The organism is Streptomyces griseus (genome assembly GCF_001715295.1).
GTDB lineage: Bacteria > Actinomycetota > Actinomycetes > Streptomycetales > Streptomycetaceae > Streptomyces > Streptomyces griseus_G.
Map to the genome: position 1 here is coordinate 381360 of NZ_MDKB01000001.1, position 112857 is coordinate 494216.

The window sequence follows — 112857 nt, forward strand, 5'->3', positions numbered from 1 at the left end:
GCGCCCGGTCCGGCCGGCCTGGACCCTCCCGGGCAGGCCGATGCCCACCCTGCGCGTGGTCGAGGCAGGCCCGGGCGGCACCATCGTCGTCCACATCCCCGGCCGCGCCCCCGTCACCGTCCCGGAGAACGAGTACCTGGCGCTGCTGGGACTCGACCCGGAGCTGAGCACCGCCCCCCTGGGCACTCCCGTGCTCTTCCTGACCACCGGTTCAGGGGCGCTGAGCCCGCAACTGGTGCAGCGGTTCTCCCAGACCACCGGACGCCCTGCCTTCGGTCACAGCGCGCCGATGATCCTCGCGCCGGCCGCCGACCCCTCCGCGGCCCTCAGCATCCTCACTCTGCCGGCCCCGGCGGGCGCGGCCCCGGCCCGCTGGACCGCCGCCACCCGGCAGCAGACCACCGGCCGGGCCGGCCTGTTCGTCTTCGGCCCGAAGGACACGGCCCCGGCGCCGCTGCCGGACGTCGGGGCGCTGAGCATCGGTGAGGGGGCACAGCCGTCGGCGGGCTCCTTGCTGTCGCCCCAGACCCTGATGACGAACGCGTCGGGCGCGCCGCGCGGCCGCAACCTGACGGGCGAGAAGGTGCGCCAGCTGCGGATCGGGCGGGTGCGGGTGTTCGAGGAGCAGCCGGAACAGCCGTTGAAGGAGGTGCCGGGCGCGGACGCGGCCGCGCCGTGGGGGGACTCGGCGTACGTCGTGTGGGGCGGGAGCCACCCGGACGGTGTGCGATTCCCCGACGGGCGGGTGCTGGACGCCGAAAAGCTGGCGGCGGAGCTGGCGGCGGACCCCGAGCTGGCGAAGCTGTCGAAGGACGTCCCGGTCGTCCTGGTGGTGCCGAATCTGGCGAACGAGCGATACCTGGAGTACCTGCGCGCCGTCGCCAACCTGCTGGAGCGGCCGGTGTGGGCGCCCAGCGGCGACGCCCGTCTGGTGCGCAACAAGAAGCGCGAGCACGTCCCGGCGCTGATCGACCACGGCCCGGACCAGCCGCTCGGCTCGTGGGTGCCGTTCCACCCGACGAAGGCGGTCGCACCGCTCCCGGACCGTACATGGACGGCGCTGGACGGCACGACGTTCCGCGACAGCGACGTCGCGTCCCGGCCCCTGGTCTCCGACCGGAACGAGCGGTTCGGCCGGATGTCGCACGTGGACGACGTACGGGACCGTGAGCGGCTGATGAGGACGTACCTGCGCGCGAAGAAGCAGGTCCACCTGATGGCGTCCGGCAGCAGGACCGCTTTGATCAGCGAGGAGACGCGGACCCCTGACCCCGCGGTGTACGTGTACGTCGCCCACGGGCTGCCGGGCGGTCTGCTCCTGGCCCTGCGGGACGGCCGGACGGTGTGGCTGGGCGCGGCGGACGGCGGACGGTACCTCGGCGGGCTCCCCGAGGTCACGGAGCTGCCGAACGGCCACCGCGTGAAGCTGGAGGTGTGCTGGAGCGACTCCGCGGGGAACCCGGCGCTGCCGCAGCTGGACAACCGGCCGGCGCCCCCGGTGCACGACCCGCTGGAGGAGGTGTCCCTCGCCCAACACACGGCGAACGCGAGCCGTCGGGTGACCGACGGGTCGCTGATGAGCAGTGGCTTCCACACCGACGCCCACATCCTGCACGACACCCCCGGCGGAGTGGCCGGGCGGCGCAGGGACGTGGTTCCCGAGCCCCTGCCGCACGAGCTGGACCGGATGGCCCGGGCCGCGGGACTGCACACCGGTGAGGGCGAGGCCTCGCCCGAGGTGCGCGCGACCACCCTCCGGCTGGTGCGGGCCCTGCGGATCGTGTTCGGCCCCGAGGCCGAGACGGACGGCCCACTTCACGAACAGCTGCTCAAGGGCATCGGCGCGATGGAGACCCTGCGCGCCAACGACGCGGCGCTGAGCCGGTTCACGCCGTTCCGCATGGAGCTGTGGAGCTTCATCGCCCAGCGGCTGGGGGGCAGGCCGCCGAGCCCCGAGGACTACCGCAAGGTCCTGGACCTCGCCGCACGGCTGGTGGCGCAGAAGCCGACGGCCCCGCTGAGCGAGGCCGTCGCGGACCCGGCGATTCTCCACGCCATGCGGCAGGTGACGCAGCTCGGTGCGGCCGTCGTGCGGAACGTGCTGAGGCAGCCGGAGAGCGTCCCGGTGACCAAGCGCGCCGTGACGCACGCCTTCTGGGCGATGGCCGGCGCCGCCCAGCAGATGGCCGGCCGGGACGACGCGTTCACGGAGAAGCTGGGCCGCAGGGTCCTCCACATGTTCCCCGACGAGCAGTGGGCCCCGGTGAGGAAGCAGCAGCTGTGGATGCTGACGGCCCAGGCGATCTCGGCCGGTCTCGATCCGGCGGACTTCTTCACCCTGTCCGCCTTCCACCTCGCGTCCAAGGGAGCGTTCGGACCGGCCCACCATCTCAGGGAGGGCGAGAAGTTCCAGGGCTTCAACTGGAGCGGCAGGCCCGCCCCCGGCGGTGTCGACCTCCGGGGTGTCGGCAGGCAGGGCAAGGAGGGTGACGGAAGCACCCTCGAGCACTTCCGCGCGCCCTGGACGGCCGAGGGGGAGCACGAGGACGTCGTGGTGGTGTGGACGGACACCGACGCCGAAGGATTCGTCGTCCTCCACCTTCCCGGCACGCCGCCGTTGCGGGTGGCCGACAAGGAGTTCCTGGCCCTGCTGGACCTGGCGCCCGTGCTGCGCATGACGGCGCTCGGGGTTCCGGTGCTGTTCGTGCTGTCCGGTGCGGGCAGCGGCATGGGGCGCCCGATGATGCTGTCGGAGGCGTTCTCCAACCGCACCGCGCGTAACGGCTGGGCGTACAGCGGGGCGCTCACGGTGGCACCGACCACCCCGGCCCCGGGCGCCACGGCCGCCCCGATGCGTCTGATCGGCCTGCCGGAGACGGCGAGCGGGAAGCCTGGAGTGTGGCGCAAGGCATGGCTCCAGGGACTCAACTCCAGTGTCCTGGCGCCGGCTCCCTACGGTGATGCCCTGTTCTCCTCGCCGAAGCCGTCCGCGGTGCCGCGGAGCCTGACCGGGGCAGAGGCCACCGTGCCGCCGCCGCTCAGCCGTGCGGAGCTGACGGCGCTGGCGCGCCGGGTGGCGGGCCGCGAGCCGGTGCACGTCATGACGGTCGAGCGGTGCCTGGTGCTGCTGGGCGCGCTGCGCGCCGAACTGTTCCGACGGGGGGTGCGTCCGGCGCTGACCGCGGACGATTCGGTGGCCCTCGGGAATGCCGCGGAGTCGTCCCTGGTGATGGGCCCCGGGTGGCGCCGGGTGCGGTCGTGGGCATCGGTGGCCGGGGCGGTCGCGGCCCAGGGGCCCGGAGCGGTGGCGTTCGTCCTGGCGCGCCGTCAGGGCCCGCTGGCGGGGCACGCGTGGGCGGCGTACCACGCGAGTGGGCGTGGCGGTGTGCTGTGGATGGACCTGTCGGCCGGTCACGGCCGTCAGGTGTCGGCGCTCCCGCCGGCCGTCGCCGCGTCCGACGCGCGTGCCGTGGTCGTCAGCCCCTCCGGGCAGGCTCTGGAGCACGCGCTGCCGGAGTTCTCCCAGTCGTCCTCCACGGTGCACGCTGAGCTGGACGCGGCGGTCGAACCCTCGTACGGCGCCATCGGGCTGGAGCTGGAGGAGCGCCGGGACCTCTTCATCGCGGTGCCGGGCCGCATCACCACGACACTCGTCCTGGCCCACGGCCCCGGCATCACGCTCGTCACCGACAGCCGGGGCTTCTGGATGACGGCCGACGGCCTGCTCCACGTCGACAAGCCGCAGGTGGCACCCGGAGAACCGCAGCCCGTCCGGGGGAAGTACGCCATCGGTGAGTTCGTTCTCGATCCGATGGCGGTGATCCCGGGAGAGCGGAGGCAGACCCAGGAAGAGGGCATGGCCCAGCTGCAGCGGGCGCGGGCCGCCGGGAGGATCGCGGACGAGCGGCAGGTCGCCGTGCCGCTCACCGAGGTGCTGGGACCGCTCGGCGGCTGGACGTTCACCGAGGTGGGCCTGGAGACGAAGGTCAACCCCGCCCCCGAGGGCTTCGACTGGACCGCCTACACCCAGCTCACCGTCGGTTACCCCACGCTCGGCCTCCGGGAACTCCAGGACATCGTCTACGAGCGCTTGGCCGTCGGACAGTTCGAGGCCATGACAGCCGGCGCCCGGAGCTTCGGCCAGATGGTCACCACGACGTTCGCGAACCACGTCCTCGGCGCGAACATGGTGGAGAACCACATCGTTCCGTTCCTCGCGGCCATCCCGGACGTCGACGAGGTGTGGGGCTACGGATGGCTGGGGTTCCAGAACGTCGCGGCCGCGCCGGTCGGCAACGTCTTCGACAACTCCCGGCCGCCGGGGACCGATCCGGAGCTCATCAAGAACCTCCTGCCCGCTGCCTCGCGGCACGCCCTGGACCGTGTCCTGCGGTCGCTGCGGCCCCGTACCCGGTTCTTCCTCGACGAGCGCCACGACCAGCTCACCGAGGACGCCGTCCAGCACCTGGGCAGACTGCTGGAGTTCCACCGGCAGCGGCTGACGCCGAACCTGCCCCCCGAGACCGATTTCTTCGACACCGCCGGCACCGACGTGCCCACGCCCCGCGAGCACTGGACGGCCGTCCTCACCGGCCGGACGTCCCAGGGTGCCCTCATCAGCCAGCGCTACGCCGTCGGAATGGACGACGGCGACTACCCGACCCTGGACACCGATGACGGCCGGCTGGCCGTTCCGCTGGTCCTCGCGGAGCTGCGGCACTTCGGATACACGGGCCAGTTCATGACGCCCGACGAGGTCCGGCGGGCCGTCACGGAGATGTCCGGCTTCAGCCTCGGCGCCTACGAGCGCGCGCTGAGACACCGGGCCCCGCTGCCCGAGGACGTCCTGCGCGAGTCCGTCCTGCGGATCGTGGGCAACCCGGTGGTGCAGGGCGTCTCTGGCTTCCTCGTGGTGGCCGCGCGAGCGGGCATCCCGCAGGTCGGCGCCCCCACCAGGAAGCTGATGACCGAGCGGGAGAGCAGGAACATCGCGCTCGCGCTGGGCGCATACGCGCTGGGCAGGCCGCTGCACGCCGGTCACCCCGCCTACCAGGGCTTGCGGACGGCGCTCACGGAGGCGTACGAGCTGCTGCCCCACATACCCCCGGGAGGCCGGACGAAGGCCCGGGGGATCTTCGACGCGGCACGCACCGCCCTGGGCATCCTGACCGACCCCGGGCAGACCCCTCCGCTCCTGCAGTGGTTCTCGGAGCTGGTCGCGCTGGACGGGTCCCGCGTCCTCCTGGACCGGGTGCTGGTGATCAGGCACCGCGACGCGGACGACAAGCCGGTGGGGACGTCCTCCCGGCCGCTGGGGGACTGGCAGGACGGGCTGCGGCAGACCTACGGCCTGCTGCCCGAGGTGTCCACCTTCACCTTCCTGCGGCAGGGCCCCGAGCCGCTGGAGAGTCCGGTCCAGACGCTGCCGTTCGCCGACGCGTACCTGGTAGGGCTCCGGGGCGGGCCTGCGGGCGCGGCCCTCGCGCTGGCCGACGGCGCCGAGGTGGCGGTCGGCTACGACCGGGTCGTGGACTTCCTGTTCGCGGTCGACGGAGACCTGACCGCGCTGGCCCCCGAACGCCCCGTCGTGGTCGCGGGAGCCGACCTGGCCGGTCCTCCGCCCGCCGACCCGCTGGAGACGCCGGTGGCCGGCCAGATCCTGGCCAACGGCCTGGACCGCTGGGTCTGGACCACCGGCAGCGGCATCGAAGCGTTCCTGGCGCCCTCCGACGGAATTGCCGGACCGCACTGGCAGCTGGCCGAGGGCGACTGGTGGGCGGGTTTCCGCCCCGAGCCCTCGACCGCCGAACTGGGCCGGTGGGCCGAGGAGATCACCGGTGACCGTGACCGGACTGCGGATGTGCGGCGGTGGGTGCGGGCGATCCGGCTGGTCTACGGTCCCTTGCTGGAGAACGACGCGGCTGCGCTGGAGGCGTTGCTGCGGGGCTTCCGGGCGCTGGAGCAGACCCGCGCGGCCAACGGTTTCCGGACCTCACTGACCTGGAGCGATCTGCGGTTCGCCGTGAGTTCCTACTTCGCGGCCAACGGTCAGCCGGAGCCCCCGTTGCCGGTGGCCCTGCAGTTCCTGTTGCTCTCGGCCGCCGGTTCGACGGGTGTGGACCTGGAGCTGTCCAGGTTCTCGATCGTTGCGCAGCACCACAGCGTGCGGGCCTGGGACAGGGCTGCTGTGGGAGGCGTGCCGGCGCAGCCGGCCGAGACGTCCTTCTACGGGCCGTCGGACACCGGGCCCGCCTCCGCGGTGACCCCCGCCGTGCCCCGGGAGGTGTCCGGGGCGTTCACCGGCCCGACCGACCCGCTGCTGGCGCCGGAGTCCCTGGTCACCGGCCCGTCGGGGAGTCCGCAGGGCCGCAACTGGACGGCCGGGCCGATGAGCAGGGTCCTGCCGGGATCGGTGCGGGTCGTCGAGACCCACCCGGGTGCCGCGCCGAAGCTGGTTTCGAGCGGACCCGCTCCGTGGCCCGAGTCGGCGTACGTGGTGGCGGCCGACGGTGAGGACGGGCGGGTGCGGCTGCCGGACGGCCGCGTGCTGGACGGCGAGGGGATCGCCGACGCGCTGGCCGCCGACCCGGAACTCGCCGGGCTGCCGAAGGACGTTCCTGTCGTCCTGGCCGTCCCGTTCGCGGGGGACCGGTACCAGGAGATGCTGCGGGTGGTGGCCGACCGGCTGGGGCGCACCGCGTGGGGGCCGAGTGGGATGGGCCGCCTGGTTCCCGACGGCACCGGGGACGCGCACGTCCTGGCGATGACGGACCCCGACCCCCAGGCGCCGGTCGGGGAGTGGGTGGCCGTCGCCCCGTCGGCCGCGACCGGACCGTCCGCGGACCGCGCGTGGACGGCGCTGGACGGGACGGCGTTCCGCGACAGCGACGTGGTCACGCGCCCGCTGGCCGACGAGAACCACGAGCGGTTCGGCCGGCTGGCCGCCCACCGGCAGGACAGGCTGCGGCGCCGCGAGCGGGACTTCCGGACCCTCCGCAAGATCCGACAGCTCGTGCACTGGACGCCCGCCGGTACCCAGGCCCATGTGTCGGCCTCCGAGCCGGTCTCCATGGACCCGGCGGTGTACGTCTACGCCGGCCACGGCGAACCCGGCCGGATGCAGCTTCCGCTCCGTGACGGGCGGACGGTGTGGCTGGGCAAGCAGGACGCGGCCGCGTACATCGCGGGTCTGCGTGAGGTGCGGGAGCTGCCCCCCGGCCACCGGATCCACCTGGAGGTCTGCTGGAGCGCGTCGGACGGTGACCCCTCGCGGTCGCAGCCCTCGCACGCTCCGGCACCCCATGTCGACGATCCGCTGGGCGAGGTCCCGCTCGCCCAGCACGTGGCGAACCTGACCCGCCGGGACACGGACGGGGCCACCCGGCAGACCGGCCTGGACGGCACCCGGCGTTCCACCATGAGCGCGGCCGACGGCGAGCGGGGCCGCCGGGTCCTGCACCGGCCCGAGCCGCTGGACCACGAGCTGGACCAGCTGGCGCGGGACGCGGGGCTGCACCGCACCCCGGGGGCGGTGCGGCCGGGGACGCGGGCGACGACACTGCGGCTGGTGCGTGCGCTGCGGACGGTGTTCGGCGACGGGATCGAGGACGACCGCGGGACTCCCGGCGGACGGTACGAGCAGGCACTCAAGGGGATCGGCGCGCTGGAGCGCCTGCGGGCCAACGACCCCCTGATCAGCCCGTTCACCCCGTTCCGCATGGACCTCCTCGACTTCTTCGTCCAGGAGTACACCGGCGGTGCCCCGGACCGGGCCGGGTATCTCGCCCTGCTCGACCACGCCGCACAGCGGATCGCGGCCGATCCCACCGCCCGGCTCACGGACGCGCTGCCGTCGCCGGCGCTCCAGCTGACCGTGAAACAGCTGACGGACGCGGGTGAGCGGGCGATCCGCCAGGTGCAGTCGCTGCCCGCGTCGGCGGCGCTCACCCCGCGGCACGTGGCGTCCACCCTGTGGGCCACGGCCCGGGCCGCCCAGATGTTCCGCCCGATGTCACCCGCGTACCGGCAGGCCGTGGGCCGCAAGGTCCTGCACCTCGACAGCTCCACGACCTGGAGCCGGTCGCACCAGGTGGCCTTGTGGGAGCTGTGGGCCAAGGCGATCGCGGCGGGCCTGGACGTCCTGGACCACGACCTGCTCGCCGCGTACCACCTGGCGGAGAGCGGTGCCTTCGGCCCGGCTTCCGTGCTGAAGCAGGGGCCCAACGTCCAGGGCGTCAACTGGTCCGGCACCCCCGCACCCGCAGGCATCGACTGGAGCACCGTGCGCCGGGCGACGCACGGGCCCGACGGGACGAGGACGCACCCGCTCACGCCCGAATGGACCGGCCCGGGCAAGCCCATGCCCGTCCTGAACGTGGTCGAGGCCGACCGGACCGGCGCACCCGTCCTGCACCTGCCCGGCCGCTCCCCCGTCCGCGTACCCGAGAACGAGTTCCTGGCCCTGCTGGGCATGGCCCCGGCGCTCCGCAAGGTCCCGCTCGGCACTCCGGTGCTGTTCCTGACCACCGGGCCCGGGGCCCTGAGCCCGCAGCTGGTGCAGCGGTTCTCCCAGCTGACCGGGCGCCCCGCCTACGGCCACAGCACACCGATGACGCTCACCGCCGGCAGCCCCGCCGCCCCGCTCGGTGTCGTCGTCCTGCCTGACCCGGACACCGGGGCCCCGGGTCACTGGACCGCCACCGCCCGGCAGCAGCCCACCACCGGGCCCACCACCGCCCAGGAGCATCTGGCCCTCTTCGGTCCCGCGTCCCCGACAGGGCAGGCGGCGGACCCGTTCCAGGACCCGGACACCGTGCTGCGGGACCGCTCCGGGGTGGTGCGCGGACGTGACCTGGCCGGGGCGTGGATCGACCGGGTACGGATCGACCGGGTGCGGGAGGTCACGGGCGGTCAGGGCAGCCCGGAGGTACCGGGTCCTGTCCGGCGCGCGCCGTGGGGCGGTGAGGCGTACGTGGTCGGGGACCGGGCCCCGGACGCACGGCAGCTGAGCCCCGAGGCGTTCGCCGAGAAGCTGGCGGGCGATCCGGAACTGGCGAAGCTCCCGCCCCACGTGCCGGTGGTGCTGGCGATCCCGTACGCGGGCTCGCAGTACCTGGAACTGATGCGCGCGGTCGCCGGCAGGCTGGGCCGGCAGGTGTGGGCCCCCAGCGGAGACGGGCGGCTGCGGTACGACGCCGCCCTGGACGCCCACGTGCCGACGATGGTGGTCCGGGACACCGCGGACTGGCACGGCGACTGGGTACCGTTCGACCCGCCCGCGGCACCGGCGCCGTACGAGGACCGTGAGTGGACCTCGGTCGACGGTACGACGTTCCGTGACAGCGACGTGGCCACCCGCCCCCTGGTCTACGACCGCCGCGAGCGGTTCGGCCGCATGTCGATGAACGACGACCTGGCCAGCCGGGAGGTGATGCTGCGGGCCTTCTTCGACAAGCGGCGGCTGATGCACTACGTGGCCACCGGCGAAGGTGACCTGCAGGTCGGCACCGAGCCGTTCACCCCGGACCGCGCGGTCTACACGTACTACGGCCACGGGCTCCCGGGCGCGCTGGTGGTCGTCCTGCGCGACGGCCGGACGGTGATGCTGGACGCCGCCGACGGCGGGCGGTACATCGGCGGACTGCGCGAGGTCGGCGAGCTGCCCGCCGGCCACCGGATGGGGCTGGAGGTCTGCTACGCGGGCTCGGCGGGCGACCACCGCAACCGTCAGGAGGAGGGCCGCCCGGTACCTCGCGTGGACGACCCCCTGGAGGTGGTGTCCCTCGCCCAGCACACGGCCAATGTCAGCCGGCGGGAGGTCGAGGCTTCGTCCCTGGTCAGGGCGTTGGACGATGACTCCCGCGTGCTGGAGGACACCCCCGGCGGTGTGATCGGGCGTACGGAGCGCGTCCGGCCGGAGCCGTTGGACGGTGAGCTGGACCAGCTGGCGCGGACCGCGGGCCTGCACCGCGACGCCGGCGCCGTGCCGCCGGAGACCCGCGCTGCCACACTGCGGCTGGTCCGTGCGCTGCGCCTGGTGTTCGGCCACGGCGTCGAGGACGACCGCGGGGTGCCGGGCGGCCGGTACGAGCGGGCGCTGAGGGGCGCCGCCGCACTGGAGACCCTGCGCGCCAACGACCCCGGCATGCGGCTGCTCACGCCGTTCCGGACGGACCTGTGGACCTTCCTCGCCCGGCGGATCGGCGGGGACACCCCGGACCAGGCGGCCTACCTGCGCGTCCTGGAAGCGGCCGGGGACCAGGTGGCCCTGCGGCCGGATGCCACGCTCGGCGAGATCCTCCCGGACACCGCGCTGACGTACACCGTCGACGAGCTCTCGGGCAGCGAGGGACCGGGGCTCGTCCGGGACGCGCTGGGACTGCCCGGTTCCGTGACGGTGCGTCCGAAGGACACCGCACGGGCCTTCTGGGCGACGGTGGCGGCGGCCGACCTGATCCTGTTCCGGATGAACCCGGCGGAGCAGGAGAGCCTGGGCCGCAGTGTCCTCCACCTGGCGCCCACGGACGCGTGGAGCGATGACGCGGTCATGGAGCTGACGCTCCTGGCCACCCGGGCCCACGCACGCGGTGTGGACATCTCCGACCCGCATCTGCTGGCCGCCCACCACCTCCGTGAGCTGGGCGCCTTCAAGCAGATCCTCACCGACGGCACGGAGCCGACCGGCTACAACTGGAGCGGACGCCCGGCCCCGAACGGCGTGGACGGCAGCCGCTGGTACGCGCGTCTGAAGAGCGGCGGCGACATCCTCGACATCCCCCACCCGGCGGAGTGGAAGTCCAAGGGGCCGTCCGGGGCGTCCCTGGTGATCTGGACCGGCATCCGCCAGGACGACGGCGGCATCGTCGTACACCTGCCCGGGCACCCGCCGCTGCCCGTCACCGACGAAGAGCTCTGGGCACTTCTGGACCTGGCCCCGCTGGTGACCGAGGCGGGCGTGGACGTCCCCGTGGTCTTCCCGATGTCCGGCTTCACCGCCGGGGGAGCGAAGCGGACGCAGGCGTTCTCCGACCGCACAGGCCGCAACGCCTTCGGCTACTCGGGACCGCTCGACGTCCTCGAGGACGACCCGTTCGACCCGCTGCGCATCACCGCCCTCCGCGAGAAGAAGCTGGGGCAGTGGCGCAAGACCGTCTGGAAGGCCCGGCCGGTCCAGACCTCGTCCTCAAGCGTCGTCACCACGGCCCCGGTCACCGGCCCCAGGACCTCCGACGGGGCGGCCTCCGTCTGGCCGGAGCCTTCGGCCCGGCACGATTCCGGCGTCGGGACGTTCCACTTCGCGGGTGCCGGAGCCGGTGAACCGGACGGGCGGCCCGGCTACGCCTATCCCGCCGCCGTCCGGATCAATGCCACTCCCGTGTCCCCCGCCGACCTGGGAAGCACTCCGGACGAGGACACCACCGGCATCAGGAACGCCGCCGGTGACGATCCGGGCTGGGCGGTGCCGTCCTGGCGTCCCGCCGGATCGCCCGGCGCCGTACGGTTCGCGGGCATGTACCGGGACCGCGAGTGGCGGCGCCTCGGCACGGCCCTGGAGCTCGCGTACGCGGAGCACCTGGGCCAGGCCGCAGGGACCGCCGAGGCCGTACGCGACGCGGTCGCCCGTACGTACGGCGAACTCGCCGCGCGCCACGGCGAGGACGCGGCCCGGCGCGCCTTCTTCGCCCCGGACGCGGCCCCCGGGGACCCGGCCGCCGAGCTGGAACGGCTGCTCACTCTTCCCCCGGGGCCGTTCGCCCTCGACGCGCTGATGACCGCGCTCGTGTACGCGTCGTACGCGAGCCCCGGACTGCCGCGCGACGTCGCCGAGGCACTGTCCCGCCCGGCCGGGAACCGCGCGCGGTACGCGCCGGGCAGCGCCTACCGCGAGGTCCACGACAGCCGGGGAATGCGCCGGGTGGGCGGTGAGCACGGCCCCGCACTCCGGCTGCTGCGCGCCTACGCCGTGCTCGGCGCGTCGCCCGACCGGCTGCTCGCGCTGCGCGACGCGCTCGTGGCCTGGGCGGTCCCGGCCGACCTCCAGTCGCTCCAGGAGATCCTGCGCGCCTCCCACCGGCTCGGCCTGGGTACCGCCGCGGAGCGCGACCTCGCCCTGCGCGACGGCGCCGGACTCCACACCTGGGTGGCGGACTCGGTCAATGCGTCCGAGACCCATCGGACCGGCCAGGACGGGCCCGACCCGCGGTTCGTCCCGCCGCACCGCGTGCGGTACGCCGCCCGGATGACGTTCGGCCGGGACATCACGGGCAGCAAGCTGGACCTCCCCGGTGGCCTCGTGAAGCTGGTCGACGCCGCACTCGCCGGAACCCTGCCGTCCGACACCGCCCGCAGCCAGGCGCTCCACGCGTGGCTGAACCGCTACGGCGACGCCGGCAGAAAGGCCCTGGAGCGACTGGACCCGGCCCATCTGACGGCCGTGCACCTCTACAGCGGTGCCGACTACCGGCTGATGAAGGCGTTCCTCAACGGTGAGCGTTTCGGCACGGGGATGGGACGGCGCCTGGTGCGCCTCAACGCCTGGACGATGACCCGGAAGATGGCCGAGGTCGGCGCCGCCGACCTCCTTCCGGCGACACTCCGCAAGCAGGAAGGCTTCGCCGCCCTCTTCGACGCGATGTGGGAGGTGGACGACCTTCAGGAGGCGACCCCCGAGGTGGCCCGCCTCAGGCGCCGCCTCGACGCGATGGCGGACGCGGTGTACGACGAGCTGTCGCTGCACGTCGACATGACGATCGAGGCGCTGGAGATCCTGCCTCCGCTGAACGCCGACGTCTGGTGGGGCGACCGCGGGATGCCCGGCGCCTTGGGCGAACCCCCGTCGGACGGTCCGGTGTACGGCAGGGACACGATCACGATGCCGTTCTTCCGCAGCACGGCGCTGGTGCGGGGTGAAGCACTGGGCTTCATGCACCGGAGCAAGGGCGTGCCCGGTGACGCGCACCGCGGGCTGGTGCACGTGGCGCGCTCGACGGCGCGGGAGGTCAACCCGTTCGCGGTCCGGCCGCTGGAGACGGAGGCCCTGTACCCGCCGGGCGCCTCCTTCGACGTCTCCACCCGGACGATCGTCCCGGGCGACTCGCGGACGGAGCCCTACGAGTCCGTCGAGGTCCGCGAGGTGACGTCACGTCAGGACGTCCCGGGCGCCACGGGCCGCACCACGGAACCCGGCTCCCCGGACGAGCTGTTCGGTATTCCTCCGCTCGCCCCCGCCACCGAGGGCGGACCACGGCCCGCACCGGTGCTGCGCCTCGTCCACGGGCAGGACGGCGAGCTGATCGGTGTGGCCTCGTTCGACGACGCGGACTGGGCGGAGCGGCAGGAGCAGTACGGCAGGCTGGACCGCGCGCAGGGCTTCGTGTCGTGGGAGCGGGACGGCGCGGGCCGGCCGGCCGCGGCGGAGCAGGCGCTGCCGGCCGGGGGCACGGCCGAGGGGACGTTCTTCTTCGCGTCGCACGGCGGCCCCGACGGGCTGGCGCTGGCCACCGGGGACGGTGGCGTGCGGCGGGACGACGGGGCGTACGTGGGACGGCTGCTGCGCTCGGCCCGGGACCGCGGCTTCCGCAGCGTGACGGTGCTCGCGTGCGGTCCCGGCGACGTACCGCGGAACGAGGCCGAGGCCCGGGCGCGCGCCAGGCGGATCGCCGACGGGTCGGGGCTGCCGGCCCATCTCCCGGTGGGGCGCGTGGCCGTGTCCGACGGGCTGCCGCACCTGCTGGAGGACGCCGACGGGCGGGCCACGTACTGGGTGACGGAGTACCCGGACGGCTGGACGGGCCCCCGCGTTCCGGCCCCGGCCCCGGGCAACGGCAGGCGCGCCGCGTTCGGCTACCCGGCCCCCGGCCTGTCCAACGTCACGGGCAGCGTGCGGGACGCCGCCCCGGAGGATCTCGTCGCCGCCGACAGCGCCGGAGGAGCGCCCTGGTCGGTGCCGGCCTGGCGGCCCGCCGGAGCCCCGGGCACGCCGCGGTTCACCGGCTTCTACCAGGAGCGCGCGTGGCGCCAGGCGAGCGTCGACTGGGAGGACTCCCTCGCCGAGGCGCTCAGCGACGTCCCCGAACTCGCCGAGACGGCGGGGCTGGCGGTGCGCGGGGTGTTCGAGCGGCTCGCCGAGCGCAACGGGGACGAGGCGGCGGCGCTCGCCTTCTTCCCCCCGGACGCGACCCCCGAGGACCCGGTCGCCGAACTGGAAGGTCTGCTCGACGAGCAGCCGGGGCCGGAGGCCCTGGACGGGCTGATGAGGGCCCTCGTGTACGCCGCGTACGCCGGCCCGGGGCTGCCGAGCCGGGTCGAGGAGGCCCTCTCCTCGGACGGTGCGCGGCTCGTGGGCGACAGTGCCTACCGCGCCGTGCACGACAGCCGCGGTTTCCGCCGGGTGGGCGGCGAACGCGGGCCCGCGCTGCGCCTGCTGCGGATGTTCGCCGCGCTCGGCCTGCCGTCCGCCGAACTGCCGGTGTTCCGCGCCGCCGTGGCCGCCTGGACGATCCCGTACGACCTGCAGTCGCTGCACGAGGTGCTGCGCGCCTCCCACCTGGTCGGCATGGGCGACGCCGACGAACGCGCCGCCGCGACCCGGGACGGTGCCGCGCTCCACACCTGGACGGTGCGCGGGTTCACGGAGGGCGGACTACTGCCGCGCGAGGAGGACGGCAGTGAGCTCGCGGCGCTGACCCCGCCGCACCAGGCCCTCTACCAGGAGCGCATGACCTTCCCGTTCGAGCTGACCGGGACGATGGACGTACCGGACGCCCTCGTCACGATGGCCGACGCGGCTCTGGCCGGCGCGCTGCCGCGCCGCCCGGCCCCCCGGCTCCAGGTCATGGCCGAATGGCTGGAGCGGTACGGCGACCGGGGAGCCGAGGCGCTCAGGCGGCTCACCCCGGGGCACATCACGGCCCTGTACCTCTACAGCTCCTACGACTACCGGCTGATGAAGGCGCTGCTCAACGGCGAGCGGCTGGGGCAGGGCCTCAGCCGTCACCTGGTGCGCTTCCACAGCTGGCGCTACCTCCTGGAGTCGGCCCGCGAGGAGGAGCTGGACATGCCGCCGCTCACCCTGGTCAGCCAGCCCGACTTCACCGACCTGTACGAGGAACTGACCGAACTGCCGGACCTCGACACGCCGAGCCCGGAGCTGGCCCGGCTGCGGCGCCGCGCGGACATGATGGCCGACCGGCTCCACCGCGAGCTGAAGCTGCACATCGACATGGCCGTCGAGGCGCTGGAGATCCTCCCGTCCGTCGAGGGGACCGCGTGGTGGGGCGAGCGGGGAGCACCGGGCCCCATCCACCGGCCCGCCCTGAACGGCCCCATGTACGGTGCCGACACCATCCGCGTGGCGTTCTTCCGCAGCACCTCCCTGAAGGCCACGGAGGCGATCGAATTCGCCCTCGGGGACAAGCCGGTCCCCACCGGCTCGCACCGCAAGCTGGTCCAGGTCAGGAATTCGACGGCGCGCGACGGCACCCCCTTCCTCAAGCACCTCTCGGAAGGCGAGGCGCTGTACCCGCCGGGCATGGAGTTCGACGTCATCGACCGACGGCTCGTCGAGACCCATGGGCGGCCCCCGATGCTGCACGAGGTGGTCGAGGAGGCGACCCCGCTGCCCGACGGCCTCCCCGGGACGTCGCCGGCCGACCCGCTTCCCTTCAACCCGGCCGTGTTCGAGGACTCGGCGGACGACCTGTTCGACCTCGGACCCGACACCGACTCCGACATGTCCGACGCCGGTGGTCCGGACGCCGACGGCTACTCCGACCTCGACGCCCGCTCCGACGCCGGTGACGACGGCGCCTACCCGCAGCGTGACTACTGGAACGCCCCGTGGGCGGGTCAGGAGACGGCGCCGGCCCCCGAGGGGATCGTCGTCCAGGAGATCCGTGCGAACGGCAGGACGGTCGGCAAGGCATCCTTCAGCCGGCGTGACTGGGAGCTGCGCGAGCCCTTCTACGGCCGTCTGTCCGAGGCGACCCACTACACCGAGTGGAGTCGCGGCCCGGCCCAGGAACGCGTGGCCCGGCGGCGTCCCCTGCCCACCACGGCACGGTCCGGCACGTTCTTCTGGGCGTCCCACGGAGGAGTGGACGGCTATGCCGTCACCGGTGGGAACGACATGCCCGTCGGTGCGGACGGCGCGATGGTGGGGCGCCTGCTCGGCCAGGACCTGGCCGCTGCGGGCTTCACCACCATCACGGTCCTCTCGTGCGACTTCGCCACCGGCACCGGCGTGCCCACCGGCACCGCACCCGGGGGCGACAGCCTGCGGCGCGCCGTTCGACGGGCCGAGGGGATCGCCGACCTCACCGGCCTGGACGTGTACCTCAACACCGGCCGCACCGCGATCACCCCCGGGCGGGACGAGGACGGGCAGCCGACGGCAGACATCCACCTTCTGGAGGCCGCCGACGGCAGCCCCACGACCATGCTGCGCGTCACCCCGCGCTCCCGGACCGGCACTGACCTCGCCCTCCCCCTGCCCTCGACTCCCACCGGGGAGCCGGGCGCGTCCACCGGCGCGCCCTGGTCCGTGCCCGGATGGCGTGTCCCAGGATCACCCGAGAGTGTTCGATTCGCCGGGCTCTACCGGGACCGGCAGTGGCGGAACTACAGCTACCGTTTCGAGCTGGGCCTGGCGCAGAAGCTGGCCGCCGACCCCGAGGCTGTCCAGGGTGCCGTGCGTGCCCTCACCCGGCTCCACGACGTCCTGGCGCAGCGGCACGGCGCGCTCGCCGCGGACAGCGCCTTCTTCCAGGGGCCGGAGGCCGGGCAGTGGCTCGCGGCACCGGACGCGGTGCGCCGATTCCTGGAGGCCGGACCGTCCGTCCCCCAGGTGATCCAGGCGTTCGGCCACGCGGCCTACGGCGACGGGAGGCCCGTCACCCTGCTGAACACCCTGCCCGGCTGGCTCCGCTCACCGTGGGCTCCGCGGCCGCACGGACCGCGGCAGGGTGCGTACCGGACCGCGCACGACCCACGCGGATTCCGCTACGTCGGCGGGGTGGTCGGCCCGGCCCTGTGGTTGATGCAGGCCTACCGGGCGATCGGGGCGAGCGGACCCGAGCTGATGGCCTTCCGCAAGGCGCTGCTGGCCTGGTCGATCCTGACCGACACCCAGTCCCTGCACGAGGTGCTGCGCGCCTCCCACATGGCCGGCGTGGGCACCGAGGCGGAACGCGTCGCACTCACCCGCGACGGTGCCCGGCTGCACCGGGCGGCCGGACGTGCCTTCGGTGTCGGCCCGGTCCTGCCGCACCACCACGCCTACGACAGCAGGACGCGCTTCGTCTCCCGCTACGACGTCGCCGTTCCCGGGGACATCGCGGAGGCACTGACCGCGGCGCAGACCGGGGCACCCGTGGGGGAGGAACTGGCGCCACGGGTCAAGGTGGCCTCCCAGTGGCTCGAGCGGTTCGGGGAGCGGGGCCGGGCGTCCCTGCGTGCCCTGGCTCCCGGCCATCTGACGGCGCTGTTCCTCTACACCAGCCAGGACCACGAGCTCTTCAAGACCTATGTCACCGCGAGCCGCTTCGGCGCCGCCGGCCGCTGGATGTTCAGGCAGCGGATATGGCAGTACGTGCGGGAGGACGTCGTGGAAGCCGGCCAGGGCCTGCCGGAACTGCTGGACGCCCACGAAGGCCTGAGTGACGCGATATCCGATCTGCGGGACCTGGACACGGAGGCGACCGAGGAGGAGACGGCGGAGGAGACCAGGGCCATCCGCCGCCGGGTCGACCGGATCGCCGACAAGCTGTACGACGACATGGCCATGCACGTCGACATGGCGGTCGAGGCGCTGGAGATCCTTCCGCCGGTGAACGGCCCGGTCTACTGGGGTGGCTGGCTCCCCGGACCCCTGGACGCGATCGCGCAGGACGGGCCCCTCCTCACCAGGACCACGCTGTACATCCCGCGGTTCCGCAGCACCACCGAGGACTGGGAGACGGCGGGAGGGTACACACAGGGCGACCTCAGGGGGATGGGCGACGCCCAGGACCGGCACGCGATGCGGGGGTACGTGGCGCACTCCACCGCCCGCCAGGTGGCACCGTTCTCGGCCTGGATCGACGAGGAGGAGGTGCTCTACCCGCCGGGCACGGCGATGAGCGTGATCAGCCGCGACATCGAGACGGATGCCGCGACAGGGCGGCGTTTCGCCGAGTACGAGTTCCAGGAGATGCCCGCCTACCCCCCTCCGGTCCTCCACAACGCCGAGGACTGGCCGGTGCTGCCGCGCATCGTGGAGCTCACCGACGACGAGGCCGCCCTCCTGGAGGCCGGTGACGAGGCCACCGTCCTGGAGGCCGACGCCCCGGCACCTCCGGACGGCTACCGGCGCAACGGCCCGTACGCCGCCGAGTTCGACGGCACCGTCTACGCCCTCCACGAGTCACGGGGGGAGGGCGACCGGACCCTGGCCACCCTGCTCTTCGCCCTCCGCTACGCCGCGGCCGACGCCCTCCAGGAGGCGGGCATCGACACGGACGACGACCTCCGCGCCTGGCTGGACGGGGCCCTCACCGACGACGAGGCGTCCGAGGCGGAGGTCCCACCGGTCGACGCGAGCCGCCACCTTCCGCTGCGCCTCCTGGACAGGGTCGGGGCACCCCTCGACATCTCCCAGCGCGCAGAGGCCATGCTCCTCGGCGACAAGCTCCCGGCCGCAGGGGTCCCGCTGAGCGCCGTCCAGCGTCTTCGGGTGCTGCTGAGCGATTCCTCCTACGGGGCCGACGGCGCACCCGTGCCGATGGGGCCCCTCGTGACGGCGGTAACCCGCGGACTCGGGGTGGCGGTAGCCGTGGCCGGCCCGGACGGCGAGGTGACGCTCCACGGCGAGCGCACCGGCGCCGTACCCCCCGCACTGCTGGTCCAGGACGGGGACCGCCACCTCGCCGGGCTTGCGGACGGGCCGGGCGACACCACCGACGGGAGCGGGGCACGGCTGAACCGGGTGGTGGACGCCCTGTCCTCGGCGCCGGTGTCCGTGCTGCGCCCGGCGGCGGCGCCGCAGGCGCCGGAGTGGGTCATGGCCCGTATCCGCTACATGACGGAGGCCGCACGTTTCGAGGAGCGGCTGGGCCGGTATCTCGGCGGTCACGAAGCGGCGAACCGCCAGCTCGGCGTGATGACCGCGGAGCTCTGGACCCGGGCCGTGGCGGCGGATCGCTGGGCGGAACTCGGCTCGGACGACCCCGCCGTCGACGGCGCGGTGGGCACCTCCCGGGACCGGCTCCAGGCGGTCGCGGAAGCGGGCAACCTGCGCGAACGCATGGCCATGCTGTGGATCGGCTCCCGGTCACCGGACGGGCACGGCGGACTGATCTCCGACCTGCTCGGCAGCCCCGACCCGAACCCCGAGGTGATCACCGCGGAGTACCGGTCCTCCCGGCCGCCCGCCGAGACGATGACCGCCTACGAGGAGCTGGGCGCACAGCCGTACCGAACGCCCGAGGAGCAGGCGCGGCTGGCCCGCGCCGAGCGGGCGCTGCGCACACCGCTGCGCCCGGATGACCTGTCGCCCCCGCTGAGCGAGGCCGAGCGTGCCCTGATGCCGGACGACACCATCCCGTGGGTGCCGGGGATGAACCGCTACGACATCGCCATGAGCAGCGCTCCCCAGTCCGAGGCGGAGACGAGGGGAGCCCTGGTCCGGGCCGGTACCTCCGGCTCGGCCCACCGCCTGATGGCGCAGGCCGTGAAGATGCGCGACGCATGGGGCCTCGACGTCGACCTGGGCCTGGTGCGGATCGCGCTGATGGCCGAGATGCTGCAGGCGGGGCACCACACCCTGGACGAGATCATGCGGGGCACCCAACTGGTCCTCGAGCGACTGAGGGAGAGCGGCGCCGCGGAGCCGGCAGACCTCGACTACGTCGACAACTGGGGCCGTTACCACCGTCTCGCCCCCTTGACCGAAGCGGAGCTGCGGGAACACGTCGCCGTCGACGGCAGGTTCCCCGACGAGCACGCGCTGGACGCGGCGGGTCTGCCTGCCGACGGGGGGCCGACCGGTCCGGCGGACCCGGCCGACCCCGAGGTGGCCGAGTGGTCGGCGGACCATCAGGACGTACTGGACGACGCCTTGTCCGTCCTGGCGGCGCTGGGCCCGGCGGCCGCCGAGGTCCTGCCCGGTTCCGACGACGGCGTCCTGACCGCCGGTCGGCTGGAGCGCCTGGTCGACGCCTGGTTCCGGGCCCGGAACCTGACCCCGGCCGGCTCCCTCGCCGACAGGCTCCGCCGCATACTGGACGACTACCGCGCATGACACCCCACCACCCCAGCGAGGAGCCCATGAACGACGACACCGCCGGGGCCGGAGCCACCGACGACACCGTGCCGCCGGTCCCCGAGGAGATCGAGGAGGCGGCCCGGCTCGCTCCCGACCACTGGCTGGGCATGGTCGACCCCGCGTGGTCGGGGGAGGGCGAGCCGCCCGACTGGGCGGTGGTGGGCCGGTGGAGGTCCGGTCATGACGGTGACATCGAGGAGTGGCGCCCCAACGAGGAGTACCGCCCCTCGCCCCAGGCGCTCGGCTGGCCCGCTCCGACCGACCCGGTGGACGAGGCGGTCCAGCTCGCCGCCACCGGTTACGGCCCGGGCGAGGCGGTCACGCGGACGCTGGCCGTGGCGGAGGTCGCCGTCCTGCTCGGCCCCGGCGGCTTCCCCCTGTCGGCCACCTCGCCCGACGGGGCGGCGGTGGTGCCCGTCTTCAGCTCGCCCACGTACCTGCACACGGCCGGGCGCTTCGGCTACGAACTGGCGCCGGTGCGCGAACTGGTGGACCGGATACCGGAAGGCCATGTGCTCTACCTCAACCCGTCAGGGCCAGTCGGCATGGCCGTGGAGACCGACGCCCTGCGTCAGGCGCTCGACGAGGAGGCCCGGGGGACTGCGGGGACCGGCGAGGCGAAGGGGTCCGGAGAGACGCCAGCCTCCGCGCGCTCCTCGACGGACCGAGGCGCGGACCTGCCGAAGCACCCGGTCACCGTAACCCCCGCCGGCACCCGGGCCGGGGGCGAGGCCGGTCCGGAGCAGGTCGCCGGCCCCGGCGCCTGACCCCCCGTCGCACCGTTCCACCCACCGCGCATCGCACACCGAACACCGCACACCGATGGAGTTGCCCCGCATGACGAGCCCTTCCGGTACTCCGGAGCACGAGCCCGAGAACCCCGCCGAGGCGGTCACCCCGGACGGGCCCGCCGGCGTAGGCCCCGGCCCTTCCGCCGCACAGGGCGGCCCGTCCGCCGTGCTGAAGGGCCGGCCCGGATACCGGGAACCGCCCGAGGACTACGTCAAGGCGGCCAAGGTGGCCCCGAACCACTGGCTGTCCGTCATCGACCGGCACTGGAGCGGTGACGAGGGTGAGCCCCCGCCCTCCTGGGCGAGCCTCGGACGCTGGCGCAGCGACGAGAACGGGGAGATCGTCGAGTGGGAGCCGAACGACGAGTACCGGCCCTCACCCGACGCCCACGGCTGGGCCCCGCCGGTCGGCCCCGTGGACGCCGCCGTGCAGCTGGTCGCCACCGGGTACGCATCGGAGGACCTGTTCGCCCTGATGCTCGCCGACGCCGAAGTGGCGGTGTGCGTCGACGGGCAGGGCGGCCTGGCGGTGACCGACGCGGAGGACGGTACGGAGGCCGTACCCGTCTTCTCGACGGCACCGGAGTTGGAGCAGGACAAACTGCCCCCGCACGAGGTGATGCTCGTACCCGATCTCCTGGACCGGCTGCCGGAGGGCAAGGAGGTGCTCTTCCTCAGCTCCTCCGCCCCGGTGGGCCAGCTCGTCACGGCGGACGCGCTGCGTGCGGCCATGGCCGAACTGGAGAGGTTCGCGGCGCTGGACGACTTCGACGCGTGGCCGCCCGAGCCCGCACCGGCCGACGGCGCTCCCGGGACGGGCGTGGACCAGCAGGACACCGGGGCGGGGGAGGACTGGCCCGACTTCCTGGGCGCGGGCGAACTGCCGCGGCCGGACGGACCGGAGGAGGGGTTCGGTACCGGCGCGGACACCGCGCAGGAGCGGGACCGGCGCGGGGCCGAGGACGAGGACTGACGCGCGGCCCGTCCGGGTGGGGCCCGCACCGTGCCGCGGATGCCACGGAGGGCATACGGCAGGGGTCCGGCGGGCGTACGGCAGGCGTCCGGCGGACGTGCGGGAACGAGGGAATCCGCATGGCCGACCAACTCTCCCCCTTGCGTGTACCGTTGACGCTTGAACGTATCTTCGAGCCGTCGTCCGACGTGGCCCCCGGCCGCGGCGGGCGACGGTCTCGCGGGGGTGGTGGTTCCCGGGGACGCAGTGGTCCCCGCTCCGGACCACGGCCGCCGGCCGCACGGCGTCACGTTCCGCACCCGGCACCGCATGGAAGGGCACCCCGACTTAGAGGTCCGTACCACCGGACTGTTAACTGATGAGGGTGAGTTCGAAAGGATGGACCGTGTCTTCTGTTTCTGGAGTGCCCGCCGGTGAGTGAGTACGACGACAGGTCCGTCCCGAAGACGCCTCCCGCGCCCCGGCCCGAACCCTTTCCCGAGGCCGAGGACCCTGCGGCGACACCGGCGTACGGGCGGATCGACACCGGACGTTCCGGAGTTCCCACCCCCGTCGCGCCGTCGGCCACGGACGACGACACGGCCGGGACGCTGCCCGAACCGCCTCCCGAAGTGGCCGAGGCGGCCCGCGGCCTGCCGGACCGCTGGCTGAGCGTTCCCGACGCGGCCTGGAAGGGCGCGGGCACACCACCGGACTGGGCGGTCCCCGGCCGATGGCGTACGGACGCCACGGGCACGATCGTGGCCTGGGAGGACAACGAGCGGTACCGCCCCTCCCCGGAGGCGCTCGGCTGGCCGAGGGCCACCGACCCCGTCGAATCCGCGATCCAGCGTGCCGTCACGGGCTACGGTCCCGCCGGAGAGGTCCTGCGCACGCTGGCCGCCGCTCAGGTCGCGGTGCTCATCGGGCCCGACGGCGAGCCGGCCGCCCTGCGGTCGGCCCAGGGCGAACCGGTCGTCCCCGTCTTTACCAGCCCCGCCTACCACCGTGTCGTCGGGACGTTCGCCGCGCGGCTGGTCCCGGTGGCGGACGTGGTGGAAGGGCTTCCCCAGGGGCACTCCCTCTACGTGAACCCGACCGGACCGGCCGGGATGGTCATGGAGACCGAGGCGCTGGCCGAGGAGATCGCGGCCCAGGAGCGCGGCGAGAGCCGCCCGGTGAGCGGGGAAGCGCCGGGTGCGGCGGGGACCCCGCGCATCCACGTGGTGCGGGTGGGAGACCCGGCGGGCCGGGCGGCGGACGAGGAGGCGGCCACCGCCGCTTCCGCGGCGGCACCGGGTGCGGACACCCACGTGGCCGGGGGAGAGGACGGCTCCGGCGTCGCCGGCGTGCCCGAGGCGCCCGACGCCCCCGAGGCGGCGGAGCCCGCGGCCGGAGAGGGGCCCCGGGAGTGACACGCCGACGTGGCCTCTTCGCGCGGCGCCGCGGCGACCGGTCCTCGGCCCCGGCCGGGCGCCGGCCTGCCGACGTCCGGCCCGCCGACGAGGGGCCGGACAACACAGCGGCGGAAGGACTTCTGGTCGAGGACCACGACGGCCTGCTGCTGCTCCGGACGCCGTCGGACAACACGCTCACCCCCGCCGACGTCGCCGACCTGGCACGCGGCACGCGCACCGACGACGGGACCGTGACCGTCATCGCGGGCGCCGAAGGCATGGACTCCGCCGCCTTCTGGCCGAGACTGAGCGAACTGCTGGACTCGCTGAGCGAGTCCGGCGCCGACACCGTACGGCTCGTCATGGCCGGTGCCGGTCAGGACGCCAAGGACCGGCCCGGCACCGCGCGCCGGATCGCCGACGCCTGGGGGGTCGAGGTCAAGGCCCCGGACGGGGCGCCCCTCGTCGTGCCCGGCGGCTCGCTCTTCGTCCCTCCCGCCCCCTCCGCCGACGGGAAACCGGGGGAGGGCGGCTGGTGGCGGTTCGCCCCGGGCGCGGAACCCGAACCACTGGGCCCGCGCAGCCCGGAGCCCTCCTGGCAGCCCGCGCTGCGCGGCGTGCCGTCGGGTACGGCGGGCGGCAGCGTGGTGGAGCACATCCCCGCCGGGTTGCTGGTACGCCCCGCCGGGGCCCCGGCGACCCAGCCGGGCGACCTGTACCACGCCGTTCCGGTCGACCCCCGGCGCCCGGCCGTGGTGGTCGGTGTGCCCTACGGCGAGGACGTGTCGGCCGAGGAGGTCGCCGAGGTACTGGCGGCCCTGCCGGAGGGAGCCAGGTCCGGCGTGCGGCTCGCGCCCGGCGGCCGGCGTGACGTGCTCCGGCTGGCGCAGTCGGTGTGCGACCGGCTGGAGACGGACGTGGAGGTGATGACCGGGCTGCCGCTCGTCGCGGCGGCCGGTCCGCTCGGTTCGTACTCCGTACGGTCGGTCCTGGCCGCGCCCGACGGCACACCGACGTGGCTGCCGTTCGTGGACGCCGTCGTGTGCCGGCCGCCGGACGAGGAAGGCCGGGCCCGGCCGCCACGGCTGCTCCGCTGGAGCCCCCCGCTGCCGGGCCCCGCGCGTCCGGAGTCGGGCGTGACCGGCCTGACGGACCGTTGGCAGGTCACCGTCACCAGGGCGGGCCTCTGGGTCGGCCGGCGTGGCGGCCCCCCTATGTCCCCCACGGCACGTCAGGTGGACGCGGGCGGCCCCGTGATCGAGCTGGGTATGCCGGGCGAGCTGATGGACGCATCGCTGTCGCCGGCGCTGTCGCGCCTGCTGGGGGCCCTGACCCCGGCCCTGCGCGAGCGTGCGACGCTCCACGTGCACGGTGTGCCCCATGACGGCGGGCGCGGCCTGCGCCAGCTGGCGGCACAGCACCGGCTGCGCACCCTGCGCTACGCCGCTCCCGCCCCGGCCCCGGCCCGGTCCAGGCCCACGGCCCAGGGCCAGGCGCTGCCCGCCCGGACGGCGGCAGCGGCCCCGCCCGCGCCGATGCGGCCCGCTGCGACGGGTGCCGGCCCGGCCGGTGCCGCTGCGCCGGTGGGCCGACCGGAGCCGGGCCAGGGCACCCGGACACAGTCCGGGCAACCGAGTCTGCCGGGCCGGTCTGCGCAGGCGGGGCCGCTGCGACCGGAACAGACCGGGCAGCCCGCGCAGTCGGCGCAGTCGGGGCGACCGAACCTGCCGTCGCGGCCGTTGCCGCCGTCCCAGCAGGGGCATGCTCCCGGAGCCGGGCCCGGCGGGCCGGCGGGAGGCGCTGGACGGGCCGCACGGGCCGAACGCGCCCGGCAGCTCCGGGAAGCGATGGCCGGCGCGATGGCGGGCGCTGACGGGCCGTCGAACACCGGGATGCCGGGCCGGGCGCCCGGCACGGTCACGGCCGAGGGACCCGGCGGCCCTCGGGCGCTCAGGGAGCCCGCTGCCGAGACGGGCCGATCCGGTGATGTGCCGACCCGAGCCGGTGAATCCGGGCGCAGGGGCGCACCCGTCGCTGCCGCCGGTCCTGCCGCGGTGGACGGGCCTGTGCGGGACGGCGCCAGGGGCACGTCCGGCGGTACGCGAACGGGCGAGGCCGCCGGGACGGACGACGGCCCGGCGGTGACCGGGGGTCCGGCGAGGCCTGACGGCCCGGTGCGGCACGTCGGGTCCGGCGCGCCCGGCGGCTCTCCGGCCGACGGCCTGGGTGGGGGTGACAGCCCGGCCGGTGGCCCCGCTGGTGGTGGCGGCCCGGCTGTGGGCAGCCCCGCGGACGGCACGCGAGCCGACCGCAGCCCGGCGGAAGGAACGTCGGTTGCGGGCAGCCCGGCGAAAGGCACGTCCGCTGTGGGCAGTCCGACGGAAGGCACCTTGCCCGGAGGGACCCCGTCCGGGGACACCCCCGTGTCGGCGGAGGGCTCGGGCCCTGCGGCCGGGGGAGTGGCGGCCGCAGAGGGTGCACCCCCGGCTGCCGGGGAAGCACCCGCCGCGGAGGAAGCACCGGCCGCAGGGCCCGCAGACGACTCCCGCCCGGACGAACCGGAGGCCTCTGACCGGCCTGACGTCGTGCCTCCGCCTCCGCCGACACCGATGCGCGTGCAATCCGGGACACCGGCCGACCCGGCGCCCGCCGCGCCGGGGGTCACGGCTTCGCGGGACGTGACGTCCGAGGCGCCGGACGCGCCGGCGGCACAGGGCGGAACGGGGACGGCGACGGACGCTGCCCGCGAACCGGACGAGTCCGGCCGAGCGGCGGGGCATTCCGGCGCCACGACGGCTCCTGCTCCCCCGCAGGCGACGGACATACCCGGCGCTTCGGGCGCTCCTGGAGCCCCGGGGGCCGCCGAGGAGACCGAGGCCGATGACGCCGAAGCCGAAGCCGAAGCCGAGGCCGAGGCCGAGGCCGACGCGGTCCACCTCCCGCCGACCCCGCTGCCGCCCGTGCCGTTCGACCCCGGACACCGCAGCTCCGAAGCGGAGCGCACCGCCTTCCGTACGCTCGCGGAGGGGATGTGGGACCGGCACGGCGCGGCCGTCGCCCGCTCCCTGGCCCGCATGCCCGCGCTGCGCGGCAAGGAGCAGGAGGCGGCGCGCGCCGATCTGATCGCGCTGCGGATGTACCTGCACGTTACCGAAGGCCCCCTGAGCCACGGCGCGTTGACGCGGGCCCTGCGCGAGTACGAACCGGGCATGCTGCCGTACGGTGCCTGTGTGGCCTCGGCTCTGAACCGGCTACCGTCCTACCGGGGCGCGGTGCTGCGCGGCACGGGCAGTGATCCCTCCGCCGAGGGCTCCGGCGCCCCCGCTCTTCCCCGCCCCGGCACCCTGCTGCGCGACGCGGCCCTCCTCAGTACCACCCCGTTCGACCCCACCCGCACGGCGACCGTGCCGGGCGGGAGTTACGTCATCTGGTCGGTGGCGGGCCGTCGTGTACGGCAGCTGTCCGACCACGGCCGGGGGCCGGACGAGGTGGTGTTCGCCCCGGGGACCCTCTTCCGGGTACTGGACGTCCGCCGCGACGGCCAGGCCGTACAGATCAATCTGCGTGAACTGACCGGTCCTGCCGCGGCGACCACGCCCGATCCCGAAGTGGATCGAGCCGTACTCGCCCGGCTGGACGATGTCGTGCGCGGGCGCTCGGCGGCACCTGCGGGTACCGGCCACTGGCCGGAGCGCTGCGTGGGTGCCGTGGGTGCCGGGCCGTGACACGACACCGAATCCAGACATGAGTAAGGAAATTGCATGGCGCGTGAGCATGATCCTTCCCATCGCGTACCACCACCGTCGGGCACATCCGCCGGCGCGGGCGACCCCGGGAGAGCCGGGAGTGCACCGGTCTCCGTCCGCCGGGCGGTGACGATGCGAGGGGCGACCGGCGATCCCGGTGGCGCCCTCGCTCCGGGGGGCGGACGGCGTGGCCCCGCGAGCACGCCGGCCGTGGCCACCCCGGTCACGGCTGCCCGTACGGAAGACCCGGAGAACCAGGACCCTGACACCGGCGGGCCGGAGAACACGGGAGCCCGGAAGAAGACAACGGAGCGGACGGGAGCCGCCGCGGCCACCGGTACCGCGCGGGGCATCGGCGCCCCGGGGCCGTCGGCCGGGGAGACACCTGAACCAGGTGCGTCCGCGGCCGACTCCTCGGCCACCTCCGCCACTCCGGCCTCCACGGGGCGTACGACCTCCTGGGCGGGTACGGCGGCCTCCGGCGCCTCGGCCGCCGCCACGGCGACGCCGTCCGCCGCCCCGGCTGCGGGGACGACGACCGTCAGCACCGCGGGCGCGTCCCCGGACGCCGCGATGGCCGCGTCAGCGGCCGGCAGCGGCGGTGCTGGAGCCAGTGGGCACCCGGGCGACGAACCGCCCGGCAGTCGTCCCAAGAAGCCGATGCTGGCGGGGGCGGCGATCGTCGGCGCGATACTCATCGCGGTGCCGTTCCTCGTGGCCGGGCAGGACGACCGCAAGCCCGAGCGGACCCGGACGGAGAACGCCGCCGGGACGGTCCTGGACACCGAACGCTCCACCGCTCCGGACACCTACACCAGCAAGTCACCGACGCCCTCCGTCAAACCGAGCAAGAAGGAGGAGAAGAAGCAGCAGCCCCCGCCCGTCCCCGTGGTCCGCAAGGAGACGCCCACCCCGTCACCGAGCGCCTCCACGCCCACGCCCACGCCCACGCCCAAGGCCGAGAAGAAGGCCGCGGTCGTGGAGCTGACCCCGGCCGAGAAGCTCCGTCAGTGGGCCAACGGCCGCTCCGGAGTGCAGAACACCGTGCTCAAGAACGCGGCGACCGGCCAGTGCGTGGACGTCGGCGGTTACGGTGCGGGCGAGATCAACGAGCCCGTCAACCAGTACCCGTGCAACAACACGGCCGCAGACAACCAGCTGTGGAGCCTGGACATCGTGAGCAGGAACGGCGGGCCCCAGAACGCCCCGCTCTTCCTGATCCGTAACAGCAAGGACGGGTTCTGCCTGGACCTGGGCTACTACAAGGCGAGGTCCGCGGGCACGAAGGTCAGCGAGTTCCACTGCCGACCGACCGGTGACAACCAGCTCTGGTGGCTCGACCCCCGCGGGGACGGGACGAACTGGATCCGGAACGCCGTCAGCAACGACCTGTGCCTGCGCCCGACCGGCGGCGCGGGAGCGGGCAACGACGCCCGGCTGGAGATCGCCGACTGCGGCTCCGGTGACCACTGGATCGTCTGAGTCAGCTCGGACGGACCACGCGTCCCCGTTCCCGAGGCGCGCTCAATCGCGCCGACGGAGCGGGGACGCTCCCCTTTCCCGGACCTGCGCCCCTGCGCCCTCTCCGTCCCGAGAGCAGCGGGCCACGGTCGGCGATGGAGCCGAGACGCGAGCGGCCCACGACTACGTCGCCCGGCGGATGAGGGACACCCGCGAGGAAGGCCACGCGGGGACCCGGACTCGATCCGGCACGGGGGCGCTCGATCAGGCCTGTGTCGCGTACGGGACGAAGCTTGCCCATGAGGCGCGCGCCAGGGCGAGCTGCGGGCCGTCATCGACCTTCGAGTCCCGGATGTGCACCGTCACAGGTGACACCGCCACCTCGACGCAGCTGTCGCCGGAACCCCCGCTGTAGCTGCTCTTGAACCAGGCCAGTTCTGTGGTGCTCATGCCGCTCCTCGCATCCTCCGCAGCAGGCTCGTGGAGTCCTCTAGGGAAAGAGCCTGTGACCGCATCCTGGCATACCGCATCTGGAGCATGCTGACCACTTTGCGGTCGGAGTTCAGTTGCCCGCTCTCCTGTCCCTCGCAGTACGCCAACCACTTGTTGTCTCGTGTTTCCAGCAGTTGGATCGGCCCGTCCAGCCCGGCGTGATTCTCTCGCGCCTGCGGCATCACCTGGATCTCGATGTTCCGTAGCGCAGCCAACCGCAGCACGTGCTCGATGAGGTCTCGGGTCACCTCGGGTCCGCCCGTACCACGCAGGAATACGCCCTCCTCCAGAATGAAGCTGTACGCCGTATTCGGCCGCTCCCGCAGTAACCGCTGCCGCTCCAGCCGCGCAGCCAACTGGGCCTCGATCTGCTCGTCGCCCAACGGAGGAAGCTGGTTCACGAACAGCCGGCGCGCGTAAGCCTCCGTCTGCAACAGACCCGGAACCAGACGGCACTCGTACGTGTAGAGGCTGACCGCCTCCTGCTCCAGCCGTGCCCACTGCCGGAACCAACTGGCCAGCCCCGGTCGCCGGGACAGATGCCGTGCCGCACCCCGCAGCGTCCCGAACGCGTCAAGGACCTCCTCGGCCCGGTCGACGAACTCCGCCGACGGAAACCGCCGTCCCTGCTCGATCGAACCCACGGTCGGCACCGAATACCGCACCCGCGAGGCGAACTGCTCCTGCGTCAGCCGGGCCCGCGCCCGGAACGCCTTCACGACCTCCCCGAACGCCTTCAGGCTGTCCGAACCCTCGGGCTCCGCCCCACCGTTGCCCCCTGTTCCCCCGCAGGCACCACCCGCACCCACCGCCACGTCGTCCAACCGGCCCACCTCCACGTGCACGTTCCCAGCCGTCCCGCCCATGCTGGTCCGTCGCCGCAACCGGTGTCCACTCTCCGTACCCGTACGCTGACTCAGCGTACGACCCGCTGTTCTGGCGTTCCTCACCGCCCGGCGTCACCGTGGCTCCCATGACGACCCCCACCACCTCCACGGCGCACAGCGACCGGACACCGCGCGCCGCCCACACGTTCACCCAGCGTTTCAGCTCCACTCCGCGGGGAGCCAGGCTGGCCCGGCGTCTGACCGTGCTCCAGCTCGACCGGTGGGGCGTTCCGCTCGGCGGCGAGCTGTCCGACGCGGCCGCACTGGTCGTCGCCGAACTGGCGGCCAACGCCGTGACGCACGGCCGGGTGGCAGGGCGGGACTTCGAGTTGCGGCTGACCCGGGCCCCCGGGGCCGTCCTGCGCATCGAGGTGTCCGACGCGCACGGCGAGCGGAAGCCGCCCGCACCGGGGGCCCTCTGCAGTCCCGGGGCGGGCGAGGGCGGGGGATGGGGGCTGCTCCTCGTGGAGGCGCTGGCCGACCGGTGGTCGGTGCACGACCGGGTGCCGGTGGGGAAGACCGTACGTGCGGAGTTCGAACTGTCGTGCCGCCCGTAGGCGCCCGGCGGCCGGCCCGGCCGGTGGGCACGCCCACCGGCCGGGCCGGTTTCCCCGTCAGGCGAAGGGGATGGTGAGGACGGAACCGGTGCCCACCTGGAGGGTGGACGGGCCGTTGCCCAGTGCGCTCCAGACCTCGACGCGGACGGTGCCCCCGTTCAGGTCGCCCAGGGCGCCCGTCGCGGAGGAGACACCCTGCCGGGCCGACGCGTAGTCCTCCCAGCCGGTGACCGGGTCGGAGGCGAAGTAGCGGAACGTCTCCACCCGGTCGAAGGTGCCGTCGCCGGTCAGGTCGTAGGAGACCCGGGCCTGCTGGGCGTAGCCGACGTTGGTACCGGCGTCGACCTTGAAGGTGAAGGCCGTGGCGGAGCCCGCCTTCAGGGTGCCCCTGACGTTCTTCACCTCGTAGACGAGCGGGTTGTACGGGGTTCCGTCGCGATTGGCCCCTCCGGCCGACGCGATGGTGTCGGACGAACCCGCTCCTGCCGCCTGGGTGGTGAGTTCGCCACCGGAGCGCAGGTAGAAGGTGTTCCCCGTGACCGGCGGGGGACCTGCGGTCGTGACGGTCACGGAACCGCTCGCCGGGCCCACCTGGCCGGCGGTGTCACGGGCCTTGACGCTGTAGGTGTACGCCGTGCCGGCCGTCAGTCCCGTGTCGGTGTAGGTGGTTCCGGGGGTCGTGGCGACCTTGGTGGTGCCGCGGTAGACGTCGTAGTCCTTGATGCCCTTGTCGTCGGTCGCCGCCTTCCAGGTCAGTGTCACGGAGCTGCTGGTGACACCGCTCGCGACCGGGGTGCCGGGCGCACCGGGCGCCTCGTCGCGCGGGGGAGGGGTACCTGTGGTGGTGGCGGTCACGGTGCCACTGGCCGGGCCGACCTGGTTGGAGGTGTCGCGGGCCTTGACGCTGTAGGTGTACGCGGTGCCCGAGGTCAGTCCTGTGTCGGTGTAGGTGGTTCCGGGGGTCGTGGCGACCTTGGTGGTGCCGCGGTAGACGTCGTAGTCCTTGATGCCCTTGTCGTCGGTCGCCGCCTTCCAGGTGAGTGTCACGGAGTTGTCGGTGACATCGCTCGCGACGGGGGTGCCGGGCGCACCGGGCTTGTCGTCCCCGGGGGCGCCGCACGGGGTGCCGAGCTCCGTGTCGGCGCCCGCGCCGGAGGCGGTCGACCGCGCCGGGACGTTCAGCACGCCGCCGTCGGAGAAGAGCACCGAGCACGCCTCGGTGGTGTAGTTGTGCGCGGAGTAGGTCTTGGTGCCGTTCTTGTCGAAGACCACGGCGGTCGGGGAGTTGGCCGTGACCGTCATGTCCGGTGATCCGAGCGCGTTCATCGTGGCGACCCAGTGATAGGTGTGGGCCTTGGTCTCGCCGGCCTCGGGAACGTAACCGCCGTTCCACTGGTTCCAGTAACTCATCGCCTTGGCCGGGTCGTAGAGGGCCTGCACCTGCCAGAAGACGTCCTTCCACTCGACGGCCGGACCTCCGTTCTCCTTCTCCATCTCCGTGACGCTGCGGCGGAGCATCTCCTTCTCACGGGCCAGGTGGAGGGAACCACCCGTCATCGGGAGGAAGTTGATCCCGTGTATCTCCTCGGGGTTGGCGGTCCACCAAGTGGAGTAGGCCCCGCCGCTGCTCCAGACCATGCCGACGACGTCGTGGGTGAAGTCCTCCGGGTAGACCTGCTGGTCGGCGTCGAACCAGTACTGCGCGATCGATTCCGACTCGGTCGTCATCATGTAGACGCCCTGGTCGCGCAGCGCCTTGTTCCCCGTCGCCGAGCCCCACAGGATCAGGCCGGCGCTGAGGTTGATGGACTCGGACGACGACTCCTGGTTGTTCCCCGCGGCGAACGCCTCGTGGCCGGCGGCCCAGCTGTGGCCGGCGTAGACGTCGAAGCCACGCAGGAACGGGTACTTGGGGTCGTTCCTGGCCGGGTTCGCGGCGTCCCTGATGAGCTCCTTGAGCATGCCGCCCCACTCGGAGTCGGCGGCCCACGTGGGGTCGTACTGCGCCACGACGGCCGCGGCCATCACGTAGTACGAGTAGTGGAAGTGGTGGTCGTTGAGCTCCTGGTCACTTCCGTACGAGGCCGGGTACCCGATGAGGGTGCGCCAGTCCTTGTCGTAGGAGAACTCGGAGGGTCCACCGACGGTGAACCACTCCTCCAGGCGGCCCTTGAGCAGGCTCAGCAGCTTGTCCCGGTCGGCGGTGTCCCCGATCTGGTCCGCGAGCGGGACGAGCTGGGCGAGCTTGCCCAGGGCCTTGCCCGTCCAGTAGGTGTCGGTCGCGCCGCTGAAGGGGTCGCCCTGGGTCAGCACGTCGTTGATGTAGCCCTTGAGCTTCGCCCGGTCGACGCCCGTGGCGCTCGGCAGGCCGGGCAGCACACCGTTCACCTTCTGCGTGGTCGTGAACGACGTGCCCTCGCGGACCTTCATCTCGCCGCGCGAGGAGACGTAGCGGTAGGCCGTCATCGGATCACTGCTGTGCAGCCACTGGTGGCGGTAGAGCGCCTGGAAGGTGCCGGTCTCGGTCCCCTCCTTCGCCTCGGTGGTCAGCGAGTAGGTGGCCGTGACCTCGCCGTCCCCCTCCTTGTACTCCCAGTCCACCTTCGAACCGGTCACGAAGCTGAAGGCGTACTTCTCGAAGTCCGCCAGCGCCGCCTTGCTGGGGAGCACCGCCAGGGAGAAGTAGTGGTCGGCGCCCAGATCCGCCCGGATCTCGTTGCCGGACACGGTCCAGTCGCTGCTGCTCGGGGCGAACAGGGCGTAGTCGTGACCCGAGATGGTGACACCGAGGACGTTGCCCTGGTCGGAGAAGACGGTCGGCGGGGCCGCGGCGCTGATCTGCGCCGCCCCTCCGGTGCCTTCCGCGTACACGTACGGCAGACCGTGTCCGATGGTCGTCCGCAGGCTGCGCGCACCGTCGTTCCAGTACGGGGTGACGGTCCAGTCGCTCCAGCCGTCCGCCTTGGCGTCGGGGGAGTTGAGACCCGCGAGTCCCACCGTCAGATCGGCCTTGTGCGGGAACTCGTACTGACGGCCGCCCCCCACGATCTGGTGCGTGGTCGGGTAGCCGACCTCGAGACCGCCGGAGACCGCCTTGTAGGTGAGGGGGTGGCCGTACATGTTCTCCGACCACGGGTTGGCGGAGAAGCGCTGGAAGGCCAGCGAGGACCACCAGTCGTTCGTCGGGACGGGCGTGTCCGCCATGGCGGGCGTGACCTTCGGCTTGACCGCCTGGCCACCGTTGTCCGACGGCCCCTGGCGGCCGGCGGGACGAACGTCGCTGTAACTGCCCTTGCCGACCCCGACGGTGGCGGCGGAGGCAACGCCGGTGCTGACGGTGCCGACGAGAGCTGTCGCGGCCAGAGCGGCCGTGGACAGCAGCGCCAGATATCTGGGGGGTTTCATGCGCAACCTCTCTGAGAGCGCTCTCAGGACGCGCACAACGTAGGGTCGTGACGACAGTTGGTCAATACTTCACGCCAAGACTCACGCCGCACATCGTGCGGCCGGCACCCCTTTCCGGCGGCCGTCCCGAGGACGAGACCACCCGGCCGCCCGCGTGGTGTACGCGTACGCACATGTGCCGGTCGGTGCGCCGGCGAACAGTCGGATCAGCTGAACAGGTCGCAGATTCGTCAGGGTGCCGACGGGGGTCCGTCATCTTTGCACAAGGGAGCGCGGAGCGGCCGACCTCCGCCCCCTTCTCGTCCCTCCCATCCGCCCCGGCCACCCAGGGGCCTTCTCGCTCGATCCCGCGCCTGGTGTGCGAGTCGGCCGGGTCTCCTGGGAGCGCTCTCAAGCAGGCGCCGATGGGACTATGCTGACGAGGCTGGAACGTGATGCGGAGAAGATCGGAGCGCCTCTTGCCTGAGAGGACCATGACGCCTCGCCCCACCCTCGAAGAAGTGGCGGCACGAGCGGGGGTCTCCCGGGCGACCGCGTCCCGCGTGGTCAACGGCGGCTCAGGGGTGCGTCAGCCGCTCATCGACAGGGTGCGCACGGCAGTGGACGAACTGGGCTACGTACCCAACCACGCCGCCCGCTCGCTGGTCACCCAGCGCCACGGTGCGGTGGCCGTGATCATCGCCGAGCCGGAGTTCAGGGTGTTCTCCGACCCGTTCTTCCAGCAGCAGGTCAGGGGCATCAGCAGAGAGCTGACGGCCAACGACATCCAGCTGGTCCTGCTGTGGGTGGAGGAGGAGGCCGACCACGAAAGGATCGGCCGCTACCTCGCCGGGGGGCATGTGGACGGCGCCCTGGCCTTCTCCCTGCACAGCGATGACAGGCTCGCCGGCCTGATCGCCCACAGCCGGGTGCCGGCCGTCTTCGGAGGGCGTCCGGGAGCGGGTTCGGCGCCGACCGTGCCGTATGTGGACTGCGACAACAGGGGCGGTGCGCGCGCCGCGGTGTCCCATCTGGCATCGCTCGGGTGCCGCAGCATCGCGCACATCGCCGGTCCACGCGACCAGACGTCCGCGCTGGACCGGGCAGCCGGCTACTTCGACGTGCTCATCGAGGCGGACCCGGAGCTGATCTACCAGGGTGACTTCACCCGGGTGAGCGGTGCCCGGGCCATGGCGGCACTGCTCGACCGCCGCCCGGACCTGGACGCCGTGTTCGCCGCGAACGACCTCATGGCACTCGGCGCCCTGCAGGTCCTCCAGGAGCGCGGCCTGCACGTGCCCCGGGACGTGGCCGTCGTCGGGTTCGACGACATGGAGGCCGTGATCAGCGATTGCACGCCCGCGTTGACCACGGTGCGCCAGGACATCGAGTACATGGGACGCCTGATGGTCAGACTTCTGATGCGGCTCCTGGAGAACCCGTCGGGGCACGGCAGCGACTCGGTGATCACGCCTACCGTCCTGGTGCGCCGTCAGTCCGCCTGACGCCGAGGGAAGCGGGGCCGTGTCCCACCCGGTCGTCCCGAGAACCCGCCCACCGCTGGAACCGGGCGTGCGCGAGGCTGCCTCCGCTCCGGAGAGGCGAAAGGCGGGAAAGGGGCGGAAGGCTGATACTTCTCATGTGCGGCAGGCGCATGGCGCCACTCCCGCGACGCATTCCTTTCCGTTTCGATCCGCTGACGCGGAACGTCTCCGACGCGGGACCGGCAGCGAAGGTGAGGGTGTATGTCCGGCAATCGACGCGGCCTTCGCCTCGCATGGTGGCTGTCCCTGGCCGTCGGCCTGCTCATGGCCACGTCGGCCGCCGGCGGCTTGTGGGTGAGTGACTACTACCGGGACGCCCCGGAAGTCCGCGCCATGCTGCGCGGGTACGACCTGGTCACGCTGATCGTGGTCGTTCCTCTCCTGGCCGGCACGCTCGTCGCGGCGCGCCGGGGCCCGGGCCCGTCAGCGGTACTGCTGTGGACGGGAATTCTCTTCTACGCCGTCTACAACTGCATGACCACCCTTTTCGGCTCCGTGTTCAACGACTTCTTCCTGCTGCAGGTCAGCCTGCTGCCCGGGTCGGTCGCCGCGCTCGTCACCCTGCTGGCCAATCTCGACGCGGCTGACGTCAAGCGTCGCTTTCGTCCACGCACACCCACGCGCGGCATCAGTGCGCTGCTGGCCGTCGTCGCGATCTCCCTGGGAGGCATGTGGGGGTATTCCGCGATGCGCTACGCCGTCACCGGTGAGCGGCCGAGCGAAAGCGCCCTGGTCCTGCCGGCGGACCGGGTGCACCTCGCGTACGTGCTGGACCTGGGGCTGCTCGTGCCCGCGCTGCTGCTGGGAGCTGTCCTGCTGTGGCGCCGCACCCCGTGGGGGTACGTCCTGGCGCCCTCGCTGCTCGTGTATCTGGTCCTCTACCAGGGGAACTACGTGACGGCGCTGGTGTTTCAGAGCAGGGCCGGGATTCCGGATTCGCAAGCCTACGACCCTGTCGAGCCCTACATCGCGGGTGTGCTGCTCGTCGCCGCCGTGGTCATGTTCGCCGGTCTGCGCCGCCCTCGGCCGTCCGGCTCCGGCGGGCCACCCGCGGCCACCCGGCCCCGGCACTGACCCCCTGCCCGGGCGTAGGCAGCGACCTTTCTCGGCATTCAGGTCTCCTTCGTCGGCGAACGACCTGAGGAGCGACCGAAAGTTCGGTCGTCATTCGTAAAGACATGACGCGCATGCTCGGGGGAAGGGGTCGAAGGTCTCCGCGTCGTCGGCCGTTCTCCGCGACTCCGGCGCCGAGAGGTCCGCCCTGTCGTCTGCGTGACCTGCGGCGACGGAGTCCTCGGCGTGACGAATGTTTCGGTGCCAGCGGCGCATTGTGCGAGAGGTGTTGACGCCGTCCGTCGTTTCCCTATCATTCAGCTTGCTCGATACTCCGACCTGTGTTCGATATTGCGAACACGCGAGAGTTGCTCCACCCGCACAGCAGGAACCTTCCGGATCACGCCCACCGTTTCCGCCGAGCCGCAGGGAGCATCCGCAGATGCATATGTCATGGCCTCATCATTTACTCCACCGTCGTGCGCACGGGGGCGCCGCCCGCCTCGCCACCGGTGCGATCCCCTCGCCGACGAGGGCGTCCCGCACCGCCACCGCCCCGGCCCAGGTCGGCGCCGGGCCGTACGCGAACGCGGCGGCAAGGCGGTACGACGCCCGCGCGCACGGAGGAAGTTCCGGCCGCAGGCGGTCGTCCGTGGTGCTGGCCGCCGTGGTCGCGGCCCTGGCCGCTCTGGCGGCGATGCTCGTCGCCGGTCCGGCCCAGGCGGCCACCAGCGGAGCCGTACGCGGTGTCGGTTCGGGCCGGTGCCTCGATGTGCCGGATGCCGCCCAGGCCGACGGCACCCACCTGCAGATCTACGACTGCTGGGGCGGGACCAACCAGCAGTGGACCCTGACGGACAGCAACCAGCTCACCGTGTACGGCAACAAGTGCCTGGATGTTCCGGGCCACGCCACCACGGCCGGTACCCGCGTGCAGATCTGGACCTGTTCCGGTGGTGCGAACCAGCAGTGGCGGGTGAACGCCGACGGCACGGTCGTCGGTGTGGAGTCCGGGCTGTGCCTGGAGGTCGCGGGCGCCGGTACGGCCAACGGCACGGCGGTGCAGCTCTGGACGTGCAACGGAGGCGGCAACCAGAAGTGGACCGGTCCGTCCGGCACCTCCACCCCGCCGCCCGGCGGCACGTGCACTCTCCCGTCGACGTACCGGTGGACGTCGACCGGTGTCCTGGCGCAGCCGGCCAACGGGTGGGCCGCGCTCAAGGACTTCACCACCGTGACGTACAACGGCAAGCACCTGGTCTACGCGTCGAACGTGTCGGGGTCGTCGTACGGCTCCATGGCGTTCGGCCCCTTCACGAACTGGTCGGACATGGCCACGACCAGCCAGGCCGGGATGAGCCAGGCCGCGGTGGCGCCCACGCTGTTCTACTTCGCGCCCAGGAACATCTGGGTGCTGGCGTACCAGTGGGGCGCGTCGCCCTTCGTCTACCGCACCTCGAGCGACCCCACCAACCCCAACGGCTGGTCCTCGCCGCAGCCGCTGTTCACCGGGAGCATCTCCGGTTCCGACACCGGCCCGATCGACCAGACCCTCATCGCCGACGGCCAGAACATGTATCTGTTCTTCGCGGGGGACAACGGCAAGATCTACCGGGCGAGCATGCCGATCGGGAACTTCCCGGGCAACTTCGGCTCCTCGTACACGACGATCATGAGCGACACGAAGGCCAACCTGTTCGAGGGCGTACAGGTCTACAAGGTCCAGGGCCAGAACCAGTACCTCATGATCGTCGAGGCGATGGGAGCGAACGGGCGCTACTTCCGCTCCTTCACCGCCTCCAGCCTGAACGGCACGTGGACCCCGCAGGCCGTCAGTGAGAGCAGCCCCTTCGCGGGCAAGGCCAACAGCGGTGCCACCTGGACCAACGACATCAGCCACGGTGACCTGGTCCGCAACAATCCGGACCAGACCATGACGATCGACCCCTGCAACCTGCAGTTCCTCTACCAGGGCAAGTCCCCCACCGCGGGCGGGCCTTACAACCAGCTGCCGTGGCGGCCCGGTGTCCTGACCCTGCAGCGCTGACCGTGACCGGCCCGTGGTGATCGCCTTCGCCTTCGGCCGCTGCCGGCGGGAGCGTGGACGGGTGGGTCAGGCCGGGGGCGGCTGACACCCACCGCAACCGAGGAACCCCAGCCGCGAACCGGCCGGGGTTCCTCCGCCCGCCGGACGCCGCGCGGGACCGGGCCGTACCTGTGCCGCCGTCAGGTCAGCCCTTGAGGAAGTCGAGGAGGTCCCGGTTGAACTTCTCCTTGTGGCCCGGCACGAGGGCGATGCCGTGGGATCCGCCTTCGTAGACCTTGAGCGTGGCGTCAGGGATGATCTCGGCGGACTTACGGCCGGTGGCGTCGATGGGGACCACCTGGTCGTCGTCACCGTGCACGATCAGGGTCGGCACATCGAACTTCTTCAGGTCCTCGTGGAAGTCCGTCGCGGCGAACGCGTCGACGCAGTCCACGCCGCCCTCGACGGTCTGCGCCATGGCCATGTACCAGAAGGCGTCCTTGTTGCCCTCGGTGACCTTGTTGCCGTCCCGGTTCGCGCCGAAGAAGCCGACGGCGGTGTCCTTCCAGAACTGCGAGCGCTCCGCCAGGATGCCGCTCTTGATCTCGTCGAAGACGTGCTGCGGAACACCCTCGGGATTGTCCGCGGTCTGCAGCATGAGCGGTGGGATCGCGGAGAGGAGCACGGCGGACCTGACGCGGTCGGTGCCGTGGCGGCCGATGTAGCGGGCCAGCTCACCGCCGCCCATGGAGTGGGCGACCAGCGTCACGTCGCGCAGGTCGAGCTGGGTGATCAGATCGTTCAGGTCGTCGGCGAAGGTGTCGAAGTCGTACCCGTCGTACACCGGCGTGGAGCGCCCGTGACCGCGGCGGTCATGGGCGATGCCCCGGTAGCCCGCGTCGGCGACGGCCTTGAGCTGGTCCTGCCAGGCGTCGCCGTTCAGCGGCCAGCCGTGGCTGAAGATCACGGGACGCCCCTGCCCCCAGTCCTTGTAGAAGATGTCGACACCGTCACGGGTGGTGATGATCGGCATGGCGTACCTCTCTCGGATCTGCGGCAGCCCACCACGACGTGGCAGGGTCGGGAGGCTCTCCGTACACCGTGAGTCGTCGTCGGCGGCGGTCCGCCGGCGGTGGCCGGTACCTCTCGTTCCGTCCCCCGTTCCATTTTTCACACGACCACGGCCGCCGCACTTCGAGGTCCCGGGGGAGGCCCGGACAGAGATCACCCGCGACGCCCCACCGTGCGGGGGCACCCGGGTCCGGCGTCTGCGAGCTCCTCGGCGGGAGCGGAACTGTTCGTCGCGCCGGTGATCGGGATCGACGCCTGGTGCAACCTTCCCGTACAGGGGACGGCCCGGTGACCAGGTGGGCACCGGGCCGCTCTTGTCGGGCTCGCCCCGAGCGCCGATGCCGGTCAGCAGGTGTGTGGGGTATCGCCGTCCTGATCGGCCGAGTGGTGAAGCAGCTCGATGACACGTACCGCAGAGCCCAGCCGCGCCGGTGTGTCCCGACGCCTGTCAGACAGCCGTGGGCGCCGGCGGGTGCGGCCACGACCCTGGGCGCCTCGCCGACTCACACGGCGGGTCCCACCCTCGGTGACCGCCCGGGAGTCCTGTCAGGTGGTGGCAATCTCCCGTTTCGGCACGTCCTGTCGGACAGTGAGAGACTTGCTGGTCACACCTGCGGTACGCGTTCGACCGGCGCGGGTGGCCACGAGGGAGCAAGGATGCGGGACGGGCGGGAACAGTGACGGGTGTGGGCTTCTACCTGGTCGGCCGGGACCGCGAGTTGGGTGAGCTCGCGACGTTCCTGGACTCCGTCGCGTCGGACGGAGCCGCCCTCCTGCTCACCGGCGATCCCGGGGTGGGCAAGACGGCTCTCCTGGACGCGGCAGCCGAGCTGGCCGTGGCGAAGGGCACCAGGGTCATCCGCGGGAGCGGCGCCGAGTACGAGACGGACATCAGCTTCGCGGGGCTCCACCAGCTCGTCACGCCGCTGTCGCGCGAACTGGGCCGTATCCCGCATTCCATGAGACAGGCCCTCGAGGTGGCACTCGGTCTCGGCGTGGGCCCCACACCGAGCCGGATCGCCGTCCTGAACGCGGTGCTGTCGCTGTTCGGCGAGGTCGCGGAGGAACAACCGTTGCTGCTGGTGGTCGACGATCTCCACGTCCTCGACGAGGCGAGCCGGTCCGCGGTGGGTTTCGTCGCCAGAAGACTGGGCGGTCGCCGCATCGGGCTGCTCGGAGCCCAGCGGGCGGAGTCCGGCGTACCCTTCCGGCCCACCGGACTGGCAGAGCGGGAGATCGCGCCGCTCGACGACGCGGACTCCCTGCGTCTGCTGTCCCGCCGCTTCGTACATCTCCCTCGCCGCGTCCTGTCGACCGTCGCACGGGACGCGCAGGGAAACCCCCTGGCTCTGCTGGAATTCGCCGGGACCGCCAGTGTCTCCGGCAACGGCGAAGAGGCCGGGTGGGGGAGCGGGCCCGGACGCGACGTCCGCGCTCTGTACGGCGCCCGCGTCGAACGGCTGCCACAGGACACGCGTGAGCTGCTGCTGCTCGCCGCCCTGGAGGGCTCGGGCGACATCCGCGTCCTCGAGGCGGCCGGCGGCCCGGGCGGGCTCGACCGGCTGGCCCCCGCCGAGCGCGACCACCTGGTCAAGGTCGCGGAGAACGGCCTCGCCGTTCGCTTCAGACATCCGTTGGTCAGGTCCGCCGTGGTCGACGGCTCCACCGGCGAGCAGCGGCGCAGCGCCCACCGCCGGCTGGCCGACGCGCTGGTCGATCAGCCCGAACGCCGGGGTGATCACCTTTCCAGAGCGGTGACGGTGCCCGACGAGGCGGTCGCCACCGTCATCGAGTCGGCGGCCCGGACCAGCCTGAGGCGCGGCGACGCCGAAGGCGCGGTCGCGAGACTGCGGCGCGCGGCCGAGGTCAGCTCCGACCAGGCGGCCCGCAGACGCCGTCTGTCGCAGGCCGCCTACGTCGCCGCCTGGGTCGCGGGCCACCTGGAGGTCGCGCACGAGATCCTGCGCGAACTGCACGGGGCCCGGGCGACCCCGTCGCTCTCGGGAGCCGCGGCCGTCGGTTTCCTGGTACTCGTCACGGAAGGTGACGCCGACACGGCGCACGCACTGCTGGCCAAGGCGTTCGCGCACGCACCTCTCCCGTCCGGCCCACCGGACGGCGAGTGGGAGACCGCGCTGTTCACCCTCACCCTCGCCTGCCAGTACTCGGGTCGGCAGGAGCATTGGCAGTCCCTGGTCGACGTGCTCGATCGGCTTCCCGAAGGGCCGCCCGCCGCGGCGGCGTCACTGGCCCGCATGCACCACGATCCCAGCTCTGTCAGCGACCGCCTGCTGCACCGCCTCGACGAGGAGATCGCGCAGCTCAAGGAAGAGACCGACACCGACGTGGTCATACACACCGCCCTGACCGCCTCGTACCTCGACCGGCTCCCGGACTGCCGCGAGGCCGTCTCCCGGTGCGTACGCGACGGCGGCGCGGTGGGGGCCAGCATGCCGGGTCTGATGTACCTCGCCCTGGACGACCTGTACGCCGGCCGGTGGCAGGCGTCCGCCGACGCGGCGGCCGAACTCATCGCCCTGTGCCAGAAGATCCGGTACCCCCTCTTCGCACAGGTGGGGCACTACATCGCCGCGATGACCGCGGCCCAGCGCGGCGAACGGGACGCATGCCGCAACCACTGCGAGACCATCTGGGGCTGGTCGGGTCCCAGAGGCCTTCGGCGGATGGAGAACTGTGCGCATCAGGCGGCGGCCCGGGCCGCGCTCGGCGACGCCGACTTCGAGACGGCCTACCGGCACGCCACGGCGATCTGCGAACCCGGTGTGCTGCCGCCCTTCAACCCCGAAGCACTGTGGTCCGCACCGGACCTCGTCGAGGCGGCCGTGCGCTCCGGGCGGCACGAGGAAGCGCGACGGCACGCGCACGCGATGCGTCGGGCCGGCGTCGAGCGTCTGTCCCCGCGGTACGCGTGGAGTGTGGCCACGGTCACGGCGATGACGTCGGCACCCGAGACCATGGCGCGCCACTTCGAGGAAGCGCTCGCCCTGCCCGGTCTCGAACAGTGGCCCTTCGAGGTCGGCCGGGCACACCTGGCTTACGGCGAAGGGCTGCGCCGCCGAGGGCTCAACCGCGAAGCCCGGGTACAGCTGACCGCCGCCCTCAGCCGCTTCGAGGAGCTCGGAGCCCCCACGTGGAAGGCCCGGGCCGCGGCGGAGCTCCGCGCCACCGGCATGACGCGCACGGCCCGGGGCAAGGCCGGCACGGCTCTCACCCCGCAGGAACTCGAGGTCGCCAGGCTGGCGGCGACAGGGTTGTCGAACCCGCAGATAGCGTCGCGTCTGTTCCTTTCACCGCGAACCGTGTCGTCCCACCTCTACCGCGTGTTCCCGAAGCTGGGGATCGCCTCGCGTGCCGAGCTTCGCAACGCCCTCGAAGCGCCGGCCCCCGAGCCACCGGCACACCGGTCCTGAGGAACGACGGCCCGGTCCCGGTACTGCCGCCTACGTACGTAAGGGCTGTCCCGCAATCCCCTGCGGGCGCGCGACGACGGCTACGGCACCTCGCCGCGTTGTCGGAACGTCCCCATACGCCCCGTATGCGGACGTCCCTCCGCCGTGCGATGCCCCGCATCCGACGCCGCACGCCGATCTACCGGGAACTGCGGGGCAACCCTCAGGCGATCCGTCGGCCGGATGTCAGTCAACCGACGGAGGCTGTCGGCGCGGTAACTGAGCCATTCTCGTGGAGACAGCGAATCCGCCCGCTACCCGGGCGTGACCACGAGGAGCACGCCATGCCCTTCGTCACCAGCGGCGACGGAGTCGAGATCTTCTACAAGGACTGGGGCTCCGGCCGGCCGGTCATGTTCCACCACGGCTGGCCGCTGAGCTCGGACGACTGGGACGCCCAGCTGCTGTTCCTCGCCCGGCGTGGTTACCGGGTCATCGCCCACGACCGCCGTGGGCACGGGCGCTCCGCCCAGGTGGAGCACGGACACGACATGGACCACTACGCGGCCGACGCCGCGACGGTGGTGGCCCATCTCGACCTGCACGACGTCGTCCACGTCGGCCACTGCGCCGGCGGGGGAGAGGTCGCCCGGTACGTCGCCGGACACGGTGCGGGACGGGTCGCCAAGGCCGTCCTCATCGGGGCCGCCACTCCGCTCATGGCCCGCACGGGGCCGAACCCCGGAGGGCTGCCGCTCGAGGTCTTCGACGGCTTCCGTGAGGGCGTGGCCACCGACCGCTCCCAGTACTACCTCGACATCGCCTCCGGTCCGTTCTACGGGTTCAACCGCCCGGGCGCGGACGTCTCCCAGGGGGTCATCTGGAACTGGTGGCGCCAGGGCATGGCCGGCAGTGCGAAGGCGCACTACGAGGGGATCAGGGCGTTCTCGGAGACCGACTTCACCGACGACCTCCAACAGATCCACGTGCCCACGCTCATCCTGCACGGCGACGACGATCAGATCGTTCCGGTCGCCGAATCCGCCGAGTTGACCGCCGCGCTCGTCGAGGACGCGGTGCTGAAGGTCTACCCCGGCCTGTCGCACGGCATGGCCACCCTGAACGCCGACCTCGTCAACGCCGACCTCCTCGACTTCCTCGACCTCTGACACCGGTCCGGTACCGGCAGTCAGCTCCACAGCACACACGAGAAACAGGGATCAACATGACCGCGACATCGAACGGCTACGTGACCGTCATCTGGGACGCGAAGGCGAAGGCCGGCAGAGAGGCCGACCTCAAGGCGTTCATCACCGCAGCCGTCACCCCCTCCCGCGCCGACCCGGGCAACATCGACTACGAGGCCCACGAAGTCGAGGGGCGGCCCGGCTCGTTCGTCATCTACGAACGCTGGGAATCACGCGCTCACCTCGACTCCCACCTCGCCGCGCCCCGGATGCGGGAACTCGTCCCGCAGATGCTCGAACTGATCGACGGATCCATCGAGGACGGCATCCGTCTGCTGCGCCCGTTCCGCCCCGCCCACTGAGCCGTCCCACCACCGCCGACCGAGCAGGCGTCCCGCGAACCGCGTCACGCGGGACGCCTGCACCGAGTCCACGCACAAGGGAACAGAAATGACGACGACATCGATCACCGGCGCCAACCGGGGACTGGGGCACGAGATGGCGCGCCGACTCCTCGAGGCAGGCCAGAAGGTCTGGATCGGCGCCCGGGACCGTCCAGAGGGGCCGTGAGGCCGCCGTGGCCGACCGGGACGAACGGAAGGATCACGGTGAATCGGACCACGTCGGAACTCCAGGTCCCGCAGGCGGCCCTCGGTACCCGTCGGCAGTGGGCGGAGGGCGCCCAGGTGCTCGACCTGCGTCACTCCAGCGCGGCCAGGTACTCGGCGGAGCCACCCCGCCATTCGATGAGGAAGACGGTCGCGTCATCGCTGGTGAGCCCGCCGCGCTCGTACTTCAGCAGGTGGGAGAGCCGGAGTGCCGCTGACCGCATTCCTCTGTCTCCGTTCGACATACGGCGCACGCACCGGATGAGCCGTTCCTCGCCGAACGGCTCACCCTCCGCGTCGCGCTCCTCGATCACGCCGTCGGTGTAACACATCACCCTGTCTCCCGGTGAGAGCGTGAACGCGCTGACCGCGGGCCGGTCACCACCGAGGCCGACCGGCAGAGTGGTGGGGCCCTCCAGCTTCTCGGTCGTATGCTGCCTGATCAGCAAGGGCGGGGGGTGTCCCGCGTTCACCCATTGCAGCAGGCCCGTGGTGACGTCGAGTGTCATCATCTGGGCGGTGACGAAGTGATCGGCCCCGAACTGTGTGGCGATGGCCTCGTCCATGTACGTGTACATCTCGACCAGACCGATTCCCGCGCGCCGGGCGTGGCGGTAGGCGCCGATGGCCACGGTGGCCATGGTCGCCGCGTCCAGGCCGTGCCCCATCGCGTCGATCACCGCCGCGTGCAGGATCTCGTCGTTGAGGGCGTAGTCGAAACTGTCACCGGCGATGGCATACGCCGGCTCCACGGCCCCACTCACCGCGACCTGAGGCACGGACATGGTCAGAGGTGGCAGCAGGGACCACTGCATCTCCGCGGCCACGCTCATCGGTTCGCGCCGGCGGGCCTGGAAGAACCGGTCGGTGTAGGCGTTCTTGGTGACCAGCATGTCGGCCACCAACCCGGCGAGTCTTCGCAACAGACGCCGGTCGTCGTCATCGACGTCGTCCAGGGAAAGGCCGATCACCCCTACCTCGTCGCTGCCGTCCAGCAGCGGGAGGTACATGCGCACACCGTCCGCCCGCTCGTCCTCCACCGGGCTTCCGCTCAGGAAGGCCCTACTGGCCGGGGAGTCACCGATCACCTCCGGTTCGCCGACGCGCAGACCGCGGCCCGGCAACGGCACGAGGAGCTCCCCGGCGTAGTCCTGCAGGAGAACGGAGACCTCGCGGCCGCCGATCCGCGCCACCTCCTCCGCGATCAACGGGGCGATCAACTGCGGCGGCATCTCGTGCGCCCGGTCCAGCAGCAGCCCCAGGAGTCGCTCGCCGAAGCCTTCCGACCGGTCGGCTCCTCCCTTACCGGGTCTCTGCTCTCCTGGTGCCACAGCTTCTTCTCCTGACCGGACCGGCGGACGATCGACACGACCACCACCGGCAGCCCCGTCACGCATTCCTTGCCCGTTCGGTTGCTTCACGCCACCGTCATATCGTCCCTGAAGGCTCACGCTCGCGCATGTCACCACAACGGCGCACAAAATCGCGGTCCGGCACGTCCTGCCCCCAGGCTCGCGGGCGGCTCACCGGGACGGACCGCCTTCGAGCGCGTCGCCCACGCCCGGCAGGGCGCCGCCCTGTTGCACGTCGCACGTGCATCACCGTAGGGTCACGCGGGCGACGATGATCACGACGGGGATTCCGCCGGCGGGCGCCGCGAGGTCCTGGGGCCGGCGGTCGCGCCGGTCCGGTACGGAACGGGACCGCGAACGACGGGAACGACGGACCCGCGTCGCCCGGCTTCCTCCGCACCGCCGCCCGACCGCCGCCGTTCTCATCGAGCCGACTGCCCGTGACCACACCCCAGCACCGGGACGTGACCGTCGTCGGCGGGTCGGGCCCGGTACGGGGTGCAACGCCGGCGGGGACAGGGTGCGTCGCGCCGAGGACCCTTCCGGCAGCCGTGCCGGCGGTCCCTTCGTCCACCGAACAAGGAGAGATCTTGTCCACCCATCCGCTCCCGACGGGCACCGGCGAACTCAGCTCGCCGCCCCACGACTTTCCCTTCGATCCCACCCACGGCTACGACCGGCGGGGCCTCCTCGCGGTGACGGCGCCGCAGGGCCCGGACGACTTCGCCGACTTCTGGCGCGAGCGCCATGCGCGTGCACGGCGCATCGACACGGCACCCCGGATCGAGGGGCCGTGGGTCACGGTGGACGGCATGCGGGTCGCCGACGTCACGTACACGTCCGCCGACGGTGTCCGTATCGGCGGGTGGCTGACCGTCCCTGCCGACGGCCGGGTCACCCAGGGCTGTGTGGCGACACACGGATACGGAGGCCGGGAGGCCCCGGACCTCCGGCAGCCCCCGCCGGAGACCGCGACCATCTGGCCCTGTCTGCGGGGACTCGGTACGCGGAGTCTGCTGCCCGGTGTTCCCTCGAAGCCGGCGGCGCACGTCCTGCACGGCATCGGCGCCAGGGAGTCGTACCTCATCGGCGGGTGCGTGGCGGACGTCTGGTGCGCGGCCACGGCACTGCAGGCGCTGGTGCCGGAGACCGCCGGACGCCTGACGTACCTGGGCACGAGTTTCGGCGGCGGCATCGGGGCGCTGGCGCTCCCCTGGGACGACCGTTTCCGTGCCGCCGGCCTGACGGTGCCCACCTTCGGGAACCATCCGCTCCGGGTGACACTTCCGTGCACGGGCAGCGGTGAGTCGGTGCGTACGCGGCTGGCCGAGGACCCCTCGGTGCTGGATGTCCTCGCGTACTTCGACGCCGCGACGGCGGCCCGGCATCTCACGATCCCCGTGCACGTGGGCGCCGCCCTGTTCGATCCCTCAGTGCCTCCGCCCGGGCAGTTCGCGGTGCACAACGCCCTGGCCGGGCCGCGCGAACTCGTGGTTCTGCGGGCGGGGCACTTCGACCACCCGGGCGAGCGGGCCGAGACGGCGGCCCTGGAGGAGGCCCAGCGACGCTTCCTGTCGGGGCCCGACCCCGTGCTGCCGCACCCCACCGCCTGAACCCCACCGCAGGACCGGCTCCGCCGGGCCGGGGTACTCCCGGGGTCCTGCCCCGTGACCTGGTGGTTCCGCGACGCCACCGACGTCCGGACCGCAGGACGTCGCGGAACTGCCGCGGTCGCTCAGTTTCAGGTACGGGCGGCGTCCAGGCGCGATATGCTGATGCAGAATGTGCAAGGGATGTGCAGAATGAGGAGGGCCATGGCTACGCGGGCGACCGATTCAGGGACGAACCAGAGCGTCGAACGAGCGGTGTCGGTGCTGCGCGCACTCGACTCCGGCCGCGCCGAACTCCGTGTCTCCGACGTCGCCGAGCTCACCGGACTGGGCTCCTCGACCACCTCCCGCCTGCTGTCCACCCTGGAACGCCTCGACATGGTCGAACGCGATCCGGTCAGCAACCTCTACCGCCTCAGTTTGGGCCTTCTTCCCCTGGCCGCCACCGCCACCAACCGCCATCCCGTGCACCGGGCCGCCCGCATGGTCCTCCAGGGCCTCGCCACCCGCACCGGACTCGGGGCCAACGTGGCCGTACGCCGCGGTGGCGAGCTGATGTTCCTGTGCAACTTCGAGGGCACGCGCGCCCCCAAGTCCTATACGCAGGCCGGGCACACCGCCCCGCTGCACGCCACGAGCATCGGCAAGTGCCTGCTCACCGGTCTGACCCCCAAAGAGCGCCGCAAGCTGCTGGGAGATCCTCTCGACGCGCACACGGAGTACACGACCACCAGTCACGACCTCCTCGACGCCGAGATCGACACCGTCCGGCGCACCGGTTACGCCGTCGAGGCGGAGGAGCGTGCCCTGGGCCGCGCGTCCCTCGCCGCGCCGGTGCGTGATGCCTCCGGGGAGATCGTCGCGGCCATCTCCCTCTGGGGCCCGACCTCCGTGCTCGGGGACCGATCCGACGCCGAGGGGCAGCGCCTCGCCCTCGTACGCGAGGTCATCGAGGCCGCCGACGCCATCAGCCAGGCACTCGGCGCGCTCTGACGTCCACGTGCGAAGGGGTCCGGTGGAGAGTTTCCACCGGACCCCTTCGCCGTGTCGCTATGCGCCGTACGCCTTGAAGGCGATCACGTGCGCGTGCGGTGCCCCGTGCGTCGCGTCGACCACGAGCCGCAGCGTGCCGGTGCGGACGGGGCCGCCGTCCGGGGCCTTCACCGCGTGCACGCGGTGGCGGCGCCGGTTGTCCGTCACGGTCAGGAGCGTGTGCCAGGTACCGGCGGCGTCGCACGTCTGGACGCGGTAGTCGCGTACGAGTTCCGGCATGACCTCGTACGGGGTGCGGTGGCGGTGCAGATTGTTGAGGTACTCGTCGACGTCGTCGTCGAAGACCAGGCGGATCTCGGTGACTTCCTGCTCGTCGCGCCAGTCGAGACGGAGCCACCGGCCGCCCTCCTCCCGGCCGTCGTCCTCCCGGGCGGAGGACCACATGTGAGGGCCGCCGTAGGGACGCTGGTATCCGCCTACGGCCCGTTCGGGGTGGAACGCCCTGGTGGCGGGGGCAGCCCGGAAGGCGAAGGTCTGCCTGCGGAGGCCGCGGGCCTGCCATTCGAGGACCGCTTGGCCGTCCTCCTCCGGGATGTCGTGGTCGACGCCCGCGTCCCCTTCGACCTTCCTGCGCAGGGCGAGGACACCGTCGGTGCGTTCGGGGAGAAGGACCAGGGCCGTGTCGGCGCGGGCCCGGACGACGAGGATCGCGTTACGGGGGGAGTCGGGGTGGTGGTCGAGGCGGGCCGTGACCCAGTGGGGGCCGCCCGGCGGGACGGCGACCGTGGTCGTGAGGAGGTGGTCGGTGGGGACCGCGTTCTCGGGCCTGCCCGTGCCCCACAGTTCCACGGTGAGTTCGCGGGGCCGGCCGTCCGGGGCGCCGTGGACGAGCAGGTCGACCGTGTCGAGCGCGGGGTCGACCGGCAGCAGGAGGGCGAGGTCGCGGGTCAGCGGGTACGGGGCGCCGGGCGCGTCCTGCGTGGGCTCGGCGGCCAGACGGTCCAGGCAGGACGAGGCGGTGACGCGGGCCGTACGCGCCAGGTTGCCGGGGTCCTCGTCGGCGAGTCCGATCACGGAGGCGTCCTGGCGCAGCAGGGTCCGGCGCACCAGGTCCGCCCGTTCGGTGGCGAGTTCGCGCGGCGTGAGGTCCTCGGCGACGCACAGGGCCGCGGCGGTCCCGGCTGCCTCGCCGAGCGTCGCGCAGGTGGCCATGACGCGGGTGGCCCCGAAAGCGATGTGGGTGGCGGAGATGTTGCGCCCGGCGAAGTGCAGGTTCGTGACGTTCGCCGAGTAGAGGGAGCGCAGGGGGATGTGGAAGATGCCGTCCGCGTACCGCTGGCGCGCGCCGGGCTCCTCGGCGTACATGCCCTGCACCGGGTGGAGGTCGACGGACCAGCCGCCGAAGGCGATCCGGTCCTCGAACTGGCGCTGCTGGAGGATGTCCTGCTGGGTGAGGACGTGATCGCCGAGGAAGCGGCGGTACTCGCGCTTGCCGGGGAGACTGCCGACCCATTCCAGGGTGAGGTTCGCCGCGTCCGGGAACTGGCCGGAGTTCTTGATGTGGTCCCAGATACCCATGATCACGGCCTGGAGCTCGTCGCGGATGCGCTCGTTGTCGTGGACGGTGTCGAGTTCGCCGCCCCATTCGATCCACCAGTAGTCGCAGCCGTTGTCGCCGGTGCGCAGGATGCGGTTGCGCAGGATGGGTGTGGTCGACAGGTCCTTGGCGTAGGCGGGCGGTACGAACTTCACCGGCCGGCCCGTGTCCCGGGTGTGGAAGAGGATGGTCGAGCCGAGCAGCGCCCGGTCCGCCTCGGGCGGTGCCCACGGCTCGTCGAACTCGGACCGCGCCTCACGGCCGATGCGGTAACGGGCGCCGGAGAGGTGGCCGACCAGGCCGTCTCCGGTGCAGTCGAGGAACTGGCCGGCGCGGAAGGTGATGCGGCGCTCCGAGCCCATCATCCAGCCGGTGCAGGAGTGCACCTCGCGGCTGTCGGCGGGGCCGCTCGCGTCGACCTCGCGCACGTCGGTGTTGAGGTAGAGGTCGATGTTCGGTTCGGCGCGTACGGCGTCGAGGACGACCTGGTCCCAGTAGTAGGGGTTGCCCTCGGGGTTGCGGTACTGGTTCTCGGTGTACAACTCGCCCATGATCCCGGTCTCGCGGGCCCAACGGTGCACCCCGTGTGCGGTGGCGCCGCAGACCCAGACGCGGATCTCGCTGCTGGCGTTGCCCCCCAGAACGGGCCGGTTGTTGACCAGGGCCACGCGTCGGCCGAGCCGGGCCGCGGCGATGGCCGCGCAGGTCCCCGCCAATCCGCCGCCGATCACGGCGATGTCGTGATGGACCTCTTCTTCCCGCACGGTGCGACCTCCTTGTTGTGAAGCTCGGATACTCCCCCGCCGCAGCGGAGCGGCCTCGAACGTACATCACATCCATATTGTGCAACCACTGTTCAACCAATGGGATCCCCTGTAAGTTCCGATTGCGGCCACCGACCTGGCCGTCGTGAGCCGAAGTGCAGGTTCGGGGCAGGTGGACCGTGTTCCGTGTCCTGCACAGAATCGGTGATTCACTGACGAAAAGGGTTGACGCCATCGCGCGATATGGAGAACGATCCCGCATGCTGCAACTTGCATTCATCGCAGCAGGGACGGCGTTCGCGCAGGGCACCGGCGCCCCTGCCACCACCTGAGAGGACAGACCCATGAGTACGGCCGCACCTCCCCAGAAGGCGCCCCCGCCCCGCGAGCGGAGCGGGGGACGGCTCTCCGACGGTGCGTTCGCCCTGCTGCTGACCGCGCCGGGCCTCGCCCTGTTCGCGGCGATCATCTTCTACCCGCTGCTGTCGGCCCTGTTCACCGGCTTCTTCAGGCAGGATCTGCGGCTTCCGGGACGGGAGTTCGTCGGCCTGGACAACTTCACCCACTGGCTGGACGGCGACTTCCTCGCCATCCTCGAGCAGACGCTGATCTTCACCGTCGGCGCGACGCTCGTCCCCTTCGTGATCGGCTTCGCGCTCGCGCTCGCGCTGAACACCGGACTCAAGGGCAGCGGCTTCCTGCGCGGCCTGTTCCTGTTCCCCTGGGTGATCCCGGGCGTGGTGGTGTCCTTCCTCTGGATGTGGATCTTCAACGCGAACTACGGCGTGCTCAACGGCGTCCTCATGGAGGCCGGGATCATCGACGAGTCCGTGGCCTGGCTCGGCCGGCCCGGTACCGCGATGCTCGCCGTGATCGTCACCAAGGCCTGGGCCAGCTTCCCCTGGATGATGGTGATGCTCCTGGCAGGCCTGCAGACCGTGCCCAAGGAGCTGCACGAGGCGGCCTCGATGGACGGGGCGGGATCCGTCCGGCGCTTCTTCGCCGTCACCTGGCCACAGGTCCGCGGCGTCGCCTCGATCGTGCTGCTGCTGGAGTTCATCTGGAACTTCCAGCACTTCGACACCATCTACGTCCTCACCGGCGGCGGGCCCGCCGGCACCACCGAGACGTTCGCGACCGCCGTGTACCAGACCGCCTTCAAGGGCTTCGACATCGGCCGGGCCACCGCACTGGGCGGACTGTGGATGCTGCTCCTGCTCCTCCTCGTCGCCGTCTACCTCAGGATCACCGAGCGGAAGGGCGACGCCTGATGACCTCCACCACTCCCACCCCCGTGTCCGCCGTCGGCCGGCCGCAGCCGTCCGCAACCCGGGCCGGACGGGGCACCCGGCGCCGTGTGCGCAAGGACCTGCTGCGTTCGCGGATCGCCGCCTGGAGTGCGGTCGTCGTCATCGGCGCCTTCGGTCTGCTGCCGGTCTACTGGCTGCTCGCCACCGCGCTGAGCACCCCCGAGTCGACCTTCCAGTTCCCGCCGAAACTGATACCCACCGACCTCACCCTCGGCAACTTCACGGCCCTGGCCGAGAACGACCAGCTGATCAAGTACATGATCAACTCACTCATCGTGGCCTCGATCACCGCCGTGCTGAGCGTGATCGTCGCCACCTACATGGGCTACTCGTTCTCCAAGTTCCGCTACCGGGGCCGGCGCTCGCTGATGCACCTGGTGCTCGCCTCCCAGATGTTCCCCCAGGCGCTACTGCTGGTGACGCTGTACACCGTGTTCTCCAGCTTCGGCATGCTCAACACGTACACCGCCCTGGTGCTCTCCTTCACCACGTTCACCATGCCGCTGTGCGTCTGGATGCTGAAGGGCATCTTCGACACCGTTCCGGACGCCCTGCTGGAAGCGGCGTCCATCGACGGCGCCTCCCGCTGGCGGACGCTGCACTCCATCGTGGCGCCGCTGGCCGCGCCGGGGATGATCGCCGCCGGGCTCTTCGCCTTCGTACGCGGCTGGAACGACTTCATCTTCGCGCTGACCCTGGCCGACAAGGAGAAGCAGACCTTGCCCCCCGGACTCGTCTCCACCTACATCGGCGAATTCCAGACCGCCTGGCCCCAGTTGATGGCCGCCTCGCTCGTGGTGTCGGTCCCCGTGATCGTCGCCTTCATGTTCCTGCAGCGCTACCTCGTCGGCGGCATGACCGCCGGCTCGGTCAAGAGCTGAACCCGCAGGTTCGGCCGGCGCCCCCCCCGTACCTCCCCTCCCGCACACTTCCCATGGAGAGAACATGACCACCTCTGGCATCAGCCGGCGCGGCGCGCTGCGCATGCTCGGCATCGGCGCGCTCGGTGCAGCGGGCGCCGGTGTGCTCGGCGCCTGCGCGCCGTCCGGCGCCGGCTCCCCTTCCAACGGCGGTGACCCGAAGTCCAAGAACTTCGACTTCACCTCCTGGTCGCTCAACGAGGAGGCCGCCAAACCCTCGATCGAGAAGATCATCGCGGCATGGGAGAAGGCCCAGAAGTCGACGATCCGCGCCGTCTCGTACCCGTACAACGAGTACCTGAGCCAGCTCACCCTCAAGCTGGGTGGCGGGGAGACCACGGGGGCGGTGCACCTGGACATCGCCTGGCTCGCCGCGATGGCGCAGATGGGCCGGCTGGCCGACCTCGGACCGGTGGCCGGCAAGGGCGGCTACACCGACGTGGCGCTGAAGAGCGGCACGTACGACGGCACGCAGTACGGGCTGCCGTGGAACACCGGATCGATCGGTGTGATCGCCAACGCCCACCTCCTGGAGAAGGCCGGCATCCAGAAGCATCCCACCACCGTCGAGGAGTTCGAGGCCGCGCTGCGCGAGCTGAAGGGGCTCGGCGGCGGAGTCGTGCCGTACGCCGCCGCCACCAAGGTCGCGCAGCTCAAGGACATCTTCCCGTGGATGCAGACCTTCGGCTGCAAGCTGCTCGACGGCGGAAAGGTCACGATAGGCGACGACGCCTCGGTCGACGCGGTCACCTGGTACAAGAAGCTGCACGACGACAAGCTGATCGCCGCCGACGTGGACCGCTTCGACGCCCGCGCCCTGTTCGGGCAGGGCAAGGCCGCCTTCTACGACGACGCGATCATCGGCAAGGGCGTGACCTCCGCCCAGTCGAAGGACAAGACGCTGGCCGACGCCATGCAGCCGATGGAGCGTCCGGTGCTCAAGGCCGGGGACACGCCGCAGGCGCTGCTGTGGGGAGGTGTGATCGCGATCGTGAAAGGCAAGGGCCAGGACGCGGCTACCGAGTTCGCGCTGCACACCACCACCGACCGGGCCACCACCTCCGAGTACTTCGCCGCGCGCGCACTGCCGCCGTCCACCACCGCGGGTCTGGCCGCTCCCGAGGTCGCCAAGGACACCTTCACCACGGAGTGGACCCGGAAGATCACCAGGACGGCCACCGGCAGCCCGTTCTGGCAGTTCGCGCAGAACGCCCAGATCGAGGAGGCCGTCGCCAAGCAGGTACAGGCCGTCCTCGTCGGCAAGTCGAAGCCCAAGGACGCGATGAAGCAGGCAGGCGAGGAGGCCGCCGCGCTCATCAAGCGCTGAGGCCGAACGCCGTGGTCCGGGCCCGGCGAGCGCCGCACGCCTCGCCGGGTCCTGCTCCGTACCCCACCCCCGCACGACGACCCCGTCGCCGGCCGCCCCCGGGCCGGTGCCGTCCGCGTCACCTCCCACGCCCGCACCCGCACCCGCGAAGGAGCTCATCTTGCGACGACCCACGGTACGCCTCCGCACGTTCACCGCCTCGGCCGTGGCCCTGGCCGCTCTCCTCCTGCCCGCCCCGGCCGCCGGGGCCGAGACCGCGCAGACCACGGCAGCCGCGGCGACGGTGATCGAGAAGGTTCCGTACGCGATGGACGCGTCGAACCAGGCCGCCTGGTGGACGCCGGTCGCCACCTACAAGGGCCGCGGGCAGTACACGTACTTCGCCTTCAACGAGCCTGGCTCGACGGCCGCGACGCACCGGCCCGCCATCGCACGGCGCGACCCGGACGGGGTCTGGAGCCGGCTGCCGCTGCTGAACAGCGACGGGCAGCAGGCCGAGTTCCCCGACGACAACGGCCACAACCAGCCGTCGATCGCCCGCGACGGCAGCGGTCGCCTGCACGTCTTCACCTCCATGCACGCCAACTCCTGGCGCTACTTCCGCACCGAGGCCCCCGGCGGCGACGTCACCGACCACGCATCCGAACTGCCCGACCAGGGCGTGGGCATCACCTACCCGGTCGTCACCACCGCCCCCAACGGCGACCTGTACCTGGCCGCCCGCGTCGGGACCGGCTCCGACCAGCGTCCCGGCAAGCTGTACCTCTGGGACAACGCCACCTCCCGCTGGAGCACCGTCGCGACCTTCGCGACCGCCCTGTACCGCTCCGTGTATCCCGACGACCTCACGGTGGACGCCTCCGGCCGCGTGCACCTCCTGTTCGAGTGGGCGAAGGCGCCCGCGACCGCGTTCCGCCACCAGCTCTCCTACCTGGCCTACGACCCGTCGACCGCTTCCTTCACGGACAGTACGGACACGACCGTCACCACCCCGGTCACGCCCGCGACCTCCGACGTGATCCAGGACCTCACCGCGGGAGAGGAGTGGAGCGCCGACAACGCCTACACCGGTCCCGCGGTGCAGAGCGCCAAGCTCACCCTCGACGGCGCCACCCCGAAGATCGCCTACCGCTACCGCTCGGCGGACAGCGGTGGTCACTTCCGGGTGTACTACGCCTATCCGAGCGGTGGCGGCTGGGTCCGCAAGACCGTGTACGCCGGCGGGCAGACCGCGGCCGCCCTCGGCATCACCTGGGACGAGACCGACACCAAGCGGGTCTACTACGTGACCACCTCGGGCACCGACCGGGTCTTCTCCGCGACCCAGTCGGCGGACGGGGCCTGGACCGCGCAGTCCGCCGCACCGGGCGTGAGCGCGGACCGGCTGGCGGTGCGACGGAACTCGGACGGTCAGGATGTGCTCTACCTGCCGGACACCGCGCACAACTCCTTGTATTACGGGATTCGTTGACAGCCCAGGACCCGGGAGCTGGTCAAGGCTCCGGCCCGTGGTCTGCGGCACATCATTGCCGCAGACCACGGGCCGGTCGCTTGACGACGCTCTGCGGGTGCTCGACCTGTCAGTTCAGAAGAGGTCGAGCTCTGCAGACTCGACTGCACCCAGTAGTCGGCATTCTCCGGTCTTTCCGTCAACGCGCAGGTAGCCCGTACCCACAGCCATGTCCCGGGGGTCTCCGTCACGGAGATAGGCAGCTGACTGGCAGTCGAAATAGAAGTCGCCTCCCACGTGGGCGCTTTCCCCTTCGACGAGCGCGAGGGCCATGCCTTCGTGGCTGACCTGCTGGTCCAGGAAGTTCTGGGCCAGCACGGCAGCGTCTTCGACGTTCAGCATCAGTCTGTCCTCAGGAGAGAGAAGTTCCGCCATGGCGAGAGGCGGGCATGTCCTGTCCGACCGTCCAGGAACACGACCTCTCCTTCGACGTTCACCACATTGAAGACATGGGCGAGTCTGCCCTTATGCCCCATGACGATACCTCTAGTGCCGTCCCCCTGCGGTTTTGATCTGATTCACGATGCCGGAGATGGTTTTCAAATGTCCAGGAAGAGACTGGTCGCTCTGCTGATCTGCGAGAATGCTGACCGCCAGCCGCTGACCTGCGGATCTGGCCTTTCGGCTGTTTCGCGCTCGTGCCCCTTGATGTAGCTGAAAGTCCCAGAAAAGTCCCAGGGTTCCTGCCGCCCACGACCCGTTCTCCGGGCTGCACGCGGGCCTTGGCTCTGAGCCGTCACCGGAATCTGTCAAACGAACGTTTGACAGACCCCCACTGCGCGTTCGTCATGTCCGAGGTGCAGTGCTGCTTCCGGCCAGGCCGGTCCGGCAGCGTTCCCGTACAGCAGGCGTTCTGCAACAACTTCCGGCAGCGATGTAGGACCAGGGGCATGAGGTGCCCGTGGAGGGTTGCAGATGGAACATGCTCGTTCCCGCTCAGCTCAGCTCTGCGTACGAAGCGATTCGAAGAAATCATCGATCTCCAAAATTTCCGCATCGCTGAGACGCTAGCGGCGGTCGCGCTGACCAGCAGCAACAGACCGAGAGTGTCGACAACGATGCTGCGCTTGCGGCCCACGATCTTCTTGCCGGCATCCGTGCCCTGGGTGTCAGTGGGGACACTGGCTGCGGTCTTCGCGCTCTGCGTGTCGATCACGCAGGCGGTGGGCTCGGCGGTGCGTCCTGGAAGTAGCCGAACACGGTGGTGTGCGGCGGCCGTCGGTGGGGACATCGCGAGGGCCCTTTGGTGAGCACTGCCCGTGATGGCTGACTGTCACTCAGACGTTCCTGATGCGGCGTCACCTATTCAGGATCATCTTGCACGCATGTTGCACAAGGTGGTGAAAGACAGTGATGCTCAATGGAAGGTTACGCAAGGGTGTAACCGCAGTTCAGAGGGCATTTGGGGGTGGCGTGCCCCTTGCCCCCAAGGGCCACGCCACCCCGCCCGTCAGATGTCCCGGAAGATCTCGATCTGCGCCCCCACCGAGTTCAGCCGCTCCGCCAGCTCCTCGTAACCCCGGTTGATCACGTACACGTTGCGCAGGACGGACGTGCCCTCGGCCGCCATCATGGCCAGCAGTACCACCACCGCCGGACGCAGCGCGGGCGGGCACATCATCTCGGCGGCGCGCCAGCGGGTCGGGCCCTCGACCAGAACCCTGTGGGGGTCGAGGAGTTGGAGCCGGCCGCCGAGGCGGTTGAGGTCGGTGAGGTAGATGGCGCGGTTGTCGTAGACCCAGTCGTGGATGAGGGTCTTGCCGTGCGCGGAGGCCGCGATGGCCGCGAAGAACGGCACGTTGTCGATGTTCAGCCCGGGGAAGGGCATGGGGTGGATCTTGTCGATGGGAGCCTCCAGTTTGGAGGGCCGTACGGTCAGGTCCACCAGGCGGGTGCGGCCGTTGTCGGCGGCGTACTCGGCCGTACGGTCGCAGTCGAGGCCCATCTCCTCCAGGACCGCCAGCTCGATCTCCAGGAACTCGATCGGGACCCGGCGGATCGTCAGCTCCGACTCCGTCACCACGGCGGCGGCCAGCAGGCTCATCGCCTCGACCGGGTCCTCGGAGGGGGAGTAGTCGACGTCCGCGTCGATCTCGGGCACACCGTGCACGGTGAGGGTCGTCGTTCCGACCCCGTCGACGCGTACGCCGAGCGCCTCCAGGAAGAAGCACAGGTCCTGGACCATGTAGTTGGAGGACGCGTTGCGGATGACGGTCGTACCGTCGTGGCGGGCGGCGGCCAGCAGGGCGTTCTCGGTCACGGTGTCGCCGCGCTCGGTCAGGACGATGGGGCGGTCCGGCCTGATCGCCCCATCCACCTGGGCGTGGTACAGCCCGTCGGTCGCCGCGATGTCGAGCCCGAAGCGGCGCAGCGCGATCATGTGCGGCTCGATCGTCCGCGTACCGAGGTCGCAGCCGCCCGCGTACGGCAGGGTGAAGCGGTCCACGCGGTGCAGCAGCGGGCCGAGGAACATGATGATGGAACGGGTGCGGCGCGCGGCGTCCGCGTCGATCGCCTCCAGTTCCAGTTCGGCGGGCGGCAGGATCTCCAGGTCGACGCCGTCGTTGATCCAGCGGGTGCGGACACCGATGGAGTTGAGGACCTCCAGCAGGCGGAAGACCTCCTCGATGCGGGCCACCCGGCGCAGCACGGTACGGCCCTTGTTGAGCAGGGATCCGCAGAGCAGGGCCACGCACGCGTTCTTGCTCGTCTTGACGTCGATGGAGCCGGAGAGCCGGCGACCGCCGACCACGCGCAGATGCATGGGACCGGCATAGCCGAGTGACACGATCTCGCTGTCGAGGGCTTCACCGATGCGGGCGATCATCTCAAGGCTGATGTTCTGGTTGCCGCGCTCGATGCGGTTGACGGCGCTCTGGCTCGTGGCGAGCGCCTCGGCGAGCTGCGACTGTGTCCAGCCCCGATGCTGGCGGGCGTCACGGATGAGCTTGCCGATTCGTACGAGGTAGTCGTCTTCCATGAGTTGAACGCTATCTCACATATGAGATGAAGCGCGCTGCGGGGGTGCGGTGTTCGCGTCGGTGTCGCGTGTCCCGGCCGTGTGGGGCCCGCGTCTCGATGATGGATCCGTGTTGTGGCGCCCGGCGCGTCGGATGCCGCCGAACGGGTGAGCCGTCAGCTGCGACGGCGGCGCCGCGTCGTCCTGCGCCAGCCGAAGGGGCCGGGCAGGTCCATCGACGTGGTGCGCCGGCCGGTGCTGCTGGTGGTGCGCCTCGGCCCGTTCCGCCCGCCCGTGGTGACGGACCATGAGCGGCGGTTGATGTTCAGCCGGACGCCCGGAAGTATCCGGAAGCTCTTGCGGAAGGTGAGCGGCATCGGTTCCTCCTCTGTCGCGGACTGCGGACTGCGGACTGCGGACTGCGGACTGCGGACCGCGGGCCGCGTGCTGCAGTGGGGCGTGGTGCCCGTACGGCTACGGATATCCCGTACCCGTCCGCTCATGCCTGACAGTCGCAGGCCGTCCGCGCGCTCGGCCGTCCGGGCTCGGACGGCACCCACCGGTCGGCGGCCGCCGGGTGCCGTCGCCGCGTGGGGGCGGCGCGGAACACGGGCGCCCGGGCATGACCGCGGGGCGGCGATGTACTAGAGTTATCTCGACATCGAGATATCTGCCGAGGCGCGCCGCAGCCGCCGCGCGGTAAGGGTTACCTAACCAATCCTTACCTCAGCGGGGGGTCGGGGCCGTAGGCGGCACCACGCGGCGCCGGCCGCCAATGAGGCGCGGCGCGGTAGTACGCGCACATTGAAGAAGGAGACTGTCGTGTCGGCGAACAGCTTCGACGCCCGCAGCACGCTGCGCGTGGGCGACGAGTCGTACGAGATCTTCAAGCTGGACAAGGTCGAGGGCTCCGCGCGCCTCCCTTACAGCCTGAAGGTGCTGCTGGAGAACCTCCTCCGTACCGAGGACGGCGCGAACATCACCGCCGATCACATCCGGGCACTGGGCGGATGGGACTCTCAGGCCCAGCCGAGCCAGGAGATCCAGTTCACGCCGGCCCGCGTGATCATGCAGGACTTCACCGGTGTCCCGTGCGTCGTGGACCTCGCCACCATGCGTGAGGCCGTCAAGGAGCTCGGCGGCGACCCGGCGAAGATCAACCCGCTGGCCCCGGCCGAGCTGGTCATCGACCACTCCGTCATCGCCGACAAGTTCGGCACCAACGACGCGTTCGCCCAGAACGTCGAGCTGGAGTACGGCCGTAACAAGGAGCGCTACCAGTTCCTGCGCTGGGGCCAGACCGCGTTCGACGAGTTCAAGGTCGTCCCCCCGGGCACCGGCATCGTCCACCAGGTCAACATCGAGCACCTGGCCCGCACGGTCATGGTCCGTAACGGCCAGGCGTACCCCGACACCCTGGTCGGCACCGACTCGCACACCACCATGGTCAACGGCCTCGGCGTGCTGGGCTGGGGCGTCGGCGGCATCGAGGCCGAGGCCGCGATGCTGGGCCAGCCGGTCTCCATGCTCATCCCGCGCGTCGTCGGCTTCAAGCTGACCGGCGAGCTGCCGGCCGGTACCACCGCCACCGACCTCGTGCTGACGATCACCGAGATGCTCCGCAAGCACGGTGTCGTCGGCAAGTTCGTCGAGTTCTACGGTGAGGGCGTCGCCGCCACCTCCCTCGCGAACCGCGCCACCATCGGCAACATGTCGCCGGAGTTCGGCTCCACCGCCGCCATCTTCCCGATCGACGACGAGACCCTGAAGTACCTGCGCCTGACCGGCCGCGACGCCCAGCAGGTCGCACTCGTCGAGGCGTACGCCAAGGAGCAGGGCCTCTGGCTGGACCCGGCCGCCGAGCCGGACTTCTCCGAGAAGCTGGAGCTCGACCTCTCCACGGTCGTCCCCTCCATCGCCGGCCCGAAGCGCCCGCAGGACCGCATCGTCCTGGCGAACGCCAAGGCCAAGTTCGCCGAGGACGTGCGCAACTACGTCACCGACGACATGGAGGCGAGCAAGGAGTCCTTCCCGGCCTCCGACGCCCCGGCCGTGTCCCCCGACGGCGTCCCGTCCAACCCGGTCACCGTGACCGCCCCCGACGGCACGACGTACGAGCTCGACCACGGCGCCGTCACCGTCGCCGCGATCACCTCCTGCACCAACACCTCGAACCCGTACGTCATGGTCGCCGCGGCGCTCGTGGCGAAGAAGGCGGTCGAGAAGGGCCTCACCCGCAAGCCGTGGGTCAAGACCACCCTCGCGCCGGGTTCCAAGGTCGTCACCGACTACTTCGACAAGGCGGGCCTGACCCCGTACCTCGACAAGGTCGGCTTCAACCTCGTCGGCTACGGCTGCACCACCTGCATCGGCAACTCCGGCCCGCTGCCGGACGAGGTCTCCAAGGCGGTCAACGACCACGACCTGGCCGTCACCTCGGTGCTCTCCGGCAACCGCAACTTCGAGGGCCGGATCAACCCCGACGTCAAGATGAACTACCTGGCGTCCCCGCCGCTGGTCGTCGCGTACGCCATCGCCGGCTCGATGAAGGTCGACATCACCAAGGACGCCCTCGGCGTCGACCAGGACGGCAATCCCGTCCACCTCGAGGACATCTGGCCCACCGAGGCCGAGGTCAACGACGTCGTGGCGAACGCCATCGGCGAGGACATGTTCAACAAGTCCTACCAGGACGTCTTCGCGGGCGACGCCCAGTGGCAGGCGCTGCCGATCCCGACCGGCGACACCTTCGAGTGGGACTCCGAGTCCACCTACGTGCGCAAGCCCCCGTACTTCGAGGGCATGACGATGGAGACGACCCCGGTCGAGGACATCACCGGCGCCCGGGTGCTCGCCAAGCTGGGCGACTCGGTCACCACCGACCACATCTCCCCGGCCGGTGCGATCAAGGCCGACACCCCGGCCGGCCAGTACCTCACCGAGCACGGCATCGAGCGCCGTGACTTCAACTCCTACGGCTCGCGCCGCGGTAACCACGAGGTCATGATCCGCGGCACGTTCGCCAACATCCGCCTGCGCAACCAGATCGCGCCGGGCACCGAGGGCGGCTTCACCCGCGACTTCACCCAGGACGGCGGGCCGGTGTCGTTCATCTACGACGCCTCGCAGAACTACCAGGCCGCCGGTACCCCGCTCGTCATCCTGGCGGGCAAGGAGTACGGCTCCGGCTCGTCCCGCGACTGGGCCGCCAAGGGCACCGCGCTCCTCGGCGTCAAGGCCGTCATCGCCGAGTCCTACGAGCGCATCCACCGCTCGAACCTCATCGGCATGGGCGTCCTCCCGCTCCAGTTCCCGCAGGGCGCGACCGCCGAGTCCCTCGGGCTCACCGGTGAGGAGACCTTCTCCTTCGCCGGCGTGACCGAGCTGAACGACGGCACCACCCCCGCCACCGTCAAGGTGACCACCGACACCGGTGTGGAGTTCGACGCGGTCCTGCGCATCGACACCCCCGGCGAGGCGGACTACTACCGCAACGGCGGCATCCTGCAGTACGTGCTCCGCAGCCTGATCCGCAAGTAGGCGATCTCCGGCAGCAGAGGAAGGGCCGCACCCCTGTAATCAGGGGGTGCGGCCCTTCGCTGCAATAGGTTCGAAGGCCTCATGAAGAACAACCTGACCTCGCCGGCGGCCAAGGCCGGGCACGAGTCCGTACGGCGGCACAACCTGAGCCTCGTGCTGCGCACCGTGCGCGCGGAGGGCGAGGTCACCCGCGCGCGGGTGGCGAGCCTCGTCGGGCTCACCCGGGCCGCCGTCTCCTCCCTCGTCGAGGAACTCCTCGCACTCGGCTGCCTGAGCGAGTCCGGCAAGACGTCCAGCGGGTCGGCCGGACGCCCCGGAACCGTGCTCACCCCGGCCCGCACCGGTCCGGCCGGGCTCGGAGTGGAGATCAACATCGACTACGTGTCGGTGTGCGCCGTGGACCTCACCGGAACCGACCGGGTCCGGGTGACCGAGCACACCGACCACCGGGGCGTCCCGCCCGCCGAGGTCCTCGCCCACGCCGCCCGGCTGACCAACCGGGTCATCGCCTCAGCCCGGGAACAGGACCTGCGCGTGGTCGGCGTCGAACTGGCCCTGCCCGGCCTCGTCTCCGGCGGCGTCGTACGGCAGGCCCCGAACCTCGGCTGGAGCAGGGTCGCGGCCGAGGGCATCTTCGGACAGGCACTCAGCACCCTGCGCCCGGCCGGGCGCGCGCTGGCCGTCGGCTCCGACAACGAGGCCAACCTCGCCGCCCTGGCCGAGCTGTGGTTCGGCGGGCTGGGCGGCGTACGCACCTTCCTCTACCTGACCGGTGAGATCGGGGTGGGCGGCGCGCTCGTGGTGAACGGCGAGATGCTGCGCGGCGCCCACGGGTTCGCGGGCGAGATCGGGCACGTCGTCGTCGACCCGCAGGGACCCCTCTGCCGGTGCGGGGCGCGCGGCTGCCTGGAGCAGTACGCGGGCCGGGCGGCGCTGCTCACGGCCGCGGGCATCGACCCCGGCACGGGGGTGCGGGGGGTCGGCGAGCTGGAGCAGCGGGCGGCGAACGGCGAGGCGCGGGCCCTGGCGGCGCTGCGGGAGGCGGGGGACCGCCTGGGTGTGGTGCTGGCCGGAGCGGTGAACCTCTTCGATCCGGAGGCCGTCGTCCTGGGCGGGATCTACCGCAACCTCATGCCGTGGCTGGAGGGCCCGGCGGACGCCCAGCTCACCGTGCGGGTCGTCTCGGGCCGCTGGCACGAGAACGGCAGCAGGCTGCGCGCCTCCTCCCTCTCCGGCGACGCGGCCCGCGGCGCGGCGGCCAGAGTGGTGCACGATGTCCTGGCGGACCCGGGGGCGTACGCGGTGCGGTGACGGCGTTCCCCCGCGCCACGGCCGTCAGCAGCCGCCCCCGGGGGCCGCTCAGCCCAGGTTGCGGCGGTCCTCCTCGGTCCACTTGGCGGTGTCGCGCGGTTCCACGTACGGCTCCTCGGTCTCGGGGTGGCCCCCGTCGATGGCCCGCTGGCGGGCCATCTCCGCGTCGAATTCGAGGCCGAGAAGGATCGCCAGATTGGTGATCCACAGCCACACCAGGAAGACGATCACGCCGGCGAGAGCCCCGTAGGTCTTGTTGTACGAGGAGAAGTACGCCACGTACAGCGCGAAGCCGGCCGAGGCGGCCATCCAGAGCAGAAGGGCGAGGAGACTGCCGGGGGTCACCCACGTGAAGCCCCGGCCCCGGGCATTGGGCGCCGCCCAGTAGAGGAGCGCGATCATGGCGGTGACGAGAAGGACCAGAACCGGCCACTTCGCGATCGACCAGACCGTCATGGCCGCGTCACCGAGCTCGAGGGCGGAACCGGCCCGCCGGGCCAGCGGCCCGGTGAACACCACGATCAGGGCGCTGATGGCCGCCAGCACCATCAGGGTCACCGTCAGCCCCAGGCGCAGGGGCAGCACCTTCCACACGGGCCGCCCTTCGGGCATGTCGTAGACGGCGTTGGAGCAGCGGATGAACGCCGCGATGTACCCGGAGGCCGACCACACCGCCAGCAGCAGACCGACGACGGCCATCAGCGATCCCGTGCCCCCGTTGCCCTGCAACTGCTGCACGGCGTCGGAGAGGATGTCCCGGGCCGGGCCGGGAGCGAGGTCCTGGAGGTTGTCCAGCACCTTCTGGGTGGCGGACTTCCCCGCGACACCGAGCAGCGACACCAGCACGAGCAGGGCCGGGAAGAGCGAGAGCACGCTGTAGTACGTCAGGGCCGCGGCCCGGTCGCCGAGCTCGTCGTCCGCGAACTCCCGCACGGTGCGTTTCAGTACGGCCCACCACGACCTCCTGGGCATGGCGGTCGGTCCGTCGGGTGCGTTGCGCTCCACCTCGGGGTCGGGCCCGACGCGGGCCGGCTCCCGGGGGGCGTCGTCCGCGCCGTCTCCGTAGTGGTCGGCGGCGTCCTGGCCGTCGCGGGTGGGGTGAGCCTGTGATTCCGGTGTTCGCGCCATGGGAGTCCGGTAACCGCCACAGCAGCAGGGAAACCGGTTCGGCCGCGACGGATCCGCTCGGGGCTCCGCGCGGCACACCGGATCCGGGTGCGGACGGGGTCCGCACCCGGAAGCGGCGATCAGGCCCGGTGGGCCGCGATCAGCTGCTGGTACCAGCGGTAGCTGTCCTTCGGGGTGCGCTCCAGCGTGTCGTAGTCGACCCGGATGATCCCGAACCGCTTCGCGTAGCCCAGCGCCCACTCGAAGTTGTCCAGCAGCGACCACACGTAGTAGCCGCGTACGTCGACACCGGCGTCCATGGCCGCACGGAGCGCCGTCAGGTGGGTGCGCAGGTACTCCACCCGGTCCGCGTCGTGCACGGAACCGTCGGCCTCGACGCTGTCGTGCTCCGCCGAGCCGTTCTCCGTGATGTGCACCGGAGGCAGGGCGTCCCCGTAGGTCTGCTTGAGCGCGGTCAGCAGGTCGGTGAAGGACTCAGGGACGACCGGCCAGCCCATGGCGGTCTTGCGGACGCCCCGGTACTCGCCCTCCGTGTACCGGTTGTCCGTGGCGACGCGCAGCGCCGGGTCCGCCTCGCGGTGCGGGGCGGCGGCGACCACGATCGGCCGGTAGTAGTTGATCCCCAGGAAGTCCAGCGGCTGGGAGATCAGCTCGAGGTCGCCCTCACGGCGGAAGTCCTGGCCGGTGATCAGCTCGCCCCACGTCTCCTCCTCGGTGGCGGGGTAGCGGCCCGCGAGGATCGGCTCCGTCCACACCAGGTTGTGCTGCGTGTCGGCCCGTACGACGGCGGCGAGGTCGGCGTCCGAATCGCCGGCCGGGACGTTGCGGTCCAGGTTGAGGGTGATGCCCGCCTCCCGGACACCGGCCGCGCGCAGCGCGCTCATGGCGTGCCCGTGGCCGACCAGCAGGTGGTGCGCCGCGGCGAGCGCGCCGCGCCCCTCCTGGGCGCCCGGCGCGTGCCGGCCCACGGAGTAGCCGAGGAAGGCGCTGCACCACGGCTCGTTGAGGGTGATCCAGCGCGGCACCCGGTCGCCCAGGTGCTCGGCGACGATCGCCGTGTACTCGCCGAAGCGCTCGGCCGTCTCCCGTACCCGCCAGCCGCCCTTGTCCTCCAGGGCTTGCGGGAGGTCCCAGTGGTAGAGGGTGGCGGCCGGCTCGATGCCCGCCTCCAGGAGGGAGTCGACGAGCCGGGAGTAGAAGTCCAGGCCCTTCGGGTTGACCGGCCCGCTGCCCGAGGCCTGGATCCGGGACCAGGCGATCGAGAAGCGGTACGACTCCACTCCCAGGTCGCGCAGCAGCGCCACGTCCTCGGGATAGCGGTGGTAGTGGTCGCAGGCCACGTCGCCGGTGTCACCGCCGTCCGTCCGGCCGGGGGTGTGACTGTAGGTGTCCCAGATGGACGGGCCGCGGCCGTCCTCCTCCGCGGCGCCTTCGATCTGGTACGAGGCCGTGGCCGCGCCGAACACGAAACCGGGCGGGAAGACCGGGAAGTCGCTCATGGAAACCCTTACTTGACCGAGCCGCCGGTGATCCCGGCGGCGATGTACTTCTGGGACAGGACGAGCAGGACCGCCGCCGGCACCGCGGAGAGCACGGACGCGGCCATGACCGAGCCCCAGTCGCCGACGTGGGCCCCGATGTACTGGTAGATACCCAGCGTGATCGGCTTGACGTCGTCCGTGGTGTTCAGCGTCAGCGCGAACATGAAGTCGCTCCACGCGTACAGGAACGAGAACAGCCCTGCCGTGATGAGGGAGTTGCGGCTCATCGGCAGCACGACGCGGACGAACGTGCGCACGCGGCCCGCGCCGTCCACCTCGGCCGCCTCGATGACCTCCCGGGGGATCGACACCATGAAGGAGCGCATCAGCACGATGGCGAACGGGATGCCCAGCGAGGCGTCCGCCAGCATGAGCCCGAAGTAGGAGTTGACCAGGCCGAGATCGACGTACGCGCTGTACAGGGCGTTCGCGATCACGATGCCCGGCACCATCTGCGTGATGAGCGTGCCGAACACGATGGTCCTGCTGCCGCGCAGCTTGAACTGCGCGAGCCCGTACGCGGCGGGCGCGGCGATCACCAGGCAGATGGCCACGGCGCCGAGCGCCACGGCCAGCGAGGTCAGCAGGTTGCCGCCCTGCTCGGTGAAGGCCGACGTGAAGCCGGAGAGGTCCACGCCCGTCGGGACGGCGCCCACGTCGACGAGGCTCGCGTCCGGCTGCAGGGCGGTGTTGACCATCCAGTAGAGCGGGAACAGCATGACGGCGAGGATGACAACGCCGAGGACGGTCGCCCCCCAGCGGCGCTTCGGCCGGTGGACGGCGGCGGGCGCCGGGGCGGCGGGGATCTGGGTGGTGGTCGCCATGCCGGTCACTTCCCCTCGTTGCGGTTGACCCGCAGGTAGAACACCGCGAAGACGGCGGAGATCAGGATCAGGATGTTGCCGACCACGGCACCGGCCCCGAAGTCCATCTGCACGAAGGAGTTCTGGTAGGTGAGCGTGCCGAGCGTCTGCGTGGAGTCGGCGGGACCGCCGTCGGTCAGCGCGAGGACCAGGTCGAGGATCTTGACCGTCGACATGAAACCGAGCACCAGCACCACGGTGATGACGGGCTTGAGCATCGGCAGGGTGACCGAGCGGAACGTGCGCCAGGCCGAGGCGCCGTCGAGCGAGGCCGCCTCGCCCAGTTCCTTGGGGACCTCCTGGAGGCCGCCGTAGAGGATCACCATGTTGAACGGGATGCCGATCCAGATGTTCACCAGGATCACCGAGATCAGCGCCATGCTCGTGCTCGTCAGCCACGGCGTGTCGCCGGGCAGTCCGAGGGTGCCGAGGAAGGAGTTGAGGACGCCGGTGTCCTGGTCGAAGATGCGCCGCCAGACGATGCCGGAGACGACCATGGGGACCAGCCACGGCAGGAGGATCAGCGAGCGCAGGATCCCGTTCAGCGGGAAGCGGCGCGTGAAGAAGACGGCCAGGGCCAGGCCGATGCAGAACTGGCCGACGAGCGATCCGACGGTGAAGAGGATCGTCTGCCAGAGCGCCTTGCCGAAGAGCCCGTCGCCGAAGACGTTGCTCCAGTTGTCCGTGCCGTTGAACGGCGCCTCGCCGGTGAAGAAGGTGGACGGCGAGTAGTCCTGGAAGCTCATCACGATGTTGCGGACGAGCGGGTAGCCGAAGAACAGCGCCATGAAGATCACGGCGGGGGCGATGAACCCCCACTGGGCGAACTGCCTGCGGCGCCGGGCACGCAGGGGGCTCACGGGCTTCCCGGTCGCGGCCGCGCCGGTGGCCTGCGGGTCGGCCGGCGGCGCGGCGGCCGAGGCTGTGGTGGATGACATGGTTCGTTACCTCAGTTCCCGCTCGTGACCTGCTGCTGGGCACGCTTCAGAGCGGCCTCGCTGGACTCGCCGGTGAGGGCGGACTGGAAGGCGCTCTGCAGGGCGAGCGACACGGACGACCACTGCGCGCCGACCTTCGCGGTACGGGAACGGGCCGTCGAGACCTGTCCGGCCAGGGCCGCCAGCTCCGGGGCCTTCGTACGCCAGACGGCGGCGGCCTTGGCGTTCGCCGGGACCATCCAGCTGTTCAGCGCGTAGGTGATCTGCTCCTGCTCTCCCGCCATACAGCCGACGATCTTGGCGGCCGTCCTCTCGCGCTCGCCGTCCCCGGTGTTGGGCACGGTCAGCACACCACCGCCCAGCGGACCGACCGAGTCGTCGCCCGCCTTCGGTACGGGGATCTGCGCGATGCCCCAGTCGAGCCCCTTCTTGGAGTTCAGGGTCTCCACCTGCCACGGGCCGTTGATCATCATGGCGGCGTTGCCCGCCATGAACTGGTCGTTCACGTCGGCCTGGGTCCAGTTGACGGTGGACTTGGAGAGCGAGCCGTCCTTCAGCAGCGACTTCCAGTAGTCCAGCGCCCCGGCGACCTCGGGGCTGTCGAGCTTCGTCTCGTCGCCGCCGTTCGACCACATGAACGGGGTGAACTGGAAGACGCCGTCCTCCGCGCCGCCCGCGCTCAGCGCGAGGCCGTACCGCTTGCCCTGGGTCAGCTTCCGGGCCGTCGACCGCATCTCCTCCCAGGTGGTGGGCACCTTCAGGCCGGCCTTGTCGAGGGTGTCCTTGTTGTAGAACAGCGCCAGGGTGTTCACCGTGCGCGCCGCTCCGTAGTACGTCCCGTCGAACGAGCCGAAGTCGACGATCCCCTCGGGGATGTCCGTCGTGGTCAGCCCGAGGTCCTTCAGCGGGATCAGCCCGCCGGCCTCCGCGAACGTCGGCATCTCGGAGGCGTCCAGCTGGAGGACGTCCGGCAGCGACTTCGAGGAAGCCATGCGCAGCGCCTTGGTCATGAGCTGCGCGGCCGGCACGCTCTGCTGCTCGATGGTGATCCCGAGCTGCTTGCTGCAGCGCTCCAGCGTGTCACCGTCCCAGCGGTGGTACGACTCGTCGGTCGAGGAGTTCATGACGGTGTAGACGTCCTCGTCGCGCTGCTGGCCGCAGCCGGACAGGACGGTGCCGGCGACGACGGTGGAGACGACGGTGAGGGGGAGGAGGATCCGCCTGGTGCGGCGGCGTCGGACCTGGCCGTCCGGAGAGGGTTCTGTCACGGTGGTGCCCTTGCGGTGAGAGGGTGGCCGGTGCGCGGGGGAGCGCTCCCACTGGCTGAGTGCCGGGTCCGTGCGCGGGTCCGGCGGGTCCGTGCACGGGAAGGGTGTCCGGCGGGCGGGCCGCCGGACACCCGGTGCGTCAGCGGACGCCGAGGAGGTGGTCCAGGGCGAGCTGGTCGAGGGCTTCGAAGGCCATGGAGCGTTCGGCGGCGGTGGTGACGTCGAAGTCCTCGTAGGCGGTGCGGTCGGCGAGGAGGGCCTTGAGGCCGTCGTCGGCGGTGGGGAGGGCGAGTTCGTGGAGGCGGGAGGCGGTCAGGGCGTCCTGGACGGCGGGGTCGGCGCGGAAGGCGGCGGCGCGTTCCTTGAGGATGAGGTAGTTGCGCATGCAGTTCTTCGCGGATTCCCAGACGCCGTCGATGCCGTCGGTGCGTACGGGCTTGAAGTCGAAGTGGCGCGGGCCCTGGTAGCCGGCGGTCTCCAGGAGGTCGACGAGCCAGAAGGCCTGGCGCAGGTCGCCGGCGCCGAAGCGGAAGTCCTGGTCGTACTTGATGCCGGACTGGCCGTTGAGGTCGATGTGGAAGAGCTTGCCGGCCCACAGGGCCTGGGCGATGCCGTGGGGGAAGTTGAGTCCGGCCATCTGCTCGTGTCCGGTCTCGGGGTTCACGCCGACCAGTTCCGGGCGTTCCAGGCGCTCGATGAAGGCGAGGGCGTGGCCGATGGTGGGCAGGAGGATGTCGCCGCGGGGCTCGTTGGGCTTGGGCTCGATGGCGAAGCGCAGGTCGTAGCCCTGTTCGGTGACGTAGTCGCCCAGGAGGTCGAAGGCTTCCTTCATGCGGTCCAGGGCGACGCGGACGTCCTTGGCGGCGCCGGACTCGGCGCCTTCGCGTCCGCCCCAGGCGACGTAGGTGCGCGCGCCGAGTTCGGCGGCGAGGTCGATGTTGCGGATGACCTTGCGCAGGGCGTAGCGGCGGATGTCGCGGTCGTTGGAGGTGAAGCCGCCGTCCTTGAACACCGGGTGGGTGAACAGGTTCGTGGTCGCCATCGGGACCTTCATCCCGGTGCGGTCCAGGGCGTCCTTGAACCGGCCGATCAGCCGGGCCCGCTCACGGTCGGAGGATCCGAAGGGGATCAGGTCGTCGTCGTGGAACGTCACCCCGTGCGCCCCGAGCGCGGCCAGCCGCTCGACCGACTCGACCGGGTCCAGCGCGGGCCGGGTCGGCTCCCCGAACGGGTCGTTGCCACGCCAGCCCACGGTCCACAGACCGAAGGTGAACCTGTCCGCGGGGGTGGGGGTGAAACGGTCCGACATTGATCAGCCTCTTGTCGCCGAAGGCCCGGACGGCTGCTCTGCCGCCCTGCCTATTTGTTTGCTTGCAGTACTAATACTCCATCCGGCCAGGGGTTTCTAGACCGTTTCCGTGACGTATCGCTCACGTGGCGCCATCGTGACCGATCGGATACACGCGGTGTATCTCTCGGTTTCCGGGCAATCCGGCCGTTCCTGTCGCACACCGATCCCGGCGGCCGTATTTGTTTTGTGTACGATCAAAATCGAGGGGACCCGCCGCCGCGCTGACCGCGGCCGCCCCGACGTCCCGCATCCCAGAACCTCCGACTCCCGTACTTCCGAGACGGATGAAGGACCACCCCCATGAAGTTCACCGACGGCTTCTGGCAGTTGCGCAACGGTGTGCACGCCTCCTACGCCACCGAAGTCCGCGACGTCCGCCTGGAGGACGACCGTCTCGCCGCCTACGCCGCCGTGAAACGCGTCGAACGCCGCGGTGACACGCTGAACGCGCCGCTGATCACCGTGGACGCCCACGCGCCCGCCGAGGGCGTCATCGCCGTGCGCCTCACCCACCACGCGGGCAGGCGCCGCAAGGGGCCCGACTTCGAGCTGCCGGGGGCGGCCACCCGGCCCGCCGCCACCACCCGTACCGAGGGCGCGACCGCCGAGCTGACCAGCGGCCCGCTCACCCTGCGCCTCCCCACCGAGGGCGCGTTCGGCCTGGAGTTCCTCGACGGTGACGGACGGCTCCTGACCTCCGCGGGCCGCAAGGGCACCGCCTTCGCGACCGCCCCCGACGGCAGCCACCACATGGTCGCCCAACTCGGCCTCGGCGTGGGGGAGACCGTCCACGGCCTCGGCGAACGCTTCACGCCGTACGTCAAGAACGGCCAGGTCGTCGACATCTGGCAGGCCGACGGCGGCACGAGCAGTGAGCAGGCGTACAAGAACATCCCGTTCTACCTCTCCTCGCGCGGCTACGGCGTCTTCGTCAACCACCCCGGCAAGGTCTCCTTCGAGGTGGGCTCCGAGGCCGTCGGCCAGGTGCAGTTCAGCGTCGAGGACCAGACCCTGGAGTACTTCGTCGTGGCAGGACCCACGCCGAAGGAAGTGCTGTCCAGGTACGCCGCCCTCACCGGCCTGCCCGCGCTCCCGCCGGCCTGGTCGTTCGGGCTCTGGCTCACCACGTCGTTCACCACGGCCTACGACGAGGCCACCGTCACCTCCTTCGTCGACGGCATGGCCGAGCGTGGCATCCCGCTGAGCGTCTTCCACTTCGACTGCTTCTGGATGCGCGAGTACCAGTGGTGCGACTTCGAGTGGGACCCGGCCGTCTTCCCCGACCCGGAGGGCATGATCACCCGGCTCAAGGACAAGGGCCTGAGGATCTGCGTCTGGATCAACCCGTACATCGGGCAGAAGAGCTCCCTCTACGAAGAGGGCGCCGAGAAGGGCTACTTCGTCGAGACGCCGGACGGGGACGTCTGGCAGTGGGACAAGTGGCAGGCCGGCATGGCGCTGGTCGACTTCACGAACCCCGAGGCCACCGCGTGGTTCCAGGCCAAGCTGAAGGTCCTCCTCGACCAGGGCGTCGACGGCTTCAAGACCGACTTCGGCGAGCGCATCCCGACGGACGTGGTCTGGCACGACGGCTCCGACCCGGAGCGCATGCACAACTACTACACGCACCTGTACAACAAGGCCGTCTTCGAACTCCTGGAGCAGGAGCGCGGCCAGGGCGAGGCCGTCCTCTTCGCCCGCTCGGCGACGGCCGGCGGCCAGCAGTACCCGGTCCACTGGGGCGGCGACTGCTGGTCCTCCTTCGAGGCCATGGCCGAATCCCTGCGGGGCGGCCTCTCGCTGTCGCTGTCCGGGTTCGGGTTCTGGAGTCACGACATCGGCGGCTTCGAGGGCACCCCCGACCCGGCGGTCTTCAAGCGCTGGCTCGCCTTCGGCCTGCTCTCCTCGCACAGCCGGCTGCACGGCTCGTCGTCGTACCGCGTGCCGTGGGAGTTCGGCGACGAGGCGGTGGACGTGGCCCGGCAGTTCACCCGGCTCAAGCACCGCCTCATGCCCTACCTGTACGGCGCCGCGGTCGAGGCCCACCGCACGGGCGTGCCGACCATGAGGCCCCTGCTGCTGGAGTTCCCGCAGGACCCGACGGCCCGCACGGCCGACCGCGAGTACCTGCTCGGCCCGGACGTCCTCGTCGCGCCGGTCTTCACCGGGGACGGCCAGGTCGAGTACTACGTCCCCGAGGGCACCTGGACCCACCTGCTGACCGGCGACACGGTGACCGGCCCCGCCTGGCGCCGCGAGACGCACGGCTTCGACAGCCTGCCCCTCCTGGTCCGCCAGGGCGCGGTCCTGCCCCTCGGCGCGGACGAGTCCCGCCCGGACGGTGCGTGGCTGGACGACCTGGAACTGCGCGTCTTCGCCCCGGCGGGCACGGGCGACTTCACCCGCACGGTGACGGTCCCCGACCGCACGGGTGCGGTGGCCGCGACGTACGAGGTGGTCCGCGAGGGCGGCGAGGTCCGCGTCACCGCGGACACGGACCGGCCGTACACGGTCACGGTGGTGGGCGAGGAGGGCCTGACGGTCGTCAGCCGCTGATTCCGCCCCCCGGCCCGGACAGGAAGCCGGAGCGGCTCCCCGCAGGCGGCGCCGCGGGGAGCCGCAGAGGCCCGGGCGTCCGTGTACGGGCCGAGCCCCCGGGTGTCCCCTGTCCCGGAACGCCGCAGCACGGCGCCCTGCCCGGCCCGGGCTGCCCGGGCACGGCGAGCCGCGTCCTGCCGGGCCCGGCGGAATGCGATCGTCGGCCGGCGGGTTGGTACCAGCGGCACCACGTGACCTGCACGGCAGAGAAGGCGGACGTAAGACATGGGCGAGCTGATCCTCATCCGGCACGGCGAGACCGAGTGGTCCCGCTCCGGGCAGCACACGAGCTACACGGACCTGCCCCTGACCGAGCTGGGGGAGCGGCAGGCCCGCGCCCTCGTCCCGCTCCTCGAAGAACGGGAGATCGGCCTCACCCTGACCAGCCCGTACCTCCGCGCCCGCCGCACCGCCGAGCTGGCCGGCCTGCCCGCCCCCCGGGTGACGCCGGACCTGCACGAGTGGGACTACGGGGCGTACGAGGGCGTGACCACGGTCGACATCCGCCGCGTCCGTCCCGACTGGAACCTGTGGACCGACGGCGTGGCGCCGGGGCCGGCCGAACACCCGGGGGAGACGCCCGACGAGGTCGGCGCCCGGGCGGACCTGGTTCTCGCGGAGCTGCGGGCGGCGGCCTCACGTCTCGGGGAGGCCGACATCGCCCTCGTGGCGCACTCCCACTTCCTGCGCGTGCTCACCGCCCGCTATCTGCGGCTGGCCCCCGCGAGCGGTGAACTGTTCCAGCTCGCCACGGGCGCCGTCTCCCGGCTCGGCACGGAGCACGGCAAGCCGGTCATCAAGGCGCTCAACATGGCCCTTCCGGAGCGGCTGTTGCACGCCCTCGACTGACGGCACCGTCCACCCCGTCCCCGTCCGCGGTCGGCGCCGGGCCGTCACCGACGCCCACCCGCGAGGTGGCGGAGGCCGCCCGCGAACCTGTCCGGAAACCGGCCGCGCGAAGCGTTTACAGGTGCCCGGCCGCGCGCTAACCTCCGGCCGAAGTGGGAGCGCTCCCAAGCTCGCAACCGAACCCGGCCCCACCCGGCGCCGCAGCGAAGGGACGTACATCGTGATCAACCTGGCCAGGCACCGATTACTGGCGGGCACCCGCCGAAGGGCACTACTCCTCACCCTGCTCGCCCTCCTCACGACCGTCCCCGCCCTCGGGCTCGTCGTCACCACGGGGGAGAAGGCCGAGGCGCACGGCACCCCGATGAAGCCCGCCAGCCGCACCTTCCTGTGCTGGCAGGACGGGCTCACCGACACCGGGGAGATCAAGCCCGTGAACCCCGCGTGCAAGGGCGCCGCGCAGCAGAGCGGGACCACTCCCTTCTACAACTGGTTCTCCGTGCTGCGCTCGGACGGCGCGGGCCGCACCCGCGGCTTCGTCCCCGACGGACAGCTGTGCAGCGGCGGCAACACCAACTTCACCGGGTTCGACCAGGCGCGCGACGACTGGCCGGTGACCCACCTGACCGAGGGGGCGACCATCGACTTCTCGTACAACGCGTGGGCGGCGCACCCGGGGTGGTTCCACGTCTACATCACCAAGGACGGCTTCGACCCGACGCAGCCGCTCACCTGGGACGACATGGAGGAGACACCCTTCCTCTCCGTCGACCACCCGCCGCTCAACGGCACCCCCGGCACCGTCGAGGCCGACTACCGGTGGTCCGGCGCGCTGCCCGACGGCAAGGACGGCCGCCACATCATCTACATGGTGTGGCAGCGCTCCGACAGCCAGGAGACCTTCTACTCCTGCTCCGACGTGGTCTTCGACGGCGGCAACGGAGAGGTGACGGGCGTCAAGGAGGGGTCCACCACCCCCACCGAGCCCCCGCCCGGCGCGTGCACCGCGACGCGGACCACCACCGGCAGCTGGAGTGGCGGCTACCAGTCCCAGGTGACCGTCACCAACTCCGGCACGGTGCCGATGCTGGGCTGGATGGTGGAGTGGACGCAGCCGGCAGGTCAGCGGGTCGCCAGTCTCTGGAGCGGTGCCATGACGACTCAGGGACAGGCGGTGATGGTCCACAACGCGGACTGGAACGGCTCGCTGGACCCCGGTGAATCCACCACCTTCGGATACGTGTCCGAGGGCGGCGCGGCGGATCCCGCGCTGGAACTCGGCTGCACGGTGGGCTAAGGGCTGTCCCGAAGGTCCCGTGCGCCCGGGGACGCCTGGGACACGCACTCGCCGCGTCGTCGGGCTCGTGCCGGGATATCCACGGTCGGGACGACCCTCCGCCGTGCGATCGCACGCACCGGACGCCCCCGGACCTGCCGTTCGGGCGGACGACGCTCCTTTCGGCGCAGGGCGTAAAGGCTGTCCCGCACGTCACGGCGGGCTCAGCAGCGCGGAAGGCCGGTACCTCTGCCCCCGAGGTACCGGCCGGAGCCCACGGGCGGAATCAGACCGCCTTCTTCAGCGACGCGAGATGGGCGAAGACGACCACGTTCGCCGAGTAGCCCGCCTTCTTGTCGAAGCGGCCCCCGCAGGTCAGCAGCCGTAGTTCCGGCCGCCCGGTCGCCCCGTAGACCTTCTCGTCGGGGAACTCGTCCTTCGTGTACGTCTTCACCGTGTCGACGGTGAACACCGCGGTCTTCCTGTCCGCCCTCGTCACCGTGACCTTGTCACCCCGGCGCAGCGCGTTCAGGTTGAGGAAGATGGCCGGGCCCGTCTTCGTGTCCCGGTGGCCCACGAGCAGGGCCGTTCCCGCTTCGCCCGGAGAGGGGCCCTTCTCGAACCAGCCGGCCAGTTTCGGCTTGCTGAGCGGTGGAGCCCCGAGCCGCCCCTTCGCATCGAGGCCGAGGCCGACGACCGGGGCCTCGATGAAGATGGCGGGAACGGCGACCTTCAGCGGGCGGGAGTGCACGAGGGGGGCGTGCGAGGCGGGTACGTGCTCCTGCGGCTTGTGCGGTGCCCGGCGGAACGGCGCCTGCCCGCCGCCCGCGGCGTCACCGCCGCGGGCGGCGGTGACCGACGGGGTGTCCTCGGAGGAGTCCGAGGACACCCAGGCGATGCCGGCCACCAGTGAGGACGTCACGCACAGCGTCATGGTGAGACGGCATGCGCGACTCGGTCCTCGTCGTCGCCGTCGGCAGCGGGCGTTATGCCTCGCCACGGGCACGGCGACGTGCGGTCCGCCGGACCATGACCAGGCCGGCGACTCCCGCGGCCCCGGCGACCAGCGCCGCCGTGGTCCCGACGTTCGAGTCGCTCTCGGAGCTCACGCTCTCCATGTCCGGGACACCGCCGCCGCCCGCCGGCACCGCCCCGGACGGCTTGTCGTACTCCTTCTCGGCGGAGGCTTCCGACGACGAGCCCCGGTCACTGCCCCGGTCGTTGCCCCGCTCGCTGCCCCGGTCGTCGCCGTCCCCGCGGCTGCCGCCCTGGCCGCGCCGGGAGCAGTCGACCTCGAAGCTCTTCTGCTTCGGGCCCGCCGGGACGACCCACACCAGCTGGTAGGTGCCCTCCGGGAGCAGGTACTCCTGGCTGCGCGCCGAGCCGTTGATGAGCGGCAGGGTGCCGAGCAGCGTGTCGCCCGGCGGGACGGTCGGAGGCTGCTCGGTGATCGTCCAGGGGACGGCGGGGAGCGACTCGAAGTTGCTCGCCGCGAGCACGAACTTGCAGACCTCGACGCCGTCGCGGTCACCGCGCGAGTGCCAGCCGACCGACGTGACGTCGATGTTGCCGCTGTCGCCGGGGGCGGCGTAGGCGGCGGGTGCTCCGGCGAGTGCGGCGCCGGCGACGGTGACCGCTGCGGCCACCGTGGTGCCCGTGCGAACGCCGCGGGAGCGGACGGAAGCGGGAATGCGCATGAAGGGCTCCTTCAGCCGAGATGATTGTCGTACTGATCACCTGATCGCCTAAGGCTTGCCATGGATCACCGTAAAAGTCAGGTAAGACACTGAAAACGTGTCAGAAGTACCCTGATCGGCAGACAGTGGACGGAGGGCAACCGGGTGGCGGAGCCGGGAACGCGGTGGTGCCCCTCCCGGCGGACCTCGCCGGAAGGGGCACCTGTACCGATGGAGCGGTGGAACGGACTCACTTCTCGCTGATCAGCTCGATCTCCGCCAGTGTCGCCGTGCCGTCGAGGACCAGCCGGTACTTCGCGTACGCGCCGGGCTTGGCCACGGAGAACACGCGGGTCTGCCTGTCCCAGACGAATGTCTGTCCGGACCGCTTGTCGAGGTCCTTCCAGGCGGTCCCGTCCGAGGAACCCTGCAGCACCCACCCCTTCGGCGCCTTCGCCGCCGCGGCCGACGTCAGCGTGTACCTGAGCGCCTCGGTGCCGGCCTCGGCCGGGAGCTCCACCGAGCTCACCGCGGCCGAGGTGGCCGAGGTGTCGTCGTAGAGCGCGCCGTCACCCGTGAGCACGTCGTCGGCGGGCGCCGGCACCTCGTCGTCCCGCGTGATGGAGACCGGGGCCGCGTTCCTGCCCGTGCCCCAGGCGGAGGGCTCGGCCCCCATGTCGAACTCCAGCACCCCGCCCTTGGCCAGCAGGGCGTGCGGCAGCGAGGTGGACGTCCACTTCTTGCCGTTCACCTCGAGGCCCTGGACGTAGATGTTCCTGTCGCTGTTCTTCGGTGCCTTCACCACGAGTTCGCGCCCGTTCTCCAGGTGCACCGTCGTCTTCGTGAAGAGCGGCGAGCCGATCGCGTACTCGCCGCTGCCCATCACCAGGGGGTAGAAGCCGAGCGAGGAGAAGAGGAACCACGCCGACTGCTCGCCGTTGTCCTCGTCGCCGTGGTAACCCTGGCCGATCTCGCTGCCCGTGTACAGGCGGCCGAGGACCTCGCGGACCTTCTCCTGCGTCTTCCACGGCTGCGAGGCCGCGTTGTACATGTACGTGACGTGGTGCGCGACCTGGTTGCTGTGGCCGTACTGCCCCATCCGTACGTCCCGGGCCTCCGTCATCTCGTGGATGACACCGCCGTAGGAGCCGACGAACTCCGGTCCCGCCGTCTCGGGGGTCGCGAAGTAGGTGTCCAGCTTCTCGGCGAGGCCGTCGCGGCCGCCGTAGAGGTTGGCCAGACCGCGGCTGTCCTGCGGGGCGGTGAAGGCGTAACCCCAGCCGTTCGTCTCGGTGTAGTCGTAGCCCCACACCCGCGGGTCGTAACGGTCCGAAGGCAGGCGCCAGTCGCCGTTCGGCTTCTTCCCCTGGAAGAAGCCGGCCTTGTCGTCGAAGAGTTTCACGTAGTTCTGGGCACGGTCGAGGAAGTAGGCGGCCTCCTCCTTGTAGCGCTCCTTCTTCGTCTTCCTGTAGAGCGCCTCGCCCATCTGCGCGATGCCGTAGTCGTTGAGGTACCCCTCCAGCGACCACGAAAGGCCCTCGTGCGTCGCTGTGTCGGCGTACCCGGTGAAGACGGAGGTCTCCATGCCCTTACGGCCGACGCCCGGCGACGGCGGGGCGACCGTGGCGTTCTTGACCGCCGCGTCGTAGGCCGCCTCCGCGTCGAAGTCCACGCCCTTGACGTAGGCGTCCGCGAAGGCGACGTCCGAGCTGGTGCCGGTCATCAGGTCGGAGTAGCCGGGGGAGGACCAGCGGGAGATCCAGCCCCCGTCCTTGTACTGCTGGACGAAGCCGTCGACCATCGTGCCGGCCTGCTTCGGGGTGAGGAAGGAGTACGCCGGCCAGGTCGTCCGGTAGGTGTCCCAGAAGCCGTTGTTGACGTACACCTCGCCCTTCACGATCTTGGAACCGGTGTGGGTCGGGGTGTCGGTCCCGGTCTGCGGCGAGAACGGGCTCGCGTAGGTGCTCTCGCCGTCGACCTGCTCGAAGCCCGAGTTCGGGTAGAGGTAGAGGCGGTACAGGCTGGAGTAGAGCGTGGTCAGCTGGTCGGCGGTCGCACCCTCGACCTCGACCTTGCCGAGGATCCTGTCCCAGGCCTTCTGCGCGTTCTTCCGCACCCGGTCGAAGGAGGTCTTCGCCGGGAGCTCCATGGCGAGGTTCCGCTTCGCCTGGTCCACGCTGATCAGCGAGGTGGCCAGCCGGAGGTTGACCGTGCGGTCCTTGCCCGCGTCGAAGCGGAAGAAGCCGGTGACGTCGTCCCCGCCGCCACCCTTCAGCCGGCCGCTGTCCGTCACCGGAGCGTCGAAGTCGCCGTACACGAAGAGCCGGGTGGCACCGGTGGAGAGGCCGCTCTTCACGTCGGAGTAGCCCGTGAAGGAGCCGGTCTCCGGGTCGAGGGTGAGTCCGCCGTCGTTGGAGACGTTGTCGAAGACGATGCTCGCGTCGTCGCCCGGGTAGGTGAACCGCATCCGTGCCGCGTGGTCCGTGGGCGTCATCTCGGCCTGGAGACCGTTCTCGAACGTCACTCCGTAGTAGTGCGGCCGCGCCGTCTCGTTCTCGTGGCGGAAGGGCAGCGCGCGTGCCGTGCGGGAGGCGTCCGGGGTGCCGGAGGCCGCCGACGGCATCAGCTGGAAGGTCTGACGGTCACCCATCCAGGGACTCGGCTCGTGGCTCGCGCTGAAGGCCTGCACCGTGGGCAGGTTGTCCGCGTTGTTGCCGCGCGCGTAGTCGTACAGCCAGCTGGTGGAGCCGGCGTTGGTCACCGGTGTCCAGAAGTTGAAGCCGTGCGGGACGGCGGTCGCGGGGAAGGTGTTGCCGCGTGAGAAGCCGCCGCTCGAGTTCGTGCCGCGGACGGTCGAGGCGTAGTCCGCGAGGTGCGCCTTGCGCTTCTCCGGCGCCTTCGGGGCGATCGTGATGTCGTCGATCCACCCCTGGAACTTCGCGGGGCCCTTGGGGGAGTCGTAGGCCACCAGGATCCGGTCGACGGTCTTGCCGGCCGCGACCGAGCCGATCGAGGAGGCCACCTTGTTCCACTGGTTGACGTAGAGCCGCTTGGCGTCCGCCTGGCCCTGCGGGTTCAGCGGACCACCGTGGCTGTCGGTCGCGCCGAGGTCGCTCAGATAGGTGCCGTCGGTGAAGGCCAGGTCCACCGCGACGTGGGTGGCCGCGTAGCTGAGGTCGTTCCCGGCCATCTGCGGGTAGACCAGGTACGAGAGCTGCGTGTTCCTGGTGACGGCCGTGTCGACGTCGAAGACCTTGTTGTACGAGTACGCGCGGCCGTCCGGCTTGTGCGTGCCCGCGTACCGCAGGGCCTTCTTTCCGGTGAAGCCCGCACCCGACTTCGCGGTGGGGGAGCCGGACGGTCCGCGGTCGGCCTGGGTGCGCATGTCGTCGGGCGCGGGGGCGGAGGCGTCCCCGTTCGAGAACTGGACGTCGGCGAGCTGGAGCGCGTCCGGAGCGCCGTTGTTCCGGGTGATCTCCAGCCGGAAGTGCTGGTACGCCGTGTCCGTCGAGAAGTCGTACGACTTCGTCTGGAAACGTTCCGAGAAGGTCTGGCCGGTGCGGGTGTCCAGGTCCGTCCACGTCCTGCCGTCGGCGGAGCCCTTGAGCGTCCAGTCCCGGGGGTCGCGTTCGGCGTGGTCGTTGGCCGAAGTCAGCGCGTACGTCACGACCTTGCTGGGCCGTACGAGGTCGAACTCGACCCAGCCGGACGGGGCGAAGGCCAGCCACTTGGTACCCGGCTCCACGTCGACGAGGTTCTCCTTGACCTCGCCGCCCCCGGTGTTCTCGCCACTGGCGCGCAGATCCGTGACCTGATCGGTGACATTGCCCGGAATTCCGGCGGAGAACCCGCCATCGACACCCGATGCCCTTTTCTTTCCGCCGGAGTCTTCTTCGACGGTATTACGCCAGTCCGGCTGCTTTTCGTCTGCCTCGAAGGAGGTGCTGAACGACGTGTCGCCGGGGGGCTTCTGCGAGGGTCCGGACGGGTGCGCGAAGGCCGCGGTGGGGGCGGCCGCGACCAGTACGAGGGAGGCCGCGAGGACCGCGGCGGAGTGGCTTTGTCTCTTACGGGAGCCTTGGTGAAGACCACGTAGGGGCTGCATACGGAGCCGTTCCTCCTGGGGGCATGCAATGGACAACGTTGTCAGGACGCGATGCGGGTTCCAGTAGGGAGCCAAGTGGCTGTATGTGTCAAGGGTGTTGCACGGGACCTGCGGGGCGAATCGGCCGTTATGCGGAAAAGTGCGTTCCGCCGCGAGGGCGTGCGGTGCCGAGGAGTCCGCGAGGTCTCAACTCGGGAAAGACTGCCGCTCAAACCTGCATTCGATCTTGCTCACTCGACGACAAGTGGACTATACCTGTCGGCGTCTGCACAGCCGTTCCACACGGTCCGCGGGCGCGGGGGAACCGGGGAACGGATGTGGGGCGCCGAGGGCGGCTCGCTGTACGGTTCCTGGAAACTCCCCCACTGCACCTGGCAATCCGGCAATCTGCACGACCCAAGCGCAACTGACCGCGGTGGCGGGGCCCTTCGCCTGAGGCGAATTCACGACGGGTGACCGGTACACCGCCTGAGTCCTGGAGAAGGCGAGGACTTGAGCATGGGATCCACCTCCGCCCACACGAATGAGGGCCTTGGCCGTCGCGATGTGATCAAGCGTTCTGCCGCACTCGGCCTGATCGCTGTTCCCACGATGAGCTTCCTGTCGGCCTGCGCGAGCGGCGACAGCGGCGGCGACGACAAGGTCGAGAAGGGCACGAAGAGCGCGAAGAACCCGCTCGGTGTCAACGAGACCGCCGGTCTCGAGGTCGTCATCTTCAACGGCGGTTTCGGCGAGCAGTACGCCATCGACGCCGAGAAGAAGTACAACGAGGCGTTCCCCAAGGCCCCGAAGGTCAAGCACGCCGCGACCGAGAAGATCCAGTCGCAGCTGCAGCCGCGCTTCAACGGAGGTACCCCGCCGGACCTGATCGACAACTCCGGCGCCGAGCAGATGGACATGGGTGTCCTGGTCGGCAAGAAGCAGCTGCTCGACCTCACCCCGCTGATGGACGCCCCCTCCTACGACGACCCGGCCAAGAAGGTCCGCGACACGCTGCGCCCCGGTGTCCTGGAGATGGGCCAGTTCGACGGCGACCCCGTCTGGATCATGTACTACGCGTACACGGTCTACGGCGTCTGGTACTCCCAGACCAACCTCGAGAAGCTCGACGCGGCGTACCCGGAGACCTGGGACGACATGCTCGCGCTGTGCGAGAAGGCGAAGAAGAAGGGCATCGCCGGCTGGACCTACCCCGGCAAGTACCCCTACTACCTCCCCTTCTCGCTCTACCCCTTCATCGGGAAGATCGGCGGCCGTGAGGTCCTCGACAAGATCGACAACCTGGAGCCGAACGCCTGGAAGGACCCGGCCGTCAAGGCCGCCTTCGAGGCGTACTACGAGCTCTTCAAGAAGGGCTACATCCTCAAGGGCACGCCCGGCCTGACCCACATCCAGTCGCAGACCGAGTGGACCAAGGGCAAGGCGCTCTTCATCCCGAACGGCTCGTGGGTGGAGAACGAGGCCGCGCCGACCACCCCGGACGACTTCAAGATGATGGTCGGCGCGCCGTCCAGCCTGGACGCCTCCGACAAGATGCCCTTCGGCACCATCTGGGCCTCCGGCGGCGAGCCGTTCATCGTCCCGGCGAAGGCGAAGAACCCCGAGGGTGCGATGGAGCAGCTGCGCATCATGCTCAGCGAGGACTCCTCCAAGAACTTCACGAAGTCGGTCAAGTCCCTCAGCGCCTTCAACGGCGGCACCGACGGGCTGACCCTGTCCACCGCCATGCAGTCCGGCGTCGACGTCCTCAAGAAGGCCGGCGACAACGTGGTCAACCCGCGGCTCCAGGACTGGTACGTGAAGCTGCAGAAGGAGCAGATCGGAATCGCCGGCATCGGCGAGATGATGGCCGGCCGCGCGACCCCGGCGGAGACCATCAAGAAGATCCAGGCCTTCGCGGACGCCGCGGCCAAGGACCAGTCCATCAAGCACTACAAGCACCAGTGAGCTACCGTCACCAGCGGCGGCACCCGCTCAGAGATCGGGGTCGGTAAACGATGCAGCACGGCAAGTACCGGTTCATCGCGGGGTTTCTGGCAGCCCCGCTGGCGTTGTACGCCATATTCGTCATCTGGCCCTTCGCCCAGTCCATCTACTACTCGTTCACGGACTGGACCGGGCTGAGTCCGGACTTCCAGATGGTCGGCTTCGACAACTACAGCCGGATGCTCGACGACGAGATCTTCTGGAAGTCGTTGCAGCACAGCGTGCTGCTCGTGCTGCTGCTGCCGCTGGTGACGCTGGGCCTCGCGCTCTTCTTCGCCTTCATGCTCAATGTCGGCGGTCGACGGCGCAAAGGCGCCGCGATCGCCGGCGTGCGGGGTTCCTCGTTCTACAAGATCGCCTATTTCTTCCCGCAGGTCCTGTCGATCGTGATCGTGGCCCTGCTGTTCCAGTTCGCTTTCAACCCGACGTCCGGAATGCTGAACGCGACGCTGAAATCCATCGGGGCGAAGAGCCTTCAGCCCGACTGGCTCGGTGACCCCGATCTCGCGCTGTACTGCGTGATGGTGGTGCTCATCTGGTCGACGGTCGGATTCTTCGTCGTCCTCTTCTCCGCCGGAATGGCCTCCATCCCGAAGGACTTCTACGAGGCGGCGCTGCTCGACGGCGCCAGCCGGATCACGACGTTCTTCAAGATCACGCTGCCGCTGCTCTGGGACACCGTGCAGTCCGGCTGGGTCTACATGGGCATCCTGGCGCTCGGCGTGGAGGCCTTCACCGCCGTACAGGTCATGACGGTGGGCCCCGGCGGCCCCGACTACTCCACCACCGTCCTGCCGCTGTACGTCTACCAGACGGCCTTCCGCGACGCCCAGGCCGGATACGCGACCACGATCGGTGTCGGGCTGCTCATCGTCACCATGCTCTTCGCCGCCGTCGTGATGCGACTGGGCCGGCGCGAGCGGCTGGAGTTCTGATGCGGGCCCTTCAGGAGTACGGCGACCGGGCTCCCGGCTCCACGCAGATCAGTTCGGTCCCGGTGGCCGGCTCGACAGTTGTACGAGGTGAGCACACGTGAAGGTCACTGAGACTCCTCCCGCCGTACCGGCCCCGCGCTCGCCGGTGCGCACGACGGACGTTGCGGCCGGTGAGCCGGCGAAGAGCAGCGAGGGCAAGGTCCTCAACGTCTTCTCGCACGGCGTACTGATCATCTGGGCCGTCCTGGTCGTCATGCCGCTGCTCTGGGCGGTGATGTCGTCCTTCAAGTCCGACGATTCGATCCTGTCGACACCGTGGCAGTTGCCGGACAGGCTCCACTTCGAGAACTGGACGCGGGCCTGGACCCAGGCCCACATGGGTGACTACTTCCTGAACACCCTTCTGGTGGTGGGTGGTTCACTCGTCGGCACGCTGCTCCTGGGCTCGATGGCCGCGTACGTCCTGGCGCGATTCGACTTCCCCGGGAACCGCTTCGTCTACTTCCTCTTCATCGGAGGGATGAGCTTCCCGATCATCCTGGCGCTGGTCCCGCTGTTCTTCGTCATGAACAACATGGGCCTGCTGAACACGGTGCACGGACTGATCCTGGTCTACATCGCGTACTCGCTGCCGTTCACCGTCTTCTTCCTCACCTCCTTCTTCCGGACCCTGCCGACCTCCATCGCCGAGGCGGCCATGCTGGACGGTGCCTCGCACACCCGGACGTTCTTCCAGGTGATGCTGCCGATGGCGAAGCCGGGCCTGATCAGCGTGGGCATCTTCAACTTCCTCGGGCAGTGGAACCAGTACATGCTGCCGACGGTGCTCAACACCGACCCGGACGGCAAGGTCCTCTCCCAGGGACTCGTGGAACTGGCCACCAGCCAGGGCTACAAGGGGGACTGGTCGGGTCTCTTCGCGGGACTCGTCATGGCGATGCTGCCGGTTCTCGCCGCCTACGTCGTCTTCCAGCGTCAGGTGGTCGCGGGTCTGACCGCGGGGGCGCTCAAGTAGGCATGTCAGCGCGTCGGGGACAGCGGCGGTTCCACCCGCCGAGGCTGACGTCACGCGCGGCGAAGTGGGGGCCCTGGTCCCCGGTCGACGCGGACCGGGGACCAGGGTCCGCCTTCGTTGCCGGAGGCTCATCCCGTGCGCCGGGCCTCGGCAGGACGCCTGGCACGGCTGCGGCAGGCGGCACCCAGAGCGTGGTCACCAGGGCGCGGAGAGAACCTTCTTGTCTCTCGCACGGCGCCGCGAGCCCATGCGGAGCCACCGACGTGAAACCTGCGGCTGTCGTCCCGCCCGCAGGCGCGCGGCGTCGGATGCCCACGCCCCTCCCGTATCCGCCGTGGCGTTCGTGGCCGTGGTACCGGGCGCGGGGCGCATCGGTGCCGGCGTGGCTGGTGGCCGGAGGGGCGACGCCGAGCTGATGTGCGTGGTGAACCGCAGGATAAGGGTTGTCCCGCACGTCCCGGTGGATCAGCGCGCGGCGTCGGATGCGGGGCATCGCACGGCGGAGGGACATCCGCATACGGGATGAATGCGGACGTTCCGACGACGTGGCGAGGTGCCGTAGCTGTCGTCGCGCGCCCGCCGGGACATGCGGGACGACCCTCGGACAACGGTGGGGTGGGATACCGGGGTCTGTCCCGGCCCGTGCTGACCCGCCGGCTCGGCCGGCGGGGATGGGCGAGCGGTGCCGCGGATACGGACGAGTTCGGGCACGGCATTCGTGCGGCCCTGCTCACGTCACGGACCGGCCGGTGATCCCCCCGAGGCCGTAAAGCGATGGACAGCCCTGCGGTGCCGGGGCGAACATCTCCGCGATGCATCACGAACCTCTCTCCCTCCCCAGACGCGTCCGTTTCGTCGAGCTCAACGCGAAGGCTCTGCGGGCGCTCGCCGACGGTGACCTCGCCGGCGGCAGCGCCGAGGCCGGGGTCGCCCTCGACGAACACTTCGTCTGCGACCGGGCCCGCTGGATCTTCGGCTATCGCGCTGACCAGCTCGCCGAGGATCCGTCCGCCGCGCCCTGGATCACGCGGGCCGCGGTGTCCGAGCCGGACGGGGCCGTTGTCGGCGACGCCGGGTTCCACGGGCCACCGGACGAGGCAGGCATGGTCGAGGTCGGCTACACCGTCGTGCCCGGATATCGCCGCCAGGGCTACGCCCGCGCCATGCTGAGGGCGCTGCTCGTCAGGGCCGCCGCCGAACCCGGTGTCAGGACCGTGCGGGCCAGGATCGGCTCCGACAACACCGCCTCCCTGGCCACCATCGCGGGCTTCGGTTTCACGCGCGTCGGCGAGCAGGGGAACGAGCGCGACGGGCTCGCGATCGTCTTCGAGGTCCCGGCAGACGCGATCCGGGCCGAACGGCGTACGGCCTCGGCGGACGTGGCGGGTGACCCGGTCGGCCCGTGACATGAAAAGGGACCGGCGGGTGGGGGGATCGTGAAGCTGACCTGGGCCCGTGCGGCCTGTTCCCCTCCTGCCCTGTCCCGTCTCTCACGCGCGCGGTTCGGCGACGTGCCGGCCGAGCTCGCCTGTGCCTGGGAGGCCGCACGGCAGTCCGTGCTCCGCGAGGCCCCCGGGGCGGGGAGCGCCGGCGGGCGGACTGCCGGCCGAAACCGCCCGGAGCGTGAGGCGGTCTCGTGGCTCCGGCCGGAGCCGGCCGAGGGTGTCGCTGTCCGGGCCTGGCGGGTGGAGGCCGTTACGGCGGCGCGCGACGGCCCGAGTCCCGAAGCGCCGAGCCGAGGACTGCCGCACGGGCCGCAGCCGCCGTGTTCCCGGCGGTGCTCCCTCGCGGACGGGAGCCCCGGGGAAGCGCTACGCGCCGACGGTGGTGGCCTCTGCCTTCACCTGTACAACGAAGGCCCCCCGGACGTGACGCCCCTGCCGGATCATGAAACGCCTGCTGTCCTGTTCCCGCGGGTGGTTTGCGGTCTCTTCCGTGTCTTCGCCCCCGTAGGAGTGCGGAGGTCCGATGCTCATCGGAGGCTCCGGCTGCTCAAGGTCTTGACGGAGGGCACCCCAAAACGCTCAGCTTAGGGTTCACATGTTAGAGAAAACGGCAGGAGTGAGAGAGTCGATGGAGACTCCGGGGTCGCAGACATCTCTGCATCGGGCCAATCTTGAGCGGGTCGTACGGGCCGTACGGATGGCGGGGTCGCTGACCCAGGCCGAGATCGCCAGGAGTACCGGCCTCTCCGCGGCCACCGTCTCCAACATCGTCCGTGAGCTGAAGGAAGGCGGCACCGTCGAGGTGACGCCCACCTCGGCGGGCGGGCGCCGCGCCCGCAGCGTCTCCCTGAGCGGGGACGCGGGCATCGTCGTCGGAGTCGACTTCGGCCACACCCACCTGCGGGTGGCCATCGGCAACCTCGCCCACCGGGTGCTCGCCGAGGAGTCCGAGCCGCTGGACGTCGACGCCTCGTCGGCGGAAGGCTTCGGCCGGGCGGAACGGCTGGTCAACCGCCTGATCGAGACCACCGGGATCAGCCCCGGGAAGGTGATCGGTGTCGGCCTCGGGGTGCCGGGGCCCATCGACGTCGAGTCCGGCACCCTGGGCTCCACCTCGATCCTGCCGGGCTGGACGGGCATCAATCCCAGCCAGGAGCTCGCCGGACGCCTCGGGGTGCCCGTCTACGTGGACAACGATGCGAACCTGGGAGCGCTCGGTGAGCTCGTCTGGGGAGGCGGCAGGGGGGTCAAGGACCTCGCGTACATCAAGGTCGCCAGCGGTGTCGGCGCCGGTCTGGTGATCGACGGGCACATCTACCGGGGGCCCGGTGGCACCGCCGGCGAGATCGGCCACATCACCCTCGACGAGTCGGGCCCGGTCTGCCGCTGCGGGAACCGCGGCTGCCTGGAGACCTTCACCGCCGCCCGGTACGTCCTGCCTCTGCTCAGACCCAGCCACGGGCCGGATCTCACCATGGAGCGGATGGTCCAGCTGGCCCGGGAGGGCGATCCGGGCTGCCGCCGGGTCATCGGCGATGTCGGCCGGCACATCGGCAGCGGTGTGGCGAACCTGTGCAACCTGCTCAACCCCAGCCGGGTCGTGCTCGGCGGATCGCTCGCCGAGGCGGGGGAATTGGTGCTGGCGCCCATCCGCGACTCGGTCTCGCGCTACGCCATCCCCAGCGCCGCACGACAGCTCTCCGTGCTTCCCGGGGCCCTCGGGGGGCGGGCCGAGGTGCTGGGCGCGCTGGCCCTCGTACTCAGCGAGATGGGGGATTCGACCCTTTTGGAGAGCACCGTCCACGCCGGGACGCCTGCCTTCACTTAGATAACGAATGGCACCGTTGTCATCTCGTTAAGAATTTACTCCTTGACGCCGCCCCTGCGGCCGAGTTGACTTCCAGCCACCTCGGCCGCAACGTCGCGGCCTCGTCAGGGAGGTTCGAAATGAACACGCGTATGCGTCGTGCCGCCGTTGCCGTTGCCGCCACCACCATGGCCGTCTCACTCGCAGCGTGCGGGAGCGCCAAGGAGTCGGGCGACAAGACCGGCTCCGAGCCGGCGGCCAAGAAGGGCGACGACCTCAAGATCGGCCTGCTTCTCCCCGAGAACGTCACGGCCCGTTACGAGAAGTTCGACAAGCCGATCATCGAGAAGAAGGTCGGCGAGCTCACCGGCGGCAAGGCGGAGGTCGTCTACGCCAACGCCAAGCAGGACGCCACGCTGCAGTCGCAGCAGGTCGACACGATGATCACGAACAAGGTCGACGCCCTCATCATCGACGCCGTCGACTCCAAGGCGATCGAGAACAGCGTGAAGAAGGCCAAGGCCGAGGGCATCCCCGTCGTCGCCTTCGACCGCCTCGCCGAGGGCCCGGTCGACGCCTACACCTCCTTCGACAACGAAGAGGTCGGCCGCGTGCAGGGCAAGGCCCTGCTGGAGGCCCTGGGCGACGCCGCCAAGCCCACCGTCGTGATGATGAACGGTGCGATCACCGACCCGAACGCCGCCCTCTTCAAGAAGGGCGCCAAGTCGGTCCTCGACGGCAAGGTGACGTACGGCAAGGAGTACGACACCAAGGAGTGGAAGCCGGAGAACGCCAACGCCAACATGGAGGGCGCGATCACGGCCCTGGGCAAGGACAAGATCGCCGGCGTCTACTCCGCCAACGACGGCATGGCCGGCGGCATCATCCAGGCCCTCAAGTCCGCCGGCATCTCCAAGCTCCCGCCGGTCACCGGCCAGGACGCCGAACTCGCCGGCGTGCAGCGCATCGTCACCGGTGAGCAGTTCATGAGCGTCTACAAGCCCTACCCGCAGGAGGGCGTCATCGCCGCGGAGATGGCCGTCGCGCTCGCCAAGGGCGAGAAGCTCGACTCCATCGCCACCTCCAAGGTCGACAACGCCGGCACGAAGGGCATCGCCACCGTCCTGGTCCCGGTCGTCTCGCTGACCAAGGCCAACATCAAGGACACCGTCATCAAGGACGGCATCTACACGCTCGACGAGATCTGCACGGCCAAGTACAAGGCCGCCTGCACCTCCGCGGGCCTGCAGTAGCACCCGCCCGCCCGGCCGGCCCTCCACGGCCCGCCGGCGGACCCGAGGCCTGTCCGGCGCCCCACCCACCAACTGTCCCGCTACCGGGCGGGGTGCCGGACGGAACGCTTCGGCAAGCTCCTCGGAGCTCTTCCCAATTCTTCTGCTCGACCACCGCGCCTTCCCCCAGGCGCGGCATCCCCGCCGGGTCAGGCGGCGAAGGAGATGGTTCACGTGTCCGCTACGCCCGTGTTGGCGTTGCGAGGGGTCTCCAAGCGATTCGGTGCCGTCCAGGCGCTCACCGACGTTGAGCTTGAGGTCCACGCCGGTGAGGTGGTCGCCCTGGTGGGTGACAACGGCGCCGGTAAATCAACGCTGGTCAAGACGATCGCCGGAGTGCACCCCATCGATGACGGTGTCATCGAGTGGGACGGCCGGGCCGTCCAGATCAGCAAGCCGCACGATGCCCAGAACCTGGGGATCGCGACCGTCTACCAGGACCTCGCGCTCTGCGACAACATCGACGTCGTCGGCAACCTCTACCTCGGCCGGGAGCTCCGCAAGTTCGGGATCCTCGACGAGGTCGAGATGGAGCGGCGCTCCCGCGAGCTCCTCAGCACGCTGTCGATCCGCATCCCCAGCGTCCGCATCCCGATCGCGTCGCTCTCCGGCGGTCAGCGCCAGACCGTCGCCATCGCCCGCTCCATGCTGGGCGAGCCCAAGCTCGTCATCCTCGACGAGCCCACCGCCGCGCTCGGCGTCGAGCAGACCGCGCAGGTCCTCGACCTCGTGGAGAGGCTGCGCGAGCGAGGCCACGCGGTCATCCTCATCAGCCACAACATGGCCGATGTGAAGGCCGTCGCCGACAAGGTCGCCGTGCTCCGGCTGGGCCGGAACAACGGGGTCTTCGACGTGAAGACCACCTCGCAGGAAGAGATCATCTCCGCCATCACAGGTGCCACGGAGAACGCCGTGACCCGTCGTGCGGCGCGCAACGCGGAGGCCCAGAAGTGACAACCGACAAGACGTCCACCCCCGTGGTCAACCCGGAGGCGGCCAAGGGCGCCGACACCGTGGTCGACCCCCGGCTCCTCGTGCGCGAGCAGGGCCTCGGCGGCTACCTCACCGAGTTCAAGCGCAAGATGCGCGGTGGTGACCTCGGCTCGATCCCCGTGATCATCGGCCTGGTCATCATCTGCGTCGTCTTCCAGAGCCTGAACTCCGAGTTCCTCTCGGCCAAGAACATCAGCGACATCGCCGTGACGATGGTGGCGACCGGCATGATGGCCGTCGGCATCATCTTCGTGCTGCTGCTCGGGGAGATCGACCTCTCGGTCGGCTCGGTCAGCGGTGTCTCGGGCGCCGTCGTCGCCGTGCTCAGCGTCACGCACGGCATGAACGAGTGGCTCGCCGTCCTCGTCGCGATCGTCAGCGGCGCGGTCATCGGAGCCGTCCACGGTTTCTTCTTCGCCCGGATAGGCGCCCCCGCGTTCGCGGTGACCCTGGCCGGTCTGCTGTTCTGGCTGGGCTTCATGCTCCAGCTGCTCGGTGACACGGGCACGATCAACCTGGACAGCGAGGGTGTCGTCGGCAAGCTGACCACGTACTACTTCTCCGACGTGGCGGCGGCCTACGGCCTCGCCGTCGTGGCGGTGGCCGGCTACTTCCTCTCCGCGTTCCTGGACACCCGCCGGCGCGAGGCCGCGGGCGTCCCGTCGCGGCCGCTCGTCGACATCGTGGTCCGCACCGTCGTGCTCGCGGTGTTCGGCTTCGGCGCGGCGTTCATGTTCAACCAGTACCGCGGCCTCCCGCTGGCCCTGGTCCTCTTCCTCGTCGTGCTGGTGGGCACGGACTTCGTCCTGCGCCGTACCGCCTACGGCCGGAAGATCTTCGCGCTCGGCGGCAGCGTCGAGGCGTCCCGCCGTGCGGGCATCAACGTCACCGCGATCCGTGTCTCGGTCTTCGCCATCGCCGGCACCTTCGCGGCGATCGGCGGCCTGTTCTGGGCCTCCAAGATCGCCGCGGCCAACCAGGGCTCCGGCGGCGGCGACCTCCTGATGAACGTCATCGCCGCGGCCGTCATCGGCGGCACCAGCCTCTTCGGTGGCCGGGGCCGCACCTGGAACGCACTGCTCGGTGTCATGGTGATCGTCTCGATCCAGTACGGCCTGGCGCTGGAGGGCATCGCCACGCCGATCAACTACATGATCACCGGTGCTGTTCTTCTCATCACGGTCGTCATCGACTCCATCACCCGCAAGACGCAGAAGACCGCAGGCCGCGCCTGACCGTCGTACCTGCGCACACGTGCCCGGCATCCTCCGCGATGCCGGGCACCCGCGCGTCCGGCGGTCCCGGCACGAGGGGGCTGAACGCGCCGCCCGATGACCGGGGCCGCCGGCGGAACATTAGACTCATCGGATCGACTCGCTCGACCAGCTCACACGCAAGGAGGCACGGGTGGATCTGCTGACCCGCATCAGGGGACCGCGCGACCTGGACCGGCTCGACTCCGAGCAGCTCGAGCAGCTCGCCGGCGAGATCCGTACCTTCCTCGTCGAGGAGGTGTCCAAGACCGGCGGCCACCTCGGCCCGAACCTCGGTGTGGTCGAGCTGACCATCGCCCTGCACCGGGTGTTCGAGTCCCCGCAGGACAAGGTCCTCTTCGACACCGGGCACCAGAGCTACGTGCACAAGCTGCTCACCGGCCGGCAGGACTTCTCGAAGCTCAAGAGCAAGGGCGGTCTCTCCGGATATCCCTCCCGCGCCGAGTCCGCGCACGACGTCATCGAGAACTCGCACGCCTCGACGGTCCTCGGCTGGGCCGACGGCCTCGCCAAGGCCAACGAGCTCCTCAAGAAGGACGACCACGTCGTCGCGGTCATCGGTGACGGTGCTCTCACCGGCGGCATGGCCTGGGAGGCGCTGAACAACATCGCCGCCGCCAAGGACCGGCCCCTCGTCATCGTGGTCAACGACAACGAGCGCTCGTACGCCCCCACCATCGGCGGCCTCGCCAACCACCTCGCCACCCTGCGCACCACCGACGGGTACGAGCGGTTCCTGGCCCGCGGCAAGGACCTCCTGGAGCGCACGCCGGTCGTCGGCAGGCCGCTCTACGAGACCCTGCACGGCGCCAAGAAGGGCCTCAAGGACTTCATCGCCCCGCAGGGCATGTTCGAGGACCTCGGCCTCAAGTACGTCGGCCCGATCGACGGCCACGACATCGATGCCCTGGAGTCCGCGCTCCAGCGGGCCAAGCGCTTCGGCGGCCCCGTCATCGTCCACTGCATCACCGAGAAGGGCCGCGGCTACACCCCGGCCCTCGAGGACGAGGCGGACCGCTTCCACGCCGTCGGCAAGATCCACCCGGACACGGGTCTGCCCATCTCCACCTCCGGCCTGGACTGGACCTCGGTCTTCGGCGAGGAGATGGTCAAGCTGGGCCACGAACGCGAGGACATCGTCGCCATCACGGCGGCCATGCTCCAGCCGGTCGGCCTCGGCCGCTTCGAGGAGGCCTTCCCGGACCGGATCTACGACGTCGGGATCGCCGAACAGCACGGCGCGGTCTCCGCGGCCGGCCTCGCCACCGGCGGGCTGCACCCCGTCTTCGCGGTCTACGCGACCTTCCTCAACCGCGCCTTCGACCAGGTCCTCATGGACGTCGCGCTGCACAGGTGCGGGGTGACCTTCGTCCTGGACCGGGCCGGAGTCACCGGCACCGACGGGGCCTCGCACAACGGCATGTGGGACATGTCGATCCTCCAGTGCGTGCCGACCCTGCGCATCGCCGCCCCGCGCGACGCCGACCAGGTCCGCGCCCAGCTGCGCGAGGCCGTCGACGTCGACGACGCGCCCACCGTCGTCCGCTTCTCCAAGGGTGCGGTCGGCCCGGCGGTCAAGGCCGTCGGCACGGTGGGCGGCATGGACGTCCTGCGCGCGGCGGACGCAGACACGCCCGACGTCCTCCTGGTCTCCGTCGGGGCGCTGGCCCCGATGTGCCTGGAGATCGCCGGTCTGCTGGACGCCCAGGGCATCTCCACCACCGTGGTCGACCCCCGCTGGGTCAAGCCCGTCGACGAGGCCCTCGCCCCGCTGGCCGCCCGGCACCGGGTCGTCGTGACGGTCGAGGACAACAGCAGGGCCGGCGGGGTCGGCTCCGCCATCGCCCAGGCGCTGCGCGACGCGGGCGTGGACGTACCGCTGCGCGACTTCGGCATCCCGCCGGTCTTCCTCGACCACGCCTCCCGCAAGGAGGTCATGGCCGAGATCGGACTCACCGCGCCGGACATCGCCCGCCAGGTCACGGGTCTCGTGGCCCGGCTCGACGGACGGTACGAGAGCCGGGCGGCGGAGCCCGTCCGCGACTGACCCGTCCGCGACGCCCTTGGGCCGGTCGCCCACCCTGTACGGGTGGTTCGACCGGCCCATTCGCGTGAAATCGGGACAAATGGTGCGTTTGCGGGGTGGGTGGATCCGAATCATGGCACGCACGACGAGTGCGTGGAGGTACGCCGGTGAGCACGCAGCAGGACACGCCCCCCAGCGGGAGGGGACTGTTCCGGACCAAGACGGTCGAACAGTCCATCCGCGACACGGAAGAACCGGAGCACGCCCTACGGAAGTCGCTCTCCGCGCTGGACCTCACGGTCTTCGGTGTCGGTGTCATCATCGGGACGGGCATCTTCGTCCTGACCGGCAAGGTGGCCAAGGAGACGGCGGGCCCCGCCACCGCACTCGCCTTTGTCGCCGCGGGTATCGTCTGCGCCCTGGCCGCACTCTGCTACGCCGAGTTCGCGTCCACCGTCCCGGTGGCCGGATCCGCGTACACCTTCTCGTACGCCTCCCTCGGCGAGCTCGTCGCCTGGATCATCGGCTGGGACCTGGTGCTCGAATTCGCCCTGGGAACGGCTGTGGTGGCCGTCGGCTGGTCCGGGTACGTCCGCTCGCTGATGGACAACATCGGCTGGACGATGCCCGACGTCCTCGCGGGCCCCGACGTGGCGACCGGGGTCGGCTTCGACATCCTGGCCTTCGCCCTGGTGCTGGTCCTCACCGTCATCCTGGTGCTGGGGATGAAGCTCTCCGCCCGGGTCACCACATTCGTCGTGGCCATCAAGCTCGCGGTCGTGGGGATCGTCATCGTCGCCGGCCTGTTCTTCATCAAGTCGGCCAACTACACACCCTTCATCCCCGAGGCCCAGCCGCTGCCCTCGGGCTCCGGCCTGAGCGCCCCGCTGGTCGAGCTCGTCTTCGGTTACCAGCCGACCAACTTCGGCGTCATGGGCATCTTCACCGCCGCCTCCATCGTCTTCTTCGCCTTCATCGGCTTCGACGTCGTGGCCACCGCGGCGGAGGAGACCAGGCTGCCGCAGCGGGACATGCCGCGCGGCATCCTCGCCTCGCTGGTCATCTGCACCCTGCTCTACGTCGCCGTGTCCATCGTCGTCACCGGCATGCAGCACTACAGCGAACTCTCCGTCAGCGCTCCGCTCGCCGACGCCTTCAAGGCCGTCGGACACCCCTTCTACGCCGGAGTCATCAGCTTCGGCGCCGCGGTCGGGCTCACCACGGTCTGCATGATCCTGCTGCTCGGGCAGACCCGGGTCTTCTTCGCGATGAGCCGCGACGGGCTGCTCCCGCGCTTCTTCTCCGTGACCCACCCGCGCTTCAGGACGCCGTACCGCCCGACCATCCTGCTCGGCCTGATCATCGCGGTCGTGGCGGGTTTCACGAGCATCAACGAGCTGGCGACCCTGGTGAACATCGGCACGCTCTTCGCGTTCGTGGTCGTCGCCCTCGGCGTCATCGTGCTGCGCCGCACCCGCCCCGACCTGCACCGGGCCTTCCGGACCCCGTGGGTCCCGGTGCTGCCGATCGCCTCGGTGGCGGCCTCGCTCTGGCTGATGCTGAATCTGCCGGCGGAGACGTGGCTGCGGTTCGCGATCTGGATGGTGATCGGCGTGATCATCTACTTCGCGTACGGGCGCGGGCACAGCCGGATGGCGGATACACCCACCCGTTGAGCCGCGGGGTCCTGTGTGACGTACGGGCCCGCCGCGCCGCTCCGCGGGGGCGGCAGTGGGTTCCGCGGTGCCTGCACGGGCCCGCGTACCGGAGGGGGCGCGGGGCGCCGGAGGGCCCTGCGTGGCTACGCCCGCGGCCGCACCGTACGAGGTCCCGTGCAGCGGGCCCCGAGCGCCTCGACCCGCCGGCGCAGTTCACGGTCGGCCGTGACCACGAGGCAGTCCCGGTCCGCTCCGGCCCCTGGAGCGTGGGCCGCGGCCAGTTCGACGATCAGGTCGTCACCCGAGCCCGGCGCCGCCTCCACCCGCACACCCGGTACGGATCCGACGCCCCGCGCGGCGCCCTCGACGACCATGACCACCTCGAGCGGCCCGGTGAGTCCGGGGAGCCCGGCCGCGGCGTACGGGACCAGCGAGTCCCGCAGCCGCTCGGCGGCACCTCGCCGGTCCCGCCACCACTGGTCCGGCACCGACCCGACGACGTTCGCGGCATCGACGATCAGCAGTGTCTTCCCGGTCCGCATCTCAGCAGGATGACAGGTCAGCCGCCGGTGGCCGGCGACTTCTTCGCCGACTCGGGAATCGTGGCGTCCGTCCGGATCGCCTTCCAGAGATCGCCGGCCTGCGGCTCGGCCGCCACCACCCGGTTCGGGTCCGTCCTGTCGTAGGCGACGGGCAGCATGAGCGTCTCCATGGTGGAGGGGTCGACGCCGTTCATCGAGCGGGCGAAGTCGCTGAGCGAGGTGAGGGAGGCGAGCCCCTCGTCCGTGGTGAGCGACTTGGTGGCGGAGTTGGCGATCTTGTACGTGGTCGCCGGACTGCCCAGCAGGTCCTGGGACTTGATCTCGGTGAGCAGCGCGAGCAGGAACTGCTGCTGGAGCCCGATCCGGCCCAGGTCGCTGCCGTCCCCGATGCCGTGCCGGGTACGGACGTAGGCGAGGGACTCGGTGCCGTTCAGCTTGTGCGTGCCGGCGGAGAGGTCGAGCCCCGAGGCCTTGTCCTTGATCGGCTCGTCGACCTTGACGGTGACGCCGCCTATGGCGTCGACCAGATCCTTGAACCCGGCGAAGTTGATCTCCAGGTAGTGGTCGATCCGGACCCCCGACATCTTCTCGACCGTCTTCACCACACAGGCGGGACCGACCTGGGAGTAGACGGAGTTGAACATGACCCGCTCGGCCGAGGCCATCGTCGAGCCGTCGGACGTGACGCACTCCGGCCGGGTCACCAGGGTGTCGCGCGGGATGGACACGGCGACGGCCTCGGTGCGGCCCTCGGGTATGTGCACCACCAGCGCGGTGTCGGACCGTGCCCCGCTGACGTCGCCGCCTCCGCCGAGTTCCTTGTTCTCGGCCCCGGCCCGTGAGTCGGAGCCGAGGACGAGCAGGTTCTGACCGGTGGTGGGGAGCTTCTCGGGGCGGTCCTCGCCGAGCGCCTTGTCGATGTCGACGCCCTTGATGTTGCCGTCGAGGTCCTGGTACATCCAGTACGCGGTGCCGCCGCCGGCCAGCAGGAGGACGAGCAGTACCCCCAGCGCGATCTTGAGGCCGCGGCGCTTGCGCGGCTTGGGCGCGCGTCGGGAGGGAGTGCTGTCGTGGCTCATCGTGCGTGAGTCCTCAATCTCGTTGCCCGGGGCGGGCAGGGGAGTGCGTGGGACTCGGGTGGGGGGCGTGACCGGTCCGTAAAACGTCGACTGACCGAGCACTATAGAACAGACATCCGCTCGAACGTGTGAGTCCGGTGAACAGATGCCCGGTGATGCGTGGAACGTGTGCCGATCTACTATTTCGCGCATGACTTGGTTGATCACAGGTGGGGCGGGCTTCATCGGGGCGCACGTCGTCCGCGCGATGGCGGAGGCCGGCGAGCGGGTCGCGGTGTACGACGATCTTTCGACGGGTGACCGTTCCCGTGTCCCCGCGGGCGTTCCGTTCGTGCACGGGTCGACGCTCGACGGGGACGGCCTGCGACGCGCCATGACGGAACTCTCCGTGCGAGGGATCGTGCACCTCGCGGCGAAGAAGCAGGTGGGGGAGTCCGTGGAACGTCCTCTGTACTACTACCGCGAGAACCTGCACGGTCTTCAGGTCCTGCTGGGCGCGGCCGCGGACAGCGGGGTCCGTGCCTTCCTCTTCTCCTCGTCCGCTGCGGTCTACGGCATGCCCGACGTGGCGCTGGTGACGGAGGACACGCCCTGCGCCCCGATCAATCCGTACGGCGAGACGAAACTCGCCGGCGAGTGGCTGGTCCGCGCGGCGGGAAGGGCGCACGGAATGGCGACCGCTTCGATGCGGTACTTCAACGTGGCCGGCGCGGCGACCCCGGAGCTGGCCGACACCGGCGTCTCCAACCTCGTTCCGATGGTCTTCGAGAAGCTCACGCAGGGGAAGGCCCCGGTGATCTTCGGGGAGGACTACGACACCCCGGACGGCACCTGCGTACGGGACTTCATCCACGTCGAGGACATCGCTTCGGCGCACCTCGCTGCGGCGCGTGCCCTGCTCGTCCGGGAGGCCGGCACGGACCTGACCCTCAACATCGGGCGGGGTGAGGGCGTGTCGGTGCGCGAGATGATCGACCTCATCGGTGAGGTGACCGGGTACGGCGCCGATGCCGCGCCCGTCTCCGTCGCGCGCAGGCCCGGTGATCCGCACCGGGTGGTCGCCTCGGCGGCACGTATCCGGGCCGAGCTCGGGTGGTCGGCCCGCCGCGATCCGCGGGACATGGTGACCTCCGCGTGGGAGGGCTGGTGTCTGCACCACCCGACGGCACGACGGGGACCACGCCGGTCCGCCTGAGCCGACCGCAGTGAACGACACGTGAAGCTTGTGGCACACTTTCCCCTCGTCGAGTCGCCGGTCACCCGATGACGCGGAGTCGGCCTGGTGCCGCGGAGCGGTGGCCGCACCGGGCGGCGGCGCACGGAAGAGACGAAGGAACCTGATGCGAACGAGGGCGGGGCGAGGTGCTGCGCGGGCGGACGCCTCCACGTCCGCCGGGCGCGCGGGTGAGCCGTTCCGTCCCGTCGGCGAGCACGGGGTGCGGCTCTTCATGGGCAAGGACGACCGGCTGACCGCGTTCGCCCGCGCGGAAGGCGGCCTCGTGCGCTGGACGCAACGCCGGGCCGGGGCGGCGGACTGGGGCGAGCCCGAGTTGTTGCCCGCTCCTCGCCTGACCCACCTGTCGATAACCCAGGGAGCCGACGGGTTCGTGCACTTCGTGGGCAGGCGGGTGTCGGCCGACGGCGATTCCGTGGCGGTCGTGCAGGCCGTCCAGTACCAGACGGGCCGCCCTCTCACCCAGTGGCACACGATAGGCAATCCGCACAAGGACCCGGAGCGGGCCCGTGCGGTGACCGGTCCCGGTGGAGCGGTGAGTGCCACGGGGCGTCTTCACGTCTTCCTGGCCAGGGCCGACGGCGGTGTGATGATGCGGCAGGAAGCGGCCAACGGCCGGTGGCCTGCGTGGAAGGGCCTGAAAGGACAGCTGGCGCAGGAAGGCGCGGTGGCCGTTGCGTCGGCCTCCGGCCGGATCGAACTGCTGGTCCCCGACACCGTCGGCCGCACGATGCGCTGGCGGCAGTCCGAGCCGGACGGTGAGCCGGAGCGCTGCCCCAACATCCACATCGCGCCGGCGCCGGGCACGCTGACCGGGATCGAGACGGCGGCCGAACGCTTCACCTACTACTGGGCCGACGCCGCCACCGGGGGCGTCTTCGCGCATCGACCCGGCAGCTGGGTCATCCCCCTCGGCGGAGGCCCGGTCAGCGGGCGCATCCAGGCGCTGCGTATGGCGCTCGACGGCTACGACTGCACGGTGCTGGCCCACCGAAGTACCGACGGCGACGTGATGCTGGCGGCGTGCGCGACGGAGAACGAGTCCGCGGGTCTCTGGTGGGCACCGACCGGTGAACGGTGTGTGGGGCCACCGGCTCTCATCCGTGACGTGTACGGGCGCCTGCTGATCGCCGTTCTCGGGGAGGAAGGCGAGCTGCGCGTCGCCGAGCAGACCCCGGCGTCGGGCCTGGTCATGGGGCCCGCGGTGCGCGTCTGACCAGCAGCTTCGCGACACGTACGGTTCTCACCGGCGGCATGGCCCGCCGATTGCATGTATGTAACGGATAAGTTGATCCATCGATCAAAGATGGACATTGAATGTTCAAGGTGTGAATATTCTGTGGCGCCTACCTGTCTCCGGTGATGGGGTCGTGGAGCAGGGTCTGCTCTACGGATGACGGCGCGGGACCGGGCTCAATTGCCCCCTGGGTGTATGGATGGTGCGGTAATTCTGTGGCCGGCGTGAGTAATCCTGAGACCAGTGCGCTCGTTTCCACCTACCGGTCGCTCGTTCCCGTCCGGGCGCGACGCCGCATCGTCAGCCGGGTGCCGGTCCCGCTGCGCAACCTGGTCATGCACCTCCTGGCCACCTTCGACTCCGCCCGCTCCGCGGTGGTCGTGAGGGCTCTGGGCGGCCGGCGCAACCCGGCCCGGCACAGCCTGGACGCTTCCCTGCGCGTGGTCCGCATCGAGGGCAAGCACGTCCGGGCGGCCGTGGTCAGAGGTGCCACCGAGTGGGCGGCACGGGCGCGGAACCTGCACATGGTGGTCGCCATCCTGGAGGACGCGGAGATCGCGTACTTCGCGGTCCGCGGTACCGGCAAGGACATTCCGTGTGTCGCCGTGTCGTCGCGGCACCGCGGCGATGTCGAGGAGATCCTGCAGATCGCCTTCGGGCGCAACCCCGGCTACGTCCGTGACGTCTCGGGCGGGCAGTTGCGGCCGGGTGCGTCGGCGAAGACCTGGAACAAGCTCAGGTCGAGCAAGGTCCTCCGGCTGACCTGGAACGTCTGCGACCCGACCGGGGGACTGGTCTTCGGTCCGGAATCCGGCTGTGACCTGGAGTTCTGGGCGGAGAAGGACGGTGAGCTGGTGGCTCCCCGGCCCAACGCCGTGGTCACGGAACTGCCCGCGGATCCGGAGTTCCGCGTCGTGGAGCAGAGGGTGTTCAGCACGGTCCCCGATCCGTACCACACCGGCTACGTCCGCACGGTCTCCGAGTTCACGGCCCGGCTCCCCGGTGACCACAGGTACCCGATCGACGTCGTCTACACATGGGTCGACGACGCGGATCCGGTCTGGCGCGCGGGCAAGGACGCCGTCCGCCGCTCCCTCACGCCCGACACGACGGAACGACTGCACGAGCAGGCCGACAACGACGCCCGGTACACCAGCAGGGACGAGCTCAGGTTCTCCCTGCGCTCCATCCACCAGTACGCGCCGTGGGTGCGGAACATCTACCTGGTGACGGCGGGTCAGGCTCCCGGCTGGCTGAACTCCGAGCACCCGGGCCTGCGTGTCGTCGACCACCGCGAGATATTCTCCGACCCCCACGCGCTGCCGACGTTCAACTCCCACGCGATAGAGAGCCAGTTGCACCACATAGGTGACCTGGCGGAACACTTCCTCTACCTCAACGACGACGTCTTCTTCGGCAGGCCGGTCGGCCCCGGCCACTTCTTCCACCCCAACGGTCTGACGAAGTTCTTCACGTCGAAGGCCCTCATCCCGTCCGGGCAGATCACCCCGGACGACCTGCCGGTCAACGCCGCCGGGAAGAACAGCCGGGGGCTCATCGCCCAGCAGTTCGGCACCGTCATCTCCCAGAAGATGAAGCACACGCCCCACGCGCTCAGCCGTTCCGTGCTCGCCGAGATCGAGCAGACCTACGAGCGGGCCCACTGGGTGACCCAGCACTCCCGGTTCCGCTCACCGCACGACATCCCCATCGCGTCCTCGCTCCACCACTACTACGCGTACCACCAGGCCCGTGCGACCCTCGGCAACCTTCGGTACGTGTACGTCGACATCGGTGACGCGCTGGCCCAGCGGAGACTGGACCGACTGGTCGCCCGGCGTGACTTCGACACCTTCTGCATCAACGACACCATCGTCCCGGCCGACCCGGACGCGCAGGAGCGCATGGTGAAACGCTTCCTCAACGACTACTTCCCCGTCCCGAGCCCCTACGAGCTCCCCGGAGCCGAAGGCATGCCGACGCGGCGCACCGCAGAACTGGGAGCAGGCCGATGATGCCCCGCCGAAGGCACCTCGCCGCCGTACGCCGCCGGCTGGCCGCGCGCGTGTTCCCGCTCCGCGCCTGGCTCATGCGACGCCTCTTCGTGCCCCTGCGCTCCCGCAGCGCGGCACGTCTCGTCTACGCGGCGGTGCTCGACGGCCAGACGGTGAACCTGCACGCCGTACTCCCGGAGGCCGCGCGCCTCCCCGAGGAGGCCGAACTGCTCATCAGGCGCGGACGGCGCCGGTACGGGAGTCCGGCACGCGTGTACGAGGACCGGGAGGGCCGCCTCCTCATGGACGCCGCGGTCCTGCTGGGTGCGGAGGCCGGCGGCGTACCCGTGGACGACGGGCGCTGGAAGGTCGTGCTGACCACCCGGACGGGGCGTAAGCAGAGCCGTTTCCCGCTGCTTCTCCTCGAGCCGCCGAAGCCGTACGGCGGACCCACCATGCCCATGTCCGTCTCGCCGGTCAGCGGCAGACGGTACCGGCTGGGGCGCACGCTCACCGGCCACCTCCGGGTGGTCAGTTCCCGGGCCCGGCCGTCCGCCGAGGTGGTGAAGGTGAAGCTCTTCCACACGGGGCTCACCGTCGACTTCCGGGTCCTCGGGACCGAAGCCGTCGAGCCGTGGACCGAGTTCATCGCCTCCGGCCGCAGGATCCAGCAGCCCGTCACAGAAGTCGGTGACGGGATGTGGCGCACGGTCGTCCCGCTGGAACAGATGACGCCGGAGCGCAGGGCGACCGAGCACTGGGACGTCACCTTCTGCGCGTCCGGCATCCGCAGCATGCGCCTCGGACGACGTCTGCACGACGTCCGTAATCCGCTCCGGGTATTCGCCATGACGCAGGCGAGTGTGGCCCCGAAAGGCCGGAACCCCCTCCTGGTGCACCCGCGCTACACACCCGCGGGCAACTTCCGCGTGACGTGCAGCCGTATGCCCGAAGCCGGGCGGAGCGGGACATGAAGATCACCTTTCTGCTGACCACCGCCGACGCCGTGGGCGGCACGGAGCGGGCGGTGTTCAACCAGGCGGCGGAACTCGCCGAGCGTCACGACGTCCGGGTCCTGAGTGTCTTCAAGAGCAAGGCCGAACTCTTCTTCTCACCCGACGAACGCGTCCGGGTGGACTACCTCGTCGACATGACCGGACCCGTCCAGCGCCCGCTGCGCAGAGCGGATCTCGCGGATTCCGTGTACGCGGCGCTGGCGGCGCAGCCGAGCAGCCTGGTCGACCGTGCCTGGGAAGCGGCCTTCAACAGACTGTCCGACGTCGAACTCGGCCTCGCACTGGAGGACACCGACACCGACATCCTCGTCACCACCACCCCGGCGCTCATGGCCCTGGCCGTGCAGTTGGCGCCCGCCGCGGTGATCACCGTGCACCAGGAACACCGGGTCTCGGAACTGCGCGGCACGAGCGGAGAGCCACTTCTGCGGTACTCGGCACGCCTTGACGCCCTGGCGGTGCTCAGCGAGCGCACCCGGGACTGGTTCGCCGAAACCCTCGGAGCGGCCGCTCCGCGTATCGAGGTGGTACCCAACGCCCTGCCGGCCGGTTTCCGGCCCCGCTCGACGCTGGAGACGAGGACCGTCGTGACAGCCGGCCGGCTGGTGGGCGAGAAGCAGCTCGACCACGCCCTGGAAGCGTGGGCACTGCTCGCACCCCACCACCCCGGCTGGACCCTGAAGATCTTCGGGGACGGCCCCATGAGCGGGGCGCTGCGACGGCAGACAGCTCAACTGGGACTGCAGGACTGTGTCCAGCTGAACGGGAACTCGCCTCATCTCGCGGAGGAGTGGGCCAAGGCCAGCATCGCGTTGATGACCTCGAAGAACGAGGCGTTCCCCCTCGTCCTCATGGAGGCCCAGGCGGCCGGCGTACCCGTGGTGTCCTACGACTGCCCCAACGGTCCCAGCGAGATCATTCTCGACGGGCAGTCGGGTGTCCTGGTGCCGCCGGGCGACGTGGAGGCGCTTGCGGGGCGGCTGCACCAGCTCATGACGGACGGCCCGTTGCGCCACCGGATGGGCGCCGCGGCGGCGGACTCGATCACCAGGTTCGCACCGCCCCTGGTCACCGCGCGCTGGGAAACCTTCTTCCAGGGCCTGGTGGACGAGCGGGAGAACGGCGGCCGGGCCGCGGCGAAGGCCGACCGGTCGGCGCTGCACGCCGCCTACAGCGGTCCGGACGGTGCCGTGGCGGCGGCCGCGCCCGCCCCGCCGAGCCAGGACCGTTCCCGCGCACACCGGCAGCTGGAACAGCAGGTCGCCAAGGGCAGGCCCGAATTGGTGAAGGACGGCGGACAGTTGTGCCGCGTCACCGATGCGGAGTCGCCGTTCGACATCGTGCAGGCCAACCTCGCCCTCGCCGCGACGGCGCTCGAGGCGGCGGACGTCCCTTACCTCGTCGTGAGGGACACCATGGTCCGGCAGACCGTGGCGGTGCACGGCTCGTACCGCGAGACGGTACTCAAATCCCTGGCCGGCCGGTACCGGCACGAAGGCGTCTACGCCGGTCTCCTCAACGACCGCCAGAACCCGGTCACCACCGTTCTCGCGGGGCTGCTCGGGGAGTACACCGACCAGCCGTGCTCGGGTGTCCGGATCTACCAGAACGTGGTGTCGACCTCGCGCACGCTGCGCCTGGGGGCGGTGTACGGCTGCACGATCTCCTTCTGGGACAACGACCCCGAGGAGAGCGACATCCTTGTGTCGCCCACCCGCACCCTGATCGGTGACCGGATCTCCCAGCACTCCATGCGTCAGACGTCGACCGTGCTCTCCGGGCGTACGTACCCGACCATCGCTCCGTTCGCGAACGCCCTCCACGGAGACGTGGGGTTCCCCGTGGACGCCGTCTACACCTGGGTCGACGGCTCGGACGTCGAGTGGCTCGAACGGAAGAACCAGGTGCTCTCGTACCTGGGCCTGGAGACCGTGGACGCGGCGGCCAGCGCCGCCCGGTTCCGTAGCCGGGACGAGCTCCGCTACTCGCTCCGGTCCATCGACATGTACGCGCCGTGGATCCGGAACATCTACATCGTGACGGACCGGCAGGTGCCTTCCTGGCTGGACCAGTCGCACCACCGGGTACGCGTGGTGGACCACACCGAGATCTTCGGCGACCAGGGTGCGCTTCCCACGTTCAACTCGCACGCCATCGAGAGCCGGCTGCATCACATCGACGGGCTCGCCGAGCACTTTCTCTACTTCAACGACGATTTCTTCATCGGCCGTACCGTACTGCCGAGTCTCTTCTTCCTGGGCAACGGTCAGGCGAAGCACTTCCTGTCGCCGACCGCAGTGCCCATGCTGCCCCCGCTGGCAACCGACGACTTCAACATCAGTGCCGCGAAGAACAACCGCGAACTGATCGCCTCCAGCTTCGGCCAGACACTCACGCATTCCTTCCTGCACGCGCCGTACGTGCTCCGCAGGAGTGTCATGGAGGATCTCGAACGCGCCTATCCGCAGCAGGTCGCCCAGACCTCCGCGAGCAGGTTGCGCAGCCACAGTGATGTGTCCATCGCGTCCTCGCTCCACCACTACTTCGCCTTCCACACCGGCAGAGGGGTGCCCGGATCCATCTCGTGCGGCTTCGTCAACGTCGGCCTCAGTGAGCACCGGACCCGTCTGAACCGCCTGCTGACCAGTCGCCCCAACGACGTCTTCTGCCTCAACGACTTCCACGACGGTGACGTGCCCGAGGAGGAACAGGACGCGATCCTCGCGGCGTTCCTCCCCAGTTACTTCCCTGTGGCCAGTCAGTTCGAGTACGGCGCGCCGCGTAACCAGCGTTACCACGGCGGCCTACTTCCGGAGTGGCCGCTCTAGTGCCGCAACAGGCCACGTTCGCCCCGTCGCGACGCCCGGCACGCACTCTCGCCGCACCGGCCGAAAGCCCAAGTACGTCCAGTACAAGGACTTCCGGCCGGCACGCCGAGAGCACGCACCCGACGCCGCTCCTTGACGGGCAAACGTTGCCTGCCGCGGCACTAGAGAAGAGCGGTACCCGACCGGAAGGCGAAGGGTGACGGGCGAGGAGAGGTACATGAGCAAGTTCTGCATCATCGGCAATTCGGTGGCCGCATCACGGAAAGCCGAGGAGCGCCCGCTGGCCGGCTGGGGGGAGTTTCTGGGCGACTTCCTGACGCCGTACTTCGAGGTGCGCAACTACGCGCGCGACGCGATGACGGCCCGTGCCTACTACACGGACCGTTTTATCTCGCTGCTGAATCTGCTGAGCCCCGGAGACGTCGTCGCCATCGATTTCGGCGGGGTCGAACAGCGCATCGACAATCCGGTCCGCTACCACGGGTACCGTGAGTTCAGGGAGTTCCTGTACCTGTACCTCGCCGCTGTTCAGCAGGAGGGAGCGATCCCGCTCCTCATGACCCCGGTCGCGCGTTGCGTCTTCGAGCCCGACGGTTCGGTGGCGGACACCCGCGACGGCTACCCGCAGCTGATCCGGGAGGTGGCGGCCGAGACCGGTACACCGCTCGTGGACCTCAATCAGCTCACCACGGGGATGCTTCAGGAGCTGGGACCGCAGCGTGCGAGGCAGTTCTACCGATGGGTCGACGCGGGTGAGCATCCGCATCATCCCGACGGTCTCATCGACGCCTCGCACTTCAACGAGGCGGGTGCCCGCGAGGTCGCGAGACTCGTCGCGATCGGCCTGGACAACGCGGTCGGTCTCCCGTTCGGGATGGTCGACCGGGCGGCCGTGTCCGTCCCCTCCGCGTACCCGCCGTTCTCTTCCGAGTTCACCGTCGAGGCCCCGGAATACGCGCTGCACAGCGAGGCACGCGTGGGCTCCGCCCCTGTGTTCGCCGGCCCGCGCAACGGACAGGTCGTGAGCGGCCTGCAGAAGTTCTCCGGCACGGTGGATCCCGGGACCTCGTACATCCTGTTCTTCGAGCGCGGTGCGTACGTCGGAGGTGCCCACGTGGGCGCCGGGGGCAAGTGGATCTGGCGAAGAGCCTTCAGGTGGGCGGCGGGAGAGTGGTCGGTCCACGCGGTCGGTCTCACCGAGCACGGGGTGTCTCCGGTGGGGGGTGTGGACTTCACCGTCGTCGAGACCGTCGAGCCCCCCGTGGTCCTGGGCCCGCGGGAGGGGAAACTGAGCGGACCCCGGCCCCGCTTCTCCGGTACCGCCATGCGGGGCGCCTCCCATGTGGCGATCATGGAGAACGAACGGTTGATCGCGAGCGCCCCGGTCCAGGAGGACGGCACGTGGAAGGTCGCGCACGCGCACGACTGGAAGCCCGGAACACACCTCCTGGAGTTCGTCACCGTCTTCAGCGCCCTCCACTCCGCGCCGACCCGGCACACGCTGCGCGTGCACGGCATTCCCGAAGGCAACTGGATCAGGGAATCGACGACGTCCAGGGAGCCGTGCGCCGACCCGTGCGAGCACCTTCCGTTCGCCGGCCGGTGGTAGCGGCGTCCCCGCGGGTGTACTGCACGCGCTCGGGCCGCACAGGGGAGAGACCCTGTGCGGCCCGAGTGTCGTCCGTCCGGCCGGAGTGAGTGTTACGCCGGAACGCTCGCCACGCCCGGCTCCAGGAACCGCTTGCCGTTGACGCGCTCCGAGACACCCTCGCGGTCCAGGTACGGCGTGATGCCGCCCAGATGGAAGGGCCAGCCCGCGCCGGTGATCAGGCAGAGGTCGATGTCCTGGGCCTCGGCGACGACGCCCTCGTCCAGCATCAGGCCGATCTCCTGCGCCACCGCGTCCAGCACGCGCTCGCGGACCTGGTCCTCGGTCAGGACGGTGTCGCCCTGCTCGAGGAGGGCGGCGACCTCCGGGTCCAGCTCCGGCCTACCGGAGTCGTAGACGTAGAAGCCGCGCTTGCCGGCCTTGACCACGGCGGCGAGGTTCCCGGACACCGTGAAGCGGTCGGGGAACGCCCGGTTCAGCGTCTCCGAGACGTGCAGGCCGATGGCCGGGCCGACCAGCTCCAGGAGCACCAGCGGGGACATCGGCAGCCCGAGGGGCTCGATGGCCTTCTCGGCCGTCGCCACGGGGGTGCCCTCGTCGATGATGTTCTGGATCTCGCCCATGAAGCGGGTCAGGATGCGGTTGACGACGAACGCCGGGGCGTCCTTCACCAGCACCGCGGTCTTCTTCAGCTTGCGGGCGACGCCGAAGGCCGTGGCCAGCGAGGCGTCGTCGGTCTGCTCGCCGCGCACGATCTCCAGGAGGGGCAGGACCGCGACCGGGTTGAAGAAGTGGAAGCCGACGACCCGCTCGGGGTTCTTCAGCTTCGACGCCATCTCGGTGACCGAGAGGGACGAGGTGTTCGTGGCGAGGATCGCGTGCGCCGGGGCGACCGCCTCGACCTCCGCGAACACCTGCTGCTTGACGCCGATCTCCTCGAAGACGGCCTCGATGACGAAGTCGGCGTCGGAGAAGCCCTCCGCCTTGTCCAGCACCCCGGAGACCAGGCCCTTGAGGCGGTTGGCCTTGTCCTGGTTGATGCGGCCCTTGCCGAGCAGCTTCTCGATCTCGGCGTGGACGTAGCCCACACCCTTGTCGACGCGCTCCTGGTCGATGTCCGTGAGGACGACCGGGACCTCGAGGCGGCGCAGGAACAGCAGGGCGAGCTGGCTGGCCATCAGGCCCGCGCCCACCACGCCGACCTTGGTGACCGGGCGCGCCAGCGCCTTGTCCGGTGCGCCGGCCGGGCGCTTGGCGCGCTTCTGGACCAGGTTGAAGGAGTAGATCCCCGCACGCAGTTCGCCACCCATGATCAGGTCCGCGAGGGCCTGGTCCTCGGCGTCGAAGCCGGCGCTCAGGTCGCCGCCCTTGGCCGCGGCGATGATCTCCAGCGCGCGGTACGCGGCCGGGGCGGCGCCGTGCACCTTGGAGTCGGCGACGGCCTTGCCGCGGGCCACGGCCTGGTCCCAGGCGTCACCCCGGTCGACCTCGGGACGCTCGACGGCGATCTCGCCCTTGAGGACGGCCGCCGTCCAGATCAGCGACTGCTCCAGGAAGTCCGCACCCTCGAAGAGCGCGTCGGCGATGCCGAGCTCGAAGACCTGCTTGCCCTTGAGCTGGCGGTTCTGGTTGAGCGAGTTCTCGATGATCACCGTGACGGCGCGGTCGGCGCCGATCAGGTTGGGCAGCAGCGCGCAGCCGCCCCAGCCGGGGACCAGGCCGAGGAAGACCTCGGGCAGCGAGAAAGCGGGGACCGCCGCGGAGACGGTGCGGTACGAGCAGTGCAGGCCGACCTCGACACCGCCGCCCATCGCCGCACCGTTGTAGTACGCGAAGGTCGGTACCGCCAGGCCGGACAGGCGGCGGAAGACGTCGTGCCCGCCCTTCCCGATGGCCAGCGCGTCCTTGTGGTCCTTGAGGAGCTCGACGCCCTTGAGGTCGGCGCCGACCGCGAAGATGAACGGCTTGCCGGTGATGCCGACACCGGTGACCGCGCCCTCGGCGGCCTCCTTCTCGACCTGGTCGATCGCGGCGTTCAGGTTCGCCAGCGACTGCGGTCCGAAGGTGGTCGGCTTGGTGTGGTCCAGGCCGTTGTCCAGCGTGATCAGGGCGAACCTGCCGGCGCCCGCCGGAAGGTCGAGGTGGCGTACGTGGGCCTGCGTGACGACCTCGCCGGGGAACAGCGCGGCCGCCCCCTTCAGGAGGTCGGTGGTGGCGGTGCTCACTTGCTGCCTCCGGCTGCGTTGTCGAAGTGCGGGTTCTCCCAGACGACCGTGGCCCCCATGCCGAAGCCGACGCACATCGTCGTCAGGCCGTAGCGGACCTCCGGCTGCTCCTCGAACTGGCGGGCCAGCTGGGTCATCAGGCGGACGCCGGAGGATGCCAGCGGGTGGCCGTAGGCGATCGCGCCGCCGTACTGGTTGACGCGGGCGTCGTCGTCGGCGATGCCGTAGTGCTCCAGGAAGGCGAGCACCTGCACGGCGAACGCCTCGTTGATCTCGAAGAGACCGATGTCGTCGATGGAGAGACCGGCCTTGGCCAGGGCCTTCTCCGTCGCCGGGATCGGGCCGTACCCCATGACCTCGGGCTCGACACCCGCGAAGGCGTACGACACGAGGCGCATCCTGACCGGGAGCCCCAGCTCGCGGGCCACGTCCTCGGCGGCGATGAGGGAGGCGGTGGCACCGTCGTTGAGCCCCGCGGCGTTGCCGGCCGTGACCCGGCCGTGCGCGCGGAACGGGGTCTTGAGGCCGGCCAGGGACTCCATCGTGGTGCCCGGGCGCATCGGCTCGTCGGCGGTGACCAGGCCCCAGCCCGTCTCGCCCGCCTCCGGGTTGGTGCGGCGCACGGAGACCGGCACCAGGTCCTGCTGGATCGTGCCGTTGGCATACGCCTTGGCGGCCTTCTCCTGCGAGCGCACCGCGTACTCGTCGGCGCGCTGCTTGGTGATCGTGGGGTACCTGTCGTGCAGGTTCTCCGCGGTCATCCCCATGAAGAGGGCGGACTCGTCGACCAGCTTCTCCGAGACGAAGCGCGGATTCGGGTCCACGCCCTCGCCCATCGGGTGACGGCCCATGTGCTCGACACCACCGGCGACGACGACGTCGTACGCGCCGAAGGCGATGGAACCGGCCGTCGAGGTGACGGCGGTCAGGGCGCCCGCACACATGCGGTCGATGGAGTAGCCGGGCACCGACTGCGGCAGACCGGCCAGGATTCCGGCGGTGCGTCCGAGGGTGAGGCCCTGGTCGCCGATCTGGGTGGTCGCGGCGATGGCGACCTCGTCGATCTTGGCGGGGTCCAGGTCCGGGTTGCGGCGCAGCAGCTCCCGGATGGCCTTCACGACGAGATCGTCGGCGCGGGTCTCGTGGTAGATGCCCTTCGGGCCCGCTTTGCCGAACGGGGTGCGGACGCCGTCGACGAAGACGACGTCCCTGATGGTACGAGGCACGGTGGCTCTCCTCCAGGGTGCGGGATGGCACTGCTGCGGGACGCGCCGGTGAGCGCGCCGCGCCCCTCATGCTACTTGCGGGTAACCAGACTGCCCACCCCCCACGGCGGGAGCGGTGAAGGTCACACGGCCCGGGATGCTCGCGGCCGCGCCGGGGGCCGCAGGAACTGGCGTGAAATCGACCCTGGATCCGATCCTCGCCGATGGGTGGGGCGCGCGAACCGCCCCGACACGCACGCATTCCGGGGATTCGAGCACGCGTACGACGCGTACGGCCCGGCCGTCCGGGCCGTACGCGCGGGGGTGGTGTGCGTGCGTACGGGGGTGATGTGCGCGCGGGCGCGGTCCGGCCCGCCCCGGGCCGACCGGAGTGGGCCGGCCGTAGGGGGACGGACCGACCCGGCGGTGTCAGGCGCGCGCGGCCAGGGCCCGCAGGAGCAGCGGGGCGACCTGCTCGATCTGCCAGCGACGGGCACCGTGGGCCGCGAGGGCGCTCTCCACCGTCTCCGGGGTCAGCACCTCGGGCGGCTCCCAGCAGACCCGGCGCACCGTGTCCGGGGTGATCAGGTTCTCCTGAGGCATGCGCAGCCGCTCCGCGAGCTCCGAGACCGCCGAGCGGGCCGCCGACAGCCGGGCGGCGGCGGCCGGGTCCTTGTCCGCCCAGGAACGCGGCGGCGGGGGGCCCGCCGGCTGCTGGCCGGGCTGGGGGAGCTCCGATTCGGGCAGCAGCTTCGCCCGGTCCACGGCGGCCTGCCACTGCTCCAGCTGGCGGCGGCCCATGCGGTGGCCGAAGCCGGGCAGGGCGGTCAGGGCCTGTACGTTCACCGGCAGGGCCAGGGCCGCCTCGATGATCGCGGCGTCGCCGAGCACCTTGCCGGGGGAGACGTCGCGGCGCTGCGCCACCTGGTCGCGGGCGGTCCAGAGCTCCCGTACGACCGCGATCTGGCGGCGCCGGCGCACCTTGTGCATGCCGGAGGTCCGGCGCCAGGGGTCCTTGCGCGGGGGAGCCGGCGGGGCCGAGGCGATGGCGTCGAACTCCTCGAGGGCCCACTCCAGCTTGCCCTGGCGGTCCAGCTCCTTCTCCAGGGCGTCGCGCAGGTCCACCAGCAGCTCGACGTCGAGCGCGGCGTAGCGCAGCCAGGGTTCGGGCAGAGGGCGGGTGGACCAGTCGACCGCGGAGTGGCCCTTCTCCAGCGCGTAGCCGAGGACGTTCTCCACTATGGCGCCCAGACCGACCCGGGGGAATCCCGCCAGCCGTCCGGCCAGCTCCGTGTCGAAGATCGAGGTCGGGATCATGCCTATGTCGCGCAGGCAGGGCAGGTCCTGCGTCGCGGCGTGCAGGATCCACTCGGTCCCGGCGAGGGCCTCGCCCAGGCCGGACAGGTCCGGGCAGCCGACCGGGTCGATCAGCGCACTGCCCGCGCCCTCGCGGCGCAGCTGTACGAGGTAGGCGCGCTGCCCGTAGCGATAGCCGGAGGCGCGCTCGGCGTCGACGGCGACGGGGCCGGTGCCCGCGGCGAAGGCCGCGATCACCTCGGCCAGGGCATCGTCGGTCGCCACCACCGGGGGAATGCCCTCGCGCGGTTCGAGCAAGGGGATCGGCGCCGGGGCGACGTCGTCCGGAGGGGCGCCCCCGGTGGTTCGCAGTGAAGTGTCTGCTGCGGTCTCTTGGGCGTCGGTCACATGCCAAGGGTATCCGTGTATGCGCGGCGCCCGTCGACGGAACGTTCCGTCGACGGGCGTCCATGCGCGTAAACCGGCCGGACGCGCATCCGTGCACGTCCG

The 112857-nt window shown here is 70.9% G+C and carries 64 protein-coding genes and 2 pseudogenes (1 of these 66 cut by a window edge); 41 read left to right on the forward strand and 25 right to left on the reverse strand.

The window, feature by feature from the left end:
- The 6 genes from BA175_RS01410 to BA175_RS01435 form a co-directional block, all read left to right on the forward strand.
- Positions 1-20275, forward strand: the 3' portion of a protein-coding gene (locus BA175_RS01410; protein ID WP_069169331.1) for a lonely Cys domain-containing protein. Its footprint begins 24107 nt before the window's first position; only the last 20275 of its 44382 coding nucleotides appear in the window; the start codon falls outside the window, past its left edge; its stop codon occupies positions 20273-20275.
- 26 nt (positions 20276-20301) lie between these two features.
- Positions 20302-21066, forward strand: a complete 765-nt coding sequence (locus tag BA175_RS01415; RefSeq protein ID WP_069169332.1) for a type VII secretion system-associated protein — start codon at positions 20302-20304, stop codon at positions 21064-21066.
- A 70-nt stretch (positions 21067-21136) separates the two neighbouring features.
- Positions 21137-22063 (forward strand): type VII secretion system-associated protein, encoded by a 927-nt coding sequence (locus tag BA175_RS01420; RefSeq protein ID WP_069169333.1) that lies wholly within the window; start codon positions 21137-21139, stop codon positions 22061-22063.
- A 413-nt stretch (positions 22064-22476) separates the two neighbouring features.
- Positions 22477-23457: a type VII secretion system-associated protein gene (locus BA175_RS01425; RefSeq protein WP_069169334.1), complete on the forward strand. Its 981-nt coding sequence runs from the start codon at positions 22477-22479 to the stop codon at positions 23455-23457.
- Positions 23454-27164, forward strand: coding sequence for a hypothetical protein (locus BA175_RS01430; protein ID WP_069169335.1), 3711 nt, complete (start codon positions 23454-23456; stop codon positions 27162-27164). Before BA175_RS01425 ends, BA175_RS01430 begins: the two co-directional genes overlap by 4 nt.
- 231 nt (positions 27165-27395) lie before the next feature.
- Complete coding sequence (locus tag BA175_RS01435) at positions 27396-28667, forward strand: RICIN domain-containing protein (RefSeq protein ID WP_254667790.1); 1272 nt, start codon at positions 27396-27398, stop codon at positions 28665-28667.
- A gap of 243 nt (positions 28668-28910) precedes the next feature.
- Here BA175_RS01435 and BA175_RS01440 read toward each other — a convergent pair whose 3' ends face one another.
- Both BA175_RS01440 and BA175_RS01445 read right to left on the reverse strand, forming a co-directional pair.
- Complete coding sequence (locus BA175_RS01440) at positions 28911-29096, reverse strand: DUF397 domain-containing protein (RefSeq protein ID WP_069169336.1); 186 nt, start codon at positions 29094-29096, stop codon at positions 28911-28913.
- Positions 29093-29962 (reverse strand): helix-turn-helix domain-containing protein, encoded by an 870-nt coding sequence (locus BA175_RS01445; RefSeq protein WP_438947304.1) that lies wholly within the window; start codon positions 29960-29962, stop codon positions 29093-29095. Before BA175_RS01445 ends, BA175_RS01440 begins: the two co-directional genes overlap by 4 nt.
- Before the next feature lie 149 nt (positions 29963-30111).
- Between BA175_RS01445 and BA175_RS01450 the strand changes: the two genes are divergently transcribed.
- Positions 30112-30582, forward strand: a complete 471-nt coding sequence (locus tag BA175_RS01450) for an ATP-binding protein (protein ID WP_069169337.1) — start codon at positions 30112-30114, stop codon at positions 30580-30582.
- 57 nt (positions 30583-30639) lie between these two features.
- Here the strand turns inward: BA175_RS01450 and BA175_RS01455 are convergent, their stop codons facing one another.
- Positions 30640-33987: a glycosyl hydrolase gene (locus tag BA175_RS01455; RefSeq protein ID WP_107407499.1), complete on the reverse strand. Its 3348-nt coding sequence runs from the start codon at positions 33985-33987 to the stop codon at positions 30640-30642.
- 473 nt (positions 33988-34460) lie between these two features.
- Between BA175_RS01455 and BA175_RS01460 the strand changes: the two genes are divergently transcribed.
- The 3 genes from BA175_RS01460 (at position 34461) to BA175_RS01470 (ending at position 38610) form a co-directional block, all read left to right on the forward strand.
- The gene (locus tag BA175_RS01460) at positions 34461-35471 is read left to right on the forward strand and encodes a LacI family DNA-binding transcriptional regulator (RefSeq protein WP_254667791.1); all 1011 of its coding nucleotides are present in this window, start codon (positions 34461-34463) and stop codon (positions 35469-35471) included.
- Between the two features lie 240 nt (positions 35472-35711).
- The gene (locus BA175_RS01465) at positions 35712-36584 is read left to right on the forward strand and encodes a hypothetical protein (protein WP_069169339.1); all 873 of its coding nucleotides are present in this window, start codon (positions 35712-35714) and stop codon (positions 36582-36584) included.
- A 631-nt stretch (positions 36585-37215) separates the two neighbouring features.
- A complete protein-coding gene (locus BA175_RS01470) occupies positions 37216-38610 on the forward strand; it encodes a non-reducing end alpha-L-arabinofuranosidase family hydrolase (RefSeq protein WP_069169340.1) in 1395 nt (464 codons plus the stop codon).
- Positions 38611-38794: 184 nt separating this feature from the next.
- Here BA175_RS01470 and BA175_RS01475 read toward each other — a convergent pair whose 3' ends face one another.
- Positions 38795-39622, reverse strand: coding sequence for an alpha/beta fold hydrolase (locus tag BA175_RS01475; protein WP_069169341.1), 828 nt, complete (start codon positions 39620-39622; stop codon positions 38795-38797).
- Between the two features lie 724 nt (positions 39623-40346).
- Between BA175_RS01475 and BA175_RS01480 the strand changes: the two genes are divergently transcribed.
- The 4 genes and pseudogenes from BA175_RS01480 to BA175_RS30350 all read left to right on the forward strand — a co-directional run.
- A complete protein-coding gene (locus BA175_RS01480) occupies positions 40347-43091 on the forward strand; it encodes an AAA family ATPase (RefSeq protein WP_254667792.1) in 2745 nt (914 codons plus the stop codon).
- Positions 43092-43414: 323 nt separating this feature from the next.
- The gene (locus BA175_RS01485) at positions 43415-44239 is read left to right on the forward strand and encodes an alpha/beta fold hydrolase (protein WP_069169343.1); all 825 of its coding nucleotides are present in this window, start codon (positions 43415-43417) and stop codon (positions 44237-44239) included.
- A 56-nt stretch (positions 44240-44295) separates the two neighbouring features.
- Positions 44296-44619, forward strand: coding sequence for a putative quinol monooxygenase (locus tag BA175_RS01490; protein WP_069169344.1), 324 nt, complete (start codon positions 44296-44298; stop codon positions 44617-44619).
- 88 nt (positions 44620-44707) lie between these two features.
- Positions 44708-44821: pseudogene (locus BA175_RS30350) on the forward strand (short-chain dehydrogenase); the annotation flags it as partial.
- A gap of 136 nt (positions 44822-44957) precedes the next feature.
- On the opposite strand, the gene BA175_RS01495 reads toward BA175_RS30350, so the two are convergent.
- Complete coding sequence (locus tag BA175_RS01495) at positions 44958-46196, reverse strand: PP2C family protein-serine/threonine phosphatase (protein WP_069169345.1); 1239 nt, start codon at positions 46194-46196, stop codon at positions 44958-44960.
- A gap of 611 nt (positions 46197-46807) precedes the next feature.
- Here BA175_RS01495 and BA175_RS01500 point away from each other — a divergent pair.
- Positions 46808-47830, forward strand: coding sequence for an acetylxylan esterase (locus tag BA175_RS01500; protein WP_069169346.1), 1023 nt, complete (start codon positions 46808-46810; stop codon positions 47828-47830).
- 201 nt (positions 47831-48031) lie between these two features.
- On the forward strand, positions 48032-48820 hold the full coding sequence (locus BA175_RS01505) for an IclR family transcriptional regulator (protein ID WP_069169347.1): 789 nt from the start codon (positions 48032-48034) through the stop codon (positions 48818-48820).
- 57 nt (positions 48821-48877) lie between these two features.
- On the opposite strand, the gene BA175_RS01510 is transcribed toward BA175_RS01505, so the two are convergent.
- A complete protein-coding gene (locus tag BA175_RS01510; protein ID WP_069169348.1) occupies positions 48878-51181 on the reverse strand; it encodes an FAD-dependent oxidoreductase in 2304 nt (767 codons plus the stop codon).
- A gap of 344 nt (positions 51182-51525) precedes the next feature.
- Between BA175_RS01510 and BA175_RS01515 the strand changes: the two genes are divergently transcribed.
- The 4 genes from BA175_RS01515 to BA175_RS01530 all read left to right on the forward strand — a co-directional run bounded on the left by BA175_RS01515 (position 51526) and on the right by BA175_RS01530 (position 56209).
- A complete protein-coding gene (locus tag BA175_RS01515; protein WP_069169349.1) occupies positions 51526-52452 on the forward strand; it encodes a carbohydrate ABC transporter permease in 927 nt (308 codons plus the stop codon).
- Entirely contained in the window at positions 52452-53372 is a 921-nt protein-coding gene (locus BA175_RS01520) for a carbohydrate ABC transporter permease (RefSeq protein ID WP_069169350.1), read from the forward strand. Before BA175_RS01515 ends, BA175_RS01520 begins: the two co-directional genes overlap by 1 nt.
- 64 nt (positions 53373-53436) lie before the next feature.
- The gene (locus tag BA175_RS01525) at positions 53437-54738 is read left to right on the forward strand and encodes an extracellular solute-binding protein (protein ID WP_069169351.1); all 1302 of its coding nucleotides are present in this window, start codon (positions 53437-53439) and stop codon (positions 54736-54738) included.
- A 160-nt stretch (positions 54739-54898) separates the two neighbouring features.
- Positions 54899-56209: a BNR-4 repeat-containing protein gene (locus BA175_RS01530; RefSeq protein WP_069169352.1), complete on the forward strand. Its 1311-nt coding sequence runs from the start codon at positions 54899-54901 to the stop codon at positions 56207-56209.
- Positions 56210-56323: 114 nt separating this feature from the next.
- Here BA175_RS01530 and BA175_RS01535 read toward each other — a convergent pair whose 3' ends face one another.
- The 5 genes and pseudogenes from BA175_RS01535 to BA175_RS01545 all read right to left on the reverse strand — a co-directional run bounded on the left by BA175_RS01535 (position 56324) and on the right by BA175_RS01545 (position 59584).
- Positions 56324-56623 carry a hypothetical protein gene (locus BA175_RS01535; RefSeq protein WP_254667793.1) on the reverse strand — a complete coding sequence of 100 codons (300 nt, stop codon included), beginning with the start codon at positions 56621-56623 and terminating at the stop codon, positions 56324-56326.
- Positions 56590-56724 (reverse strand): hypothetical protein, encoded by a 135-nt coding sequence (locus BA175_RS32180; RefSeq protein ID WP_079159332.1) that lies wholly within the window; start codon positions 56722-56724, stop codon positions 56590-56592. The genes BA175_RS01535 and BA175_RS32180 overlap by 34 nt, the downstream gene beginning before the upstream one ends.
- Positions 56725-57248: 524 nt before the next feature.
- Positions 57249-57443, reverse strand: a pseudogene (locus BA175_RS31535) (IS5 family transposase); the annotation flags it as partial.
- A 255-nt stretch (positions 57444-57698) separates the two neighbouring features.
- Entirely contained in the window at positions 57699-59228 is a 1530-nt protein-coding gene (locus BA175_RS01540; RefSeq protein ID WP_069169354.1) for a helix-turn-helix domain-containing protein, read from the reverse strand.
- A gap of 155 nt (positions 59229-59383) precedes the next feature.
- Entirely contained in the window at positions 59384-59584 is a 201-nt protein-coding gene (locus tag BA175_RS01545; protein ID WP_069169355.1) for a DUF4236 domain-containing protein, read from the reverse strand.
- A 445-nt stretch (positions 59585-60029) separates the two neighbouring features.
- On the opposite strand from BA175_RS01545, the gene acnA reads away from it, so the two are divergent.
- A complete protein-coding gene (gene acnA / locus BA175_RS01550; RefSeq protein WP_069169356.1) occupies positions 60030-62747 on the forward strand; it encodes an aconitate hydratase AcnA in 2718 nt (905 codons plus the stop codon).
- Positions 62748-62828: 81 nt separating this feature from the next.
- Positions 62829-64058 carry an ROK family protein gene (locus tag BA175_RS01555; RefSeq protein WP_069169357.1) on the forward strand — a complete coding sequence of 410 codons (1230 nt, stop codon included), beginning with the start codon at positions 62829-62831 and terminating at the stop codon, positions 64056-64058.
- 48 nt (positions 64059-64106) lie between these two features.
- Here the strand turns inward: BA175_RS01555 and BA175_RS01560 are convergent, their stop codons facing one another.
- From BA175_RS01560 to xylA, 6 genes are all read right to left on the reverse strand, one after another.
- Complete coding sequence (locus tag BA175_RS01560; protein ID WP_069169358.1) at positions 64107-65186, reverse strand: YihY/virulence factor BrkB family protein; 1080 nt, start codon at positions 65184-65186, stop codon at positions 64107-64109.
- Between the two features lie 119 nt (positions 65187-65305).
- Entirely contained in the window at positions 65306-66685 is a 1380-nt protein-coding gene (locus BA175_RS01565; RefSeq protein ID WP_069169359.1) for a GH1 family beta-glucosidase, read from the reverse strand.
- A gap of 8 nt (positions 66686-66693) precedes the next feature.
- On the reverse strand, positions 66694-67551 hold the full coding sequence (locus BA175_RS01570; protein WP_069170280.1) for a carbohydrate ABC transporter permease: 858 nt from the start codon (positions 67549-67551) through the stop codon (positions 66694-66696).
- Positions 67552-67556: 5 nt separating this feature from the next.
- Positions 67557-68528 carry a carbohydrate ABC transporter permease gene (locus tag BA175_RS01575; RefSeq protein ID WP_069169360.1) on the reverse strand — a complete coding sequence of 324 codons (972 nt, stop codon included), beginning with the start codon at positions 68526-68528 and terminating at the stop codon, positions 67557-67559.
- An 11-nt stretch (positions 68529-68539) separates the two neighbouring features.
- Positions 68540-69796, reverse strand: a complete 1257-nt coding sequence (locus tag BA175_RS01580; protein ID WP_069169361.1) for an ABC transporter substrate-binding protein — start codon at positions 69794-69796, stop codon at positions 68540-68542.
- Between the two features lie 139 nt (positions 69797-69935).
- Positions 69936-71105, reverse strand: coding sequence for a xylose isomerase (gene xylA / locus BA175_RS01585; protein WP_069169362.1), 1170 nt, complete (start codon positions 71103-71105; stop codon positions 69936-69938).
- 342 nt (positions 71106-71447) lie between these two features.
- Here xylA and yicI point away from each other — a divergent pair, with 342 nt between their 5' ends.
- The 3 genes from yicI (at position 71448) to BA175_RS01600 (ending at position 75891) form a co-directional block, all read left to right on the forward strand.
- Positions 71448-73703 carry an alpha-xylosidase gene (gene yicI / locus BA175_RS01590; protein WP_069169363.1) on the forward strand — a complete coding sequence of 752 codons (2256 nt, stop codon included), beginning with the start codon at positions 71448-71450 and terminating at the stop codon, positions 73701-73703.
- A gap of 267 nt (positions 73704-73970) precedes the next feature.
- On the forward strand, positions 73971-74594 hold the full coding sequence (locus BA175_RS01595) for a histidine phosphatase family protein (protein ID WP_069169364.1): 624 nt from the start codon (positions 73971-73973) through the stop codon (positions 74592-74594).
- A gap of 220 nt (positions 74595-74814) precedes the next feature.
- Positions 74815-75891 (forward strand): lytic polysaccharide monooxygenase auxiliary activity family 9 protein, encoded by a 1077-nt coding sequence (locus BA175_RS01600; protein ID WP_069169365.1) that lies wholly within the window; start codon positions 74815-74817, stop codon positions 75889-75891.
- Positions 75892-76156: 265 nt separating this feature from the next.
- On the opposite strand, the gene BA175_RS01605 is transcribed toward BA175_RS01600, so the two are convergent.
- From BA175_RS01605 to BA175_RS01615, 3 genes are all read right to left on the reverse strand, one after another.
- Positions 76157-76804, reverse strand: a complete 648-nt coding sequence (locus BA175_RS01605) for a class F sortase (RefSeq protein WP_069169366.1) — start codon at positions 76802-76804, stop codon at positions 76157-76159.
- A 52-nt stretch (positions 76805-76856) separates the two neighbouring features.
- Positions 76857-77567: a hypothetical protein gene (locus tag BA175_RS01610; protein WP_069169367.1), complete on the reverse strand. Its 711-nt coding sequence runs from the start codon at positions 77565-77567 to the stop codon at positions 76857-76859.
- Positions 77568-77796: 229 nt separating this feature from the next.
- Entirely contained in the window at positions 77797-81651 is a 3855-nt protein-coding gene (locus tag BA175_RS01615) for a GH92 family glycosyl hydrolase (protein WP_069169368.1), read from the reverse strand.
- 498 nt (positions 81652-82149) lie between these two features.
- Here BA175_RS01615 and ngcE point away from each other — a divergent pair, with 498 nt between their 5' ends.
- The 10 genes from ngcE to BA175_RS01665 all read left to right on the forward strand — a co-directional run bounded on the left by ngcE (position 82150) and on the right by BA175_RS01665 (position 96100).
- Positions 82150-83598, forward strand: a complete 1449-nt coding sequence (gene ngcE, locus BA175_RS01620) for an N-acetylglucosamine/diacetylchitobiose ABC transporter substrate-binding protein (protein ID WP_069169369.1) — start codon at positions 82150-82152, stop codon at positions 83596-83598.
- Positions 83599-83648: 50 nt separating this feature from the next.
- The gene (locus BA175_RS01625; protein ID WP_069169370.1) at positions 83649-84572 is read left to right on the forward strand and encodes a carbohydrate ABC transporter permease; all 924 of its coding nucleotides are present in this window, start codon (positions 83649-83651) and stop codon (positions 84570-84572) included.
- A gap of 97 nt (positions 84573-84669) precedes the next feature.
- Positions 84670-85587, forward strand: coding sequence for a carbohydrate ABC transporter permease (locus BA175_RS01630; protein ID WP_069169371.1), 918 nt, complete (start codon positions 84670-84672; stop codon positions 85585-85587).
- Positions 85588-86399: 812 nt separating this feature from the next.
- The gene (locus BA175_RS01635) at positions 86400-86993 is read left to right on the forward strand and encodes a GNAT family N-acetyltransferase (RefSeq protein ID WP_069169372.1); all 594 of its coding nucleotides are present in this window, start codon (positions 86400-86402) and stop codon (positions 86991-86993) included.
- Between the two features lie 667 nt (positions 86994-87660).
- Positions 87661-88860: an ROK family transcriptional regulator gene (locus BA175_RS01640; RefSeq protein WP_069169373.1), complete on the forward strand. Its 1200-nt coding sequence runs from the start codon at positions 87661-87663 to the stop codon at positions 88858-88860.
- 119 nt (positions 88861-88979) lie between these two features.
- Positions 88980-90092, forward strand: a complete 1113-nt coding sequence (locus BA175_RS01645; RefSeq protein WP_069169374.1) for a sugar ABC transporter substrate-binding protein — start codon at positions 88980-88982, stop codon at positions 90090-90092.
- 204 nt (positions 90093-90296) lie between these two features.
- Entirely contained in the window at positions 90297-91085 is a 789-nt protein-coding gene (locus tag BA175_RS01650; protein WP_069169375.1) for an ATP-binding cassette domain-containing protein, read from the forward strand.
- Positions 91082-92359 (forward strand): sugar ABC transporter permease, encoded by a 1278-nt coding sequence (locus BA175_RS01655; RefSeq protein ID WP_069169376.1) that lies wholly within the window; start codon positions 91082-91084, stop codon positions 92357-92359. The genes BA175_RS01650 and BA175_RS01655 overlap by 4 nt, the downstream gene beginning before the upstream one ends.
- A gap of 172 nt (positions 92360-92531) precedes the next feature.
- On the forward strand, positions 92532-94445 hold the full coding sequence (gene dxs / locus BA175_RS01660; protein WP_069169377.1) for a 1-deoxy-D-xylulose-5-phosphate synthase: 1914 nt from the start codon (positions 92532-92534) through the stop codon (positions 94443-94445).
- 146 nt (positions 94446-94591) lie between these two features.
- Positions 94592-96100, forward strand: a complete 1509-nt coding sequence (locus tag BA175_RS01665) for an amino acid permease (protein WP_069169378.1) — start codon at positions 94592-94594, stop codon at positions 96098-96100.
- A gap of 125 nt (positions 96101-96225) precedes the next feature.
- On the opposite strand, the gene BA175_RS01670 is transcribed toward BA175_RS01665, so the two are convergent.
- Positions 96226-96624 (reverse strand): NTP pyrophosphohydrolase, encoded by a 399-nt coding sequence (locus BA175_RS01670; RefSeq protein ID WP_069169379.1) that lies wholly within the window; start codon positions 96622-96624, stop codon positions 96226-96228.
- Positions 96625-96641: 17 nt separating this feature from the next.
- On the reverse strand, positions 96642-97703 hold the full coding sequence (locus BA175_RS01675; protein WP_069169380.1) for an LCP family protein: 1062 nt from the start codon (positions 97701-97703) through the stop codon (positions 96642-96644).
- A gap of 190 nt (positions 97704-97893) precedes the next feature.
- Here BA175_RS01675 and galE point away from each other — a divergent pair, with 190 nt between their 5' ends.
- The 6 genes from galE to BA175_RS01705 all read left to right on the forward strand — a co-directional run bounded on the left by galE (position 97894) and on the right by BA175_RS01705 (position 107621).
- Positions 97894-98898: a UDP-glucose 4-epimerase GalE gene (gene galE, locus BA175_RS01680; RefSeq protein ID WP_069169381.1), complete on the forward strand. Its 1005-nt coding sequence runs from the start codon at positions 97894-97896 to the stop codon at positions 98896-98898.
- A 145-nt stretch (positions 98899-99043) separates the two neighbouring features.
- Positions 99044-100153: a hypothetical protein gene (locus BA175_RS01685; RefSeq protein ID WP_069169382.1), complete on the forward strand. Its 1110-nt coding sequence runs from the start codon at positions 99044-99046 to the stop codon at positions 100151-100153.
- A gap of 236 nt (positions 100154-100389) precedes the next feature.
- The gene (locus BA175_RS01690) at positions 100390-102189 is read left to right on the forward strand and encodes a stealth family protein (protein ID WP_175420727.1); all 1800 of its coding nucleotides are present in this window, start codon (positions 100390-100392) and stop codon (positions 102187-102189) included.
- Positions 102186-103142, forward strand: coding sequence for a hypothetical protein (locus BA175_RS01695; protein WP_079159333.1), 957 nt, complete (start codon positions 102186-102188; stop codon positions 103140-103142). Before BA175_RS01690 ends, BA175_RS01695 begins: the two co-directional genes overlap by 4 nt.
- The gene (locus BA175_RS01700) at positions 103139-106012 is read left to right on the forward strand and encodes a stealth conserved region 3 domain-containing protein (protein ID WP_069169383.1); all 2874 of its coding nucleotides are present in this window, start codon (positions 103139-103141) and stop codon (positions 106010-106012) included. Before BA175_RS01695 ends, BA175_RS01700 begins: the two co-directional genes overlap by 4 nt.
- A gap of 217 nt (positions 106013-106229) precedes the next feature.
- Positions 106230-107621 carry a GDSL-type esterase/lipase family protein gene (locus tag BA175_RS01705; protein ID WP_069169384.1) on the forward strand — a complete coding sequence of 464 codons (1392 nt, stop codon included), beginning with the start codon at positions 106230-106232 and terminating at the stop codon, positions 107619-107621.
- 92 nt (positions 107622-107713) lie between these two features.
- On the opposite strand, the gene BA175_RS01710 is transcribed toward BA175_RS01705, so the two are convergent.
- The 3 genes from BA175_RS01710 to BA175_RS01720 all read right to left on the reverse strand — a co-directional run bounded on the left by BA175_RS01710 (position 107714) and on the right by BA175_RS01720 (position 112755).
- Positions 107714-109846: a 3-hydroxyacyl-CoA dehydrogenase NAD-binding domain-containing protein gene (locus tag BA175_RS01710; RefSeq protein ID WP_069169385.1), complete on the reverse strand. Its 2133-nt coding sequence runs from the start codon at positions 109844-109846 to the stop codon at positions 107714-107716.
- Entirely contained in the window at positions 109843-111072 is a 1230-nt protein-coding gene (locus BA175_RS01715; RefSeq protein WP_069169386.1) for a thiolase family protein, read from the reverse strand. The genes BA175_RS01710 and BA175_RS01715 overlap by 4 nt, the downstream gene beginning before the upstream one ends.
- Before the next feature lie 408 nt (positions 111073-111480).
- Positions 111481-112755: an HRDC domain-containing protein gene (locus tag BA175_RS01720; protein WP_069169387.1), complete on the reverse strand. Its 1275-nt coding sequence runs from the start codon at positions 112753-112755 to the stop codon at positions 111481-111483.
- Between the last annotated feature and the right edge of the window lie 102 nt (positions 112756-112857).

What these genes read in the sequence shown, in the direction of transcription:
- BA175_RS01695 (WP_079159333.1), top strand. Translation starts at nt 102,186, where the DNA reads ATGATGCCCCGCCGAAGGCACCTCGCCGCCGTACGCCGCCGGCTGGCC.
- BA175_RS01505 (WP_069169347.1), top strand. Translation starts at nt 48,032, where the DNA reads ATGGCTACGCGGGCGACCGATTCAGGGACGAACCAGAGCGTCGAACGA.
- xylA (WP_069169362.1), bottom strand. Translation starts at nt 71,105, where the DNA reads ATGTCGGACCGTTTCACCCCCACCCCCGCGGACAGGTTCACCTTCGGT.
- BA175_RS01615 (WP_069169368.1), bottom strand. Translation starts at nt 81,651, where the DNA reads ATGCAGCCCCTACGTGGTCTTCACCAAGGCTCCCGTAAGAGACAAAGC.
- BA175_RS01635 (WP_069169372.1), top strand. Translation starts at nt 86,400, where the DNA reads ATGCATCACGAACCTCTCTCCCTCCCCAGACGCGTCCGTTTCGTCGAG.
- BA175_RS01540 (WP_069169354.1), bottom strand. Translation starts at nt 59,228, where the DNA reads ATGGAAGACGACTACCTCGTACGAATCGGCAAGCTCATCCGTGACGCC.
- BA175_RS32180 (WP_079159332.1), bottom strand. Translation starts at nt 56,724, where the DNA reads ATGGGGCATAAGGGCAGACTCGCCCATGTCTTCAATGTGGTGAACGTC.
- BA175_RS01570 (WP_069170280.1), bottom strand. Translation starts at nt 67,551, where the DNA reads ATGGCGACCACCACCCAGATCCCCGCCGCCCCGGCGCCCGCCGCCGTC.
- BA175_RS01525 (WP_069169351.1), top strand. Translation starts at nt 53,437, where the DNA reads ATGACCACCTCTGGCATCAGCCGGCGCGGCGCGCTGCGCATGCTCGGC.
- BA175_RS01595 (WP_069169364.1), top strand. Translation starts at nt 73,971, where the DNA reads ATGGGCGAGCTGATCCTCATCCGGCACGGCGAGACCGAGTGGTCCCGC.
- BA175_RS01670 (WP_069169379.1), bottom strand. Translation starts at nt 96,624, where the DNA reads ATGCGGACCGGGAAGACACTGCTGATCGTCGATGCCGCGAACGTCGTC.
- BA175_RS01610 (WP_069169367.1), bottom strand. Translation starts at nt 77,567, where the DNA reads ATGCGCATTCCCGCTTCCGTCCGCTCCCGCGGCGTTCGCACGGGCACC.
- BA175_RS01420 (WP_069169333.1), top strand. Translation starts at nt 21,137, where the DNA reads ATGACGAGCCCTTCCGGTACTCCGGAGCACGAGCCCGAGAACCCCGCC.
- BA175_RS01450 (WP_069169337.1), top strand. Translation starts at nt 30,112, where the DNA reads ATGACGACCCCCACCACCTCCACGGCGCACAGCGACCGGACACCGCGC.
- BA175_RS01700 (WP_069169383.1), top strand. Translation starts at nt 103,139, where the DNA reads ATGAAGATCACCTTTCTGCTGACCACCGCCGACGCCGTGGGCGGCACG.
- BA175_RS01640 (WP_069169373.1), top strand. Translation starts at nt 87,661, where the DNA reads ATGGAGACTCCGGGGTCGCAGACATCTCTGCATCGGGCCAATCTTGAG.
- BA175_RS01545 (WP_069169355.1), bottom strand. Translation starts at nt 59,584, where the DNA reads ATGCCGCTCACCTTCCGCAAGAGCTTCCGGATACTTCCGGGCGTCCGG.
- BA175_RS01705 (WP_069169384.1), top strand. Translation starts at nt 106,230, where the DNA reads ATGAGCAAGTTCTGCATCATCGGCAATTCGGTGGCCGCATCACGGAAA.
- BA175_RS01520 (WP_069169350.1), top strand. Translation starts at nt 52,452, where the DNA reads ATGACCTCCACCACTCCCACCCCCGTGTCCGCCGTCGGCCGGCCGCAG.
- BA175_RS01485 (WP_069169343.1), top strand. Translation starts at nt 43,415, where the DNA reads ATGCCCTTCGTCACCAGCGGCGACGGAGTCGAGATCTTCTACAAGGAC.
- BA175_RS01515 (WP_069169349.1), top strand. Translation starts at nt 51,526, where the DNA reads ATGAGTACGGCCGCACCTCCCCAGAAGGCGCCCCCGCCCCGCGAGCGG.
- BA175_RS01535 (WP_254667793.1), bottom strand. Translation starts at nt 56,623, where the DNA reads ATGGCGGAACTTCTCTCTCCTGAGGACAGACTGATGCTGAACGTCGAA.
- BA175_RS01645 (WP_069169374.1), top strand. Translation starts at nt 88,980, where the DNA reads ATGAACACGCGTATGCGTCGTGCCGCCGTTGCCGTTGCCGCCACCACC.
- BA175_RS01565 (WP_069169359.1), bottom strand. Translation starts at nt 66,685, where the DNA reads ATGAGCGACTTCCCGGTCTTCCCGCCCGGTTTCGTGTTCGGCGCGGCC.
- BA175_RS01455 (WP_107407499.1), bottom strand. Translation starts at nt 33,987, where the DNA reads ATGAAACCCCCCAGATATCTGGCGCTGCTGTCCACGGCCGCTCTGGCC.
- ngcE (WP_069169369.1), top strand. Translation starts at nt 82,150, where the DNA reads ATGGGATCCACCTCCGCCCACACGAATGAGGGCCTTGGCCGTCGCGAT.
- BA175_RS01490 (WP_069169344.1), top strand. Translation starts at nt 44,296, where the DNA reads ATGACCGCGACATCGAACGGCTACGTGACCGTCATCTGGGACGCGAAG.
- BA175_RS01625 (WP_069169370.1), top strand. Translation starts at nt 83,649, where the DNA reads ATGCAGCACGGCAAGTACCGGTTCATCGCGGGGTTTCTGGCAGCCCCG.
- BA175_RS01465 (WP_069169339.1), top strand. Translation starts at nt 35,712, where the DNA reads ATGTCCGGCAATCGACGCGGCCTTCGCCTCGCATGGTGGCTGTCCCTG.
- BA175_RS01555 (WP_069169357.1), top strand. Translation starts at nt 62,829, where the DNA reads ATGAAGAACAACCTGACCTCGCCGGCGGCCAAGGCCGGGCACGAGTCC.
- BA175_RS01575 (WP_069169360.1), bottom strand. Translation starts at nt 68,528, where the DNA reads ATGTCATCCACCACAGCCTCGGCCGCCGCGCCGCCGGCCGACCCGCAG.
- BA175_RS01675 (WP_069169380.1), bottom strand. Translation starts at nt 97,703, where the DNA reads ATGAGCCACGACAGCACTCCCTCCCGACGCGCGCCCAAGCCGCGCAAG.
- BA175_RS01605 (WP_069169366.1), bottom strand. Translation starts at nt 76,804, where the DNA reads ATGACGCTGTGCGTGACGTCCTCACTGGTGGCCGGCATCGCCTGGGTG.
- BA175_RS01475 (WP_069169341.1), bottom strand. Translation starts at nt 39,622, where the DNA reads ATGCCGATCATCACCACCCGTGACGGTGTCGACATCTTCTACAAGGAC.
- yicI (WP_069169363.1), top strand. Translation starts at nt 71,448, where the DNA reads ATGAAGTTCACCGACGGCTTCTGGCAGTTGCGCAACGGTGTGCACGCC.
- BA175_RS01440 (WP_069169336.1), bottom strand. Translation starts at nt 29,096, where the DNA reads ATGAGCACCACAGAACTGGCCTGGTTCAAGAGCAGCTACAGCGGGGGT.
- BA175_RS01415 (WP_069169332.1), top strand. Translation starts at nt 20,302, where the DNA reads ATGAACGACGACACCGCCGGGGCCGGAGCCACCGACGACACCGTGCCG.
- galE (WP_069169381.1), top strand. Translation starts at nt 97,894, where the DNA reads ATGACTTGGTTGATCACAGGTGGGGCGGGCTTCATCGGGGCGCACGTC.
- BA175_RS01650 (WP_069169375.1), top strand. Translation starts at nt 90,297, where the DNA reads ATGGTTCACGTGTCCGCTACGCCCGTGTTGGCGTTGCGAGGGGTCTCC.
- BA175_RS01685 (WP_069169382.1), top strand. Translation starts at nt 99,044, where the DNA reads ATGCGAACGAGGGCGGGGCGAGGTGCTGCGCGGGCGGACGCCTCCACG.
- BA175_RS01560 (WP_069169358.1), bottom strand. Translation starts at nt 65,186, where the DNA reads ATGGCGCGAACACCGGAATCACAGGCTCACCCCACCCGCGACGGCCAG.
- BA175_RS01460 (WP_254667791.1), top strand. Translation starts at nt 34,461, where the DNA reads ATGACGCCTCGCCCCACCCTCGAAGAAGTGGCGGCACGAGCGGGGGTC.